The organism is Streptomyces capparidis, assembly GCF_054782095.1.
On the sequence record NZ_BAAGTD010000004.1, the window covers coordinates 171,781 to 270,635 of the forward strand.

The 98,855-nt window shown below is 71.7% G+C and carries 82 protein-coding genes and 11 pseudogenes (1 of these 93 running past the window's edge); 46 read left to right on the forward strand and 47 right to left on the reverse strand.

Annotated features, from left to right (window positions below):
- On the forward strand, positions 1–378 hold the 3' portion of the coding sequence (locus tag ACYVO2_RS05510) for a sensor histidine kinase (protein ID WP_461006444.1). 894 nt of this gene lie to the left of the window's left edge; 378 of the gene's 1,272 nt are visible here — the last part of the coding sequence; its start codon lies beyond the left edge, outside the window; its stop codon occupies positions 376–378.
- A gap of 188 nt (positions 379–566) precedes the next feature.
- Here the strand turns inward: ACYVO2_RS05510 and ACYVO2_RS05515 are convergent, their stop codons facing one another.
- The 5 genes from ACYVO2_RS05515 to ACYVO2_RS05535 all read right to left on the reverse strand — a co-directional run bounded on the left by ACYVO2_RS05515 (position 567) and on the right by ACYVO2_RS05535 (position 6,285).
- Entirely contained in the window at positions 567–1,214 is a 648-nt protein-coding gene (locus ACYVO2_RS05515) for a TetR/AcrR family transcriptional regulator (protein WP_461006445.1), read from the reverse strand.
- A gap of 28 nt (positions 1,215–1,242) precedes the next feature.
- Positions 1,243–1,647: a PaaI family thioesterase gene (locus ACYVO2_RS05520; RefSeq protein ID WP_461006446.1), complete on the reverse strand. Its 405-nt coding sequence runs from the start codon at positions 1,645–1,647 to the stop codon at positions 1,243–1,245.
- A gap of 150 nt (positions 1,648–1,797) precedes the next feature.
- Positions 1,798–3,213: a sensor histidine kinase gene (locus ACYVO2_RS05525; RefSeq protein ID WP_461006447.1), complete on the reverse strand. Its 1,416-nt coding sequence runs from the start codon at positions 3,211–3,213 to the stop codon at positions 1,798–1,800.
- Positions 3,210–3,929, reverse strand: coding sequence for a response regulator transcription factor (locus ACYVO2_RS05530; RefSeq protein WP_461006448.1), 720 nt, complete (start codon positions 3,927–3,929; stop codon positions 3,210–3,212). The genes ACYVO2_RS05525 and ACYVO2_RS05530 overlap by 4 nt, the downstream gene beginning before the upstream one ends.
- Positions 3,930–4,032: 103 nt before the next feature.
- Complete coding sequence (locus ACYVO2_RS05535) at positions 4,033–6,285, reverse strand: MMPL family transporter (protein ID WP_461006449.1); 2,253 nt, start codon at positions 6,283–6,285, stop codon at positions 4,033–4,035.
- A 524-nt stretch (positions 6,286–6,809) separates the two neighbouring features.
- Between ACYVO2_RS05535 and ACYVO2_RS05540 the strand changes: the two genes are divergently transcribed.
- Positions 6,810–7,412 carry a hypothetical protein gene (locus ACYVO2_RS05540; protein WP_461006450.1) on the forward strand — a complete coding sequence of 201 codons (603 nt, stop codon included), beginning with the start codon at positions 6,810–6,812 and terminating at the stop codon, positions 7,410–7,412.
- 346 nt (positions 7,413–7,758) lie between these two features.
- Here ACYVO2_RS05540 and ACYVO2_RS05545 read toward each other — a convergent pair whose 3' ends face one another.
- The 4 genes from ACYVO2_RS05545 to ACYVO2_RS05560 form a co-directional block, all read right to left on the reverse strand.
- Positions 7,759–9,414 carry an alkaline phosphatase D family protein gene (locus ACYVO2_RS05545; protein ID WP_461006451.1) on the reverse strand — a complete coding sequence of 552 codons (1,656 nt, stop codon included), beginning with the start codon at positions 9,412–9,414 and terminating at the stop codon, positions 7,759–7,761.
- 336 nt (positions 9,415–9,750) lie between these two features.
- The gene (locus tag ACYVO2_RS05550) at positions 9,751–10,413 is read right to left on the reverse strand and encodes a nucleoside/nucleotide kinase family protein (protein ID WP_461006452.1); all 663 of its coding nucleotides are present in this window, start codon (positions 10,411–10,413) and stop codon (positions 9,751–9,753) included.
- Positions 10,410–11,165 (reverse strand): hypothetical protein, encoded by a 756-nt coding sequence (locus ACYVO2_RS05555; RefSeq protein WP_461006453.1) that lies wholly within the window; start codon positions 11,163–11,165, stop codon positions 10,410–10,412. Before ACYVO2_RS05555 ends, ACYVO2_RS05550 begins: the two co-directional genes overlap by 4 nt.
- Positions 11,162–11,815: a nucleotidyltransferase domain-containing protein gene (locus ACYVO2_RS05560; RefSeq protein ID WP_461006454.1), complete on the reverse strand. Its 654-nt coding sequence runs from the start codon at positions 11,813–11,815 to the stop codon at positions 11,162–11,164. Before ACYVO2_RS05560 ends, ACYVO2_RS05555 begins: the two co-directional genes overlap by 4 nt.
- Positions 11,816–11,989: 174 nt before the next feature.
- Here ACYVO2_RS05560 and aroB point away from each other — a divergent pair, with 174 nt between their 5' ends.
- Positions 11,990–13,138: a 3-dehydroquinate synthase gene (gene aroB, locus ACYVO2_RS05565; protein WP_461006455.1), complete on the forward strand. Its 1,149-nt coding sequence runs from the start codon at positions 11,990–11,992 to the stop codon at positions 13,136–13,138.
- A complete protein-coding gene (locus ACYVO2_RS05570) occupies positions 13,131–14,027 on the forward strand; it encodes a carbohydrate kinase family protein (protein ID WP_461006456.1) in 897 nt (298 codons plus the stop codon). The genes aroB and ACYVO2_RS05570 overlap by 8 nt, the downstream gene beginning before the upstream one ends.
- A 31-nt stretch (positions 14,028–14,058) precedes the next feature.
- Here ACYVO2_RS05570 and ACYVO2_RS05575 read toward each other — a convergent pair whose 3' ends face one another.
- Positions 14,059–15,156, reverse strand: coding sequence for a sugar phosphate nucleotidyltransferase (locus tag ACYVO2_RS05575; RefSeq protein WP_461006457.1), 1,098 nt, complete (start codon positions 15,154–15,156; stop codon positions 14,059–14,061).
- Positions 15,153–16,115: a sugar phosphate isomerase/epimerase family protein gene (locus ACYVO2_RS05580; protein ID WP_461006458.1), complete on the reverse strand. Its 963-nt coding sequence runs from the start codon at positions 16,113–16,115 to the stop codon at positions 15,153–15,155. The genes ACYVO2_RS05575 and ACYVO2_RS05580 overlap by 4 nt, the downstream gene beginning before the upstream one ends.
- Positions 16,116–16,456: 341 nt before the next feature.
- Between ACYVO2_RS05580 and ACYVO2_RS05585 the strand changes: the two genes are divergently transcribed.
- The 4 genes from ACYVO2_RS05585 to ACYVO2_RS05600 are packed head-to-tail and all read left to right on the forward strand — an operon-like array spanning position 16,457 to position 21,094.
- On the forward strand, positions 16,457–17,359 hold the full coding sequence (locus ACYVO2_RS05585) for an SDR family oxidoreductase (RefSeq protein ID WP_461006459.1): 903 nt from the start codon (positions 16,457–16,459) through the stop codon (positions 17,357–17,359).
- Positions 17,356–18,831, forward strand: a complete 1,476-nt coding sequence (locus ACYVO2_RS05590) for a trehalose-6-phosphate synthase (protein ID WP_461006460.1) — start codon at positions 17,356–17,358, stop codon at positions 18,829–18,831. The genes ACYVO2_RS05585 and ACYVO2_RS05590 overlap by 4 nt, the downstream gene beginning before the upstream one ends.
- The gene (locus tag ACYVO2_RS05595; RefSeq protein ID WP_461006461.1) at positions 18,828–20,096 is read left to right on the forward strand and encodes an aspartate aminotransferase family protein; all 1,269 of its coding nucleotides are present in this window, start codon (positions 18,828–18,830) and stop codon (positions 20,094–20,096) included. Before ACYVO2_RS05590 ends, ACYVO2_RS05595 begins: the two co-directional genes overlap by 4 nt.
- The gene (locus ACYVO2_RS05600; protein ID WP_461006462.1) at positions 20,093–21,094 is read left to right on the forward strand and encodes an alcohol dehydrogenase catalytic domain-containing protein; all 1,002 of its coding nucleotides are present in this window, start codon (positions 20,093–20,095) and stop codon (positions 21,092–21,094) included. The genes ACYVO2_RS05595 and ACYVO2_RS05600 overlap by 4 nt, the downstream gene beginning before the upstream one ends.
- Positions 21,095–21,166: 72 nt before the next feature.
- On the opposite strand, the gene ACYVO2_RS05605 is transcribed toward ACYVO2_RS05600, so the two are convergent.
- Positions 21,167–22,231: an ROK family protein gene (locus tag ACYVO2_RS05605; RefSeq protein ID WP_461006463.1), complete on the reverse strand. Its 1,065-nt coding sequence runs from the start codon at positions 22,229–22,231 to the stop codon at positions 21,167–21,169.
- Positions 22,231–22,584: a cupin domain-containing protein gene (locus ACYVO2_RS05610; RefSeq protein ID WP_461006464.1), complete on the reverse strand. Its 354-nt coding sequence runs from the start codon at positions 22,582–22,584 to the stop codon at positions 22,231–22,233. Before ACYVO2_RS05610 ends, ACYVO2_RS05605 begins: the two co-directional genes overlap by 1 nt.
- A gap of 486 nt (positions 22,585–23,070) precedes the next feature.
- Between ACYVO2_RS05610 and ACYVO2_RS05615 the strand changes: the two genes are divergently transcribed.
- From ACYVO2_RS05615 to gap, 3 genes are all read left to right on the forward strand, one after another.
- Entirely contained in the window at positions 23,071–23,322 is a 252-nt protein-coding gene (locus tag ACYVO2_RS05615) for a hypothetical protein (RefSeq protein ID WP_461006465.1), read from the forward strand.
- Positions 23,323–23,681: 359 nt separating this feature from the next.
- The gene (locus ACYVO2_RS05620; protein ID WP_461006466.1) at positions 23,682–24,638 is read left to right on the forward strand and encodes a GlxA family transcriptional regulator; all 957 of its coding nucleotides are present in this window, start codon (positions 23,682–23,684) and stop codon (positions 24,636–24,638) included.
- A 96-nt stretch (positions 24,639–24,734) separates the two neighbouring features.
- Positions 24,735–25,733, forward strand: a complete 999-nt coding sequence (gene gap / locus ACYVO2_RS05625) for a type I glyceraldehyde-3-phosphate dehydrogenase (protein ID WP_461006467.1) — start codon at positions 24,735–24,737, stop codon at positions 25,731–25,733.
- 125 nt (positions 25,734–25,858) lie between these two features.
- On the opposite strand, the gene ACYVO2_RS05630 is transcribed toward gap, so the two are convergent.
- From ACYVO2_RS05630 to ACYVO2_RS05640, 3 genes are all read right to left on the reverse strand, one after another.
- The gene (locus tag ACYVO2_RS05630) at positions 25,859–26,125 is read right to left on the reverse strand and encodes a hypothetical protein (protein ID WP_461006468.1); all 267 of its coding nucleotides are present in this window, start codon (positions 26,123–26,125) and stop codon (positions 25,859–25,861) included.
- 33 nt (positions 26,126–26,158) lie between these two features.
- Entirely contained in the window at positions 26,159–26,287 is a 129-nt protein-coding gene (locus ACYVO2_RS05635) for a helix-turn-helix domain-containing protein (RefSeq protein ID WP_461006469.1), read from the reverse strand.
- Between the two features lie 153 nt (positions 26,288–26,440).
- Positions 26,441–26,818, reverse strand: a complete 378-nt coding sequence (locus ACYVO2_RS05640) for a MerR family transcriptional regulator (RefSeq protein ID WP_461006470.1) — start codon at positions 26,816–26,818, stop codon at positions 26,441–26,443.
- 75 nt (positions 26,819–26,893) lie between these two features.
- On the opposite strand from ACYVO2_RS05640, the gene ACYVO2_RS05645 reads away from it, so the two are divergent.
- Entirely contained in the window at positions 26,894–27,622 is a 729-nt protein-coding gene (locus ACYVO2_RS05645; protein ID WP_461006471.1) for an SDR family oxidoreductase, read from the forward strand.
- Between the two features lie 80 nt (positions 27,623–27,702).
- On the opposite strand, the pseudogene ACYVO2_RS05650 reads toward ACYVO2_RS05645, so the two are convergent.
- Both ACYVO2_RS05650 and ACYVO2_RS05655 read right to left on the reverse strand, forming a co-directional pair.
- Positions 27,703–28,146, reverse strand: a pseudogene (locus ACYVO2_RS05650) (IS701 family transposase); the annotation flags it as partial.
- Between the two features lie 2,079 nt (positions 28,147–30,225).
- Positions 30,226–31,377, reverse strand: a complete 1,152-nt coding sequence (locus ACYVO2_RS05655) for a serine hydrolase domain-containing protein (RefSeq protein WP_461006472.1) — start codon at positions 31,375–31,377, stop codon at positions 30,226–30,228.
- Between the two features lie 95 nt (positions 31,378–31,472).
- On the opposite strand from ACYVO2_RS05655, the pseudogene ACYVO2_RS05660 reads away from it, so the two are divergent.
- From ACYVO2_RS05660 to ACYVO2_RS05670, 3 genes and pseudogenes are all read left to right on the forward strand, one after another.
- Positions 31,473–31,862, forward strand: a pseudogene (locus tag ACYVO2_RS05660) (alpha/beta fold hydrolase); the annotation flags it as partial.
- A 1,269-nt stretch (positions 31,863–33,131) separates the two neighbouring features.
- Positions 33,132–34,424, forward strand: a complete 1,293-nt coding sequence (locus ACYVO2_RS05665; protein WP_461006528.1) for a PP2C family protein-serine/threonine phosphatase — start codon at positions 33,132–33,134, stop codon at positions 34,422–34,424.
- Positions 34,370–34,716, forward strand: a pseudogene (locus tag ACYVO2_RS05670) (IS5/IS1182 family transposase); the annotation flags it as partial. The gene ACYVO2_RS05665 and the pseudogene ACYVO2_RS05670, both read left to right, overlap by 55 nt.
- Before the next feature lie 304 nt (positions 34,717–35,020).
- On the opposite strand, the gene ACYVO2_RS05675 reads toward ACYVO2_RS05670, so the two are convergent.
- Together ACYVO2_RS05675 and ACYVO2_RS05680 are read right to left on the reverse strand one after the other, a co-directional pair.
- Positions 35,021–39,691, reverse strand: coding sequence for a glycosyl hydrolase family 18 protein (locus ACYVO2_RS05675; RefSeq protein WP_461006473.1), 4,671 nt, complete (start codon positions 39,689–39,691; stop codon positions 35,021–35,023).
- The gene (locus tag ACYVO2_RS05680; RefSeq protein ID WP_461006474.1) at positions 39,667–40,716 is read right to left on the reverse strand and encodes a serine/threonine-protein kinase; all 1,050 of its coding nucleotides are present in this window, start codon (positions 40,714–40,716) and stop codon (positions 39,667–39,669) included. Before ACYVO2_RS05680 ends, ACYVO2_RS05675 begins: the two co-directional genes overlap by 25 nt.
- 494 nt (positions 40,717–41,210) lie before the next feature.
- Between ACYVO2_RS05680 and ACYVO2_RS05685 the strand changes: the two are divergent.
- The 3 genes and pseudogenes from ACYVO2_RS05685 to ACYVO2_RS05695 form a co-directional block, all read left to right on the forward strand.
- Positions 41,211–41,255 (forward strand): annotated as a pseudogene (locus ACYVO2_RS05685) (hypothetical protein); the annotation flags it as partial.
- 22 nt (positions 41,256–41,277) lie between these two features.
- Positions 41,278–41,589 carry a hypothetical protein gene (locus tag ACYVO2_RS05690; protein ID WP_461006529.1) on the forward strand — a complete coding sequence of 104 codons (312 nt, stop codon included), beginning with the start codon at positions 41,278–41,280 and terminating at the stop codon, positions 41,587–41,589.
- Positions 41,590–42,060: 471 nt separating this feature from the next.
- A complete protein-coding gene (locus ACYVO2_RS05695; protein WP_461006475.1) occupies positions 42,061–43,236 on the forward strand; it encodes a carboxylate-amine ligase in 1,176 nt (391 codons plus the stop codon).
- 254 nt (positions 43,237–43,490) lie between these two features.
- Here ACYVO2_RS05695 and ACYVO2_RS05700 read toward each other — a convergent pair whose 3' ends face one another.
- The 4 genes from ACYVO2_RS05700 to ACYVO2_RS05715 all read right to left on the reverse strand — a co-directional run bounded on the left by ACYVO2_RS05700 (position 43,491) and on the right by ACYVO2_RS05715 (position 48,717).
- Complete coding sequence (locus ACYVO2_RS05700) at positions 43,491–44,591, reverse strand: hypothetical protein (protein WP_461006476.1); 1,101 nt, start codon at positions 44,589–44,591, stop codon at positions 43,491–43,493.
- Positions 44,592–45,447: 856 nt separating this feature from the next.
- A complete protein-coding gene (locus tag ACYVO2_RS05705) occupies positions 45,448–46,806 on the reverse strand; it encodes an FAD-dependent oxidoreductase (protein WP_461006477.1) in 1,359 nt (452 codons plus the stop codon).
- Positions 46,803–47,753, reverse strand: coding sequence for a spirocyclase AveC family protein (locus tag ACYVO2_RS05710; protein WP_461006478.1), 951 nt, complete (start codon positions 47,751–47,753; stop codon positions 46,803–46,805). The genes ACYVO2_RS05705 and ACYVO2_RS05710 overlap by 4 nt, the downstream gene beginning before the upstream one ends.
- A gap of 58 nt (positions 47,754–47,811) precedes the next feature.
- Positions 47,812–48,717 carry a UbiA family prenyltransferase gene (locus tag ACYVO2_RS05715; RefSeq protein ID WP_461006479.1) on the reverse strand — a complete coding sequence of 302 codons (906 nt, stop codon included), beginning with the start codon at positions 48,715–48,717 and terminating at the stop codon, positions 47,812–47,814.
- A 1,197-nt stretch (positions 48,718–49,914) separates the two neighbouring features.
- Here ACYVO2_RS05715 and ACYVO2_RS05720 point away from each other — a divergent pair.
- A pseudogene (locus ACYVO2_RS05720) lies at positions 49,915–50,487 on the forward strand (hypothetical protein); the annotation flags it as partial.
- A gap of 307 nt (positions 50,488–50,794) precedes the next feature.
- Here ACYVO2_RS05720 and ACYVO2_RS05725 read toward each other — a convergent pair.
- The 3 genes from ACYVO2_RS05725 to ACYVO2_RS05735 form a co-directional block, all read right to left on the reverse strand.
- Positions 50,795–51,178 carry a hypothetical protein gene (locus ACYVO2_RS05725; protein ID WP_461006480.1) on the reverse strand — a complete coding sequence of 128 codons (384 nt, stop codon included), beginning with the start codon at positions 51,176–51,178 and terminating at the stop codon, positions 50,795–50,797.
- A gap of 216 nt (positions 51,179–51,394) precedes the next feature.
- Entirely contained in the window at positions 51,395–52,198 is an 804-nt protein-coding gene (locus tag ACYVO2_RS05730; protein WP_461006481.1) for a DUF6042 family protein, read from the reverse strand.
- Positions 52,199–53,116: 918 nt separating this feature from the next.
- Positions 53,117–53,587: a MarR family winged helix-turn-helix transcriptional regulator gene (locus ACYVO2_RS05735; RefSeq protein ID WP_461006482.1), complete on the reverse strand. Its 471-nt coding sequence runs from the start codon at positions 53,585–53,587 to the stop codon at positions 53,117–53,119.
- Between the two features lie 35 nt (positions 53,588–53,622).
- Here ACYVO2_RS05735 and ACYVO2_RS05740 point away from each other — a divergent pair, with 35 nt between their 5' ends.
- Positions 53,623–54,873, forward strand: coding sequence for a multidrug effflux MFS transporter (locus ACYVO2_RS05740; protein WP_461006483.1), 1,251 nt, complete (start codon positions 53,623–53,625; stop codon positions 54,871–54,873).
- A gap of 930 nt (positions 54,874–55,803) precedes the next feature.
- Positions 55,804–56,274 (forward strand): annotated as a pseudogene (locus tag ACYVO2_RS05745) (hypothetical protein); the annotation flags it as partial.
- Here the strand turns inward: ACYVO2_RS05745 and ACYVO2_RS05750 are convergent.
- Positions 56,168–56,713 carry an EamA family transporter gene (locus ACYVO2_RS05750; protein ID WP_461006484.1) on the reverse strand — a complete coding sequence of 182 codons (546 nt, stop codon included), beginning with the start codon at positions 56,711–56,713 and terminating at the stop codon, positions 56,168–56,170. The pseudogene ACYVO2_RS05745 and the gene ACYVO2_RS05750 sit on opposite strands and share 107 nt — an antisense overlap.
- 855 nt (positions 56,714–57,568) lie before the next feature.
- On the opposite strand from ACYVO2_RS05750, the gene ACYVO2_RS05755 reads away from it, so the two are divergent.
- Positions 57,569–58,180, forward strand: coding sequence for a hypothetical protein (locus ACYVO2_RS05755; protein ID WP_461006485.1), 612 nt, complete (start codon positions 57,569–57,571; stop codon positions 58,178–58,180).
- Between the two features lie 60 nt (positions 58,181–58,240).
- Here the strand turns inward: ACYVO2_RS05755 and ACYVO2_RS05760 are convergent, their stop codons facing one another.
- On the reverse strand, positions 58,241–59,548 hold the full coding sequence (locus ACYVO2_RS05760) for a helix-turn-helix domain-containing protein (RefSeq protein ID WP_461006486.1): 1,308 nt from the start codon (positions 59,546–59,548) through the stop codon (positions 58,241–58,243).
- A 171-nt stretch (positions 59,549–59,719) separates the two neighbouring features.
- Between ACYVO2_RS05760 and ACYVO2_RS05765 the strand changes: the two genes are divergently transcribed.
- The 3 genes and pseudogenes from ACYVO2_RS05765 to ACYVO2_RS05775 all read left to right on the forward strand — a co-directional run bounded on the left by ACYVO2_RS05765 (position 59,720) and on the right by ACYVO2_RS05775 (position 62,399).
- Positions 59,720–60,190 carry a glycine-rich domain-containing protein gene (locus ACYVO2_RS05765; RefSeq protein WP_461006487.1) on the forward strand — a complete coding sequence of 157 codons (471 nt, stop codon included), beginning with the start codon at positions 59,720–59,722 and terminating at the stop codon, positions 60,188–60,190.
- 119 nt (positions 60,191–60,309) lie between these two features.
- Positions 60,310–60,998: pseudogene (locus ACYVO2_RS05770) on the forward strand (class I SAM-dependent methyltransferase).
- Between the two features lie 1,236 nt (positions 60,999–62,234).
- Positions 62,235–62,399, forward strand: coding sequence for a hypothetical protein (locus tag ACYVO2_RS05775; RefSeq protein WP_461006488.1), 165 nt, complete (start codon positions 62,235–62,237; stop codon positions 62,397–62,399).
- 260 nt (positions 62,400–62,659) lie between these two features.
- Here ACYVO2_RS05775 and ACYVO2_RS05780 read toward each other — a convergent pair whose 3' ends face one another.
- Complete coding sequence (locus ACYVO2_RS05780) at positions 62,660–63,547, reverse strand: hypothetical protein (RefSeq protein WP_461006489.1); 888 nt, start codon at positions 63,545–63,547, stop codon at positions 62,660–62,662.
- Between the two features lie 178 nt (positions 63,548–63,725).
- On the opposite strand from ACYVO2_RS05780, the pseudogene ACYVO2_RS05785 reads away from it, so the two are divergent.
- Positions 63,726–64,049, forward strand: a pseudogene (locus ACYVO2_RS05785) (transposase); the annotation flags it as partial.
- A gap of 91 nt (positions 64,050–64,140) precedes the next feature.
- Here ACYVO2_RS05785 and ACYVO2_RS05790 read toward each other — a convergent pair.
- Both ACYVO2_RS05790 and ACYVO2_RS05795 read right to left on the reverse strand, forming a co-directional pair.
- Positions 64,141–64,842 carry a TetR/AcrR family transcriptional regulator gene (locus tag ACYVO2_RS05790; RefSeq protein ID WP_461006490.1) on the reverse strand — a complete coding sequence of 234 codons (702 nt, stop codon included), beginning with the start codon at positions 64,840–64,842 and terminating at the stop codon, positions 64,141–64,143.
- A 113-nt stretch (positions 64,843–64,955) separates the two neighbouring features.
- Positions 64,956–66,104: a substrate-binding domain-containing protein gene (locus ACYVO2_RS05795; RefSeq protein ID WP_461006491.1), complete on the reverse strand. Its 1,149-nt coding sequence runs from the start codon at positions 66,102–66,104 to the stop codon at positions 64,956–64,958.
- 400 nt (positions 66,105–66,504) lie between these two features.
- On the opposite strand from ACYVO2_RS05795, the gene ACYVO2_RS05800 reads away from it, so the two are divergent.
- Genes ACYVO2_RS05800 through ACYVO2_RS05815 form a run of 4 tightly spaced genes read left to right on the forward strand, consistent with a single transcriptional unit; the run spans position 66,505 to position 70,490 of the window.
- Positions 66,505–68,967 (forward strand): sensor histidine kinase, encoded by a 2,463-nt coding sequence (locus ACYVO2_RS05800; protein ID WP_461006492.1) that lies wholly within the window; start codon positions 66,505–66,507, stop codon positions 68,965–68,967.
- Entirely contained in the window at positions 68,948–69,427 is a 480-nt protein-coding gene (locus ACYVO2_RS05805; RefSeq protein WP_461006493.1) for a roadblock/LC7 domain-containing protein, read from the forward strand. Before ACYVO2_RS05800 ends, ACYVO2_RS05805 begins: the two co-directional genes overlap by 20 nt.
- A gap of 48 nt (positions 69,428–69,475) precedes the next feature.
- Positions 69,476–69,928 carry a DUF742 domain-containing protein gene (locus tag ACYVO2_RS05810; RefSeq protein WP_461006494.1) on the forward strand — a complete coding sequence of 151 codons (453 nt, stop codon included), beginning with the start codon at positions 69,476–69,478 and terminating at the stop codon, positions 69,926–69,928.
- Positions 69,876–70,490: a GTP-binding protein gene (locus tag ACYVO2_RS05815; protein ID WP_461006495.1), complete on the forward strand. Its 615-nt coding sequence runs from the start codon at positions 69,876–69,878 to the stop codon at positions 70,488–70,490. Before ACYVO2_RS05810 ends, ACYVO2_RS05815 begins: the two co-directional genes overlap by 53 nt.
- Before the next feature lie 219 nt (positions 70,491–70,709).
- On the opposite strand, the gene ACYVO2_RS05820 is transcribed toward ACYVO2_RS05815, so the two are convergent.
- On the reverse strand, positions 70,710–71,486 hold the full coding sequence (locus ACYVO2_RS05820; RefSeq protein ID WP_461006496.1) for a methyltransferase: 777 nt from the start codon (positions 71,484–71,486) through the stop codon (positions 70,710–70,712).
- 182 nt (positions 71,487–71,668) lie between these two features.
- On the opposite strand from ACYVO2_RS05820, the gene ACYVO2_RS05825 reads away from it, so the two are divergent.
- From ACYVO2_RS05825 to ACYVO2_RS05840, 4 genes and pseudogenes are all read left to right on the forward strand, one after another.
- A complete protein-coding gene (locus ACYVO2_RS05825) occupies positions 71,669–72,214 on the forward strand; it encodes a hypothetical protein (RefSeq protein ID WP_461006497.1) in 546 nt (181 codons plus the stop codon).
- Positions 72,215–72,236: 22 nt separating this feature from the next.
- Entirely contained in the window at positions 72,237–72,407 is a 171-nt protein-coding gene (locus ACYVO2_RS05830; RefSeq protein WP_461006498.1) for a hypothetical protein, read from the forward strand.
- A gap of 308 nt (positions 72,408–72,715) precedes the next feature.
- Positions 72,716–73,120 (forward strand): hypothetical protein, encoded by a 405-nt coding sequence (locus ACYVO2_RS05835; protein WP_461006499.1) that lies wholly within the window; start codon positions 72,716–72,718, stop codon positions 73,118–73,120.
- An 8-nt stretch (positions 73,121–73,128) separates the two neighbouring features.
- Positions 73,129–73,671 (forward strand): annotated as a pseudogene (locus ACYVO2_RS05840) (transposase); the annotation flags it as partial.
- 92 nt (positions 73,672–73,763) lie between these two features.
- Here the strand turns inward: ACYVO2_RS05840 and ACYVO2_RS05845 are convergent.
- Positions 73,764–74,387 (reverse strand): hypothetical protein, encoded by a 624-nt coding sequence (locus ACYVO2_RS05845; RefSeq protein ID WP_461006530.1) that lies wholly within the window; start codon positions 74,385–74,387, stop codon positions 73,764–73,766.
- Positions 74,388–75,082: 695 nt separating this feature from the next.
- Here ACYVO2_RS05845 and ACYVO2_RS05850 point away from each other — a divergent pair.
- From ACYVO2_RS05850 to ACYVO2_RS05860, 3 genes are all read left to right on the forward strand, one after another.
- Positions 75,083–75,289, forward strand: a complete 207-nt coding sequence (locus ACYVO2_RS05850) for a hypothetical protein (protein ID WP_461006500.1) — start codon at positions 75,083–75,085, stop codon at positions 75,287–75,289.
- A 9-nt stretch (positions 75,290–75,298) separates the two neighbouring features.
- Positions 75,299–75,559, forward strand: coding sequence for a hypothetical protein (locus ACYVO2_RS05855; protein ID WP_461006501.1), 261 nt, complete (start codon positions 75,299–75,301; stop codon positions 75,557–75,559).
- Between the two features lie 805 nt (positions 75,560–76,364).
- Positions 76,365–76,691: a hypothetical protein gene (locus ACYVO2_RS05860; protein ID WP_461006502.1), complete on the forward strand. Its 327-nt coding sequence runs from the start codon at positions 76,365–76,367 to the stop codon at positions 76,689–76,691.
- Positions 76,692–76,963: 272 nt separating this feature from the next.
- On the opposite strand, the gene ACYVO2_RS05865 is transcribed toward ACYVO2_RS05860, so the two are convergent.
- Positions 76,964–77,221: a hypothetical protein gene (locus ACYVO2_RS05865; RefSeq protein ID WP_461006503.1), complete on the reverse strand. Its 258-nt coding sequence runs from the start codon at positions 77,219–77,221 to the stop codon at positions 76,964–76,966.
- A 1,207-nt stretch (positions 77,222–78,428) separates the two neighbouring features.
- Complete coding sequence (locus ACYVO2_RS05870; RefSeq protein ID WP_461006504.1) at positions 78,429–79,163, reverse strand: hypothetical protein; 735 nt, start codon at positions 79,161–79,163, stop codon at positions 78,429–78,431.
- A 1,265-nt stretch (positions 79,164–80,428) separates the two neighbouring features.
- On the opposite strand from ACYVO2_RS05870, the gene ACYVO2_RS05875 reads away from it, so the two are divergent.
- Genes ACYVO2_RS05875 through ACYVO2_RS05885 form a run of 3 tightly spaced genes read left to right on the forward strand, consistent with a single transcriptional unit; the run spans position 80,429 to position 82,956 of the window.
- Positions 80,429–80,914: a hypothetical protein gene (locus ACYVO2_RS05875; RefSeq protein ID WP_461006505.1), complete on the forward strand. Its 486-nt coding sequence runs from the start codon at positions 80,429–80,431 to the stop codon at positions 80,912–80,914.
- Positions 80,908–81,615, forward strand: a complete 708-nt coding sequence (locus ACYVO2_RS05880) for a 2OG-Fe(II) oxygenase (protein ID WP_461006506.1) — start codon at positions 80,908–80,910, stop codon at positions 81,613–81,615. Before ACYVO2_RS05875 ends, ACYVO2_RS05880 begins: the two co-directional genes overlap by 7 nt.
- Before the next feature lie 27 nt (positions 81,616–81,642).
- On the forward strand, positions 81,643–82,956 hold the full coding sequence (locus tag ACYVO2_RS05885) for a preATP grasp domain-containing protein (protein WP_461006507.1): 1,314 nt from the start codon (positions 81,643–81,645) through the stop codon (positions 82,954–82,956).
- A 41-nt stretch (positions 82,957–82,997) separates the two neighbouring features.
- On the opposite strand, the gene ACYVO2_RS05890 is transcribed toward ACYVO2_RS05885, so the two are convergent.
- A complete protein-coding gene (locus tag ACYVO2_RS05890; protein WP_461006508.1) occupies positions 82,998–83,987 on the reverse strand; it encodes a 2OG-Fe dioxygenase family protein in 990 nt (329 codons plus the stop codon).
- Between the two features lie 79 nt (positions 83,988–84,066).
- On the opposite strand from ACYVO2_RS05890, the gene ACYVO2_RS05895 reads away from it, so the two are divergent.
- Both ACYVO2_RS05895 and ACYVO2_RS05900 read left to right on the forward strand, forming a co-directional pair.
- Positions 84,067–84,489: a GFA family protein gene (locus ACYVO2_RS05895; protein WP_461006509.1), complete on the forward strand. Its 423-nt coding sequence runs from the start codon at positions 84,067–84,069 to the stop codon at positions 84,487–84,489.
- A 14-nt stretch (positions 84,490–84,503) separates the two neighbouring features.
- Positions 84,504–85,577, forward strand: a complete 1,074-nt coding sequence (locus ACYVO2_RS05900; protein WP_461006510.1) for a hypothetical protein — start codon at positions 84,504–84,506, stop codon at positions 85,575–85,577.
- 1,110 nt (positions 85,578–86,687) lie between these two features.
- On the opposite strand, the gene ACYVO2_RS05905 is transcribed toward ACYVO2_RS05900, so the two are convergent.
- Positions 86,688–87,014: a chaplin family protein gene (locus ACYVO2_RS05905; RefSeq protein ID WP_461006511.1), complete on the reverse strand. Its 327-nt coding sequence runs from the start codon at positions 87,012–87,014 to the stop codon at positions 86,688–86,690.
- A 1,308-nt stretch (positions 87,015–88,322) separates the two neighbouring features.
- Positions 88,323–88,445, reverse strand: a complete 123-nt coding sequence (locus ACYVO2_RS05910; protein ID WP_461006531.1) for a hypothetical protein — start codon at positions 88,443–88,445, stop codon at positions 88,323–88,325.
- Between the two features lie 247 nt (positions 88,446–88,692).
- Here ACYVO2_RS05910 and ACYVO2_RS05915 point away from each other — a divergent pair.
- A pseudogene (locus ACYVO2_RS05915) lies at positions 88,693–89,267 on the forward strand (IS5 family transposase); the annotation flags it as partial.
- Here ACYVO2_RS05915 and ACYVO2_RS05920 read toward each other — a convergent pair.
- A complete protein-coding gene (locus tag ACYVO2_RS05920; RefSeq protein ID WP_437033605.1) occupies positions 89,251–89,730 on the reverse strand; it encodes a GNAT family N-acetyltransferase in 480 nt (159 codons plus the stop codon). The pseudogene ACYVO2_RS05915 and the gene ACYVO2_RS05920 overlap by 17 nt on opposite strands.
- A gap of 75 nt (positions 89,731–89,805) precedes the next feature.
- On the reverse strand, positions 89,806–90,105 hold the full coding sequence (locus tag ACYVO2_RS05925; RefSeq protein WP_461006512.1) for a hypothetical protein: 300 nt from the start codon (positions 90,103–90,105) through the stop codon (positions 89,806–89,808).
- 188 nt (positions 90,106–90,293) lie between these two features.
- Here ACYVO2_RS05925 and ACYVO2_RS05930 point away from each other — a divergent pair, with 188 nt between their 5' ends.
- Positions 90,294–90,452, forward strand: coding sequence for a hypothetical protein (locus ACYVO2_RS05930; RefSeq protein ID WP_461006513.1), 159 nt, complete (start codon positions 90,294–90,296; stop codon positions 90,450–90,452).
- A 220-nt stretch (positions 90,453–90,672) separates the two neighbouring features.
- Here ACYVO2_RS05930 and ACYVO2_RS05935 read toward each other — a convergent pair whose 3' ends face one another.
- From ACYVO2_RS05935 to ACYVO2_RS05955, 5 genes are read right to left on the reverse strand one after another with little or no spacing between them, the layout of a single operon-like run.
- Entirely contained in the window at positions 90,673–91,026 is a 354-nt protein-coding gene (locus ACYVO2_RS05935; RefSeq protein ID WP_461006514.1) for a DoxX family protein, read from the reverse strand.
- A complete protein-coding gene (locus ACYVO2_RS05940) occupies positions 91,023–92,996 on the reverse strand; it encodes an acetoacetate--CoA ligase (RefSeq protein ID WP_461006515.1) in 1,974 nt (657 codons plus the stop codon). The genes ACYVO2_RS05935 and ACYVO2_RS05940 overlap by 4 nt, the downstream gene beginning before the upstream one ends.
- Positions 92,993–94,609, reverse strand: a complete 1,617-nt coding sequence (mhpA, locus tag ACYVO2_RS05945) for a bifunctional 3-(3-hydroxy-phenyl)propionate/3-hydroxycinnamic acid hydroxylase MhpA (RefSeq protein WP_461006516.1) — start codon at positions 94,607–94,609, stop codon at positions 92,993–92,995. The genes ACYVO2_RS05940 and mhpA overlap by 4 nt, the downstream gene beginning before the upstream one ends.
- Positions 94,610–94,628: 19 nt before the next feature.
- Positions 94,629–95,567: a fumarylacetoacetate hydrolase family protein gene (locus tag ACYVO2_RS05950; RefSeq protein ID WP_461006517.1), complete on the reverse strand. Its 939-nt coding sequence runs from the start codon at positions 95,565–95,567 to the stop codon at positions 94,629–94,631.
- A 29-nt stretch (positions 95,568–95,596) separates the two neighbouring features.
- Positions 95,597–96,751 (reverse strand): VOC family protein, encoded by a 1,155-nt coding sequence (locus ACYVO2_RS05955; protein WP_461006518.1) that lies wholly within the window; start codon positions 96,749–96,751, stop codon positions 95,597–95,599.
- 135 nt (positions 96,752–96,886) lie between these two features.
- On the opposite strand from ACYVO2_RS05955, the gene ACYVO2_RS05960 reads away from it, so the two are divergent.
- Positions 96,887–97,522: a TetR/AcrR family transcriptional regulator gene (locus tag ACYVO2_RS05960; protein WP_461006519.1), complete on the forward strand. Its 636-nt coding sequence runs from the start codon at positions 96,887–96,889 to the stop codon at positions 97,520–97,522.
- Positions 97,523–97,544: 22 nt separating this feature from the next.
- Here the strand turns inward: ACYVO2_RS05960 and ACYVO2_RS05965 are convergent, their stop codons facing one another.
- The gene (locus ACYVO2_RS05965) at positions 97,545–98,324 is read right to left on the reverse strand and encodes an LmeA family phospholipid-binding protein (protein ID WP_461006520.1); all 780 of its coding nucleotides are present in this window, start codon (positions 98,322–98,324) and stop codon (positions 97,545–97,547) included.
- Positions 98,325–98,401: 77 nt separating this feature from the next.
- Here ACYVO2_RS05965 and ACYVO2_RS05970 point away from each other — a divergent pair.
- Positions 98,402–98,855 (forward strand): annotated as a pseudogene (locus tag ACYVO2_RS05970) (IS5 family transposase); the annotation flags it as partial.

Here is a 98,855-nt window from a genome sequence, read left to right on the forward strand (position 1 = left end):
GAGGATTCGGTACGGCGCACCGGGCTGGCGGTGCGCGTCTCGGCTGCGGCCGCCGGGACGGTACGCACCGATCCGCGGCGGCTGGACCGGATCCTCGCGAACCTGGTCGGCAACGCCCACCGTCACGGGCGGGCACCGGTCACGGTGACGGTGGACGGCGCCACCGTCGTGGTACGCGACCAGGGCCCGGGCTTCCCGGCAGAGCTGCTCACCCACGGGCCGCAACGCTTCCGGACCGGAACGGTCGAGCGCGGCCAGGGCCACGGCCTCGGGCTGACGATCGCGCTGGGCCAGGCACAAATCATCCGGGCGGGGTTGGAGTTCACCAACGCGCCCGACGGAGGCGCGACGGCCACACTGCGCCTCCCACCCGGCTGACCGACGCCCGTCAACGTGGCGACGCGCCTCCACGATCCACCAGCCGATCGTGGAGAAGGGCCGGCAGCCGCCTTGCGCGTGGCGCGCGACCGTGAGACGTGCTGCCGACCCTCGGCAAACGGTCACCTACCAGGAAGCCGTGACCCCGCCGCGGGCCGTCGAGCACCAGACTCCGAATCGAACCTGGTTCAGCCCGACCGCATCACGGCGTCCATGGACGGTGGGGGCGCCGCGTGAGACGCGGTGAGAAGGGCGCCGTGGACAGTGGAGGCCGCCGCCCGGGTGACATAGCGAGCGGTGTCCCGAGGCCATGCGTCACGTTCCTGGTGGATCAGGAGACAGACCGCGCCGTGCACGCCGGCACACAGCAGCCTGGCGGTTTCGGTGGTGCTGTCCACCGGTACCCCGGAATGGAGACAGGCCGCGACCTTGTCCCGGAAGTAGCGGAAACACGCGTCCTCGTTCCGGCGACTGGCCTCGGTGGCCTCGCCATCCATCACCAGCCGGTACTGGGAGGGATGGCGAAGCCCGAACGCGATGTAGGCGACGCAGGTTTCGTAGAGCGCCGTCACCGGATCCGGGACCCCCCGGGAGACTTCCTCCAACTCGATGAACAGTGAACTCCACACACGCAGGCACGTGGCGTGGACGAGTTCCCTCTTCGAGGCGAAGTGGAGGTAGACGGCCGGCGGGGTGACCCCCGCTCTTGTCGCCACCGCGCGGATCGTGAGAGCGTCGGCACCGCCCTCTTCGAGCAGTTGATCGGCGATGTTGAGAAGCTGCTCGCGGAGCAGCCCGCCCTGGCCCTTGGCGGCGCGAACGCGGGAGCCGGTCACAGGCGGGGACCTTCGGGCGAGAGCGACATCAGGACGTCTTCGGTTTGACGGCGGTGACCACCTGGGTCACCCGGGCGCACAGTTCACCTTCGGCGTCGTGCACGTCGACCTCGATGACGGTGTTGCGACCGACCCGCAGGGGGCGAGCTGTCGCGACGACGTCTGTGCGGGCCGGCCGAAGGAAGTGCGTGGTCGACTCCACGGTGGCCGGTGCGGCGCCGGCCGGACCGTTGAGCGCGGCGCACACGGCGCCGCTCACATCGGCGAGGCCCATCAGCGCTCCGCCATGGAGGCCACCGCCCACCGTGGAGAGCGAGAGATCGTGAGCCAGGGTGGCTCGAACGCCGGCTGCCGTCATCTCGTCGAAGACGACTCCGAGGGTCTTGGCGTACGGCGCGAGCGCGTAGACGTCTTCGGGTGCGAGTGAGGGCACGGGCTGCTCCCATCTGAGTTAAGAACGATAAGTTATCCGCGTTAACTCATGCCGTCAACCCTGGACTTCCGACCGGACGGCCGCCTGGCAATGAACGTGCGCAGCAGTCCCGCGGACGAGCCCGATGGTTGCGGTGCGGTGCGTGGGGCATCACGGGAGGTGGCCGCGCGGGAGCCGGACGGTGACGGTGGTTCCGACTCCCAGGTCCGAGCGCACGTCCACCTGTCCGCGGTGGGCGTGGACGATGGCCTCCACGATGGCCAGGCCGAGACCGGAACCGCCGTAGGCGCGGCTGCGACTGGCCTCGGCGCGCCAGAAACGCTCGAAGACGCGGGGCAGGTCTTCAGGGGAGATGCCAGGGCCGTTGTCGAGGACACTCAGCAGTACGGTCTCGCTGCTGAGGGCGACCTCGACGCGCACGGAGGTCTGAGCCGGAGTGTGCTGGACGGCGTTGCCGACGAGATTGCGCAGGACCTGTTGCAGGCGGGGGGCATCGCCGATGACGGGTGCAGGCGGTGCGGGAGCCATGGCGATGTCGCGTTGAGGGTAGATGATCTGGGCGTCCTCGACGACGCCGGCGGCCAGGATGGTGAGGTCCACATCGTCCTGCTCGACGGGTCGCCCGGCGTCCAGGCGGGCGAGCAGCGCGAGATCCTCCACGAGCAGACGCATCCGCCCCACTTCGTTCTCGATGTGGTCGAGTGCGGTTTCCAGGCCGGGGCCGGAAAGGCCGCCTTGGCGGTGCAGGTCGAGCCAGCCGGAGATGGTGGACAGGGGCGTGCGCAGTTCGTGGGAGGTGTCGGCGGCCAGCGAGCGAACGGTCGCCTCCGCGCGGGCCTGGGCGTCGAACGCCCGGTTGACCGCCTTGGCCAGCAGGTCGGCTTCGCTGCCGTTGCGGTGCGTGGGCAGCCGTTCGGTCAGGGAGCCCGCGGCGATGGCGTCGGCGCTGCGGGCCATGTGGGCGAGCGGGCGCATGCCGAGACGCAGAACGATGACGGACAGCGCCAACAGCGCCAGCAACGCGCCGCCGATCAGCACCAGTTGCCGTCTGATGAGTGCGTCGGTGGTGGCGTCGTCGACGGAGGTGTCGATGGTGAGGATGACCGTCGCCGGTGCCACGGTGCCTTCGGCGGGCCCGCGGTCGATGATCAGGCCGGGGCTGGGGATGCGTACGGCGCCGAGGTCGCCACCCTCCAGGGTGACCACCTTTCCTGTAGGTGCCGTCGCGCTGAGCGCGGCCACCTCGTGGGCGGCCCGGGACGCCGAGCCGGTGCTCAGCAGGACGTTGTTGTCCTCGTCGACGGCCACCGTGCCCAGGGGCGAACCGAGAAGGGCACCGAGTTGGTCGGCATTGGCGGTCTGCGGTCCCTGGCCGATGACCCGGGTCAGACGCTCGGCGTTCGCTTCGAGGGTGTCCTGGTTGCGCTTGTCCAGGAAGTCTTCCAGGAGGAAGGCGCTGATGACGGCGCTGGCGGCCAGTCCGACGACCAGGAGAACGGCCAGCCCGGCGAGCAGGCGCAGGCGGACGCTGGAGGAAGCCCAGGGAAGACGGCCGCGGATTCTCACGTGTCGTCCTGCTCTCGGAGTGAGTAGCCGACGCCGCGGACGGTGTGCAGCAGCGGCGTACGGCCATGGTCGATCTTGCGTCGGAGGTTGGAGATGAAACGCTCGACGACGACGGAGTCCCCGCCGAAGTCGTACTGCCACACGGCCTCGAGGATCTGGGCGCGCGAGAGGACCTGCCCCTGGTGACTCAGCAGGTAGTGCAGCAGCCGGTACTCGGTGGGGGAGAGTTCGACGATCCGGCCGTCTCGGCGGACTTCGTGACGGAGGTCGTCGAGCGTGAGGTCGCCACAGCGCAGGCGCGTTTCGTCGATGGCGGGGGTTCCGCCGTGGGCGCGGCGCAGCAGGGCCTGGAGGCGGGCGCCGACTTCGACGACGCTGAAGGGTTTGGTGACGTAGTCGTCGCCGCCCAGGCGCAGTCCGCGTACCCGGTCTTCGACGGCGTCGCGCGCGGTGAGGAAGAGGACGGGGACGTCGATGGCGCGGGCGCGCAGGAGTTGGAGGATCTCGAAGCCGTCGGCGCCGGGGAGCATCACGTCGAGGACGATGACGTCCGGGGGGCGGCGGGCGACCTGGTCGAGGGCTTCGCTCAGGTCGCCCGCCGTTTCGACGTCGAATCCGGCGAATTGCAGTGCCGAGATCAGCAGGCGCCTGATACCGGGATCATCGTCGATGACGAGGACGCGGTCGGTGTGGCCCGGCGTGTTGACGGCGTTCATGTGTGCTCCTGGTGGCGGCAGCGGCGGCCCGGCGTCTGCCGTTTCCGCCGCTTGCAGCGGACTCGGGGCGGATCCCGGTGGCGGCTGTGCTGCTCATGGTTCGTCACAGGTTTGCTGGAGTGGATTCCTTGACGGGGGCGTGCGGGGCCGCCGGTTCGGGGGCGTGGAAGTTCTCGCCCTCGACGTCGAGCTGGGGCAGCACGCGGTCAAGGCGTCGCGGCAGCCACCAGGCCCGGTCCCCGAGGAGTGCCAGGGTCGCCGGCACGAGGGTCATTCGCACCAGGAAGGCGTCGACCATGACGCCGAAAGCCAGGGCGAAGGCGATCGGCATGATGTCGGCGTCGTGGGAGAACAGGAAACTGACGAACACCGAGATCATGATGAGCGCCGCAGAAGTTACCACACGGGCGGCGTTGCGGGCTCCGTTGAGGATGGCCGTGCGGGCGTCGCGGTGGCGGTTGTAGTCCTCCCGCATGGCGGAGACGAGGAACACCTCGTAGTCCATGGCCAGCCCGAAGAGCACGGACATCACGATGATGGGCACGAAGCTGGCCACCGGACCCTCGCTGGGCACGCCCAGCAGGCCGGCCAGCCAACCCCACTGGAAGACTGCGACGGTGGCTCCGAAGGCGGCGCCCACGGACAGCAGGAACCCGATGGTCGCCTTGACCGGGATGGCGATCGACCGGAACGCGATCATCAGCAGGAGCAGGGAGAGGCCGACGACGACGATCACGAAGGGCACGAGTGCGCCTCTGAGCTTGTCGGAGACGTCGATGCTGACCGCGGTCATACCGGTGACGGCGACCTGGCTGCCGCTGGACTGCGCCAACGGCTGCATCTGGGTGCGCAGCCGGGAGACGAGGTTGCCGGTCTCCTCGGACCGCGGTCCGGAGTCGGGGATGATCTGGATGCGTGCCGCCGTCTCGTCCTCGGCCATGTCGACATCGCTGACGTCCGCGATGCCCCGGACCCCTCGCAGTACGTCCTCCACGGTGGTGGCCGTAGAGGTGACGGCGGCCGGGTCGTCGTTCTCGACGAGTACGACGAGGGGGCCGTTGGCGCCGGGACCGAAGGCGTCACTGATCACGTCGTAGGCCTGGCGGCTGGAGTTGCTCGTGGCGCTGGAACCCTCATCGGTGAGGGCCAGCTTCAGCTCCATGCCGGGAACGGCCAGGGCGATCAGCGCGGCGGTGCCCAGGATCAGGTTGCGTACGGGGTGGCGCAGGACGCCCTGGGTCCAGCGCACGCCCATCGTGGCCGTCCGGCCGTTGTGCGACGCCGACCGTATGGAGCGCTTACGGCCCAGGGGCAGGAACCTGCTGCGCCGGGCCGCGGACCGGGGTTCCTTGGGCGTGAGCCGGCGGCCGGCCATCCCCATCAGCGCGGGCAGCAGGGTCAGTGCGGTGATGACCGCGACCGCGACCGCTCCGGCCGAGGCCAGCCCCATGGAGGTGAGCATCGGCACACCGGCCACCGACAGACCGGCGAGCGCGATGAGGACGGTGGCGCCGGCGAATACAACGGCACTGCCCGCGGTGGCGGTGGCCCTGGCGATGGACTCCCGGACCGGCATACCGGCACCCAACTGGGCGCGATGACGGGAGAGGATGAACAAGGCGTAGTCGATGCCGACGGCGAGTCCGAGCATGATCGCCAGGGTGGGTGCGTTGTCGGAGACGTCGAACACCGTCGCCAACGCCATCATCGCGGCCACCGTACCGATGATGCCGAGCACCGCGGTGATCAGCGGCAGACCGGCGGCGCGCAGCGACCCGAACGTGATCACGAGGATGACCAGGGCCACGCCCAGTCCGATCAGCTCGCTGGGCCCCACGGGCGGATGCGAGGTTTCGTAAGGCTCACCGCCGTGGATGGTCCGCAGGCCCGCCTGCTCGGCCGCGCTCCCGGCGGCCTTCACCGCGTCCAGCGTGCCCGTCGGCACGTCGTCGGCCTCCTTCGTGGTGAAGGTGACCTCCGCCACCGCGGTGCGCCCGTCCTCGGAGACGGCGTCACGCTCGGACGGGTCACTGACCTCGCCGACCCCGGAGACCCGGGCCGTGGCCTCCAGCGTGGCCTCCAGGGACTTGCGCAGATCCGGCTCGGTCACCTTGCGGCCGGGCGGAGCCTGGAACACGATCTGCGCCGACTGGACGTCCGGCTCGGGGAAGTGCCTTTTCATCTTCGTCAGGGCCGTCTGGGCCGGCGACCCAGGGATGGAGCTGCTGTCGGCGAAGGAGCCGGCGAAGGAAACCCCCAGACCGACCACCGCAACGAGGGCCAGCAGCCATCCGATCAACATCGTTCGCCACCGACGAGCACCCAACGCGCCCAGCCGGTACAAGAGCGTAGCCATCAAGAATTCCCTCACTGCTCGGAAGACGACCCGCCACATCCTTCTCAAGGGACTTGACGACCTCCGCACAGAGAAACTGAGGGTTTCTTGACGGTTCGACCCCAGCACCGTCAGGCACGCCGATCACCAGGCACGGGCTGGGGTCTCTGACGTCCGCATCCCGGGGCGCTGGGCGCTCCGGGTTCGCACCACCCTGTCCGAGCGGCGTTACCGCAGGCAGGTGCGGCCCTGCCCGCCGTGGCAAGCGCCAACGCGGGCGCCCCGCCCCCCGCCTGGGACCGGTGGCGGCACCCCGGCGGCCGGCCCGTGGGCGGAGGCCGGCGCCCCGCGGATTCCGGCTGATGACATGTGTCACAGAGATTCAGGGCGAGGGATGGACAACTATTCGCATTGGCCATGGAATGCGGCGTCATGGAGGTGTACGTTCCGCTTCTCGGCCCGCCTGCCGCCATTTCGCCGCGGGCCCGCGGCTGCCTACGATCCGGGCGAAGGCAACCGCCATTCGACCCGTTCGGGAGAACCCCATGAAGTTAACGCTTCGCCGTGCCCTGCTGCCCGCGGCCGGGACCGCCGCGCTTCTGCTCACCCCGTTCCTCGGCGCACCGGCCACCGCCCAGCCCCGCGCCGCCGCGCCCGCGGCCCAGCCTGCCGAGCGCAGCGCCTCCCAGGCCGCCCCCGAGATGCGCCTGTCCGGGCTGCCCGAGTGCGTCAGGCCGGGCGGCAGGTGGTCCGAGTTCACCCTGACGGTGACGAACCCTGGCGAACCGACGTACCCGCAGGCCGTCTCCGAGGTGTCGTTCGACCCGTACAACGGCGACCACTTCACCGACACGCTCAGCCTGGAGTACCTGGAGCCGGCCACGGGCGCCTGGACGCCGCTGCGGCTGTACAACGGCGACCTGACGGTGTGGAGCCAGGTGACGCACACCGATCTCGAGCCGGGCGAGCGGATCGACGTCAAGCTGCGGTTCCGGCTGGCCGACACCTCCCGCAAGGGCGAGGCGTACACCGCGGGCTCGACGACGTTCCGGGCGGAGGACGGGACGGAGACCAGGGTGTTCACCCCCGGCACCAAGTGGCGCATCTCCCGGCTCTGCGCCGCCCCGCTCCCCGCGGCCACTCCCTGACGCCCCTCTCCGCGGGCGGGGCTCCGCGGCTGGATGGCGGGGGAACCGCGCCCAGGTCCACACGCACCGTGTCACGGTCCACAGGCTCCGGCCCGAGACCGGCCGCGCCGTGGACCCGGCGGGCAGGGGTTCATCCGCGCCGACCGGCGGCCGCGGTGCGGGCGGCGAACGATTCGCACGTTCCGGTCAGCTCCGGCAGGCGCGCAGGCTGGGACCGAAGTGCGGTGCGGCGAGGAGGCCCCCTTCGGCGTGCCGGCGCCGGCCCAGCGGAACGAGCAGGTTCAGCCGGCGGGCCCCGCGCACCGGCGGCGTGGTGGTGGTGGTGCGGCTCGCGTCCGCCGCCCGGTCACTGGCCGACCCGTCCGGGTTGCAGCACCTGGGTGAACAGCACCGTGCCGTCCTGCTCCCGCAGCCGCACGGTCAGTTCGCCGGAGCCGCCGTCGATGTCGACCTGGCCGAAGAACTGGTGGCCCTCGGCCGGTGAGACGTTCAGGGCGGTCGGGGATTTGACGAAGACCCGTTCCGGGCCGAACGTGGCGTCCAGGCGGCCCGCGGGGAACGAGCCGGCGTTGAGCGGCCCGGACACGAACTCCCAGAACGGCTCGAAGTCGCTGAAGGCCGCTTTGGCGGGCTGGTAGTGGTGCGCCGCGGTGTGGTGGACGTCGCAGGTCAGCCACACGGTGCCGGTGATCCGCCGGTGTTTGACGAACCGGAGCAGTTCGGCGATCTGCAACTCCCGGCCGAGTGGTCTGCCCGGATCGCCCTGCGCCACCGCCTCGAAGTTCGGCCTGCCCTCCGTGGTGTCCCTGACGATCAGGGCGAGCGGCAGGTCGGCGGCGATGACCTTCCAGGTCGCGCGGGAGGCGGCCAGTCCGGCCTTGAGCCATTCCAGTTGTCCGCGGCCCAGGACGCCCTGCGGGTCGCTGGTCTGCGTGTTCGGCGAGTTGGCGTTGCGGTGGGTGCGCATGTCGAGCACGAAGACGTCCAGCAGGGGGCCGTGGTGGACCACCCGGTAGATGCGGCCGTCCGGTCGGCGCAGGGTGGTGATGGGGAAGTACTCGCCGAACGCCCGCAGGGCGCGGGCGGCGAGGACGTCCACGCTGGTCACGGTGTAGCGGCGGTCGCCGGAGATCACCTGCCCCGGGTACCAGTTGTCGCGCACGTCGTGATCGTCCCACTGCACGATGGCGGGCACCCGGGCGTTGAAGCGGCGCATGGCGCCGTCGAGCAGGTTGTACCGGAAGTTGCCGCGGAAGTCGGCGAGGGTCTGCGCGACGTGGGACTTCTCCTCGGTGGTGAGGTTGCGGTAGGTCCGGCCGTCGGGCAGGGCGGCGGTGGCGGGGATCGGGTTGTCGGCGTAGATGGCGTCGCCGCTGTGCAGGAAGAAGTCCGGGTCCAGGGCGCCCATCGCGTTGAAGATCCGGTAACCGCCGATGTCGGGGTTGATGCCCCAGCCCTGTCCGGCCAGGTCGCCGGACCACACGAAGCGCACCCCGTCCCGGCGCCGGTCGGGTGCGGTGCGGAAGGTGCCGGTCACCGGCTGCCCGGCGCGCCGCGGATCGTCCGGATCGGCCAGGATCACCCGGTAGTGCACCTGGGTGCCGGGGGGCAGGCCCGGCAGCCGGACCGTGCCGGTGAAGTCGGTGCCGGCGCCCAGCAGCGGGCCGGGCCAGCGCCGGGCGTTGCGGAACGACTCGGTCGCCGCGGTCTCCACCACCATCCGCGCCGGCCGGTCCGACCGCACCCACACCAGGCCGGAGGTGGCCCCGACATCGCCGGCGCGCACTCCCCACAGGGCCGCCGGGCGGCCGGATCGGATCAGCGCCGGCGGCGCGCCCGTGGCCGCGGCGCCGCCGGGCGCCGCCACCGCGCCCGCGACGGCGGCGGCCGTGCCGTACAGCAGCGTCCTGCGGCGGACGCCCGCCGCGGGCTGCCCGCACTCCGGCGGACTCCCGGCGGGGGTGCGGGCCGGCCCGGAGGCCCGTCCGGTTCCATGCGTCATCGCGGTACCTCCGTGGTCGTCGGGCTCCGAGCGGGTTCGGCCCCACCGCGCCGACGGCCCGGGGGCGGGAACGGCCGGCGGACGGCTCCGGCCCACTGCCTGCGGCGGTTTCCGCCGCGGCGGCCGGGAGTCGCCGGTCGGCGCCGGCGGACGGGCGCGGGCCCGGCACCTGAGGCATCCGGCCGGGGCGCCGCGGCCGGCAGCCGTCCGGCCTGTCCTACTGGTGTAATACGGATGGGCAGTCGACGCCACCTCAGGCGTGCGCCGGCGTCGCCCGTTCGGCGGTGCCCCGGGTGTTGGCTGCCCGGGTCGCGGTGCCGCGGGCTCCGGTTCGGCTCAGCCGCGGGGCACGGCGGGGAGCAGGCCGCGTTCGGTCAGGGCGTCCCAGACGGCGAGCAGCAGCTCCGCGCACCCTGCCCCGGCGTCGAGCCGGATGACCTCACCGAGCAGCGGGAAGGCGCCGGGCCGGGCGGACACCGACGCGTAGACCTCGTGCACCCGCGCCTGGACCTCGTGGGTGTCCCAGTCCGGCCGGGTGGGGTCGCCCGGCCGGCCGCGGGCCCTGCGCACGGACTCGGCCACGGCCAGGTCCAGCACGACGGTCACGTCCGGGCCGTCGTCGATGCCCGCCGTCACGGCCCGATAGGTGTCCGTGGGCGCCATGCCGTGCTTCACCGCGAAGAACGCCATCTCGCTGAGCAGCCAGCGGTCCGCGAGCACGGGCCGGACGGGACGGTGCGGCCGGACCAGGAGCTCCAGGGAGGCGCGTTTGTCGTCGGCGACCGCCGAGAGGTAGGCGTCCCTGTTGCGGGGAGTCGGCCGGAACTTGCCCTCGATGAGGGCCGGCACCTGCCCGGCCGTCAGGTGGTTGGTGGTGAGCAGGCACAGCGGCGTCACCCGGTACAGGTCCCGCCAGAGCCGGAAGAGTGCTTTGCACAACGTGGTCTTCCCGGTGCCGTCGAGTCCTTCCACGGCCACGAAGGGGTACGGCCGGCTCATTCGACCCGTCCCGTTCCCGAACCGCTCGCGTACGGTGCGAACTGCCCGCGCCACGGGACCGCGGTGCTCACCAGGTCGGCCAGGCGGGTCTCGCCCAGCTCCTCGATCAGCAGCGGCAGCTCCCGCTCGGCCGCGAGTCCCGCGGTGACGGCCCGGCAGTAGGCCGCGCGCGCCGTCGGCTCGTCGCTCGCGCTCATCTGCGCCCGCAGGACGCGGGTCGACACCCCGTGCGCGACGGTCCGCACCGCGTGCAGCAGCGCCTCCCGGTGGACCGGCGCCAGGTGCGGCTCCCGCGACCGGTGGTGCACTCCGCGGTGCCGGATCACCGCGAAGAAGCCCACCCACCAGGCGCCCGCCTCGGCCGCCGCGGCCACGGCGTGCTGCCACGGCGCCCCGGGGGCCGCCGCTCCGCCGAACAGTGCGCGGGCCGCCGCCGCCGCGCTGTCCGCCAGGGCGTCGCTGTCCGCCGTCGCCGCCGGCTGTCCGTACTGCCGCGGAAGCTGCCACCAGTGCGACAGGTGCGCGGCGCGGAGCAGGCGCACCGCCTCGGCGGGGACCGGCGCGGTGGGCCGCCTGGTGAGGGAGGCGAGGCCGGTGCCGACGACGCCGGGCGGCGGCGTCCCCGCGGCGACGGTCCGGCGCCACGCGTCCAGGTGGTGGTGGAGCCGCTGCACCAGCAGGCTGTCGGCCTGGAGCTGCCAGGCGTCCCTCAGCGGCGGCCCCGGCGGCCCCGGCGGGAGGCGGGTGGTCACACGTCCTCCCGGTGGTGGTCACGGGGCCGCGCGAGGTGCTCTCGCCAGGGGTGCCGCGGGTCGGTGAGGTCGATGCAGTGCACCAGCCACCGCCTGTCGTCGGCGTCCAGGAACGGCAGCGCCGCCCGGAAGTCGACATGGTCCTTCTCCCGGGTGGCGCGGATCTTGTGGAGCATGAGGACCGCCAGGTTCAGGTGCGGGATGCCGGTCGGGGAGGTGCGGCCGAGCGCCGCGAGCGGCCGGCGGATCCGGGGGTCCCTCCGGGAGACCCACGTCTCGCCCTCGGTCTCGCCCAGTGTCACCTCCACCGACCAGGGGTCGGAGGGCGTGCGACGGCACCACAGGTCGCGCACGGCGGGGGGGATCGGCTCCCCGGACGGCCACGGGCCCAGCGGTCCGGCGCCGCACGGGTCCACCAGGTGCAGGTCCCACCCGGCCAGATGCCGTCGCAGCCGGTGCTGGTCGCGCCGCAGCACCAGCACATCGATGTCGGCATGGCGCCGCACGGTGCGGCCGATCGCCAGTTCGACGGCGTAGCCGCCCGCGATCCACCAGGGGAAGTCGGCGCCGGCCAGCACCGCGGCGATGTCCTCGGGCCGAACGGGGCACCACGGTCCGGGTTCCCCGGTCGGTTCCGCTCCGTGTCGCACGACCACCATCCTGACGATCGACGAGAGTTTTAGTATAGTTTGCCGCAATAGTGCGGTATGTCTAAGAAGCTGAGCGACAAAAACGTCAAGAACGTCAAGAAGCGTCAAGAACGTCAAGTCCTTTTCAGCCGTTGTCGAGCATGGAAGCGCAGGCAGATGACGGAGAGCGCCCGTGTGTCCGAACGGCTCGGGATGCCGCCGGATCTGAACGTCCCGGTCATGGCGACCGCCCTGCGCCGCGACGAGTACCCGGTCCACGTGTGCCGGGACGAGACCGGTGCGGTGGGACGGCTGTGCGCGGAGATCGACGGCAGACGGGTCGCGTTGATCACCGACGACGCGGTGGCCGAGCTGCACGCGCGCCGCCTGGCGCGCCGGCTGACGGAGACCGGGGTGAAGGTGGTGCTGACCTCCTTCCCCGCCGGGGAGGTCAGCAAGAACCTGGACACCGCGGTGCGGCTGCTGGACTGGCTGGCCGGCACCGAGCTGGCCCGCCGTGACGTGGTACTGGCGGTCGGCGGTGGCGTGGTCATCGACACCGTCGGCTGGGTGGCCAGCGCCTTCATGCGCGGCGTGCCCTACATCAACGTACCGACCACGCTGCTGGCCCACGTCGACGCGGCGCTGGGCGGCAAGGTCGCCGTCGACCACAGCACGGCCAAGAACCTGATCGGCGCGTTCTACCAGCCCAAGGCGGTCGTCTCCAACGTCGGCTACCTCGGCACGCTGCGCGCCCGCGAGCTGCGGGCGGGACTGGCGGAGGCCATCAAGAAGGGCATCATCGCCTCGCCGGAGCTGTTCCGGCTCATCGAGTCGGAGTACCCCGGCATCCTGGCCGCCGACCCCGCGGTCACCGCCCGGCTGGTGCACGGGGCCAGTCTCATCAAGTGCCGCCTGATCGAGAAGGACCCCTATGAGCGGGAGCTGAGGCGGCCGCTGAACTTCGGCCACACCGTCGGGCACGCGGTGGAGACGGTCACCGGCTACCGCCCGGTGCACCACGGCGAGGCGGTCGCCTTCGGCATGGCCTGCGACTCCCGGATCGCCGCACGCCGAGGACTGCTCGATCCGGCGCTGCTGCGGCGGATCACCCGGCTGCTGCGCAGCGTCGGGCTGCCCGTCACCCTCGCCGACCTGCCGGTGCGGCTGGACCCGGCCCGGGTGGTGGCCGCGCTGGAGCAGATCCGCAAGATCCGCGACGGCCATCTCCGCTTCGTGCTCCCGGTCGAGCTGGGGGAGACGGTGATCGCCGATGACGTGGCCGAGGAGGAGATCCGCTCCGCGATGGTGTCCACCGCCGGGACGGGGGAGGACGATGGCTGAGTGGGACGTGCTCGTGGTCGGCGGCCTCGGCGTGGACACCATCGTGCGGGTCCCCGCCCTGCCGCTGCCCGTGCAGGACACGATCCATGTCCCGCCGATCCGGCAGTATGTCGCCCACACCGGCAACGGCGTGGCGCTGGGCTGCCACCACCTCGGGCTGCGCACCCGGTTCGCGGCCGTGATCGGGGCGGACCGGGAGGGCGAGCTGATCCTCGACCACTACGCCCGGGTGGGCCTGCCCTTCGACCACTGGATCCATCCCAGCGGCACCAGTCGCAGCGTCAACCTGGTGGACCCGGGCGGCGGACGGCTGTCCCTGTACGACGGCCGCCATCCACCCGACATGGCGGTGCCCCCGGAGCTGTACCGCGCCGCTCTCGGCCGCACCCGCCACGCGCACGTCTCCATCGCGGAGTGGACGCGCAGCGTACTGGCGGAGGCGGTCGCCGCCGGCCTGTCCACCTCCAGCGACCTGCACGGCTGGGACGGCAGGGCCGAGTCCCGCGCGGACTTCGCCTACGGCGCGGACCTGGTGTTCGTGTCCACCAGCCGTCTGGAGGGCCGGGTCGAGGAGACCGCGGACGACATCACCGTCCGGGGCCGCGCCAAGGCCGTGGTGCTGATGGCCGGCGGCGACGGCAGCTACCTGAAGGTGCCGGGGCAGCCGCTGCGCCACGTGCCGGCCGTGCCGCTGCCGCCCGAGCAGGTGGTGGACACCAACGGCGCGGGCGACAGCTATGTGGCCGCCTTCCTCCACGCCTGGCTGTCCGGTCGGGACTGGCACACATGTGCCAGGGCGGGAACGCTGGCGGGCGCGTACGCGGTGCGCACGGCGGGCACGCACACCGCGTTCATCACCGCCGGGGAGCTGGACCGTGCCCTGGGCTGACCCCCGCTCCGGACCGCCGGGCCGCGGCCCCTCACCGCACCGGCAGTCCGGCACGGTCGCGGCCGAGGCGCTCGCCCGCCAGGACGACGCTGTCCCGCACGGTCACCCCGGCCGGCACGGTCGCCCCGGGCAGGACCACCGAGCGCAGCACCCGCGCGCCCGGCTCGATACGGCAGCCGGGGTGCAGCACGCTCTCCTCGACGACCGCCCCGGCCGGCAGGTCCGTGCTCGCCAGACCGCCCCGGCCGGCCAGACAGCGCGGCGCCGCGCCGGGCAGCGTGCGCGGCAGCGACTCCGGCGGGATCGGGTGCGGGTGCCCCACCAGCTTGAGCTGCTCGGAGTGGTACCGGTCGACGGTGCCGATGTCCGCCCAGTACCCCTCCACCGGGAACGCCCGCACCGGCCGCCCCTGCGCGATCATCTCCGGCAGCACGTCACGGCTGATGTCGTGCTGCCAGCCGTGCGGGCCGCGCGCCGCAAGCACGGCCAGCACCTCGCGCAGCGCGTCGACGCGCAGCAGGCAGAACGCGGTGAACACCAGGTCCGACACGGGATCTTCCGGCTTCTCCACCAGGGCCCTGACACGCAGGTCGGCGTCCACCTCGACCATCCCGAACAGCTTCACGTACCGGCGCTCGATGCGCTGGACACCGATGGTGCAGTGCGCGCCCGAGGCGCGGTGGGCGGCCACCATCGGCCCGTAGTCGCACACGTACACGTGATCGGCGTGGAGCACCAGCAGATCGGTGGCGCCGGGCGCGAACAGGTACTCCGCGTTGGCCAGCAGCGCGTCCGCGGTGCCGCGTTCGGCGGGGCGCCGCGGCAACGCCTGCCCGGGACGCAGCCCCCCGGCGCGCAGCAGCGCGTCGTGCGGCCCGAAGTGCAGCCTGGTCCCGGGACGGCCGTCCCAGTGCTCCAGCAGGTGGCGCACCAGGGCGGACTCGCGGTGCAGGGACAGCAGCACCAGCTCCGGCACCCGCGAGCGGACCACGTTCGCCACGCTGAAGTCGACCAGGCGGCACGAGGCCGCGTAGGGGACCAGCGGCTTGCACACCCGCGCGGTCAGCGGTCCCATCCGCTCACCGAGGCCGCCGGCCAGCAGGGCGCCGCGCACCCCGGCCGGGCTCACCAGGTCCTCCCGGCGCCCTCGCCGGCCGGCAGCAGCCGGCGCAGCATCGCCGCCGAGTTCGCCACCCCCTGCTCGGCCGGCAGGAGGGCGTCCTCGTGCTCCACGTAGACCACCCCCCGGTACCCCTCGTCGAGCAGCGCGGCCACGATGGCCGGCCACGGCAGGTCACCGCAGCCCAGCGCGCGGAACCGGATGGCCGGCCCGGGACCGTAGCGCAACCAGCCCGGCCCGTGCGGATCCTGCGCCCCGGGCCAGCGCTGGAGGTCCTTGGCGTGCACGGCCGCGAGCCGGTCGCCCCAGCCCCGCACGGCGCCCACCGGGTCGTGGCCGGTCGCGGCCAGGCTCGCCGGGTCCAGGCAGAGCCGCACCCCGTCGACGGCCGCGAGCAGCGCCCGCGCACTGGCCGGGTCGTAGACCGCCTGCTTGGGGTGCGGCTCGATCAGGGCCTGCACACCCAGCCGGGTGGCCAGCTCCAGGACCGGCCGTGCGGCCCGCGCCCACACACCGATGTTGTCCCGCCAGCTCACGTCGCTGCCCGGCCAGGACAGCCAGCGGCCGAAGTCCGGCATGCCGAGCATCAGCCGGACCTGCGGGGCGCCGATCCCGGCGGCCAGCCGGACGGTGGCCAACGCGGCGCGCAGGCCGTACGCCCACTTCTGCCCGGCCGGTCCGGCCAGGACCGGATCGGTGTGCGGCCCGTGCGGTCCGAGCAGGAGCTGCGTGTCGCGGCTGTTACTCACGCAGCCGGCCACCACCCGGGCGGCGTCCAGGGCCCGGTGCAGTTCCCGGTGGTGCCCGGGGTCCTCCAGCCGCCCGGCGTCGACCAGCTTGAGGGTGCTGTCGGTCGGCAGGTCCACCACGTCCGCTCCCTCTCGGCCGGCGACGCGCAGCGCGCCTTCCAGGCCGGCGGGCGCGAGGGACGCCAGGCACAGGCCCAGCCGGATCGGACCGTACGGCATGAGGTTGCTCCTTCCGTGCCGCCTGCGGCGCCGGACCGCGGGCCCCGCGCGCCCTCCGGCGGCCGGCTCGGGACCTCTCGCCCCGGCACCGCCCGCGGTCGCTCGCCGCGCCACGCCCGCGACGCGGCCGGTACCGCGGCGGGCGGACCACCGGCGCGGCGGGGCCCGGCCTGCTGTCAGCTTCGCAGCACCGCGCGCTGTCCGCACGCCGTCGCGCGCACCGCCGGACGCGGGTGCGCGCACCGTCCCCTGGGCGCCGCGGCGGATCGCCGCGGGTCCGCGCCGCCGCCCGCGGCTCGCACAGGGGCCGGCGCGGACGGCGGACGGACGGCGGGGGAGCGATGAACGCCCGGCCGCGGGTGCTGGTGCTCGGCGCGGGATACCTCGCCGGTCACATCGGCCGCACGCTGGTCGGCAGCGGCCACGCGGTGACGGTGAGCTCACGGCGCAGACCCGCGCTCCCCGAAGGGCTGGCCTGGCTCCCGGTCGACGTGCGCGAGCTGGGTGCGGTCCGCGCCGCGATCGACGCGGTCCGCCCGGAGGCGGTCGTCAGCGTGCACGGGCCCTCGGACATCACCGGCTGCGAGGCCGACCCCGGCCGGGCCGTCGCCGCGCACCGGGAGGGCGCCCGGCACCTGGCCGAAGCCGTGCGGGGCCGCCGGGTGCTGCTGGTCTCCACGGACAACGTGTTCGCCGGGGAGAAGGACAGCCATGCGGAGTCCGATCCCACCGCACCGGCCAACGCCTACGGCCGGGCCAAGCGCACGGCCGAGGAGATCCTGCTCGGAACCGGCAACTGCCTGGTGCTGCGGGTCAGCCTGGTCTACGGCTGGGACCTCGCCGGCCTGCGGCCGAACTTCTTCACCACCTGCGCCCGCACACTGGGCGCCGGCCGGCCGGTGGCGGTGCCCGACGACCTGTGGAACACCCCGGTGCTGGTGGACGACGCCGCCGCGTGGACCGCGGCGCTGCTGGACTCGGCGCACACCGGCGTGGTCCACCTCGGCGGCCCGCGCAGGCTGAGCAGGTTCGCCTGGGCGACGCACATCGCCCTCGGCCACGGCGTCGACCCCGCCCTGGTCACGCCCGTGCCCCGGGAGGGCACCGCCTACGCCTGCCGTCCGCGCAACGCCTGCCTGCACAGCGAACGGGCCGGCCGGCTGCCCGAACTCACCGGCCTGTCGCCGACCGACGTCCTCGACGCCAGCACCCGACTCATCTCCGACGCAAAGGATCGGCCATGACGTTCTCCCAGCTCTTCCTCGCCAGCAAGCGGGCCGCGGTCAGCTACGCGCCCGACCCGGACACCGGCCGCCTGCGGTCCTGGCTCGCGCCCGGCGGCACCGGCAACGTGGTGGCCGAGCAGGCCGGCGTGCTGGACGTGGCGTGGATCGCCAGCGCCGACACCCCCCACGACCACCGGGCCGCCGAGGAGAACCCGGACGGCCTGGTCCTCGGCCTGCCGTCCGGCCGCGACATCCGGGTGCACCTGCTGCGCCACGACCGCGAGACCTTCGACGTGGTGCAGACCCACCTGACCGCGCAGGTGCTGTGGGCGGCCATCAACCACGGCTGGGACACCTGGACCGCCCCCACCTTCGAGGCCGAGACCTACCGCGCCGCGGAGTGCTTCGAGGAGTTCACCAACGACTTCGCCGAGGCGCTGCTGAAGGACTCCGCCGACGCGACCGACCCCGCCTACCTGGTGCACGACTACCAGCTCATCGGCGTCCCCGCGAAACTGCGCGCCCAGCGGCCGACCGCCCCCGTGCTGCTGTTCATCCACGTCCCCTGGCCCGGCCCCGACTACTGGCGGGTGCTGCCCAAGCCGATGCGCACCGGCCTGCTGGCGGGCATGCTGCCCGCCACCACCATCGGCTTCTTCGCCGACCGGTGGGCCCGCAACTTCCTCGACTGCGTGGCCGACCTGTTCCCGGACGCCGAGGTCGACCGCGCCGCGGGCACCGTCAGCCGGGGCGGCCACCGCACCCGGGTGCGCACCATGCCGCTCGGCTACAGCCCGCTGACCATCGGCGGACGCACCCCCCGGCTGCCGCGGGACATCGAGCAGTGGGCGGGCGAAGGTCCCCTGGTCGTCCACAGCGGGCGGACGGACCCGATGAAGAACGCCCACCGCGCGGTGCGGGCGTTCACGCTGGCGGCACGCTCCGACGAGCGTCTGCGCGACGCCAGGATGCTGGTACGGATGAACCCCAACCGGCTGTATGTCCAGGCCAACGCCGACTACGTGCGCGAGGTCCGCCGGGCCGTGACCGAGGCCAACACCGCACTGGACCGGGAGGCGGTGCGCTACCACTGCGACAACGAGGTCGAACACACCCTCGGCTGCTTCCGCCGCGCCGACCTGCTGGTGTTCAACTCCACCGTGGACGGCCAGAACCTCTGCGCCTTCGAGGCGACCCTGGTCAACGCCCGCGACGCCGAGATGGTCCTGTCGGAAGGCTGCGGAGCGGCCGAGCTGCTCGGCCCGGTCTGCCGCACCGTCAACCCATTCGACCTCGTGGAACAGGCCGAGGCCATCACCGCCGGGCTCACCGCACCCGCCGGCCGCCGCGCCGAGGCCGCCGCGCGGCGCCGCGCCGCCGCCGAGCCGTGGACCCTGGAGGCATGGGTGCGCGCCCAGCTCGACGATCTGGAAGCCGATCACCGCGAGTCCACCCGCAGCGGCCCCGCCCGAGGGGGCGGAGCGCGATGAGCGAGGCGGTGACGGACCCGCGGCGGGCCGCCCAGCACAGCCTCGGCGACACCGTGCTGGTCAGGGGCGAGGGCGTGCGCTGCTGGGACAGCACCGGGCGCGAGTACCTGGACTGCATCTCGGGGACGTTCAACCTCCTGCTCGGACACAACCACCCCGAGGTGATGGCGGCGGTACGCGAGCAAACCGAGGAATTGGTGTTCGCCAACTCCTCCTTCCAGACCCTGGCCACCAACCGCGTGATGGAGGAGCTGGTCAAGCTCAGCCCCGCCAACCTCACCCGGGTCAACCTGCGCAGCTCGGGCGGCTCCACCGCCAACGAGGGCGCGATCAAGATCGCCCAGTACCACACCGGGTGCCGCGACGTGATCGTGCCGTTCCGGGGGCACGTGGGACAGACCCTGGCCGCCGCCGGACTCAACGGCAGCAGCAGGATGCGCGCGCCCTTCCCGCACCGCTTCCCCGGCGCGCTGCACGTACCGGGGCCCTACTGCCTGCGCTGCTTCTACCGGCAGACACCGGACACCTGCGGGATGCTGTGCGTGGAGCGGATCGACGACTTCATCACCTACGCCGGCTCCGGCAGCGTCGCCTGCGTGCTGGTGGAGCCCATCAGCGGAGTGGGCGGCAACGTCGTCCCGCCGACCGGTTACCTCAGGCAGTTGAAGGAGTTCTGCGACGCCCGCGGCATCCTGCTGATCTTCGACGAGATCCAGACCGCCTTCGGCCGCACCGGGCAGATGTTCGCGGCCGACCTGTTCGGCGTGCAGCCGCACATGATGACCCTCGCCAAGGGGCTGACCGGCAGCGGGCTGCCCCTGGCGGCCATCCTCACCGAGGAGTGGATGGCCGACTGGGACCGCTCCCTGCACGGCTTCACCTACGGCGGGCACAACCTTGCCGCCGCCGCCGCGGTGAAGACCCTGGAGATCGTCCAGCGCCCCGGGTTCCTGGACAACGTCCGCCGCACCGGCGCCGTCCTGACCGACCGGCTGCGCGCCCTCGGCCAGGACCACCCGGTCATCGGCGACGTCCGAGGCCCCGGCCTGATGCTGGGAGTGGAGCTGGTGCGCCCGGACGGCTCGGCGGCGGTCGAGCAGGCCAACGCCTACCAGCGCGAGCTGCAACGGCACGGCGTCCTCACCCGGGTGTCCGAGCACGGCCTGGGCAACGTCATCGAACTGCGCCCGCCGCTGATCACCACCCCCGAGGACGCACACCTGATCGCCGACCGCTTCGGCGACGCGCTGCACACCCTCGGATGAAGGTGGTACTGGAGCCGGACGGCCCGCGCCTGGACGCGGCGCCGCCGCGGCGACCCGCGGGTGAGCACACCGTGCGCGTCCGGATCGAAGTGGCCGGGCTGTGCCGGTCCGACCTCAAGGAGGTCGCCGGCCGCAGACCGGGCACGAGTCAGTTCGGACACGAACTCGTCGGCGTGGTCGAGGAGTCCACGCTCGACGCGCTGCCGCCCGGGGAGCGCGTCGGCCTGGACCCCAACGTCCCCGTCCGGCGCGGCACGGGCTTCGCCACCGCCATGTGGGCGGCCGGCCCCGCCGACCGGCTCACCGAGGCGCTGCCGGTGCTGCCCCACCGCGCCGACGCCCGCCGGCTGGTGTTCGCCGAGCCGCTGGCCTGTGCCCGGCACTGCCTCGGCGCGATCACCCGCCACCTCGGCCGCGGCCTGGCCGGGCTGCGCCTCGGCGTGCTCGGCGCGGGCAACGCCGGAGTGCTCATCGCCGCCCTCGCCGACGCGCGGGGCGCCGCCGTCGTGCTGGGCAACCGCGGCGAGGACCGCGCGGCGTTCCTGCGCGAGCGCGCCGTGCTGAACGCGCCGATCGGCCCCTTGTCGTCGCTGCCCACCGACGGCCTGGACGTGGCGGTGGTGGCCACCAGCTTCGTCCTGCCCGAACTGCTCGGCCACGCGCTGCGCGCCACCGCCCCGGGAGGGCTGGTCGTCCTCTACGGCGGCACCGCGCCCGGGGACGCCCTGCCCGGACTGGACTGCGACCTCGACGCGACGCGCCGCCGCGAGCGCGTGGTGGCCGCCCGGTGGCGGGGCAAGGACGTCCGGGTCGGCGGCAGCTACGGCACCGCGCCCGGCGACTTCGGCGCGGCGGTGCGGGCGCTGTCGCGGCCCGCCCCCGCCGGGCCGCGGGTGGAGCGCCTGATCACCCGCGAGATCCGGCTCGCCGACCTGCCCGGCGTCCTGCGGGACCCGGCCGCCGCGCGCCTGCTGGGCAAGACCCTGGTCTGGCCGTGAGCCGGCGCCGGACCCGCCCCGGCCCGCCCGCGGCGACGGGCGGGCACGGCGTCCACCACCAGGCGGAGCCGGTCACGGCGCCCACTCGGCCCAGGACGGTACCCCGCGCGGCGCGGCGGCCGGCGGGTGCCGGTCCAGGTGGCGGACGCAACCGATCAGCCCATGGTCGTCGTCGGGCTCGGCCGCGCACAGCATGCCGGCCACGTCCTCGGGCCGGACGCCGAAGCAGCCCACCTCACGCAGCGCCTCGCCCAGCCGGGCCAGGTACACCGGGCCCGCGGCACGGGCGAACCCCCCCATGACGATGAACCGGCGCACCCCCAGCGCCGCGTGCACACCGGACAGGGCCCACGCCAGGTGGCCCAGCCCCGGCCCCACGGCCCGCAGGGCGAAGGGGTCCCCCCGGCGAACGGCGTCGGCCACGTCGGGAGCGCCCAGCGCCGCCGGATCGCCCCCGCCGGCCCGGCACAGCGCCGAACGGGCGAAGGCGACCGGATGCCGTACCGCCAGGGCGCGGGCGCAGGCCAGCGCGCCCCGGCCGGACGCCACCGCGCCCAGATGCCCGCGCCCCCCGCAGTCGCAGCGCGGCGCGGACGGCGACCGGTCCACCCGCAGGTGCCCGATCTCCCCTCCCTGCCCGTCCTCGGGCACCAGCACCTCCCCCCGCCGGAAGACCTTGTTGCCGACCCCCGAGCTGACCGTGACCATGCAGAAGAAGTCCTCGCCCCCGTCGGCGCCGTCCACATACCGCCAGCCCGCCGCGGTGACGTCGTTGAGCACCCGCACCGGCACACCCAGCTCGCCGGCGACCACGTCCCCCAGGGCCACCACCGCTCCGTGCGGCCCCCACACGGTGGGCGCGCCCGTCACCCTCCCGCGCCCGTCGACCGGCCCCGCGAAGGCCACGCACACCGCGGTCACCGGGCGCGGGGCGCGGCGGGCCTGCTCCCTCAGGGCCCGCACCAGTTGCGCGACCACCCGTTCCTGGAGCGCCGCCACCGGAGTCCCCGGGCAGCGCTCGGCCCCCTGCACGGCCTCGCGCCGCACCCCCCGCACCACCGCCGCGCCGGGCTCGGCCCAGCCGGTGCGCAGGCTCGTCCCGCCGACGTCGGCCACCAGGTACAGCCCGGCCGCCATCAGCGGCTGGCCTGGAAGACGAACAGGTGCACGTCCTCGGACGAGTCGTTGCGCAGCCCGTGCTCGCCGAAGGGCCGGTTCACCACGATGTCACCGGCCGAGACGGTGAAGGCGTCCCCGTCGAGGAACATCGTGGCCGTTCCGCGCAGCAGCACGTACCACTCCTCGTCGTCACCGTGCCGGTGACGGCCGATCTCCGAGCCCGGCGGTACGACCGCCAGGTCGATGAAGTCCACCTGAGCCCCGCCCGGCCGCCGCTGGAACGGCCGGAAGACCCGCACGCTCCCCGCCCCGCCGTGGCACCCGTGCAGCAGCCGCAGCCCATCGTCCACCGTCCCGCGAACACGCCGCATGCACCCACCGCCGATCCCTCCGGAAGCCTCCACCGCACGCTGATGACCCACCAGCCGCCGTGAACAGTACTTCCATGATTGACAGCAAATATGCGGCGAAAAGTCCGAAAGAGGACGAGCGGTCGGCCCGGAGTCGAACGCGAACCCACCCGCAGAAGTACGGCGATCCCACCAGCACACGACCGGAAGAACTCACACACCAAGGCCTACTCGGGCCCGCCGGGCAGGCGGTGGCACGACGGCTCGCCGGCCTCTCATACGGACCGGTGCGGGGTCCGGCGCCCAGTGCTGGGCGACCGCCACCGCCGTCCTCGAGATGCCCGGGACCTCGAACACGAGGAGCCGCCCCCGGGCACCAGGAGACACAGGCGCCGGCGCCGCTCGGCCTGCCGGTGGGCACGCCGACCGAAGGAGGCGACCGCGTGATCATCACCATCCTGATGGCTATGGCTGCTCCTCGCCGCGATGTGCGTCATGGTCGCCGTCATGGGAGTGTCCCTGCCCCGCCGCAACAGCCTGATCGTCACCGCCACCCTGGTGGTGCTCACCTCCCTGTTCACCACGATCCTGCTGATCATCCGGGATGTGAAACGCCCGTTCGGCGGCCTGGTCAAGGTGAACCACACGGCCATGACCCAGGTTGAGGACAGCCTGACGCGCTCCTTCACCGCCGGCCACGGCAATCGCCGGCTGTCCTGCGAGGAGGACGGCGACCGGCGCAGCTCAGCGGCCGGGTAGGGCGGCCCCGGCCGCTGAGGCCGCGGTCCGCGACAGCCGCGAGGCGACGGCAGGACACGGTGGCGCCACGTCCGGCCGACCCGCCCAGGCGGACGGCTCCTGCGCCGCGCCGCGGTTCCCGCCCGGTGGAGCCGCGCCCGCCGCCGCGGGCGGCCAACCGCTCCCCGCCCCCTTCGCTCCGCGCATGCCGCGCCGCTCACCGAACCGGCTCGCCAGGCCGCCCGGCCGCGTCCGAGCCACGCGACGCCGACGCCCGCACCACCCCGGCCGCCCGCCACCACGGTCGAAAGCCTGGCGGCGGGTCCGGGCACCGGCCTTCCCACCCGCAGGCGGCGGCTGCCCCGCGTAGCCTCTTCCCCGTGTCAGCCTCCCGCCTGCACCGCGTCGCCGTCCTGGTGCTCGAAGGTGCGAAGCCCCTCGACGTCGGAATCCCCGCGCAGGTCTTCACGACCCGCGCGAGCATGCCCTACGAGGTGCGGGTGTGCGGGGCGGCGCCCGGTCTGGTGACCGGCGGCGACGGCCTGTCGTACTCCGTCGCCCACGGCCTCGACGCGCTGGAGTGGGCCGACGTCGTCTTCGTGCCCGGCTACCGGTTCCCGGACCGGGACGACCCGCCGCGGGCCGTCGTCGAAGCGCTGATCGCCGCTCACGCCCGCGGCGCGCGGCTCGCCGCCATCTCGACGGGTGCCTTCGCCCTCGCCGCCACGGGCCTGCTCGACGGCAGGCGCGCCACGACGCACTGGCACTACACACGGGCGCTCGCGGCGAGGCATCCGCTCGTCCGGGTCGACGAGAACGTGCTGTTCGTCGACGAGGGCAGCGTGCTCACCTCGGCCGGCGCCGCCTCCGGCATCGACCTGTGCCTGCACATCCTGCGCGGCGACCACGGGGTGGCCGTGTCCAACCACGCGGCCCGCCGCCTGGTCGCCGCCCCCTACCGCAGCGGCGGCCAGGCCCAGTACGTGCCGCGCAGCGTCCCCGAACCGCTCGGCGAGCGCTTCGCCGCCACCCGGGAGTGGGCGCTGCACCGGCTCGGCGAGCCCCTCACCCTCGACACGCTGGCGCGGCAGGCCGGGGTCTCGCCGCGCACGTTCTCCCGGCGCTTCGTCGAGGAGACCGGCTACACGCCGATGCAGTGGGTGATGCGCGCCCGCATCGACCTGGCCCGCGAACTGCTCGAACGGTCGGAGCGCAGTGTCGAGCAGATCGCCGCCGAGGTCGGCCTCGGCACCGGCGCGAACCTGCGCCTGCACTTCCGGCGCATCCTCGGCACCACCCCGAACGAGTACCGGCGGACCTTCACCAAGGGCGAGTAACACCGTGGCGGGATGCTTTCGAACCATGGCGATCACGCCACTGTCAGCGGCGCGAGCAGCAGGCCAGCCTGGTGGTGAAGGGAAGGGACATCACTCATGACTCGCATCGCCGTCAACGGATTCGGCCGCATCGGACGCAATGTGCTGCGCGCACTGCTGGAACGCGACAGCACCCTGGAGATCGTCGCCGTCAACGACCTCACGGAGCCCGTCGCCCTCGCCCGGCTGCTCGCCTACGACAGCACCGCCGGGCGGCTCGGGCGTCCGGTGACCGTCGACGGGGACACCCTCGTCGTCGACGGCCGCCGGATCACGGTGCTGGCCGAGCGGGACCCCGCGAGGCTCCCGTGGGCCGAACTCGGCGTCGACATCGTCCTGGAGGCCACGGGCCGTTTCACCTCGGCGAAGGCCGCCCGCGCCCACCTCGACGCGGGGGCGAGGAAGGTGCTCGTCAGCGCGCCGTCGGAGGGTGCCGACGTCACCCTTGCCTTCGGGGTCAACACCGACGCCTACGACCCGGACCTGCACACGATCGTCTCCAACGCCTCCTGCACGACCAACGCGCTCGCCCCGCTGGCCGCGGTGCTGGACGACCTGGCCGGCATCGAGCACGGCTTCATGACGACGGTGCACGCCTACACCCAGGAGCAGAACCTCCAGGACGGTCCGCACCGCGACCCCCGGCGCGCCCGTGCCGCCGGCGTCAACATCGTGCCGACCACGACCGGCGCCGCCAAGGCGATCGGCCTGGTGCTGCCGAGCCTCGACGGCAAGCTGTCGGGCGACTCGATCCGCGTACCGGTCCCGGTGGGCTCCATCGTCGAACTCAACACGGCCGTCGCCCGCGACGTCACGCGCGACGACGTGCTCGCGGCGTACCGCGCCGCGGCGCAGGGGCCGCTCGCCGGCATCCTGGAGTACTCCGACGACCCGCTCGTCTCCTCCGACATCACCGGCAACCCGGCGTCGTCGATCTTCGACTCCGCCCTCACCCGCGTGGACGGCCGCCATGTGAAGGTCGTCGCCTGGTACGACAACGAGTGGGGCTTCTCGAACCGCGTGATCGACACACTCGAACTCCTCGCCACCCGCTGACCGCCCGCGCGCTCCACCGCCCGCGCGGCTCGCCCTCGCCGCGCGGGCCGGACGGCAGCACCCCGAACCGGTCTACGGGGAGACGTCGCGCCCCACGCGGGCCTGCGGCGGCTGAGCCGAGAAGGTCAGGCACGGCTCAGACTGCTGATCGCGGCGCGGCAGCCCACGATGAGCGACTCGCCGTACTCGCTCGGCTCGGTCTCCGTCGGCAGGTGGCACAGGGCGGCGTCCGCGTCGTTGATGAAGGCAGGACGCTGGCCGCGGCCAACGACCTCGTCGACCAGTGGGTCGCGTTCCTCGGCGTCTCCTCCCTCCAGCGTCTTGACGATGACACGCTCGACATCGGCATCGGTGATCTTCCGTGGGACGCCGGGCCGCGGGTCGCCGCACAAGCCGTCCAGTCCTCGCTCCGTGAAGCGACGCCGTCAGGTCCGGACGGTGTCCGGAGCGATCCGCAGCCGACGGGACACCTCCATGATCGAGTGGCCTTCGGCGCACTCCAGCACGATCCGCGACCGCTGAGCCAACGCCTGAGCCGTCGTACGGCGACGCAACCAGCCCTCCATCACCACCCGCTGGGCATCAGTGACCGACAGCGGCGGAATCCTCGGACCCGGACGACTCATGCCCGACCGACGACGAATCTCTGACTCAGGTCACCAGTACTCCAGCCGTAGATCGCTGGTGCGACGTCCGACCGACCGCGCCTACGGGTGCGTGTCCGTGATCGCGATGACCTCGTCGAGGCGGTCCAGGGCAGCCTGCAAGTCGTCGACCTTGGCCTGGATGCGGTCCCGCTCGGCGCGCAGCATGGCTCGTTGCTCGGCGTCGGTGTGCCCGGAGTCCCAGCACGGAAGGAGTTCCGTGATCCTCCGGCTGGTCAGGCCAGCGGCGAACATCTGCTGGAAGAAACGGATCAGGGGGACGGCATCCTGCCGGTAGAGGCGCTGGCCGGATGGGCTGCGCTCCGCGATGAGCAGCCCCTGCTGCTCGTAGTAGCGCACGGCGCGCACCGAGACGCCGGCACCCCGCGCCACCTCGCCGATGCGGATCAGCCGCTCGGTCGCGGCCTCTGTGACGGTCATGGTGATTCCTCTCACCCCGGCCTTGGTGACCAGCGCTTGCCTCTGACGTTGGCGTCAGGTTTTAGCGTACCGGGCATGGACATCACCAACTCAGTCGCCCTTGTCACCGGAGCCAACCGCGGCCTGGGCCGCGCTTTCGCCCAGCGCCTGCTCGAGCGGGGCGCCCGCAAGGTCTACGCGACGGCTCGCCGGCCCGAGACCGTGGACCTGCCCGGGGTCGACGTGCTGCCCCTCGACATCGCCGATCCCGCATCCGTGAGGGCCGCAGCCGAGGCCGCCCCGGACGTCTCGCTGCTCATCAACAACGCGGGGATCCAGACGGGGACCGACCTGGTGACCGGTTCGCTGGACGCGGTGCGGCACGAGCTGGAGACCAACATGTTCGGCCACTTGGGAATGATCCGGGAGTTCGCGCCGGCGCTCGCCAGGAACGACGGGGGCGCGATCGTCAACGTTCTGTCCGCCATGTCATGGTTCGGGGGCAAGGGCGCCAATGCCTACCACCTGACCAAGGCCGCCGCCTGGGCCATGACCAACGGCGTCCGCCTGGAACTCGCCGAGCAGGGCACACTCGTGACAGCGGTGCACCTCGGCCTGGCCGACACCGACATGGCCGCGGGCTGGCCCGTGGCCAAGATCGCGCCGTCGGACCTGGCCGACGCGGCGCTCGACGGTGTCGAGGCGAACTCCGCCGAGGTCCTCGCCGACCAGTGGAGTCGGGACGTCAAGTCCCGGCTGCCACTGACGCCGGAAGAATTCAACGCCGCGATGGACCGCGCCCTGGCGGCGCTCACGGCGGCATGAGGGGCCCCTCGGGGCGCACTGACTGCGGTCGGTTGCCCCTGAGCTCAGTCAATTAATACTCCATCCGCGGTTGTGGACCTTCATGCTGTGGCCTCGCGTCGGCGGTAGTGGCAGTCGCGGGCGCGGGCCTGGTGTCGACGACGCCATAGGGACCAGCGCAGGCGATGGTCGCGTTGGTCGTTCGGGGATGCGGCGGGCAGAGCGAATAGTCGATGTGTCTCGTTGCAGGTGAGGGCGATGAGTCCGGTGGGGGTGGGGTGTTCCTGGTGCTCGCCGGCGCGGATGACGGCCAGGAAGGCATGGGCGAGCATCGCGAGGGTCGCCCAGCGCAGCCAGGGGGTTCCGGCGACGCGGACCAGGGCGGGCAGCGCTACTGGCCGTGGGCGGAAACAGCGATAGTGGACCACCTGGCCGGTGGTGCGGTCGCGGCGGATCAGTAGCTGGCAGGTGCCCGCCGAGTGGGTGGGGATCAGGTCGACGGCGGCCCAGTCGTATCGGCGCGGGCCTTTCGCGCCGGCGCCCGCGCCGTTGTACTGCGTGGAGAACAGGTACTGCTGCGCGGCCTCGGCGAACTGCCGCTGCGTCCGGCGGCCGTCCTTGTCCTGGTCGAGCTTGTCGAAGGCGGCCCCCACCTCCAAGCCGCGGACGTACCAGACCCTGTCGATGAACCGCACGAACGCGTCCTTGATGACCTCGTTGCCGCCGTCGTGGGCGGCCATGCACCGGTAGATCGAGTCGGCGCCACCCCTCCTTGTTCATGTGCTCCCACTCAGTTCCGCGAGCCGCACCAGTTCCTGCCAGCACAGCTCGTGGGAAGGACCGGGCGCCGCGAACCCGCGCGTCATCCTCGGCGAGCCCGAAACGGTCGACGATGCCCGGGAAGTCCGACTGGACGAGCATGCCGTCGCGCAGGTGAACTGGTTACGACGCCCGCGGACCGGTACTGATCGACGGGCGTGCTGTCGGCGGGACTCTCGTTCCGGACACTCGAGCACGTATCCGCGAACGTCACGCCCCGGTGTGTGCAGCGGTGCGGGGCGACGGCGCGTAGTCCCTCGGCGTACCGGCGGATGTTCTTGCGGCCCGCCGGGGTGTCCGGATGGCGGCAGGCGAGGTGCAGACCGTCCGGGGAACGCGTCACCACACGCCGACCTGGTCTTCCCGGGCCGGACGCACCAGGGTGAGGGCGTGCCACCGTTGCCACGACCGGCGCCCGGAGCAGCCCCGGTGTCGACGTAGGACAGCACGGAGAACAGGTCAGGAGAGGGCGGACGGAACCTGTCCTCCAACAGTCCCAGGACCCGGACGAACGGAGTACGGGCCAAGTCCCGCCGACTGCGCAGTGCCGCTCGCGCCATGATGGGCGCGTGGCGGTGCGGGAGGCGGTGGCGGCGCGTTCCCGGTCGCGGTCGCGGCCGCGGTGACGGCGGCCGGTGATGGTGGCGCGGGTCGGGCATTGTTCCCGGCCGTGGGTCGGGGGGCCTTGGACGCGCATGGGCAGGTCGATCGCGAGGCGGTACCACCAGGTGCCGTCGTGCTGGAGGATCCGGGCGAGGACGGCGGCGTCGACAAGCTGCCCCGTCGTGCAGCCGCACCAATGCCACCGGCGCGGCACCGACCTGCCGCTCCTGGACGTCCTCCAGTCGTTCCTCTTCTCCCGCGATCCCGATCTTGTGTTCCACTCCGGTCCGATGACCTCCCCCGGCGCGGTGACAGCCGCTGACCCGCGGTGGTGACGCCCGCCGCAGACGACCCGCCTTTCCCTCCGGCGGGAAGTCACCGTTCTGCGAGTCCCGGCAAACCCGGCCGGGCGGCGCACCTGGCGCGGACGGCGAGTCGGTGCCCGGGACACGCGTGCGGGCTGCGCACTGGCGAGTGGTGTTCCGTTTCGGTCGTCTGGGCGGCCCGATCCCAGCGCGTCAGCAGCCCTGGCTATCGTCGACGTCATGGCGGCTTGACTACGTGGTGGCCGCCGACGATGGGGACGTCTTCGACCCGCCGTTCGGCGAGTACTCGGAACCGCGGCACGGTGGCTGGCGCTGAGTCGGACGGATCTCCCATCATTCGACGTGCCGATCCTGACGGCTCCCTTGCCGTCTGGGACAGGTCTCGGCAGACCTCCGTGACGGGCCCTGCATCACCCCCGACCGGCCCGGCGACTCCACCCTCGGTGTGCCTGGTCGACCGCTGGACAACCGGGCGGTTCGCGGCTGCGAATCCCTTCGTCCGGCCCTCATGCGGCTGCGGAGGAACGGTCCCGGCGCCGGCGCTGCTTCGAGCCCGGCCTCTCCCGCGCCGGGACTTGCCTGGCGCCCGCGCTGCGGCCCGGGGAACGCCGGGCCGGCTCCTGCCTCGCTGCTGCCCCACTCTGCCCTCGGCCGGCTCCTACGGTTGACCATGCGACGGGCGAACGCGCCGCAGGCCGCGTCTGGTTCTGGGTCGGCTCGGCCGCACTCGACCAGTGCGACGTCCATGACGCCGAGCCGGGGGCCCACGTCTTCGGCCCTCGGCTGGTTCCCCACACCTTCAGCCGCTCACCCTGGACGACCCGCCGCACGCCTGGGGGCCGTCCGGGCGACCTCGGCGGAACCCGCGATCACCGGCTACAGCTCCTCGGTGCGGCACAGCTCCCGGTCCACGAGTGTGCGCATCGCCTGCTGGGTGTCCTGGCCGCCGTCACTGGTCACGTACACCGCGGCGGTCCGGCTCCCGTCCCGGGTGACGCCGACCCAGGTGCGATAGCCGAGCAGCTCCCCGAAATGCCCGAAGTAACTGCCGCCGCAGGACAACGGGATCTCACCCAGACCGAGTCCGTACCGCACGCCCAGCTTGGGCGCGGGCGTGGTGGTCGTCATGTCGTCGAGCTGCGCCGGATCCAGCAGGCGGCCGTCCAGCAGTGCGGCGTAGAACCGGTTCAGGTCGCGCGTGGTGCTGATGATCGAGCCGGAGCCCACGGCCATGCTCGGGTTGAGCACGGTGACGTCGGTGCCGGTGCCGGTGTCGAACGCGGTGTAGCCCCGGGCGTGCGGGCCCGTGATGAACGGGAAGGTGTCGGGCGCGCTGGTGTCCCTCAGGTCCAGCGGGCGGATGATCCGGTCCTTCACCTCCCGGTCCCAACTCCGGCCGGTGACCTCGTGGATGATCATCGCGGCGAGAACGTAGTTGGTGTTGGAGTACGACCAGTCCTCGCCCGGGGAGAAGGGGAGGGGAGGGCGCCGCATCGCCAGCCCCACCAACTCCTCGGGGGTGTAGGTGCGGAACCGCTCGGCCCGATAGCCGTCCGCGCTGTTCAGCGCGGCTATCTCCGGCAGAATGTCACGGACGCCGCTGGTGTGCTGTAGCAGGTGCCGCACGGTGATCCGGCTGCCGTCGTTGCCGTTGCCTCGGACGACTCCCGGCAGCCACTGCTCGACGGTGTCGTCCAGGGACATGCGCCCTTCGCCGACCAGTTGCAGCACGACCGTGGCGGTGAAGGTCTTGGCGGCGCTGCCGATCCGGAACCTGCCGTCCCGTGGCATCGGCTTCCCGGTGCCCTTCTCGGCCGTCCCGGCGCGCGCGCTGTCACGCGTGTCCGGTGACGTCACCTCGGCCTGCACGCCCACGGCCCCGGTGTCGCGGATCGCGTCCACCTGTCGTTGCAGCGGATCGGCCGGCCGCGGCTCCGCCGCCGCCGGCCCGGCCGATGCGGCGAGGAGGACCGTGGCCAGGCCGGTCAGGACGAGTCGGCCCCGCCGACGCCTGCCTGCTCCATGCATGATGATCCCTTTTCTGTTCGGGTTGCCCGCGCCTTCGGGAACCGCTCAGGCCGTGGCCCGCGGCCGTGCCGCCCCGCAGCCGGTGGTCGGCGACCATCCCACCAGCGCAGAGAGGACCGTCCCATCCGGCCTCCCCCCTGACGCGCCGACACGCTGCCCTCAGGGCGGTGCCGGGGGTTACCCCCCCGTGGGGCCGGCGGCATCCCGGTTCGGCTCGTGCAGGGCGGTCTGCGAACGCCGCAGGCTGTGGTCGGCCGACGGGGGTGCACGGCGCGACCCTGCACTACGAAGTGCGCGGTCAGGGCCCGCTCCTGCTGCTGATTTCCGGCGGAGCGGGCGACGCGGCCTCCTTCGACGGCTTCGCCGACGACCTCGCCGCCGAATACACCGTCGCGACCTACGACCCGCGCGGCATGTCCCGCAGCACACTGGACGACCCCGGCGCCGAGCAGACCGTGGCCGAGCACGCCGACGACGCGTTCCGACGGCCGACCTACCGCCGGGGCGCGCCGTCGGCCGGAGTGCGGCCGTGCTCCGAGCGCCCCCTGGAACGCGGCGCTCCCAAAGGTGCGTCAACCCGCGCCGAGCGCCTGCGTGCGTAGCGGCGGGGCCGCAGGGGCTCGCGGACGACACCCGTACTGGTTCGCCGGCCCGGTACGGGAGGAGGTCACCGCCCTGTCGGCGGACCCGGACCCGGACGCCGCCAAGGACCGGCTTCGGGAGCTGTCCCGGCCGGAGGACTGCCCCGCACCGCTGTGGGAAGGCGTCGGACGCGTGGGCGCCGGCGCTGCGCCTGTTCCCGGAGTTCCCCGGCACGGTGCCGGAGCCGCTGGAGACGGTGTCACCGCCGCCCGGCGAGCGGGTGGTCGTCAGCCGGCGGCAGCCTCGAGGAGGGAGAACGGTGCGGCGTCCGCGAGCGAGGTGACCGACGTCAGGACCAGGCCCGCGGGCAGCCGGGGCCGTCTGCTGTGCCTCTGCCGAGCCCTGCCGCTGCCGCCTTCGCCCTGCTCGAAGCGGATGTCTGGATGTTGTCCCGCGTGGTGCACGACACCGGGTGTGCGTACCTGGCCGGCGCCCGGCCGCCTGGCGAGTGGGTGAGGGTGGTCCGCGCGAACCGACGGGATACCCGGTCCGCGCGCCTGATGCCCGCCCCGCCGCTCGCCGCGCTCGCCGCTGTCGGTAGCATCGCCTTGCCATCCGATCCGGGGCAGGCTGCGCTGACGGCGGCCGGCCGCCCTTGCGGGGGCGGACCGGCGCGGAGGGGGCGGTGCCCTGCGGTCGATGCCCAGCCGCGGCCGGCTCGCGGTGCCGCGGGGACCGGGCTCACCTGGCGTTTGGCCCGCAGTTCCTGTTTGATGGGCGCGCCGTTGGAGTCCCACTCGATGACACCCTCCACCCCGCCGTATCTCTGGCGGTCCCGCGTCCCCTCGCCCTCCACGCGGGAAATCGCCCACTCCGGCTCCCACCCGAGGGTGTCCAGGCCGGGCAGGCTCACGCCCCACACGATCCGGCCGTAGGAGTCGCGCTTGCCCTTCATCCGGCAGGTGGCGCGGGGGCGGAAACGGCCTCCACGCAGACCCTGTGGTGGCCGTGATGGAATGGGAATGCCGGCACCCGGTTGGCACCGGCCTCTTCGGCCACCTGGACGGCCTCAGAGCACCATCGAGCAGCAGGGAGTCGGTGTGAGCGGAGCCGGGCCGGGCCGGGACGTCAGGTCGACGAGCTCTTCTGTGGGGGGTGTCCGTGACGGGGCGCTGACCCTGGCAGGGGTGTTGGCCGCAGCGGAGACCGCTGCACCAGTGGAGTCCCTCGACGTGGTCGCGCGCATGCTCAAGGAGCACCTCGGGGCCGTGTCGGTGTCGTTCCTGATCACCGACTTCACCGGTGATTCGGTCGTACGGCTGGGGGCCGCGGGAAGCGTCGAGACCGATGAGCCCGCCCGGCGTATCACGCTGCGGGGCACCCTGTACGACGACGTCATCCGCACCCAGCGGCCGCGTGTGGAGCACACGGGTCAGGAGACGCAGGTGCGGGTCGTCGCACCGGTGACCAACCGTGGGGACGCCATCGGGCTTTTGGAACTTTTCCTGCCCGCAGCGCCGGACGCGGTGGTGATGGGGGAAATCGGTGAGGCCGCGCACGCCCTGGCGTACATCGTCATCGCGAACCGGCCCTTCACCGACGTCTACCAATGGGGCCGCCGCACCAAGCCGCTGAGCCTGGCGGCGGAGATCCAGCACCGGCTGCTGCCGGCGTCGCTGGCATGCGAGGCGGCGCAGTTCGCCGTCGCCGGGGCACTGGAGCCCGCCGACCACGTCGGGGGCGACACCTTCGACTACACGATCGACCGGGACGCGGTGCAGCTCTCCGTCACCGACGCCATGGGCCATGACGTCGACGCCGCGCTCCTGGCCACCCTCGCCGTGGGCGCCCTGCGCCGGGCACGGCGGGCGGGCGCCGACCTCGCCGAGCAGGCCCGCCAGGCCGACCAGGCCATGCGTGAACACAGCCAGAGCTACGTCACCGGGCAATTGCTGCGCATCAGCCTGGTCGACGGCGGGACGCAGTTCATCAACGCCGGACACCCCTGGCCGTTGGTGATGCGCGACGGTCAGGTGCGGCAGATCACTCCGCACATCGATCTGCCGTTCGGCTTCCAGGCCCCCCACACCTACCGAACGCAGCCGCTGGACCTGCGGCCGGGTGACCGGCTGCTGATGCTGACAGACGGCATGCTGGAACGCAACGCCGGCAGCGTCGACCTGCAACAGCTGATCGTCCGTACCCGCGCGCTGCATCCCCGCGAAGCCGCCCGCGTCCTCATCACGGCGGTCGTCGACGCCAATCAGGGACACCTGGAGGACGACGCGACCATCATGTGCCTGGACTGGCACGGCCTCGACAGGGTCGGGCGGGACGCCGACACCGGCGCCGATCTCGCCGACGCCTCTGCCCCGTCATGCTCACCCGACGCCGCTCCGGCGACCCCGGCACCACGATCTGCCGGGCGCACCGGCACGCGACCGGGGCGGGGAAAAGAGGGCTGACGGTCCGGGCGGGCAGGCCGCGGGCGGCCTGGCGGCCGAGGCGGCCGACCACGCGCTCGGCCGCTCGCGCGACGGGCTGACCACCAAGCTCCACCTGGCCGCGGACGCCTTCGGGCACGTCCTGGCCGTGGTGGTCACCGGCGGGCAGCGCGGGGACGCGCCCTGCTTCACCGAGGTGATGGAGCGCATCCCCCATATGATCCCGGAGAAGCGTGACCAGGCCGGGCACCGGATCCGCCGCGGGTCGGCCGGTGGACGACCGCCCGGGTCCGATCCCGCAGGGTACAAGCGGCCCAAGGCGCCGGTGAAGACCCGGCAGGCGGTATCGCCCGGCTACCGTGTCCCCGCCGTCCGCCTCGTCCTCGATCACCAGCACCGACGGCCCGGGAAACACTGTCGGAAGAAGAGGGTTGACGCCATCGCAAGATCATTATGAAGGATGGCTACTGGTGGTCACCACCGACTACGGGCCGGACCCAGTCTTCAGGGGCCTCCCCGGGACGGTCCCCGGCAGAGGCCCCGAGCGAGCGAACAGCCCCTGCCTGCGGCAGGGGCTGTTGCTTTGCGGGTGACCCGGACGGGTCCTCTTCAGGACCTCAGGCCGCGTCTCCGATCAGTTTCCACGGCTCGCGGTCCGCGTCCGCGCCTGTGCCGGGCGCATTGCCCTGGGTCCACCACTTGGCTTTCCAGATTTTGCCGTTGTACTTGACCGTCGTTTCCTCGATCGGTTGGCTCGCCGGGTTGTAGATCTTCGTTGCGTCCCAGTTCGACGCACTGCAACCGCCTGCCGGCGGCGTCGCCGGAGCTGGTGCCTTGAGGTTGTCCGTCACCGGGGAGTAGGGCCTGCCTGCCAGGGACAGGGTTGTGTTTACCGGTCCCGTTATCGGGAGGAAGTAGATGATCGGGAGGTCGAGGGATTTGCCTGCTGGGATGATCTGGCAGTAGTCCAGTGTTGTGGTGATTCTGTGGAATGTCGTGCCGGGGGTAAGCTGCCACTGGCCGCCCTGGTCGCCCGTCTGCCAGTTCGCGTCCTTCACCAGCGGGGATGTCGAGGCCGGGATGTCGAACGAGAGCTTTGTGTCCTTTCCGCCGCCCAGCGTGCGGCCCGTGTTGTTCGTGATCCGGAGTGTGGGCTGCAACGGCCACAGGTCAGCCGTCGCCGTCGGGTAGTTGACCAGTTCGACGCTTACGTTCGCCGACACCGTCGGGGCCGCCGCACTGCTGCCGGTGCGCAGACTGTTGTCGTATGCGCCGGTGTTGCCCAGCTTTTCGTTCAGACGCGTCGTCAGCGTGTAGCCCATCCCGCACGGGGTGTCCGGCTGGACGTCCGCCGGACACGCGTAGTCGCCGCCGAGTTCCCACATCATCACACCGCCCGCGCCCGTCGACTTGACCAGGTCCGTGACCGAGTCGATGGCCTGTTCGTCCTCCGTCGACAGGAACACCCTCTTCTCCGCGTTCCACAGCCATGACGTCTTCGTCACGTCGTCCCAGTGCCGGGTGTAATGGCCCGTGCGCCGGTCGGTGGCGTCGGTGTCCGGGGTCAGGCCGACGCTCGGGGCGTAGATCGGGGTGATGTTCTTCTCCAGGTTCTTCGTGTGCCACAGCGGGTTCGTCCCGGAGCCGAGTTCGCTGCCGTTGTTCGTCTCGTCGTGCCAGATGTTGTCGATGCCGATCGCGCCGTCGCCGCACGGGCGCTTGATGCCCGTGCCGGGTTCGCAGCCGTCCGGCTTCGGGGCCGAGCCCCACAGGCCGTTCGTGCCGCCGGTGACATTCTTCCATCCGCGCGTGTAGTAGGGGACGCCGATGTTGACACGTCCGGCCTGTAGTGCGCCGCGCATGTATGTGAGCGCCCAACTGGTGTTGAAGTACCCGATTTTCCCGTATTCCGGCGTGGCGTACTGGTCCGCCAGTTCCGGGTCCTTTCCGTCGTCGTACAGCGCCGCGTTCGGGCCCACGACGTCGTTCCAGGTGCCGTGGAAGTCGTACGACATCAGGTTCGTGAAGTCCTGGTAATCCAGTGCCGTCTGGTTCGCCATTCCGCGGACCAGGTAGCCGGAGGCCGAGGACGCCGACGTGAGCAGGTAGTACGTGTTGTCCGCGACCGATGCCCGGTTCAGCGTGTCCCGCAGCGTTTTCATCAGCGCCGTGTACGCCGTGGGCAGGCCCTTGCGGCGCGGGTTCGCCAGCGACCAGTCGTTCGGGTTGCCGGTGTCCTCGAGGACCGTGGGGTACTCGAAGTCGATGTCCACGCCGTTGAATCCGTAGGTCCGCAGGAAGCCCACCACCGAATTCGCGAACGTGTTGATCCCCGCCTGGTTGACCGTGCCGTCGGCGTTCGTGGTCATCGAGTAGAAGCCGCCGGAGCCGGCCCAGCCGCCGACCGAGATCAGCGTTTTCACCCGGGGGTGGAGGCGTTTGTATTTCGTCAGCAGGTTGAAGTGTCCCTTGTACGGCAGTGAGGGGTCCATCTCCGCGCCCGCCTCGCCGGGCCACTCCCTTTGCGTGGCGTTCGAGTCGACCACGATCTGGTTGTTCTCCACCGTCGCGAAGGCGTAGTTGAGGTGGGTCACCTTCGACCAGGGGATGTTCTTCACGAGGTAGTGCGGTGTGCCGTCGGCGCCCGTGCGGCCGCCGTTGAAGTAGCCCACGACCCGGCGGCTGCGGTTCTGGCCGAGCCATTCGCGGCCGTCGCTCTGGTAGATCTTGCAGTACGGCGTCGCCACGCCCGGTGTGGGCGCCAGGCCGTCCGGGCGGCAGTCGCCGGACGCGTCCGGGCGGGGGCCGCCGTCGTCGCCGCCGGGGTGGGATTCCATCGGGTCGCCGACGCCGCCGTTGATGCCGAGGTCGCCGGCGCCGCCGGGGGTGCGGCTGCCGTCGCCGTAGGACGGGACCAGCCAGCCTTCGATGTCGCCGGCCTCGGTCGCCGCCCCCGTTCTGGCGGCGGTCTTCGCCGTTGCAGCGGTCTTCGCCGTTGTACTGGAGCGGGTCACGGCGAAGTCCTCGATCCCGTCGCCGTCCAGGTCGGCGAAGGTCCCTGATGAGCCCTGGAACGGACCGTCGGCACGGACCACGCCCAGCGATTTCCAGCCTTCGGTGAGGCTCCACGGAGCGCCGGTGTTCTCCCAGGCCCGGACATCACCGGTCATGTACTCGACCCGGACCGTGTCGGCTCTGCCGTCGCCGGTGATGTCGGCGAAGGCGACCTCCGCGCCGGGGGACTCGCCCGGAGTACCGAAACCCTCGACATCGTCCCAGCCGCCCGGAGTCGGCATGCCCGTGCCCTCGTTCAGCCAGGCGGACGGGAAGTTCATCCGGTCCAGCGTGATCAGGTCGTCGCGGCCGTCGCCGTCGAGGTCGGTGAAGAACATGTTCGGGGGGTAACCGAGGTTGTTCGCGACGATCGTCGCGTCGGCCCATCTGACCTGGCCGCCGCTGCTGGTGTTCTGCGACATCCGCATCGCGAGGATGCCCGTCGGCGACTCGGCCGCCGGCAGGATCCGGATGTAGTCGTCCTTGCCGTCACCGTCCAGGTCGGCGAAGTAGACCCGTTCCGGGTTGTTCCCTCGGTCGGCCGGGCTGATGTCACCCAGCGGGACCCCCGGCTCGCGCGGATTGTCGTTGCGCCAGCCGGTGACCGTGCCGTCCGTACCGACCACCACGTAATCGTCCTTGCCGTCGCCGTTCAGGTCGGCGAAATCCACCTTCGAGCCGGCCGGCGCGGCGTCCCGGATCTTGCCGATCGGCTCCCAGACATACGAGCGGCCGCTGATCATCATCTGTAGGACCGCGATCCGGGCGCCCTCGGCGAAGGCGTGCGCGATCTTCTGGTGGCCGGCGTCGTTCGGGTAGATCTCGTGCATGATGTCCTGCGGGGTGACGTCGCCCAGTTCGACCAGCACCAGCCGCGCGCCGGTCTTGATCTTGGCATGGGCGATCGTGCGGAGCGCGCTGTTGTAGGCGTCGATACGGGCCTGGTACGTCGGGTTCGTCGACGGCGGCAGGGTGCCGAGCAGGACCGTGGTCGTCGGCGAGGCCAGGTGAATCGCGTTCAGGAAGCTTTCCATCTTCGTGGCCGTCGCCGCGCCGTCGGCACCGCCGGCCAGGTCGGCCGTACCCGCGACCAGGGGCATCAGGTTGGGCCGATGTGTCCGCAGCGCGGGGATCGTCTCGGCCCGGATGTCGTCGATGCCCTTGCCGACGAAGCCCATGTGATCGGGATCGCCGCTGTCGCCGCTCTCCAGCTCGCCGACGAAATCCGAGCGCTTGAAGAAGGGGCTGAGCAGTATGCCGCCGATCAGCCCAGCGATGGTCATGCCCTTCAGTTGGGTGCCCAGATCGTCCCGGTAGCCGTCGCCGTCGGTGCTGTGCACACCGGCCGTGATCCCGTCGCCGGTCGGCATCACCCGGAGCTCTTCGACCGGCGAGGCGGCGGCCGCCCTCATCTGGCCGAACTGGACCGGCCGGTGGTCGGAGTTGCCCTCGGCCCGGACCGTGACCGCCGGCGGGTCGCTGAAGAAATGGGTGGTGGCGAAGTAGTCCAGCCAGCCACCGCCCTGGTGTGTCGCCTGATTCGCGTGGTGGACCCGCATGGTCGGCGGGAAGTCCGGCCGGCCGCGGAGGGTGTCCGGGTGGACGTTGAAGTCGCCGCCGACCGTCACGTGGTACTGGACGTTGCGCTGGTTCGCGAGGGCCTCGACCCGGTCGTCGATGGCGTCCAGCAGCACTGCGGAGTCGCCGCCACCGCCGGACAGGCCGTGCACGGTGAAGTACCACTCGTCGCCGAACCGCGCGCCGAGCGCGTTCCGCCCGGCGTCGACCGGGTTGCCGACGACGATCAGCTCGTCGGGCGCCTCGGGCAGGACGAGCGCGATGTTGACCCGGCCGCCGATCAGGCGTGGGTTGGTCGCGTCGTCGGTGGTCGGCAGGAAGTACACCTCACGGGTGAAGTTGGGACGGCGGTAAGGGCTGTCGACGTTCCAGGTGTGGTGCAGCACGGTGTGCTGATGTGTGTTCCCCTGGCTGTCGACCGTGGTGAAGGTCTGGTCGGGCTGCCGGACGCTGTTCGCGGGCGGGTGCGGGCCGACCTCCTGAAGCATCAGGATCGGAAACTGCAACGCCAGGCGTTGGACCGTGGTCCACTTGCTGCCGTTGCGGTCCGCGTTGTTGGCCCCCTGCATGTTCCAGGAGATCAAGGGCGTGGTGGCCGCTGGGTAGTCGGCGGCGGAGGCGGACGGGACGGTCAGTACGGTTGCCAGGCCGGCCAAGACCAGGGCTGCGGAGAGTAACCGGCGGAGCAAGGGAGCCCCTCTCTTTTGTCACTTCCTGCGGATCGGGACATCTGCGTCGCTTGCGGGCGACCCCACCCTCCCCTCCCCCATGACACGTCGTGCGGACCTGCGCCGCCTTCACGTCCTGCCTGGTGGCGCAGGCGGGGCAGGTCTTGTGGAAGGTGAGGCGCAGGGGGATGACCGCACCGTCGGTGGCCTCGTGCGGACTGATCCACACCTCGGAGGTGATGTCGCGTCCGCGGCTGGGCGGGGGGTGGCCGAAGTGGCGGTCGGCGATCTCCTGCGAGGAGGCCGTACACCTCTTCGGCGCTGTCCGGCCGCTGGGCCGGGTCGTTGGCCAGGAGCCGGCCGACCAGCCGCTCCGGCTCCATTGGGGGCTCCATCTCGTAGAGCGCGCATCCGAGGGAGTACAGGTCGGTCCGGTGGTCGAAGGTGCCGGACAGCGCCTCGGGCGCCATGTAGGCAGGGGTGCCGATCAGGACGCCGGTGGTGGTGATGTCGTGCCGGGCGTCGCTGCCCTTGGTGATGCCGAAGGCGACGACCATCGCCTCGCCGCTGGAGCTGACGATGATGTTGGACGGCTTGACGTCCCGGTGGGCCAGGCCCGCCTGATGGGCGGCGGCCAGGGCGTCGGCGACGCAGGCCGCCGTGTACAAGGCGTTCGGCAGGGGCAGTCGCCCGGCTTCCAGGACGGCGCTGAGGGACGTGCCGGGGAGCGGCTGCATCACCAGGTAGGCGTACAGCCGCCCGTCGTGTGCCGCGGAGCCGAAGTCGTGCACGGTGACGATGTGGGGATGGGACAGGCCGCCGGCGACCGCCGCCTCGCGGGCGAACCGGGCCACCTGTCGGTCGCTGTCCGCGTTGCCGTCACCGATGAGGACCTTGACCGCCACCAGCCGGTCGACCTTCGGGTCGTGCGCCTTCCAGACCTGCCCGAACCCGCCCGCACCGATCGCCTCGATCAACCGGTGGCGGCCGTCCAGCACGGTCCCTGCCTGCACGACCCCTCCTCCTCGGCACACACCGCGACGCATGGTGCACCAGGCGTGCACGGGTCACGCTACGCCGCGGGAACCTGCTGCGACAGAGGGACGTGCACTGCCAGCAGGCCATGGGCTGCAAGCCGACCGGAAACGGCCCGCCCTCCCCGGACAGCGCGATGTTCCCCACTCTGGCGTAGCGCGACGGCGTGGGAGGCGTCGACCTGACGGCGGCGCTGGACGCGGGCCGCCGCGTCCAGCGCCGCGCACGCCTGCCCCCAGGTGCTGTGTCCGAGGACCAGGTGCCGGGTGTGCGACAGGCGTCGCGCGTGGTCGACCAGCTCATTGCTGAACAGGCGCCTACGCGCGCCTGGCCGCCGACCATGTGGGCACCCGCCACCACGAGGTGGTGCTCGTCGCACGGTCCATGACCGACCCGGAGGCCAGACGCGCCGTGGTGCGCGCCTGCGACCTCCCGGTGGGCTTCGGCGGCGTGGACATCTCCCGGTACCTGCTTGCTGTGCAGGGCGGTCCGCGAGCACGCCACGGTCGCACTGTCCGGCGAATCCGCCGAGGAGGTCTTTGGCGGCCACCGCTGGTTTGCCGCGCACCGCGCCGCGGACCTGCTGCCCCCGCCGGTGCTGTACCGGCCCAAGGGCGGCCTACCCCTCCCCGCAGGGCCACCCGTGCCTCGCCGCGCTCGCCGGGCAGGCCAGGGACCTCGCCGCCGGCAGCGGCCACCGGGTCTTCGACCTGCTGAACCGGCGGTGGCTGCGAGCCGCGGCCGAACCCGGCTCCGGGGAGCTGACGGGTATCGGCCGGTACACCGCCGACCGCGCCCTCACCCTCGCCGCCTGGCTCGACGAGTACCGCCCGGAGATCCGCACGGGATGACGACCGTGCCTCACTCCCGGCGATCGCCCCAAGTGAGGGCGGCCGGCGGACGTGAGCGCGATCGCCGACGCCTGCGGTGACAGCCGATCTCATGTGGTGCACTCGGGGTGACCGCAGGGGGCGGCATGCTCGACTGGCGTGCCCGTTGCCGGGCAACGCACGTTCGTTCACACCACCGGCCCCCCGCCCGCGGAGGCTGGATGCCGGGGGCAACCACTCGTCGCACCGGCACGCATGCAGGTCAGGCGGGTGACGCAACCGGACATGCACCACGCATGCACGCGACGACCGCTCGCGGGCCGCGACCGTGGGATCCCATCTCGTCGGAGTCGCCACCGGGACGGCCGTCCCGTGTTCCCGGAGGTGACGACGCCATCCAGCGCCATGGCGATCGGGTAACCGTCGGCCGTGGGTAGCCGGCAATCACACACGCCAGTTCACTCAGGACGGAAAGAGGTCAGTGTTATCACCATGAGCAGTCAACCTCATGGCGGGCCGCCGCCGTCGGACGCCTCCACGCCGGCCCGCTCACCCCGCACAGGCCAGGCCCCGGCCGCGCTCACCGTCGGGATCGAAGAAGAACTCCTCCTCATCGATCCGACCACCCGCGCCCTGAGCGCCCACGGGCCCTGCCTGGTGGAGCAGGCCGCCGGCGAACTCCGTGACCGGGTGGGCACCGAGCTGACCCGCTATCAGGTGGAACTGCGTACCGACCCGCACACCTGTTTGCGGCAAGCCGGCGACCAGATCCGGTCCACCAGGACCGCGGCCGCCCGTGCCGCGGCCCGCCTCGGCCTGCGCGTCGCCTCCACCGGCACCCCGGTACTCGGCCAGGCCGCTCCTGTTCCCATGTCACCGGGCGCCCGCTACGCACGAAGCGCCGCCCACTTCCGCGCCCTGGACGACGAGCAGACCGCGTGCGCCTGCCACGTCCACGTCGGACTGCCCGACCCCCGCGACGCCGTCCACGTCAGCAACCATCTGCGCCCCTGGCTGCCGACCCTGTCCGCACTGGCGGCGAACTCCCCGTTCCTGGACGGCCAGGACACCGGATACGCCAGTTGGCGCACCACCACCTGGGGACGCTGGCCCGTGGCCGGCCCACCCCCCTACTTCGCGTCCCCCGCCCACTTCGATGACCTCGTCCACACCCTCATCGAGGCTGAGGCACTCATCGACCGCGGCGGCCTGTACTGGGACATCCGCCCCTCGCACCACCTGCCCACCATCGAGATCCGCGTCGCCGACGCGGCCCTGACCCCCGATGACAGCGTCCTGCTCGCCGCCGTCGTCCGCGCCCTGACCGCCACCGCCCTCACCGCCATCCACGTCGGTGACCGAGCCCCCCGCCCGGCACCGGAAGTACTGCGCGCCGCCTGCTGGCGCGCGGCGCGCGACGGACTGGCCGGCAGCGGCATCGACCCGCTCACCGGCCGCCTGGTGAGCCAGACCGCACTGGTCGAACGGATGCTGGACACCATCGCCCCGGCGCTCCGCCGGCACGACGACCTCGATCTGGTGCGCGACCAGTGGCGGCGCCTGCGTGCGCAGGGAAACGGCGCCGACCGCCAACGCGCCGCCTACCGGCACCGCTCCAGCGCCCACGATGTCGTCGACTACGTCGTCTCCGCCACCTGCCCGCAATAGGCCGGCGCACAGCCGCCCACCACACGCCCGAGCCACCGCCCCGCGGCGCTCCGTGCGGCGGGGTCGGGTCGTGCCCGCGGCCCAACCCGGTGCCGCCCCCGGCACGCGGGCCGGTGATGAAGGAACTGGCAGCGCCCCTCCTTCTGCCCTCACCCGTCGGTCAGGCCGTCACCTGACGCGCGTTCCGGCTGCGCGCCGGGCTGCGCCGACAGCCCGCGGCGCGCGGGTCCCTCGTCCCGAGCCAGGGGGCGGCGTCAGTCGGACTGCTTGTAGGCGACGATCATCGGGGTCTTGTGGGGTGCGTCGGTGGTGGCGCCGAGCTTGTTCTTGGCCGTGTCGAAAGCGACGAACTTGGTCGTGTCGGTGGATGCCAGGTAGAGCTTGTTGGCTCCTGGCGGGGCAAAAGTGAGGTGATCGCCGACGACGTCCGGGGAGTAAGTGGCGGACAGCTTCTCCGTCTGGGTGTCGTACACCCAGAAGTAGACGTCCCACCAGGGGGAGACATTCTTCTTCCGGATTCCCGAGACATAGACGGCGTCCCCCTCGGGGGAGGCCGCGATCCCGAAGGTGTCGTAAGTCGTGGGATCGCCGATCTGCTTCGGGGGTTGCATGCCGACCCTCTTGTGGATCTTCAGTAGGCTGTTGTCGACGACGATGATCTCATCGTTGCCGGGGGCGATGCCGCCGGGTTCGGTGGCCATGAACGCGAAGATCTGCACGCCCGCCGAGGTCTTGGTGGAGCTGAGGCGCATCCTGCGGTCGGCGAGCTTCGTGTCTTGGACCACGTAGGTTCCCTTGCCCTGGCCGTCCAGGAGGTAGGTGGCCACTTCCGCGTGGTAGTTCTCGTCGAACTTCCCCGCGATGTAGATGCGCTTCCGGTCGGGCGTTGTCTCCAGGTCCCAGGAGACGTTCGCGGTGTTCTCTTTCGTGTGCGGGATGCTCTTCCCGGTCGTGAGATCGACCTCGAAGATCCTGTTCCCGTCCCAGGTCGCATACAAGGTGCCCGGGCCGCCGAGGCACATGGCGCCGTACCGGGTGTCGACGTCCGTTTCGACGATGATGGGCTTCTCGAACTTTCCGGTGGCGGTGTTCAGCGTGAAGATGTAGCCCTTTCCGGCGGCCCTGGAGTGGGCGTAGATGTACTTGCCGTCGGGGGAGGCGATGGGCGTCCTGACGGCGGCGCTGAGGGGCAGCGGAATGTCGATCGCGTGCTCGGTGTTGAAGGTGTCGAACTGGTGGTTGAACGGCATGGCGACCGACTTGTTCTCATCCCCCTTCTTCTCGACGAAGAACGCGTGGGCCCGGCCATGAGCACCCGAGTGGCGGCGGAGCTGCGGGCGGCCTCTGCGGCCCACTGGCGCAGCGCGGTCTCGTGTGCGTCGACGGCTGGCCCGGGCGCGCTGGCCGCGCCCGGGCGCTTCTGGTCTTCGGGACGGCGAAGGCCGTCGCCGTCGCCGCTCTGCTGCCGCTGGCCGCGGGCGGCGGTCACGATCTGCTGGTCGCCGTCTCCGCCGTCGCGCAACGGTGCGGTCAGCGTCACCGCCGGACTCGAAGCAGCGTGCACCGGTGCCGCGCTCGCCCGGGCGAACCGGGCCTGAGCACCCCGCAGTGCACGCCACCCGGGACGCCGTTCGCCAAGCGCACTCCAGCGCGTGAAAGCCGTTCCGGTGGCACGGGGGAGGACCACCGGGACGGCTTCGTTCAGCGTAGAGGCCTCAAGAGTCGCGACGAGCGGGATTGAGGCAATCGGGCACGTGTGGGCTACGCACCCGTCTCGACGTTGTGCGCCCTGCTCGCTGGGGCAGGCATCATGGGCGTGCTCCGTTGGCTGGTGGGCTACGGTAAGTCGTCTCCCTCATCGAGGAGGTCGCCACCACCACCGACACCGTGGCGCTGCTCCGTCTGAGCCGGGCGGGCGTCGAAGTGGGCGGAACCGTCCTCATCCGACAGTCCCGCGGCGCGAACCGCGCCCTCGCCGACATCTCCTGCCCGAGAGCACCGTCGTGGCCACCGTCATCCGCTCAGGCCGGCCTCACCCAGCGCGTCCCTGCTCCTGCTCCCCGGTGATGAGCTCCTGATCGCCTCCCATGCCGCGACCGAACGCGACATCAACGCCGCGTTGCAGTGGGTGCTTCGCCCTGCCGCCCACCGCGGGGGCCGCGCAGGGCCGAGCCGTCGCACCGCCAAGGCGTACTCGGCCTCGGGCACCGGTCACCGCGGCCGGTGGGTGTCGGGGGCGGGGCTTCGGCGTGGCCGGGCCGCGGCGGCCAGTGCGCGCGGGTGGGCCAGAGTGCGTGGGCCGGTGAGCATGTGCTGGACGAGGACGAAACGGCGGTACAGGTCCGGGTCGTGCGGGACCGCGCCGAGCAGCCGGTCCAGGTACCAGCGCGCCGCGCGGGCCACCGCGGGAGGCGGCGTGTCCTGCCAGCCCAGGTCGCCGCTGGTGGCGATGAGCCAGGGCAGCCGCACCGAGCGCGCGGCGCGGCGTTGGAAGACGCGGGCGGCGCCGTCGAGGCCGGCGCGGTCCCTCAGAACGTCGCGCAGCAGCAGCGCCTGGACCGCGGCGACCGTCATGCCCTGCCCGTAGACGGGGTTGAACGCACACAGCGCGTCCCCGAGGACGACGAGCCGGTCCGGCATGCCGGACCCCAGCCGGTCGTAGCGGTGGAAGCGGTTGGGCATGCGGGTGTACCGGCGCACGGGGGTCAGCGGTGTGCCCTCCCGCACGGCCGAAGCGATGCGGGGATTGTCCAGGCTCTCGGCGAACGCGGTGAACCCGGCGTCGTCCGTGGGCGGCAGGTCCCCGGCCGCGCCCATCAGGGACACCACCTGGCGGCCGCCGTCCACCGCGGCGACGCCGCCGCCCCGGCGGCGGACAGGCGCGTAGGTCATCTGGAGGGTGCACACCCAGTCCCGGGACACCGCGGGAGGGACGGCGTAGGTGCGGGAGGCGTAGGCGTACCGGGCGTCCACCACTTGGGCCCGCGGCGGCTGCCGACCCGCGGAGGCCAGCCACCGCGGGGTGCGCGAGCCGCGGCCGGTGGCGTCGACCACCAGGTCGGCGAGCAGGGCGTGCTCGGCATCGGCGTCCTTCGGGCGCACGCGCACACCCGTCACGCGGCCGTCTGCGGGGCCGAGGACCAGCCCCGTGACGGCCCGCTCGTGCAGGAACCGGACACCGGGGAGGGCCGCGACGTGCTCGCGCATGCGCTCCTCCAGCGCGGTGCGGGTGAACGACTGCGCGGGGACGCCGACCGGGCGGCGCGGCGTCCAGCCGGTGGGGAGGAGGACGGGGAAGTCCGCGCCGAAGTCGAACACGGGTGCCCCGGCCCGGTGAAGCCCGGCCCGCAGACCAGGGAAGAGCTGCTCCAGGATCTCGGCGCCGCGTGCCATCATGCCGTGCACGTGGTGGGCCTGAGGCGTGCCGGCGCGGGCCTGCCCCGCGGGCGCGGGCTCGTCGCGTTCCACCACGGCGACCCGCTCGAAGCAGTCCGCGAGCACGCGCGCCGCCAGCAGCCCGGCGAACCCGCCGCCGCACACCACCGCCTCCGCCGGGCGCCGCCGCGTCACGACGGCGCTCCGGCGCTGCGCAGGTGGCTGGGCCGGTCGTCGCCGACGGGATCGCCGTGGGCGGATACGGCGTTGAAGGCCAGGGCGTAGCCGAGGAAGAGCACGTTGAGCAGTCCGGCCACCGCCAGCAGGCGCACCGCGGACCGGCCGCGGCGCGGGGAGCCGCGCTCCACCGCGCTCAGCCCCTGCCCGTCGAGCCGGTACCGCACGGCACCGGCGATGCCCCACACGGTTCCCAGCAGCACGGCCTCGTACAGCGGGAACTGGTGCGCCGTGCCCGGCCACAGGGTCAGCCACCCGACGGTTCCCGGGTAGGCGATCAGCCCGGTCAGCAGCAGGACGGACTCGCAGACCAGGTCCAGCGCCGCCCCTGTGGCCACGGCCACCGCGACGAGCGCCCCGCCCGGCGCCCCCGGCCGCCATCGGGCGACGCGTCCCATGACCGCGCAGATCACCACGGCCGTCAGCAGGCCGAGTACCGGGAAGAGGGTGGAGGTCAGCAGCAGCGGCGCCGGAGTGCGGTCGTCGCCGCGGCCGACCCAGCCCGGGACGTGCGGGGCCCAGGAACTGACGTTGACCAGGTAGGAGCTGTAGAAGAAGCAACCGCGCAGCAGCACCGGCATGTGGTCCTGCCAGTAGACGAGCAGCCACCCGGCGAGCAGCAGGGCGTCGAACGCCGGCCGTCCCCGGCGGCGCGAGGCGCGCACCGCGTGCACGACGCATCCCGCGAACACCGCGGGCACCAGGAGCTGCAACGCCCACGCCCAGACCTTGGTGTCCGCGGGCACCGGGTCGGGCCCGGTGCCCACCGGCGCCGGGTCCCCGGTGAGCAGCCAGCGGGTGTACACGTACCCCTGGAGGACGACGAAGGCCGCACCGGCGGACGCCCACACGAGCGCCGGGCGGGACGGGTGGCGGACACGCAGCCGGGCGGCGACGGCCGTCATGGGCGGCCCCCTTCCCGTGACGGGAACGGCCGGGTCCCGGCCCCCGGCGGAGCCGGGGTCAGCCGGTCAGCGCCGGCCCGCACAGCAGCCAGCACCACAGGAAGCAGTACAACTGGTAGGTGACGGCGTCCTGCCGGGGCGTGCGCAGCAGCCACAACCGCCCCGTCACCAGCGCGCAGCCCGCGCCCGACGCGGCGAGCCACAGCAGGTCCACGGGCTCGGTGCCGACCCCGGGCAGCAACGCGGCGCCGGCCGGCACCAGCACGATCCCGCCGCCGGCCACCGCCCGTACCCGCTCCGGGCCCAGGAGCATGGGCAGGGTGCGCCTGCCCACCGCCGCGTCGCCGGGCAGGTCCCGCAGGTCCTCCACGAAGCCCACCATCCAGTAGGCGGTGCCCGCCAGCACCCACCACCCCCCGGCCGACGTCAACGGTCCCGCGATCTGCCAGGCGGCGGCCAGCAGAGCCAGCGCCCCGCCGACGATGGCGGGGTTCTTCACGAACCACCAGCGCATCAGGTTCTCGTAGGTGCGCACGCCCACGAGCACCACCCACAGCACCGTCCACGCGAGCACCCCCAGCAACTGGCCGGCGAGGAGGAACAGCAGCACCGACACCACCAGCCGGTGCGCGGTCCCGCGTACGGACACCAGCCCACTGGGCAGGGGACGGCCGGGCTTGTTGACCCGGTCCTCCGCGACGCCCGCGAGCTGGTTGGACAAGGTGTGCACCGACAGGAACAGCCAGAAGTACGCCAGACTCTCCAGCAGCACCACGGGCAGCTCGGCCGCGGGCAGCCGCAGGCCACGCCAGGCGGAGAACGCGAAGACCACGCCCGGCACAACCGCCGCCGGAAGGTCGACGACGTTGAAGCGCCAGCTCAGCACGGCCTCGTACCGGACACGCGCCGCGGCGGCCCGCAGCGCCCCGGCACACGGCCCACCGGCCCGCTCCTGTGCGTCCATCGGCCCCCCGAGGAGCTGCCGTCGGCCTCCGGAGAGCATCCCCGTCCAGACGCACGCTTATTCGGACAGCGGGCAGGTGAACGGCCTCCGGTCCGGGGAGGAGGCGGTCACGCAAGCCGTCCCGCAACCCAGGGACGCCGAACACGCAGCGGCTCGTCGGTGAGGGTACGGCAGGGCGTCGCGAGAGCCCACCGGACGGGACGCGGCTCCGGCCGACCGGTGTCAACGCTGTCCGGCCCATCAGCCGGTCTTGGCCTTGTGCCCCGAGCGGCCACGGTCGGGCGGGCGCAGACGGCGCCAGCCGCGCAGGCCGAAAATCGGAGCGTTCAGGTGCTTCACGTAGGGAGGCCGGTTCGCGGAGCGCGGCTCGTGGCGTGCACGCGCGGGAAGTCGACCAACCGGGAGGTGCGGGACATGAGGATGGCCGGAGAGACGGACAACGGCCGGTGGGGCAATCCGTACGCGGTGCAGTTCTCGTTCGCGATCGACAATCTTCGACTCTTCTACGGCCAGAACCTGAAAAGCAACTACTGGTTCATCCGGAACCTCTTCCCCGCGAGAGATGGGGGCGGAGACCGACAACGGACACTGGAACAACCCCTACGTCGTACGGGACGCGTAGGAAGAAACGCCACCGGCCGGCGGGGCGCCGACTACTCGATGCTCCCTCAGGGCGGTGTCCGAGCGCGTGCAAGTCCCGGTTCGCTACAAGGGGTGCATGACGGAACCCGGGGACCCTTTGCTAATCCACGCGATGTGGCGGGCGGTTGATCTCACCCGGGCCTACCTGTCCCAAGACCGTGATCAAATGACGCACTCTTCGATGAGCTGGGGGAGCCGTCCATGTCAGTGCGGCAGCTTGACGGGATGGGAGCACTTGCACCGCTGGGGACTGAGCTGGCGATGATGACGGCCGTACGCCGGGACGCCATGGGAGAGACGGGGCTCACCAAGGCGGTGGAGGGCCTGGTGCCGCTGGATCGCGTTCATGCCATCGCGATCTGCACTGCGGTCATGCTGCTGAGGTACGAGGAGATGGGATACCCCAGGCCCTCTCCGGCCCCTTGACCCGCACCGCAGGCTCCCATGTGACTGAGCGCTTCAGTTGGCCGGTCGAGTGCGAGGCTCGTGCGAACCCGGCACGATCCACGTCATCGCCTTGGGGCGGTCGACGTTCAGCCGAGGCGAGAAGGAACTTTGATCTCTGACTACCAGCGGCATCTGCGAGAGCAGTTTCTGTCCGTCCCTGTCGTCGCGCCGCCCGTCCCGTGGCACCCGGTCCCGAACGGGCTCATCCCTATCGGTGGCCTGCTCGGCATCGGCTTCGCTCTCGCTCCCGAAGATGGCCGCGACCTGGTCATGGTTGTCTCCGTCGACGGCCACGGGCTCTTCGACACCGTCATCGGCGAGAAGATCGCCAGGGACCGTGACCCTGACCCCGACGGCAGCACCCCGGATGCAGTGCCAGATCTCTCCTGCCCAGGGCTCGGCCCCATCGCCTCGACCCGAGTACGCATCGCGGGACTCCTCGGAGGCGGCCTGCACACCACCACCGAGGACGGCTGGACTGTGGAGGTGGTCAGCCCCGAGTGGCCGCACGACCGCGTCCTGCTGTCCGCAGACGGAGGCATGCCCCACAACGGACCGCATGGCGAGAGCTGGTGGCACATCTTCGACTCCAACTACTCCGAACTGCGAGCTGCCGGTTTCTCGCCGTCCGGACGCACCCTCGCCGTCGCCACCAGCAGCGATCTAACCGTCTGGCCCCGGGCGCGAGGAGCGATCGGTTCTCCTTTAGGTCGAGTGAAGGCTGGCCGAGAATACAAGGTCTACGGGCTCGGCAGCGGGGCCGGCTGTCGCGGGCGCCTGGTGCGTGGCCTGCCGGCGATGCGGTGTTGCGGTCGGGCCGGTGCTGCCGGGAAGGCGGCCCGCGCCCGGCCGGCTCGCCCGAGTATCGGGCGAGCCGGCCGGGCCCTTGGTGTGTCGTGGCGCCGGTCGGCGGGCCTGCGGGTCGGCATCCCGGTCGGAGTCGTCACGCAAGCCGGGGAGAAGACAGGCCTGGTCGGTTCCTTGCCGGTCAGTGGGCGACGAGCCCCTGGCTCTGGGCGTTGAACTTGAGGTAGTACTGGGTGTTGTCCCTCACGTTGGAAGCGGCCACCGTCCAGACCCAGGAGTGGGCCGTCCGCCAGCCGTTGCATACCCCGGTGGTCCTGAAGCAGACCTGGACGTCGACCGCCCTGGTCGGCTTGATGTTGATGTCGGAGCAGGACGACGTGGTCACAGCCCACCCGGAAGACGGCCACTCGTTGAGGCTGTCCGAAGCGTAGGCGACGGTGTTGTCGTAGCAGGCCTGGATGGCGGCGGGCGCCGCGGCGGCCGGCGGCGCGGCCACGGCGGTCAGTCCTCCGGCTGCCAGAGCGGCGGCCATCAGCAACCGGGTGGTGCGTAAGTGTGTACGCATGCTGCTTCCTCCTCTGGTTCGCGGAACCACGGCAGGGTCCGCGGCCTTGAAGGTAAGCTGCGGCCGCCAGGACCGGTCCCGTTGCCGCAGCGGGACCGTGGGCAAACGAGGTGTGTGGCGTCAGCGGCGGGTCCCGGCGGTCTTCCAGGTCGCGCGGACCCGGTCGCAGGCCTCCCCCCGGTGGCCCGGTCGGTGCTCCTGGACCTGAGTCGGCGGTCAGCTTCGTTCGGCGGGCAGTGTCACCGAGAGCCTGCCGTCCTCGGTCATGCCGTGGATACCGATGCGTTCCTGGTCGAAACGGTCCCAGTCGCAGCGGATCCGGATGACCTTGTGCGGCGGGAGGTCGGCGATGTCAAGGCTGGTGGTGAAGTCGCCCGCGTCAGTCAGGAGCCGGAGCGCTTCGCGGGCGTCGTGGGGATCGCCCTGGATGAGCCGGGCGAGCCGGTCCAGGCTGGTCACCAATTCCTGGCGGCGCTGCCCGTCCGGCTCGAACAGTGCGATGATCCGGCTGGAGTCGCGTTCGTATGCGCTGTCGATCCGCAGCTGCCTTTGGATGGCGGCCTCTTCCGCGTCGAGAGGGAACACCTCTGCGGGCACAGGCGGGGGAAGCTTGGGGTACAGGCGCGGCACACCGGCTTCGTCGGTCACCTCGAAGAGGACACCCGCCGCCACGAGCAGCTCCAGCACGTCGGTGTGGGTGCGAAGCGGCGGCCGCCCGTAGTGTGCTGCGTAGCGCTCAGCGGCCTCACGGTGCGCCAGTCGCTGGGCGCGCTCGTCTTCGTCGAGTGAGGCGGCATCCTCCCAGCATGAGGATTGCAGGTCGCCTTCCGGGTTGTCGGCGTCGCGGACCACGCGCTTCAGTTCCTCCCGCGTGGCTCCGTTCTCCTCAAGTCCCACGCCCAGGGGCAGGAACGCGAGCGAGTACGGCCGCATCCGCGCCCATCCGCCCCGCATGACCTGGCGGAGGTAGTGCTCGCGATCCTGCTCTGTCCAGCTCTTCGGCAGCTCCAAGGCGGCCATGGCTTCCTCCCTCGTGCAGGGGTTGTGGTGCTGCGCGCGTCCCGTTCAACGACCGGTCTCGCACATGGGTGCGGTGCCTGGCCGCGCGCCACCTCAGCACGCCTCCGCTTCGGCCGCGAGCTGCTGGATGCGGTGGCGGGCGCCCACGGTCCGGGTGGGCAGCGCGGGCCGGTCGCACGACTTGCCGGCCCAGCCCACGCACCGCCGCGGTTCGGGCTGCGGCGTCCCAGGCGGGGCGGGGCGGTCTGCATCCAGGTTCGGGGCCGGGACCGCCACCGCGGCCGGGGCGGGGCCGGAACGGTGGTCCAGGGGTGTGCGGTGCGGCGGCTGCGCAGTTGCTCCAGGCGCTCCTCGAGGAGGTTCTGCGCGGCGCGAGTCCGGGCGTCGGCGGCGACCTGGTGGGCGGCGGCACGGGCGGTCTCCCCCTCGGGGTGCCAGCGGTGGCGGCGCTCGCGGAGTTCCGCCGCGCGCGCCATGTGCGCTTCGGTGTTTGCCTGGGGTGTGCGGGCCAGCGCCGCGAGGGCGGAGCGCCGATAGTCCTGGGCGGCTTCGTGCACGGCCTGGTAAGCGGCGGATTCCAGCACGACGTGGAGCTGTGGGTCGGCGGCGTCAGGGCTCGCCGCGTCCAGCAGTCGGCGGCGGGCGGCGTCGGAGGCGCGATCCAGGTCGGCCCAGGCCTTCGCGGGCACCTTGTGCTTGCGCAAGATAGAGACGGCTTCCTCATGGAGGACGACGTGCTCGTCCATAGCCCACTCGGTCTCGCGCCGCAGGCTGCTCCGTTGCGGTACGCGCGGCCGGGTCGGTGCCGGGCAGGGCCGCGTCGATCTCTGCTAACTGATGGTTTCAGAGTGAGCCACGGTCGTCTGAACTGGTGGAGCCAGGCCAGGCCCGCTCGACGACCCAGTGGGTCTCGTGTGGTCATGGACCGCCTTGGTCGTCGGCGGTGAGCCGCTGTTCCAGGTGGCTGAGCAGGTGGGTGCATTTCCGGACCGTGTCGAGGTCGTCGCCCAGGATATCGGCGAGCTGCTGTGCCCAGGCGGCGCGCAGCACCCGGAGGTTGGCCGCCGCTCGCTCGGTCGGGTACACGGCGATGCCGCGGCCGTTGGTGGCGGCGCGGGAAACCATCCCCTTGCCCTCGAGGCTGCGCAGCGCCGTGCTGACGTTGGTGCGCTGTAGCCGGGCGCGGCGGGCGATCTCGCTCGGCGCGGCCCCGGGGTACAGGTCGACGACCCGCATCACCTGCCGCTCGGTTTCGGTCAGCGTCACCACCTGCGGGCCTTCCGGAGTCCGGGCACGCACCAGCCGGCCGACGTTGAGGATCAGGTCGGCGAGGTCGGCGAGCGGGCCACCGGCGTCCGCGCCGACGGCGTCTTTTGTGTCGCGGGGCATGGCACCACTCTACTGAGTTATGCCACCATAATTATATGTCCATAACTCATGGTGATGCTCAAGATCGACAGACGGTCGCCACGGCGGAGAGCACCGACGTCCCGAAGCCGGTGAAACTGGGGCGCCGGGCGCGGCTTGCCCTGCTGCTCGGCTCGCTGAGCGCCTTCGGCGCGCTCACGATCGACATGTACCTACCCGCCATGCCGAGCATGGCCCACCATCTGCACACCAGCGCGCCGATGGTTCAGATGACCCTCACGGCATTCGTCGTCGGCCTGGCCCTCTTCCAAGTGATCTTCGGTCCACTGTCGGACGCATGGGGCCGGCGCCGCCCGCTGCTTGCCGGTATGGCGCTGTACCTGGCGGGGTCGCTGTGGTGCGCGCTGGCGCCCACCGTCGGCCACCTGATCGCCGGCCGGATACTGCAGTCGCTGGGTGCGGCCGCGGGCACGGTCCTGGCGCGGGCCATCGTGCGGGACCTGTTCTCCGGCACCGCCATGACCCGGTTCTTCTCCACCCTCATGGTCGTCAACGGCGTCGCCCCGGTCGTGGCGCCCGTCATCGGCGGCCAACTGCTGACGCTCACCACTTGGCGCGCGGTGTTCCTGGTGCTCGCCGCCGTCGGCGCCGTCCTGCTGCTCGCGGTCGTCTTCGCGCTGCCCGAGTCGCTGCCGGACGCCAAGCGGGCGCCGGCCCACCTGCGCGCGACGCTGCGGACCTTCCGGACACTGGTCACCGACCTCCACTACCTGCGGTACGTACTCGCCGCGGCACTGATGTTCGCCGCCGTGTTCGCTTACATCTCCGGATCGTCGTTCGTCCTGCAAGACGCCTATGGGCTCACGGCCCAGCAGTTCAGCCTCGTCTTCGGCCTCAACGGGCTGGGCATCGTGCTGCTCGGGCAGGTCAGCGGCTGGCTCGTCGGCCGCGCCGCCGACGAGCACACCCTGCTGCGCGTCAGTCTGACCGTGGCAACCCTCGGCTCCGCCGGCGTCCTGACCTGCGCCGTGCTAGGCCTCCCGCTACCGCTGCTGCTGACCTGCCTTTTCCTGGTGGTGTCCATGCTCGGCATCGTGCTGGCCAACGCCACATCCCTGGCACTGAGCGGCCACGGCTCCGCCGCCGGAGCCGCTTCCTCCCTGCAAGGACTACTCCAATTCCTCGTCGGCGGCCTCGCCGCCTCCGCCATGAGCCTGCCCGGCCAGGTCACCGCAGTCACCATGGGCACCACCATGGCCATCTGCGCCGCAGCCGCGCTGACCGTTCTCAATACCCGCCGTACATGAAAATACATGCTCATTTCCGGAGTTCCGGGCCGGATGTCGGCGCGTTCGGGACCAACGAGCGCGTGCTGATCTCGACATTCGTGAGTTCCGGTGCCGCCGGGATCAGCACGGACAGCCAACTGATCATTTCAGGATGAGGCACGTAGGCGGCGGAGTCGAGGCCGGGCGAGGGAGCCGTAGACGGCGCCTGGTCGCGCGGCCACGATCACCCCCTGCTCACGTCCCACTCTCCGACCCGGGCGCTCACGCCACATGTCCGCGTAGGCCAAACGGGTGAACCGAACGAGCGGCAGACATTCGGGTCCCGGGTGGTGGGGCCGGGGTGGTGCTCCCCGAGTCCTGTCGTCCATGAGAGAGATGGACGTTGCTCACCTGAGGTCCGGGACCACCGCGCGGTACGGCCCCGCCGTGCGTGCGTCATGCCGCAGTCGGCTCTGCCTCCGCCCGTGACGCTCCCGCGTGGATGCGACCTCGGTGGACGAGCCGTCCGGTCCTCATCCAGGACCCGGCCCCCGCGCCCCTCTCCTTCCGGCCCCGGTCGCCGCGTGGTGCTTACCATACGCGCCCCCGTTCACCGCGCCTGCGAGAAGCACCCATGACCGACACCATCGCGCCGCGCCCAAAGTTTCATTGACCCGCTCGAACCTGTCATTCCAGTGGCCGGACGGCACCACCGTCCTCGACGGGCACTCCCTCACCGCCAGGCCGGGGCCGCACCGGCCTGGTCGCGCCACCGGCACCGGCAAGTCCACCCTGCTGTGCCTGTTCGCCGGCCGACTGCGGACCACCCGGGGAGTCTGTGGGCGTCGGCGGCAGCCGTTGGACATCGCTCCGCACCCCGGAAATTGCATCAGCCATACGATCGAAGCCGACGCGGGGTGCGGCGTCGGTTTGAGTTGTCTTTCCGACGGATGAGAGCTTGCATCTTGCGACCTGAAGCACACTTTCCGGCTGTTCAAGCAGACCCTGGGCTGGGACGAAGCCCTGGCTGCGGGAGCCGGAAGCGGCAGACCGCTGGACGTGGCTGATCGTCGCTGCCTGCGCCCAGTCGGCTCAGGCTCGCCCGCCCGCTGGCGAGGACTTGCGGCACCCATGGGAGAAGCCAGCCCCACCAATCCGGCTTACCCCCGCCCGGATCCGCCGGACGTTTCATGACCTCCCCCACACATGCCCTGTCCCGCCGGAGCACCGAAACCCCACCGGCCCGCCCCGCCCGAACGGCCACCCGGCACAAGGAACAGAAGCCGAGCACCCCGCTACGGCGTGGGCGAAACCGTCCGACGCGAGACGACACTCATCGCCCCGCAACGGTCGAAGGGTTCAACAACGCGCCAGGGGGAGTGCGCCGCAGGCGGCGGCCTCGACCAGGCCGGCCGAGCCCGGAGGCGGTGGCGTAGGTGAGGGTGGATCGGTGGGGGCTGGGGGTGCCCGTGGTGCCGCCCGTTCGTGAGATCAGGGCGATGGCGAGGAGGGCCAGCGGCGCGCCCAGCCAGGCGGTCGGGTCCAGGTGTTCGCCCGTGGCCAGGCCGTGGGCCAGGGGGAGGGCGGCGACGAGGACGGCCGTCAGGGGGGCCGCGGTGGTCATGGGCCCCCGGGCCAGGGCCGCGTAGAGGCACAGGTTGCCCGCGGCCGTGCACAGTCCGGCCGCCGCCCCTGTGACGAGGTGTGACGTGCGAGGCTGGCCGGCGGCCGCGGGCAGGCAGGCCGCCAGGAGGAGCGCGGCGACGCCCTGTGCGGCGAGCAGGACGGGCGCGGGGCGGTTCCGGCGGGCGGCGAGTCCGCCGGCGAAGTCGGAGGTGCCGTAGCACAGGGCGGCCCCGAGGGCGCAGAGCACCGCCATCTCGGGTGTCCTTTCCGTATCGGGTGGGGCTGTGTCGCGTGAGCCCCGCGCGGACCGGCCGGTCGAGCGACGGCCTCCTGACCGTGATCACCGCCCGCGACGTCCGGAGGTCCGCGCCGGCGCGAAACCGTCAACCACTGCCTCCCGGCACGGGCGCCGGGGTCGGCCCGCAGCCGCTGGAGATCCACCGCCAGCACGCTCCACGGATCGAGGCCCGCCCCGGGCGGCCAGCCCGCCGACGCGCTCACTGACGGCGAACGCCTCGACGCGGCGGCCCGTCCGCAGCAGCTCCTCGGTGAGCGGGAAGCCGGCGATGCACGCCGGTGAGAGCGCGCCCTGGGCCTGGGACTCCGCCATGGCGCGGCGCAGCGGCTCAAGCCCGCCCGCGGGGACCGGTCCCCGCGCAGACGTCGGGATCTCCTTGTCGTCGGCACGTCCCATGCCACGTCAACGCGCCGCCGCCGCACGGGCGTTCCCCGTCGTACTGCCGCGCGCAGGAGCCGCCGGTGTCGGTGAACCAGTACAGCGAGACATGGGTCAGGAACCGCTCGAGGGGCGCGCTGCTGTCCGCCACGGCCCTGCCCATCAGCTCGTTCAGGCCAGACCGACCGACGAGGGAGTCCGCGAGCGCGTACGACGGGGTCTGCGGTGCGGACTCCCTCCGACCAGCCGGACCAGTGGGGCGCCCGCTCCCGGCCCTCCAGAAGGGCCCGGAGCGCTACGAGTCGATCACCGTCAGCGCCAACCGTGCCCACGCGGGGCCACGGCGGACCAGAACCCACCGGGCGTTTCCGCGTCATGGCGGCACGAGGGACTCCCCCCGCCGGGGGAGGACGAAGATGGGCCGCACCGGCGATGTCCGGTGCGGTCGCCGTGCTGATCACCGAGGGCATGCGTTCATCCATCGCGTTCTTCGCCGCTCCACTCCTGATAGTGACCTACGGGGGCATCCGTGCCCTCGACAACGTGGACGGGCAGCGCGGACCGGGTCCCGCGTGGACGACCGGCCACCTGGCCTTCCTCATCGCCCTGCTGCTGTTCGTCCCGGTGCTGTGGGAGATACGACGGCTGGCGGGGCCGGGCGCCTTTGCCGCGAGCACCGTCACCGTCGCGTACGCCGGCGTCGTCTGCTCCCTGATTCAGGTCTCCGTCGACCTCTTCATCGGTATGTCGGCGGCCGACCACGACGACATGCGGCGCAAATTCACCGACATCCACGACCTGCCCGGAATGGACATCGCCGTCTACGAGGTGGGACCCGCGCTGTTCTTCCTCGGGCTGCTGGTCCTGGTCTGTCGTCTCGCGGTGGCTCGTGCGGTCCCGGCCTGGCGGGCAGGGGCCGTGGTCCTCGCGGTGCTGATCGCCCCGCTGAGCCTTGACCTGCTGCCCGCTGTCGGCGCACTGCTGCTCGTCGGCCTCGCCCCGTTCCCTCGCCGGTCCGGCCCTGCCGTCGACGTGCGCTCCTGAGGCGCCGCCGGAGTGGAACAATCCCCGCGCCCGCTGCTGGTTCCTGCTTTCGCCCGGGCGTCAGCCGACCCGTGTCACGGCGGCGTGCAGTTCGCGGACGCCGGGGGTGCGCGGGTGCCGCTGGGCCAGTTCCCGGACGATGCCGCGGATGGCGGGCCGGTCCCGGACTTCCGCGGAGCTGACGCGGTGGGCGGACAGCAGGGCGCGGGCGGTCCGCTCGGGACGCTGCCAGGCCCACCAAACGCGTGCCATGTCCGTGTGCATGCGCGCGCGCCGTTCGGGTGTGGGGAACTGGCCGGCGCGCAGGTCCTTCCCGACTTCCAGCGCCGCCCCCGCGTCACCCAGCGCCCAGTGCACGCCGACGGCGTACAGGTCGACGGCGGCGGGGGAAACGGGGAACAGGCGGCCTGCCGGGACGGTGGGCGGCAGACGGCGGGCGGCGCGGCGGGCTTCTTCGGCCATGGCCAGGGCGTCGGTGCGCCGTCCGTTGCGGGCGGCGGTGTAGGCAAGGGTGCACAGCATCTGCGCGTACGCGGCGGCCGCGGCGTCGGTGCGCAGCCCAGTGGCCTCCACGTCGGCGGCGGCCGCGGTCATCAGGCGCTGCGCGGCGGCGCCCTGGTCTTGGTGGCGCAGCACAATCGCCGGCTCCCGCGCGGCGGCGGCCGCGGCGAGCGGGGAGCTGGAGATCTCGGCCCAGGTGCGGGCGCGGTCCGCGGTGAGCCGGGCACGGTCGTAACTGCCCGTCTTGCTCAGCAGAGCGGAGGCAAGGCTGTAGATGGTGGAGAGCTGGGCCTGGTCCAGGCTGCGGCGGGAGGCGGCGGCGTGGTGCGCGTCCGCGATCAGGCCGGGCAGCACGGCGAGCAACCGCTGGTGCGCGCCCTCGTCGTACAACGCGCGGGCCGCGGCCAGGCGGACGTCCAGCGGCCCGGTGCCGCGTGTCGGCGCGGGGGTGGCGGCCAGGGCCTCGTCCAGGCTCGTCAGCGCGGCGGCCGGTGCGGCCGCCGTGGCGGTGAGCAGCGTACGGCGGCGCATGGAGTCCTCCTCGACGTCACGCGGACTGCCCGCCACTGTAGTGGCGGCCGAGCCGGAGGAGGGCGGTGGCGCCATGGATGTCACCAGCACGTGCCGCGGCACACCCACCTCCAGCGCGGCGCGGTGCACCAGCGCCAGGTCGACGATGCGCGTGCGCCGCTCCAGCCGGGAGACCGTGGCCGGTGAACAGCCCAGCCGTTCCCCCAGCGCGGCCAGCGTCCACGCCCGGTGCTCACGGCCGAGCCGGATCAACGCGCCGGGCCGCCGCTGGGCGGCTAACTCACGCGCCTTGGGAGTGTTCCATAGCGAGTCAACGGGCACAGGCCCCTTCCCCATGCCGCGCAATCAGACATTCCACCGTACGAGGGGCCGCACGGTGCGTCGAGACGGCTTGCACGACCTGCAAACGCCTTGCGCACAAGGACAGCCGATCACCACCGGCCCGGGCGGCGCGCTGTGCTGGACCCACCGCCCCGATCCGCGGGGCACGGGCCCTTGGGAGGCACCATGGCAACCGCAACCGCACCCATCACGCCACAGGTCCCCGACCTGGCGGCGGGCCCGCTCCGGTCCGTGCGCGAGGTCGTGCCGGCCGAGCTGTGGGACAAGCAGGTGGCGCTGCTGAAGCGCGACTACCCCTACGACTCGGTGATGGCCGCCCGCGTCCTGGGCCAGGGCTACGCCTACCTGCTGACCGCCATGGCCCATCGCGGCGAGAAGCTCGGGCTGGCGCCCAGCACCCTCGTCGACATCGGCGTCCACACGATCATCCTCGACACCGTGGCGTACGCGCAGCTGTGCGACCGCTTCAACGCCGGGCACTTCCTGCACCACGTGCCCGAGGTCGCGTTCAAGCACGACGGCTCCGTGATGGCCACCGCCCACCGGATCGCCGCCGACGGCTGGGAGGTCGACCTGCCGCTGTGGACCGACGCCGCCGACTGCGGCCCCTGCCACCCCGGCAACGACTCCCACTGACCACCCCCGAACACCGCGCTGCGGGTGTCCCAGCCCACCGGCCGGGACACCCGCAGCGCCCGGGTGAGATTCTGCGGAACCCGCCCACCGCCCCCTGACGCCTCGCCAGGATGGGGCGGGTGACCATCACCCCAGACCTCTGGCACCACTACGGCCGCGCCCGCGCCAAGACCGACCGGGCCGCCCCCGCAGCCTTCCACTGGATCTGGAGCCAGGACGGCGGACCGGGCCCGCGGGCACTGGGCGACCTCACCGGCAGGAACGTCGCCGACCTCGGCGCCGGCGCCGCCCGCCACGCCGCCCATCTGGCAACCCACCACCACCCCGCCCGTATCGACGCCGTCGACGCCTCACCCGCCCAGCACGCCATGGCCACCGACCTGTACGCCCACCTCACCCCCGCCTGCGCCTGATCCACGCCGACGCGACCACCCACCTGCGCACAACCCCCCACACCTACGACGTCCTCTACAGCGTCTTCGGCGCCATCGACTTCACCGACCCCCGCGAACTGCTCCCCGCCGCGGCCACCGCGCTGCGCCCCGGCGGACGCCTGGTCTTCTCCACCCTCGCCCGCCACCTCAGCGGTGCCCCCGCCCACACCGACATCGTCCACACCGATATCCCGGCGAAGTCTCCGGACGGGGAGCCGGCCACCATGCGCCGCTGGGTCCTCGCCGAGCACGTGTGGACCAAGCTGCTCGACGAGGCCGGGCTGACCCGCATCACCACCGAGGTGCTGCCCGCCCGCGGCGACGGACCACACGCCGCCGACACGCTGCTGGTGACCGGCTTCCGCCAGACCTGAGCCGCCAGCCCGGCTCGCGCGTGCGGTCGCTGCCCGATGCCGGGCCGCCGGGCCGGGTATGTCCCCAGCCCGCTCCGCCCGTGCACCCTGCCGGCTGCGCCCTTCGCCTTGCGCCTGGCCGCTCGTCCCCAGCGCCCGCACTGCCGCCCCCCGCCGTGCCCTCGGTGCCTGGGCCGCCCCCCGCCGAGCCGACCGGACAGTCCGCTCCCACACCCGTGCGGGCCCCCGCCGTCGCTGTGCCCGGCTGCGCTCCACCCCCACCCGGGGCCCGGAGCCGCGTGGGGCCGCACAGGCTTGCGCCCTGTCCGTCGGAGTGCCGCTCACCTTGCCTGCGCGGTCGGCTGGGAGGGCGGACTGGCGGCCGCACGGCCCTGCGCGGACGCGCGGCCTCGGCATGCGGCCCGGCCTGGCGCCTGCGCTGCACCCGTCCCTGCTCCGCCTAGTTTCGATCCTGCCCGCTTGCACCACCGCCTCGTGCTGCCCGCCGCCGACGCGGTTCCGGCGGGTGGTGCGCAACCTGCCGGGGTGGCCGGACGAGGCGTGCGGATGGCGCCGGACCGGGTACCGCTGCACGGTGCGCTGGAAGACGCCCAGACGGGCCGCCAGACCCCGGGCCCGGTGGCCGGTGCCCTGACGGATGCCATGCTGAAGGTGCTGTGGCCGGACCAGTCCGAGAAGGGCTGGGAGGACATGAAGGACAAGGTCGCCGAACTGGTCGGCCAAGTCCTTCCTCCACCCGCTCCTCTCCACTCATCACGAATCGATCGGGGCGCGGTGTCGCCGCCCGGCGAGGGCTGCCTGATCTGTGTCCACAGGTCGCCGGTGCAGCCTGCCGGGCATGAGCGAACGCAACGAGCAGCACATAGCCCCGCCCCGGCGGCGCGGCCCGGTCCAGGAGGGCCTGGAGCAGGCGGAGCGGGGGGCCTTCACCCGGTCGTGCCGAAGACCGCCCGGGCCCAGGTGCGGTTCCTGCTGGGCCGCGCGCGGGCCTCCACGAAGGCGCTGGCGGCCCGTCTGGGCGTCTCGCAGCGCACCGTGCAGCGCTACCCGCTCCGGGACCATCCGCACGCCCCGCCCGGCCGTGCGCCAGGCCCTCGAGGAGGAGGCCGCCTCGCAGTGGCAGCCGCGGGTGCGCGCCCAAGCGCTGAGCGAGCGGGCTGCGACCGGGCTGGTGATCTCCACCCGGGCCCGGTTCGGCTTCACCTCCTCCCGCGGCTCCACCGACGATCCCGAGGCATGGGCGAGCACGACGAGGACCGCGGCGATGTCGCCGCTCCGGCGCGGCCGCCGCTGGATGCCGCCCGGGCCCGTGCGATGACGGCCGGGTTGCGCGAGGCGATGGACGACGTCCGGCGCTCCGTGGCGGTGCTCGCCTGCGATGTGCCGGTTTCGTGTCAGTGAATGGGTGGCAGTGACGGCAAGTCAGGCCGGGGTGTTTTCGCTGATCAGGTACTGAGGAAAAGCGAGGTCACTGACGTGTGGTGGTGTATGTCGGAGATGGCGCTGTCACGGGGTGGCACACCCTGCCCTGTTCCGCTGTCGGGGGATCGGCACTTCTCACCATGGAAGGCGGGAAAGATTGCAAAACGGTGGGACCCCGCAGGGGCATCAGCGATTGCCCAGGCTCGGGTCTCCGCCGGCCCTGGGCACACAGGCCAGGACTAGAGCGTAGGCAATACCGCCTTTGCCACCGGCCAGCTGGTGTTCGCCGCTGCCGCGGCCTTCAGCGCGTCAACGTTGATGGCCGGTTCCGGGTTCGGCGAGGTACGCCTGGAATCGAAGGCGGAAGCGCCGTTGTAGGCGGCGCAGGTGATTTGTTCCTCGACGATGGGCCGGACCGGGCCAGGCTCACTGACGACTACCCGCGTACACACCGGTTCCAGCTTGGTCAGCACCGAGTTGTTGGCGCTGCGCAAAGTGGTCTTCAGCCCGGCGGTGTCGAAGCCGGCACGCGCCCGGGCAAGCAGCGCGATCGGCCCCACCGCATTGACGGCGAAGCCGAGCTGATCCACCGCTCCCTTGTCGGAGACGGCGCCGAGAAGACTGTCGGCCAGGGTCACACAGCCGGTGGTGTCGCGGGCGAACGCCTGGAGCGTATCCGGCGTGAAGAGCCTGATGTCGGCGACGTCGATGACCGCCTGGCGGGCGCAGGAGCGTACCTCCGCCGTGGCGACCCGGTCGATGTGGGCGAGGATCTCCGTCTTCGCCGAGTCGATCGCAGTCAGAATCCGCTGCGTTGCCTCCTCCAACGTCAGACCGCCCCCGGCCAACTGCTGGTAGGCGGCGTACGCCGCCTGTGCGATTGCGGCGTAGTCGATGGCTTGTACCGATGGTGCCGCTCCCGGCGCCGTCACGGACTGCGTCGATCGCTCCGCTGCCGATGCGGCTTGTGCTGTCTGTGCGCCTAAGGAAACCGTTACGGCAGTGGCCAGCACCGCCCCCGTGACTCTGCGTGCCCATCGCGAACTCATCGCGCTCCCCTCACGAAAGTCCAATGATGAATTCGTTTGGTGCTGATCCGTATCACGGGCCCATGTCTCGAAGGTCATGTCCTGAGATGAACATTTCAGACCAGAACCGCGGCAGTCAACGTGATTCCGCGCCAAAAAGACCCGGGCGCGGCCCGTCGACTTGTCACTTCTCACATGGCCAGGTTGTCGTGCTGCACGGCCGTTTCCCGCCGGGCACCCGCAGTCTGCGCGGGGGGCGTTGCGCATCCGGCGCCGAGGTACGGGCCGCCCGCGCAGCCGGCCGGACCGGGTGCGCGGCGACAAGGCGTACTCCAGCCGGGACAACCGCGCCTACCTGCGGCGACGCGGGATCAAGGCCACTATTGCGCAGCCCGGAGATCAGCGGGCCCACCGCGAACGCCGGGGACGAGCCGGTGGCCGGCCCCCGGCCTTCGACAAGGCACAGTACCGCCGCCGCAACGCGGTCGAGCGGTGCGTGAACAAGTGGAAGCAGTTCCGCGCGGTGGCCACCCGCTACGACAAGCGCGACTACATCTTCAACGGCACCTTGACCGTCACTGCGGTCGTCATCTGGCTTCGCGCCACTGTCCAAGAGCCATCAGAAACGGCCCAGCTCCACGGTGGTGCCGGTGGCCGCGGACAGGTACCGGGCCAACAACGCGGCCTGACGGCTACGGCTCATGCGCGTCCTCCCCTTCTCCCCGTGCCGTGGTTGAGCGACTCCAGACGAAGGCTGACCAGCCGCAGGGAGGGAACCCACCGCGGACCTCCGGAGCGTCGGCCCGATCTCCCTGGACCGTGCGGTAGGCGTCGACTGCCGCGTCCACGGCCGTCCGCCGCTCGCGCGGCCAACCCACGAGTGGCCCGTCCCCGGTGTTGACCGACTCCAGCAGGGCGACCGTCATCGCCTCCAGCGCGGCGGGCGGCAGATGCGTGTGGAAGACGCCGTCCCGCTGCCCCCGCTCCAGGATGGCCGCGGCCTCGGCGCGGGCCGGCGAGAGGATCTCGGCCACCCGCTCCGCGCCGAGGTCGCGCCGGGCCAGCGCCAGCAGCATCCGGTAGCGGTCCCCCACGGGCCACATCGCCAGCGTGAAGTGCGCGAGCGCCCGCTCGGGCGGCTCGCTGCGCCCCGCCTCGACCTCGAGCGTGCCGCGGAGGACCTCGGAGGCCTCCTCGGCGAGCGCCTCCAGCAGCGCGGCCCGCCCGGGGAAGTGGCCGAAGAGGGTGCGCCGCACGACGCCGACGGCCCGCGCCAGCTCCTCCAGGGTGATGTCCGGGTTGCGCCCGAGCTCCCGGCGGGCCGTGGCCAGGATGCGCGCCCGGTTGGACCGGGCGTTGCGCCGCAACGGCTCGCGGGCGACGGGCTTGGCCACGGGGAACCTCGGCGGATCGGTACGCAGGGCGGCGACGGCGACCATTCTGGCACGGACGCCCGAAGCGGTGCGGTGCGCACGCGCACCGCACCGCCCCGCCCGCGGCCGGGCTCCTACTCGCCCCAGATCTTGCGGTAGGCCTGGCGGTAGCCCTCGGAGTCCCAGGACAACGCGCCCCCGCTGTTGGCGGCGGTCGCGATGTGCACGGGGGCGACGTATCCGCTGGCCGGCTCGCCGGAGAAGGCGCGGTTGAACTCGTCGACGATCTGCCAGCCCTGCTCCGACAGGGGCTCGGGCACGGTCGCGGCCTGGAACTCCCTGCCGTTGATGCGCTCGAACGCCGACGGGTCGCCGTCGCCCGCGCCGATGTTGAACGGGGCGTCGGCGCCCTTCCTGCCCGCGGCACGCAGCGCGCTCGCGGCATGGTCGAAGTACAGGTCGTTGATGGCCGCGGAGTGGGTCCACTCGCTGCCGAACCGCTTCAGCAGGGAGGTGACCTCCTTGAGGGTGCGGCTGTTGGCCTCGGGGATGGGGATGTCCTCGTAGCTCAGCAGCCTGACGTCGGAGCAGGTGTCGAGCCGCTGCTTGATCAGGTCCGACTTGCGCTTCGCGAAGGGGATCGAGGCGTCGGTGAACAGCACGACGCCCGCGCGGCCGTCCGACCGGGCGATGATCCAGTCGGCGCTGATCCTGGCGACGTCCTCGACCCGGGTGGTGATGTTGGTGAAGAGCCGCGGGTCCTGGCTGGGGCCGGGTGCGGCGACGGCGTGCCAGCCGATCAGCGGGATGCCGGCGGCCTCCGCCCGCCGGACCTGCTCGGCGGCGGACCCGGGGTCGAAGCCGGCGATGACGATGCCGGCGGGCTCGAGGGCGAGGGCCTTGTCGAAGGCGGTCCTGATGCCGTCGGGCGTGCCTTGGCCGTTGACGACCTCGACCTGCCAGCCGACGATCCCGGCGGCCTCCTGCACGCCCTTGGCGACGCCCGAGACACCGGGGTTGGTCATGGTCTGCGCGACGTAGGCGATGGTCCTGCCGGGGACGGCCTTCGGTCCCGTGGTGGGGCCGGTCCAGGGGGCGGCGGCGGCCTCGGCCTTCCTGACGGCCCGTTCGGCTTTCGCGAGGGCGGTGGGGCAGCCGGGTTCGCCGGCGTCGGGGGTGGTCTTGGTGGTGGACGCATCGCTCTCGCAGCCGGCGACGGCGGTGGCGGCCACGGCCACCAGGAGCGCGGCGGCCGACACGGCCGCCCTGCGGGTCGGGTGCACGGGGTCTCCTCACGGGGCGGGATGAGGATGCGGGGGGCGGAGAGGGATGCGGGCTGGACGGGGGAGAGGGGGCGGGGCCGGCGGTTTTGGGGCGCGCGCCTGCGGCGCGGCGGTGTCCCGAGTGGTGGCCGGAGCCTGCCGCGGAGGGAATGTAGCAGGGAGCGGGCGGAGGCGGCGCCGGGCGCGGGCCCGCGCGAAAAGGTCGTGAACTGTTGTCGGCCGGTGTCTTGTAACCGGTCGTGTACACGGTAGTCTCCGCAGGCACGACCGATCCGGTCACGTGGCGCGATTCATTCGCTCGCCGCGGGACGAGGTGGGAGGGTGTCCTCTGCCCGGTCGTCGGCGGTGTGCGAGAACGGCATCTCGGTCACCGCTCGCCAGCACGTCGAAGGAGGCCGGGGTGCCCGCGAACACGAAGGGCCCGTCGCTCAGCCACGACCAGCCCGAGGGCACCCGCCGGAAGCCGTGGTTCCACCACCGGGCGGGAGCCGCGCTCGGCCGGTGGCCGTTCCGGCGGAAGCTGAACATCCTGGTGGTCGCGCCGGTCGTGGTCGTCGGCGCGCTGCTGGGCATCGGCGTCAGCGGCCAGGTGGAGCGGGCCCGCGACGCCGACCGGCTCGCCGAACTGGCCCGCGACAGCCGGCAGGTGGCGCAGCTCATCAACGACGTGCAGGCCGAGCACTGGCAGGCGCTGCTGCTGTCCGTCCAGTACGAGTCGGCCCGCCCCGGGGCCGCCCTGCCGCCGGCCACCGCCTACCGCGAGGCGCAGCGGGGGACCGACGCGCGGATCGCCGCGGTGCGCTCAGCGTTCGGGTCGAGCCTGCCGGAGGAGGAGGCGCAGGCCCTGGAGTACATCGGCGGCCTGTCCGTCCTGCGGGAGAAGCTGGAACGGGGCTACGTCCCCGCCGCCAACATCGACCCCGCGTACGCCGCGGCGGTCGACTACCTGATCGACGGCCTCGGGCTGGACCGGCCCTCCGGCGGGGCGGACTCCTCGGTCACCGCCGCGATCGACACGGTGCTGCGCGCCGACGCCGCGCACGCGGCCTTCGAGAGCGCCGTGTTCTCCGCGCAGACCCGCGACGCCAACGCCCTGACCGAGTACACCCGCGCGGTCGGCGCCCGCGAGCGGTACGACCACCAGGCGGACCGGTTCCAGCGGATCGCCGAGCCGGAGCAGGTCCTGGCCCTGGAGCGCATGGAGCGGAGCGCCGAGGATAGCGGCATCGAGGCCCAGTTCGTGGAGCTCCAGGTCGATCCGACCTCCCTCCAGGCCCAGACGCCGGCGCAGTTGCGCGAGAGGATCGCCACCGGGGCGGAGCACGCCGAGACCCGCCTCGGCATCACCCGTTCGCTGATCGGGCAGTCCGCCGCCCGGGCCGACGCCGTCTCCGCGGACGCCCTGCGCAGGGCGCTGCTCCTGCTCGGTCTGGCCCTGCTGGGCCTGGCCGCCTGGGTGGCTTTCTGCGTGCTGGTCCGGCGCTCGGCGCTGCGCCCGCTGGCCGCCCTGACCGGCGCCGCGCAGCAGGTGGTGGACGCGGCGGGCGAGGAGCTCGCCCGGGTCACGGACGACGACGCCGACGGCACCCCGTTCCGCCCGCGGCCGATCGCGGTCCCGGTGCGCGACGAGATCGGCACGCTGGCCGAGGCGTTCAACCAGGTGCAGGCGACCGCCGCCGAGCTGCTCCAGCGGCAGGTGGTCAGCCGCCGCAACGTCGCCGAGATGTTCGGCAACGTCGGGCGCCGGGTCAGCAACCTCACCACCCGTCAGCTCCTGCTGATCGACGCCGTGGAACGCGAGGAGACCGACGCGGAGCTGCTGGAGCGGCTGTACCACATCGACCACATCGCGGTGCGCCTCCAGCGCAACGCGGACAGCCTGATGCTGCTCGCCGGCATCCGGGAGACCGCCCTCGACGCGGCGCCGACCACCCTCGCCAACGTCATCCGGGCCGGGCTCGGCAACATCGAGGGGTACCAGCGCGTGTCCCTGCGGGCCGAGGCGGACGTCACCGTCGCGCCCGACATCGTCGGCGACCTGACGCTGATGCTGGCCGAGCTGCTGGAGAACGCGGTCGCGTTCTCCCCGTCCGACTCGCCCGTCGAGGTGTTCGTCCGGCCCGGCACCGACGTCAACCCGGACGGCGGCGCGCTGATCGAGATCATCGACCACGGCCTCGGCATGAGCGCGGAGCGCCTCGCCGAGGAGAACGCCCGGCTGGTCCGCCGGGAGCGGCTCGACCTGGTGCCGACGAAGGTCCTCGGCCTGTTCGTGGTCGGCACCATCGCCCGGCGCTGGGGCGTGACGGTGACCCTGAGCCGCACGCCGGGCGGCGGTGTCACCGGCACGGTCTGGCTCCCCTCCGCGCTGCTGCTGACCATGAGCCCCGTGCCGCCGGCACCGTCCCCGGCGGCGCGTCCGGCCGGGACCGTCGCGGCGCTCCCGGCGCGGTCCGGGCCGGAGGCGGCCGCACCCGGGCCGCTGCCCGGTCCTGTGCCCGCCACCGCCACCCTGGAGCGGCGGCCCACGGCCCCGCCCACGCCGGGCGGCCTCCCGCGGCGCGTCCCGGCGCGGCCCCGCGCGGACGCGGACACCCCGGCGGAGGCGGCCCGCGAGGACTCCCCCCGCCCCCTGCGGCGGCGGGTACGGGGCGCGACCCTCCGCGCCACCACCGCCCCGGCCCCTCGGGCGGCTCCGGACGCGCGGCAGCCCCTCGACGCGGAGGCCGTGCGGGCGGAGCTGGACGAGTTGGAGGCCGCCGTGCGCCGGGCGGAGCAGGACAGCACCCTCACCCGGACGGAACCAGTACCGTCGCCGCATCAGGAACGGAAGGAGTCGGGCAGTGACCACGCCGACAGGTGAAAGCAGCTCCGAGCGGGCGGAAGCCACCGACCTGCGAGCCGCCGCGGCCGATTTCACCTGGCTGCTCGACCGGTTTGCCTCGGAGACCGCCGGGGTCGTCGACGCCATCGCGGTGTCGTCCGACGGTCTGCTGATCGCCGCCTCCCGGCTGCGCGAGAAGGCCGAGTCCGAGCGGCTGGCCGCGATCGTGTCCGGCATGACGAGCCTCGCCGCGGGCGTCTCCGGCAGCTACGACCTGGGCGGCCTCAACAAGGTGATCATCGACCTGGAGGGGGGCCACGTGCTGGTGTCGGCCATCGGCTGCGGCGCCGTGCTCGGCGTGGTGGCCTCGAAGGAGGCGAAGCTGGGCAACATCGCGTACGAGATGACCCTCTTCGCCAACCGGGCCGGGGCCGCGCTCACCCCGCAACTGGTGCTGGAGCTGAAGAACACCGTCGGCGGCGCCGCGCCGGCCGGCTGATCCCCGCGGCACGGGCGCGGGTACGGCAGCGGAGGAAAGGGATCGTGGATGGCCGTCGGTGAACCGGCACCGCACGAGGCGGGGGGCGACGCGGGCGACGCGCAGGGCGCGCCGGAGCGGATCGACCGCGCCCCCGCGATCCGCCCGTTCCTGCTGACCGCCGGCCGGGTGTCGGGGGGCGGCACCGCTCCGCCGCTCCCGGTCGAGACCCAGGTCGTGACGACGACACAGGGCCTGTCCGCGCTCCGCTCGCTCACCTTCGAGCACCACGACATCGTCGCCGCCTGCCGGCGGCCGCAGTCGCTCGCGGAACTGGCCGCCCGGCTGCGACTCCACCTCAACGTGGTCCGGGTGCTGGCCGAGGACCTGTGCGCCGCAGGGCACCTGGCGGTCTACCGGCCCAACGCCAGGTCCGCCCAGGACCTGTCCGTACTGCGAAGGGTTATCGATGGTCTCCGTGCCGTCCCCGACTCACGGGGAACACTCCGCGACACCAGTTGAGCAGCCGCCCCTGCCGGTCAAGATGGTCGTCGCCGGCGGTTTCGGGGTCGGCAAGACCACGGCCGTGGGCGCGATCTCCGAGATCCGGCCGCTGACCACGGAGGCGGCGATCACGGAGGTCGCGGCGGGCGTGGACGACCTGACGCACACCCCCGCCAAGACCACGACCACGGTCGCCATGGACTTCGGCGTCGTCACCATCGACCCGACGCTGAAGCTGTACCTGTTCGGCACGCCGGGCCAGGACCGGTTCGGCTTCATGTGGGACGACCTGGTCGAGGGCGCCCTCGGCGGCCTGGTGATCGTGGACACCCGCCGCCTGGACGACTGCTATGCGGCGGTGGACTACTTCGAGCACAAGGACATCCCGTTCGCGGTCGCCGTCAACGCCTTCGACGGGAAGGTGGAGCACGACCTGGACGAGGTCCGGTGGGCGCTGGACGTCGCCGAGCACGTCCCGCTGATCGTCTTCGACGCACGGCGGACGGACTCGGTCAGGGACGCGCTCCTCGTGGTCCTGGAACTGGCCCTGTCCCGCGCCACGCCGGCCCCCGCGCCCTGACCCCGCGCCCCCGGCCCGCCGGCTGCCGCGACCGGCCCGGAAACACGAAAACAGGGCCTCCCGGCACTCGGCCGCCATCACGACCCGTAGTGCCGGGAGGCCCTGCTTGCCCGAGCCGACGGGTCATCACCCGAAGGCCGTCCGCGGAGTCCGGTGCGCGTGGCGGACTCCGCGATCAGTACGGCGACCGCATCCCGGAGGCTTCCGGAACCCGGTCGATCACGCGGTCTTCGTCGCGCTCAGGATGGCCGGCACGGGGATGACGTCCTGCGGGATGTCGGTGGGGTCCTTGGCGATCGCCTTGGTCACCGTGAACCCGCACTCCTCCATCCAGCGCCGGTAGGTGGACAGCTTCTGCGGCCCGCCCTGGCCCATGGTGCAGCCGATGAAGAAGGCCGGGAAGAAGTCCACGTTGTAGTTGTCGGCGTCCTTGATGTCCTCGGGGTACACCGGCACCATCACGTGCACCTGCCCGCCGACCTCCAGCGACTTGCTGACGCCCTGGAGGATCCGGAACACGTCGTCCTTGTCGAACATGTCCAGGAAGTGCTTGATCAGCACCACGTCGAAACCGGTGGGGATGTCCTCGAACACGTCACCGCCGATGAACGAGCAGTGCTCGTCCACGCCGTTGGCCTTGAAGTTCTCCAGGCACTCCCGCTCCCTCTCGGGCAGGTCGAAGGTGGTCACTCGCAGCCCGGGCGACGTCTTCAGCTTGTAGGTGTGGATCGCCCCGAGATCGGTGTTGCCCGCCACGTCGAGCACCTTCGCGCCGGAGGGGATGTCGTCGTTGTCGAAGAACCAGGGATCGATACGGGCGGTGACGGCGTTCATCAGCGTGGCCCACGACTCGCGCAGGTCCTGGTGCTTGGCCACGGCGCCGTACAGGGTCCCCTCCGCCCCGTAGAGCTCCTTCAGGCCGACCAGGGTGCCGGTCCGCGCGCTGTCGGTGAGGTAGAAGAGCTGCCTGAGCGCGACCACCTTGATCATGTTCATGTAGGTGAGGGCCCGCTTCGGGTCGCCCTCGGGGACGGACGCGAGCGCGTCGAGGGTGTAGGCGCCCGACTCCTCGGCTCGGCCGTGGACGCGACACGCCCCCGTCTCCCGGATGAACCCCAGGTCACCGGCCCCTTGAGTAAAAGGACGGCATGGCGGACTCTTGGAGACAGGAGGCTGTCATGCCGAACAAGCGCCCCCGCGGGCCGCAGCTGCACTGGCGGCCCAAGCGGGAGACCATCCGGGTGCTGATCGCGGTCGACGCCGTGCTCGACCGCTACCGCGACCACTTGCCCGTCTCGCTTCGCCAGCTGTTCTACGTGCTCCTGAGCGACGGCGTGCTGGAGAAGACAGAGCGTGACTACAAGCGGATGTGTGAGTACGTCGGCATGGCCCGCCGCTCCGCCCGGATCCCCTGGGACGTGATCCGCGACGACACCCAGATCGCCGTCGACGCCCCGCCCTCCTTCACCGGTCCCGAAGACTTCTGGGCGGCCGTGAACGCGGCGGTCGACGACTACCGCGTCGACCGCCAGGCGGGCCAGCCCATTCGGCTGGAGCTGTGGTGCGAAACAGCCGGCATGGTCCCCCAACTGGTAAGGATCGGTGAGGAGTTCGGCATCGCCTGCTTCTCCGGCGGTGGCTTCGACGGCTTGGCCGGCAAGCACGACGCAGGCTGTCCGGGCCATGGAAGGCGGGACGAGAACCCGCATTTTGCACCTTGGTGACTACGACCAGAGCGGCGTCCATATGTTCAGCTCGCTTGCGGAGGACGTGATCGCGTTTGCCGGGGCCGCAGGCGCCGAGGTGGAGTTCCAGCGCGTCGCGGTCACCCCCGAGCAGATCGCCACCTACAACCTGCCGACCGCCCCACCGAAGACGACCGACCGGCGCTCGTTCTCCGGCACCACAACCACCTAAGCCGAGGCCCTGCCGCCCGACATCCTGGCCTCCATCGTGCGCGAAGCCATCGAGGCCCACCGCGACCCGCACTCCACCGGCAGGCACTCGCCCGCGAGGAGGCCGAACGTCGCGCGATCCGCGAGCGGCTGAACGGGCGGGCCGGACCCGGGCGACCTCCCACCGAGTGAATCTTGCGCCGGGCTCCGTGCACCACACCTGTTGCACACGCTATGGTCGTCTTGACCGCTTCTGAGCTGCGAGAACTTGAACCGCACGCTCGCGGCGCCCCGGAGAAACCTGGGGGACTGGACCCTACCGGCAGATGCGTGCCCCGGTCGGTGGTCGAGCGCATGCACCGCTACGGCAACGGCGAGCTCGACGTGGAGTTCCAGCAGATCGCCGTCACCGCCGACGACGTCCGCTCGGGCCAGTTCACCACCCACGACGTCAACACCCGCGACGTCAACTACAAGCGCTACCACGAGGAGTGCCTGAGCGAGGGAATCGATCCCCACATCGCGATCGAGGTCGAGGCCCTCACCCCTGGTCTGCTGCGAAGTCGGCTGAATGACGCGATCGAGGCCCTGGTCGACGACGTCCGGCAGTGGACCATCGAGGCCCGCATGGAAGAAGCCGAGCGGGAGCTCCTGCGTTCCCTGCAAGGAACGGTGAAGAAGATCGTTCGCCGCACCGCAGGCGAGTCGGCTGCCGAAGGCGACGAGGACGAGTAGGCCCCGTGCACGGTGCGCTCTACGCGGGGCTTAACCACGGCCGGGTGGACGTGGACAGACTGCGGTGGGCGTTGGCGTCCGTGCCGTTGCCGAAGGCGGCCGACGGCCGTCTGGTCCTGGCGGTCGACGTCTCGCCGTGGCCGCGGCCGGACGCGGCCACCGCCCCGGACCGGTGCTTCTGTCACACCTACGGCTACGGCGAGAGCAAGCACCTGATGATCCCCGGCTGGCCCTACTCGGTCGTCGCCGCGCTGGAGACCGGCCGGACCTCGTGGACCGCGATCGTGGACGCCGTCCGCCCGGCCCCCGGCGCCGACGTCGCCGCGGTGACCACCGCCCAGATCCGCGAGGTCGCAGAGCGCCTGGCCGCCGCAGGCCAGTGGCGATCAGGGGACCCGGACGTCCTGGTCGTGGTCGACGCTGGCTACGACGCCCCCCGCTTGGGCCACCTGCTGGCCGACCTGCCCGTGGAGATCCTGGGCCGGACCCGGTCGGACCGCGTGATGCGCCGCCCGACCCCGCCCAGGGCGGCGTCCGCCGGGGTCCTCCCCAGCGAGCTGCCGCGCGGCCTCCATCCGTGCCGGGCGGCCCACTGCTCCGGCGAGCACGGCCCGCGCTCAAGGGCGGTGTTCAAGGGCGGTGCTCACCGGCTGTCCTGTGGGGTGCGGACGACGGTGAGCCGGGGCGGCTGGTTCACCGCGGGGGTGTGTTCGGCGGTGAGGGCGGCGAGGAGCGCCTGGGCCATGTCGTGCTGGTTGAGGGTCGTCCTGCCGGTGTCCGGATGTCGCTGGGTGCCGGCTGCGAGCACCTGCTGGATATGCGTTTCGTCCTCGGGCATGCTTGCCCGCTGCGGGTACGCGGTCGTCGCGCAGAGCTCCCCGATGTGGCGCCACAGGGCGTAGTGCTCGTGGGTCCGGTACGGGTCGGCAACCCTTGCGCGCGGCACTTGCACGCTCAGGGCGCGTTGGTGGGCGGCGTGGGTGGTGACGGCCGCGGCGAGAGTGCCCTCTCGGAGGGAGGCGACGGCCCGCGCGGCCCAGGCCCGCGGCGAGATCGCGCGCAGGAACTCGACCTCGCGGTCGCGCATCTCGGCGTAGCGGTCGTCGGCGAGGGCGGCCTTCAGGTGCCGGCGCATTTCCTTGTCGGTGGGCCCGTCGGTCCAACGCAGGGTCCACCAGGTGCCCGTGTCGTGGGCCAGGTCCACGGTGGTGCCGGTGACCGTGGACAGGTGCCGGGCCAACGAAGCGGCCTGACGGCTACGGCTCATGCGCGTCCTCCCGTTTCTCCGGCGCCCGGGTGACCGGCCGTCACCCCCATCGCGGCGTCGGACAAGGAGGTTTTATCCGATATGAAACAGCGGCATGGGCCGAACGCGCGACAAGGGGCCACACCTGCGACGCCCGCAAGAGACGGCCGACCCGCAACCGGAGGCCGGAAGCCGCAGAGGAGGGCATCGGAGCCAGTCGCCGTCCGGGGCGCCTCCTGGTGCTGCGCCCGCAGCGCCTTGACCACCACAACGCGCCCGGCACCACGAACGCGACTCGGGCGCCGGACGACACGGAGGAAGCCAAGGCCCCCGAGCCCACGCAGGGGCCCCGGACCGCCGTCGTGGTGTCCGGTGCGGCCCGGCTCGCTGCCGGCGGTCGCAGGCCCCAAGGCCCTGGACGCCGGCCGGTGTCCAGGCGCTGCGGGCCTACGTCGCCGGGCCGCAGCCGCCCGCGTGCACCAGGCCCGTGCGCCAGTTGGGAAGCGCCTGCGCGTCCTTCCGCCAGATGGCCGCCAACGCCCACGCCGCGGACGTCGCGCGGTGAGCAGCACCGCGGCCGCCCCGCGCTGCCCACCCGGACCGTAGGCGTCCGCCACCGCCTTCGGCAGCCGGAGGCCGAACGGCAAGACGACCGCGTACTGCCGACCGCTGTGCGGCGTGAGCCTGCGGACATTGCGCCACCCGACCTGTGGGCCATGAACGCCGCCGCCCGGATGCTGCTGATCGACCCCAGCGACGCCGACGCCTCCGCGGTGCTGAAGCGGACGTCGCGCACCCTGCACGAACTGGCGCTGGCCTCCGCACCGAACAGGGAACCAGTGCTGCCGCTGCCCCATAGCAGCCACAGCCCCGCAGTGGCCCTGAAGCCGGTGCCCGCCGCCCCAACGTTGTCCCAGCCGTAGCAGCGGGGGGTGGACAAGCCGACGAGTATCAAGACCAGCGAGGCGGTGCGGGACCGGCTGCGGATTCTGGCCGAGGAGCGGGGCACAACGATCTCGCACCTGCTGGAGGAACTCGCCGCGCGGGAGCTGACCGAGGCCGAGCGGCAGCACCGCGCGATCGAGGCGGCCCGGGAGCTGGGAGTGGAGTACACCGAGGAGATGCAGCAGGTCGGCCAGGCGGCGTGGGAGAAGATCCGCGCCCACCAGGGCGGCGGCGCCGCGCGAGGCTGACCGCCGTCCTCGGCCACATCGGCGCTGGCCCCGCCGCAGCCGCATGCCGCGGCCGCGGCCCCGCTCCGCCTCCGGGGCTGGCCCGCTCCCGGGCCCTCCACCTGGTCAATGCGCACGAACCCCACACCGCGCGGCCTCCGCACGGAGCCCGCGGTGTGACCGCTGCTGCGCCTGGCCCGGGTGTCCTCCGCGCGTGCCGTCCTGCGGGTCCGCTGTGGTTGTGCTGCGGACGCGGGGCCCCGCGTCGGGTACGTCCCGGCTGCCTTGCCCGCGTGGTCGTCGACCTGGTGTCCCGCGGCGGCCGCCGTCCGCCGACCCGAATACACCCCGGCCGATCGCCCCGGGCCCGCTGCGCCGTGCGTCCACGGCCTGTCCTGCGCCGGCCCGACCTACGCTGCCCGAGCGAGGCCGGGCGTCCCCCGGTCCGCGACCGACCGCGGACGGGCGCGCGATCGGCGGCGCTTGGGCGTCGACGCAGCAGCCACTGCGCTGCCCGCGCCGGTGTTCGTCCGGATGTGCGGCTGACGCCGCCCGGAACGATATATGCCTTCCTGGAATCCGCGCAGTGACAGTGCTCTGTTTCTGTAATCTGTTCACGAGGGCGCGATTCTCGTATGAGGCGTCGGCTGTTGTCGTTGCACCGACCCTCAGGATCGCGCGCACGCGATTCAGGATTCCGCTGGTATCTGCAATTTCTTCGCGATAGTCACCGTTGCGGGTTGTGCGTGGTGGGTAATACGTGAAACAATCGGGTGCGCAACGCCGAGCGGCTGGGTGTTCAGGAGCCGCAGAGGGAGTGAAAGCAATGGGCACGTACGACCATTCCCCCTTTCAGGTCGACAAAGAGACCTATCTGGTCCGCGAACTCTCCGAGGGCACGGATTCCATCCGCGTCACCTACAACCTCGTCCGTGCCCGCGACGGGATGGTGCTCAACGAACAGCCCTACAAGGCCTATCCCACCGACGAGGAGGTCGCCGAAGCCCTCCAGTCCCACGACGACGTCTACCTCGACTGGACAACGTGCAAGTTCTGCGGCGGCGACATCTTGCAAACCCGGGCGCATCTCCACCAAGGTGAATGGGTCGGCGATGCAGGCTGCTGGGACGACCGCCTCAGTAGCACCGCCTAGACGCCGACCGCGATCGCGAAAAAGGACAACGCTCATCGGCGCCCCTCGACGCAGAAGTCGCGGATCAATGATGAATTACCGCAGCGTTGCGGTATAGTGGATTTTCATCAACCAGTGCATGTTGACGACGGCAGCGGCGCAGCGCCCGGCGGGCTGCGCATCGCGAACCGCTGCCGGAGGTTGACCGCGACCGCCGTGCACGGCAACATCGCCGACCTGCGAGCCGCACTCCAACGCGTCATCCGGGACGGCGGGCCCTTGTCGCCCAGCGGTCACGCGCTGCCGGGCGCGCGGGCCCCGGCCCGGACGGCGGGGCCATCGCCCGCCCCTCGGGGGCCGGGGCCGGGAGGGCTCAGGCCCGCGGGCGGCGCCGCGGTGCCCAGGGCGGCAAGCGGGGAGCGCTGTCCCTTGCGCAGGGCGCGCAGCCGCGTCCAGGCGATCTCGGGGTGCTGTTCGGGGAGGGCGTCGACGTCGGCGGTGCGGAACAGGGGCACCTGGACCGCTCCGCGTCGGCTGGTGCCGAACCGCACCTGGCGATGCTCGGCGGCTGTTCCAGCCGAGCCTGACCATGTGATCCCATGCCACGCGCCTGAGACCGAGCCGGGCGGCGGCCTGGTTGGGCCCGAGCGGTGTCTCTGCGGCCACGATCGCCGTCAGGTCCTCGCGGGCGCACACGACGTCGACCTGGTCGGGGTTGAGCAGCACCGCGTCCGGCACGGCGGACAGGTCCGTCAGCAGCCCGTGGCCGATCAGGCGGCGCACGGTGAACACGGTGACGGCCGCGGCCCGGCCGGGCTGATTCGGAGTGCCGAGCGCGGCTGCGATTCGATCCGCGGCCACCGTCCCGGGGGTCGGCGCGTGGGGCATCGCGGCGCGGATCGCGGCCGGCTCCATCGCCTCCACCGCGGACCTGGACCACCGCAACGCCGAAGCGTCCGGGGCCGGGACCACGCCGGCGTGCCGGGCCCAGCGGAGCACCGCCACCGGCCGTGTGTCCCGGCCGCCTTTCCCCGTTCGGGCTGCGGGCAAGGTGCTCCGCGCGGGACGTCGTTCGCCGGCCCGGGCGCGCCCCGGCCGACCACTCCGGTGCCGGCCGACCGTACCGGCAGGGATGGCATCCTGACGGCAGGTGCTGCGGGCTGTGATGGTCTGTGGCTGCGGGATGCGTCGGGTGGGGCCGCAGAGGGCTGATGCCCGGGCACAGGAGACGGCCCTCACGCGGGTGGTAACGCAGCGGTGGACGGTGGAGGCCGGGGCGCAGGGGAGTGTGGCTGCCGGTCGAGGGGCCGTTGGACGACCGCGACGCCGCGTTGCGGGCCCCTTGCCTGGCGCCGAGAGCTGGCCCCGCCATCGGTGGCCCACCGCCTGCAATGCGAACGGACCGCGGTCGAGACGATGGTCGAGGACGCCTGACCCCTACGCCTGCCTCGAGCCCACCGGCCCGCCAGCTCGCCCTCGTCTCCGCACACGCCCTCAGCCCCTTCCCCGCCTGGGCCCAGGCCTTGGCCACCCCGCCCTTCGATCCCGGGCCCACGCGGGGAGATGCTGTCGGGTGGAGTCTGTCGGGCCCGAGGGCGCCGCGGGCCCGGTGCCCCGGGGCGTGCGCGCCCGGTCGCACCGCTTCGTGCCTGAACGTTCAGCGCGCGCCGACCATGGTGGCGGTGGAGCGAGTGATGCCGATGACGTTGGGGGCGGCAGGCCGAACCCGCAGGAGGGTCACGGGCGTGGAGTCCGGCGTCAGTTCCGTGAGGGGATGAGCGCGTTGTATTGGACGCTGCTGAAGCCGCATAGCCCTGGCCGGTTCCGGCGCAGTGCAGACTTGCGGTGCTTCCAGACCAGCCTCTCCAACGAGTCTCGTCGGCCGAACCAGGACACCAGCAGCAGAAGGAGATGGAGCCCCGCGGTGACGCCGAAGATGACCACATCGAATGTGAACAGCTGGTCATCGGAAGACGCGTCGAGCACGGAATGCTGACCCGGTTCGTCTAAGTCGTCGACGATGATCCCCACCGTGAACGGGCCCCCAACGTGGGTGGTTACCAGAATCACCCAGGCGATCAGCGACCAGACTATCTCCAAGGCCCCTCGCCAGCCGACGCCGACCAGCTTGAGCGCCCTCCGCGTCGCCCCGCCCGCGAACCAGACGAGTCCCACTAGGGCCAAGAAGAGAACCGGTAGCATGGGCTGCGGCACTCGAACGCTGTGAAACGGCAGCCCCGCGAACAGCACGGCCTCGATGACCAGGCATGCCAGCAAAGGCAGGGGGCCCCGGATGAGGACATGGCGCCGGGCGCACCGGTCGCATAGGAATCCGGACTCTGTGCCGAGGATCTTGTACGTCGTGATGGTGTCCTTGTAGGGGTCGTTCCCCATGTTCGTCATCGACCTCGGCACACCGACCTGAAACTCGTAATGGCGACCGCACCGGCGTTCGCCGCACTGCACGCATACGGGATCGGGCACGTTGGTCACGGAAGGGCTCCTTCGGTCTGCGCCGACTTCGCTGTGGGATTGGCCAAGCGGTGGCCTGCTCCGGCGTGGTGGTGCTGATCGGATCCGACTGCCACATGACGATCTGAGATTGCCGTAAGGCCCCGCGGGGCTAGTTTGGTTTCACCGATCCTCCAAGGTTCGGCGGGGTGTGGGGATGCCGAGGTCGACGGCCAGGCGCCGCGGCCCCGGGGCAGGCACGGCGCGGCGCCTGCCCCGTGCCGGGAGGGCGGCGTCTACCCTGGTGGCCTCCGGGCGGCCGGGTCACGGACGGTGACGGCAGCGCCCGGTCCGGCCGCGGCTCCGTGGCACCATCGCTTTCACCATTACTTGCACCATTGCTTGCGGCACTCAGCGTGACGACAGCCGTTTCGGCTGGTCAGACCCTGTGGTGAGTGGCCCCGGGGTGCTGTCATCCCCCTGTACGCCTCTCGCTGCCCCTGGAAGTGGTGGAGGGAAGGGCGGGCGACGGTACGGCGGGCGGCGTGGCGGGGGATCCCGGCGGCGCTGCGCTGGGCCGTCTGGGTGGCCCCGTGCGGGGCCTGGGGCGCCCGGCCGGGGAAGAGGCCGGGCGGGGGCGCGAAGAAGCGTGGCGGGTGGTGGTGTCCTCGCCGGGCTGGCCGGTCGCACCGGGGGGCCGGCCGCCGGAAACTCCCCCGCGCCCGCCCCGGCCACCGACTACGCCCCGGTCGGGCCCGGGTTCGGCGATCTGCCTGAGCCGGTGGCCACCCTCGTGCGGCCGGTCCCGGCGCGGCGGGGGAGCCGCCTGGTGCAGTTCGGGCGGCCCTCCGGGCCGGATGGGCTGTGGGCCAGGCGGGGGTGGTGATGGTGACGGGGGTGTTCGGGCAGTCGGCGGCGAGCTGGGTGAGGGTGTGCTCGGCGGCTCGACGGTGAGGTTCCAGCTCGTCTGTGTGGCCTGGACGGTTGGGGTAGGCCAGGACACCGTCGACCCATTGGATGAACTTCAGGGGGTACCGACCGAATACGCCAGAAAGGGGCCGCTGCTGGCGTAGTCTCCGATCACTGGCCCGCTAATGCTCGAACGCTGACTCCCACGCCCGGTTGGTTCAATCTGTCGGGTGGTAGCCAAACCGTGATCAGAACATGGCGGATGGGTCACTGACCCAGCAGAAATGGGCCTGTCCGGATCTTCCCCTGCCCCGGTTCGCCGACTGGCCGTTGGCGCCGGAGCACGGTATGCATGGAATACGCGCGCGGCGCAAAGCGCTTGATCGAAGGGACGACCGATGTCGAAGGAATCCAACAACAAGGCTGTAGTCCACTTGTCGGGCAGCCTGCTCCGGGCGACGTGGCACGGGCAGGAGCCGATGCCTTGCATCGTTGTCCGACCTGGTGGAGACGCGAGGGACACCACGGGCTACGTCGTCAACCAGGTCCGGTTCACCGGTCCTTCACAGATGCGGTTCGAAACTGCGCCGCGCACGTCACCTCGCGCCGAACACGACGGATGCGTCCCGTCGCAACCGCTCATGGCGACGGACCACGATCGATTCAGGAGCTGGCAACCCGCCCGGGGCGAGGCCGGGATCGTCGGATCACTCCCCGGGTTCGATTCGGCCATCCTTGTCTACACCGAGGCCGACGAGGCGGACATCGAGGTCCAGGTGCTCCCGGACACTCCGTATATTCCGCTCCGCGACATCCCTCGGCTCAGGGACGCTGGAGAGATCGACCTTCCGATGATCGACCCGCAGATCGAAGTGAATTGCTGACCGGCATGGGAGCATGCGACATCGCCCCGGTCCTGCAGGCAGGGGACCGACTTGCGGCCGAAGGCACCGTCGTGGTCACGTGGGATTCGGTGTTCGGTGCGCTCGAACTCAGTCATCTGCGCGGCCTCCTCTCGAAGCTCCCCGAAGAAGTGGTGAGCGCTGGCGACGCTGGGGACCAGCACAGCCTGTACGTCAGTCGACTGGCAACGGACGGACCCGCCAGCATCCCGGAGAGAGTGAACCGGCCGACGTCGGATGCGGTGTTCGAGCTTCTTGAGGCCCCGCGACCCAAGAGCAGTCTGTCGGCGATCCTGTCCCACGTGCGCAACGTCAGCGGGACCCGTTGGACGATCCGTCGCTGTCAGGCTCACCGTCTCGTGGTGGGCTCCTACGTCGGTGTGCATCGAGACATCGACAGCAATCCCGACAACCACTTCGCCGTCACGGTCATGCTGAGCTCTGACTACGACGGCGGACAGTTCATCGTCACTGGTGCAGATGGGTCGGAGCGGCACTACCGCCCCGCTGTGGGCGAAGTCCTCATCACGGATTGCCGGCTCTCCCACCGCGTCGCACCTGTGACCCGCGGCGAGCGACGAGTACTCGTCTACTTCTACTCATCGTACAACGGTCCCAATCGTCGTGAAGAGGCTGACCCTTGTCCACGGCCCGACTGCGCTTGGTGCCAACGTCAGGACTGAGATCTCCACTGACGCCGGAGGGGATCGGTGCCGCAGCTCATCATCATGAACGCCGGCGTGGACCACACCTCGGGTGTGCCCCTGACGACGGCCGGGTTGGTGCGTTCGACGCTGCGACAGTCGTGGTTCCTCCACGACGGCGACATCTACGTCACCCCGGTACCCGTCGGCGCCGGGCACGTCTCGTACCTCGCACGCACGATCTCCCTCGACCCCGCTTCGGTGCAGATCCTGCCCTACGGCTCAGTGGTCGAGGATCGGAACCTCGTGTCCGACGGGGCCGTCGCCGACCTCATCGCTCGCATGGCTGGCACGGGCGCGGAGGGCTGGACGATCTTCCCCTGCTTTGCGACGGTGGGCGTTGCCGTCTTGGCTGAAAAGCTGGGGGTCCCGCTCGCTGGCGGCGACTTCGCACGTCAGGACGGCGTGCGCATCCTCAACAGGAAGTCGAACTTCAGGGCGCTCATGGCGGGGGCGGGGTTGCCGATCGCCGTCGGGCACGTCGTTCGCTCGAGGAAGGATCTGGCGGACGCAGTCAACGAGTCCATGCGGGCGACCGGCATCGCCATCGTGAAGCGGGACGATGGGGCTGGGTCAGCTGGCAACATCGCCGTGACACGATGTCCGCTGCGCCATCCACCGGTCGGCGCCAGGGATCTGTGGCGGCTGCCCGACTCCAGTCTTGCGTCGCTGGCGTCCGAGCTGGAAGAGGCCGACAGCTTCCCGGTCGTGGTCGAGGTGTACCACACTGCTCGAGATCGCTTCTATGCCGAGCTCTGCATCGACGAGGGCGGAACGGCATCGCTCCAACATGTCGGATCCATCAGGGGTGAAGACGCTCGGCTGAAGGAGCTGGGCGAGCGAGAGAGCCTCGGCCTGGACATGCCCGTCGACCTGAAACCGGGTCCTCGGGGCACCGTCGGGTCGGTGCTCCTTGCTGCGGCCCAGGTGGCGGCCGACATCGGGTACCGGGGCGTGCTCAACGTCGACGGAATCACGACCACGAACGGCGAGTTCGTGCTCAACGAGATGAACGCGCGGTGGGGCGGCGGGACGATGTTGCACGCTCTTGCTCGGCGCCTGCGCGGGCCCGACTGGTCCGACCAGTGCCGCGTGCGGTCGCTTCGCGGACTGCCGGCCCGCGCCCATCGGACCTTCGTGGCTGCGATGGAGGCGCGAGGCGTCGCCTTCGACCCTCGTCGCGGCGCAGGCGCAATCCTCGTCGCCTGTGACCCGTCGCGATCGGATCTCATGGAGTGCGTGTTGTTCGGTGACGACTGGGACGAGATCACCGCGATCGAATCGGCCATCTTCGACCTTCTCGACGACGACGTTGCGTGACCCAGTCCATCGTCGCTCCAGCTAGGCCGATCCGGTGTGGGTCACGGGGAAGGCTCGAACACATACTCGACCGGCGCATCGACGTGGTCAGTCGTGGACTCGAATCTCGACGATGGGTGGCGCGTGCGGGTCAGGCGCCTTGTGAACAGCACCAGCATGTCGCGGGTGGCACGGGTTCCGGCCTTCCCAGCCGTTAACGGCGAGACGCTGTGCTTGAGCTCGTTGTCCGCGAGGATGAGGGTGTCCAGGAGGGTCGCGTGACGCAGGGCGACCAGCGGAGACGTTGCGTCGTTCCAGGCCCGGCCCGTCTCCTCGTCCCACGAGTGGAGCTGGGTGGTCGCGCAGTCGTTCGCCGGGTTCCACATGTCGAGAAGGGTGGTCATGGTGTGGTCGACGCCGTCACTGTGCACACCCTCCAACGCCGGTTCCCCCGTGAGCTCTGCGCTCGTGATCGTCCTCAGATGGAACACGGTGCACACCGATGTCGGTGACGAATAGTCGAGACCCTTCCTCGGTCGAGTGGCGACTCCCGTCGTGACCGCGGCCTTGATGGCCATGAGGGCGGCGAAGGCGTGGTTGTGCAGCAGCAGGTGTGACAGAGGCGGGAACGAGCGTGGGGATCCCGAGTCGAAGCGCCTGAAGTCGTCGTCCGCGGTCAGGAGAAATGGTCGGTCTTCGAGGCGACGAATGCGACTGCCGACCGGATCGATCATGAAGCATCCGCTGGCTGAGCGCCGGAACGGGAGGGTCGGATCGCTTTGGAGTGATCTGCTGACGTCCACCAGCTCAGCGAGGTCTTCGCTCGTGACACCCATGCGGCGGACCAGGTGTTGCATATCGCGACCGTTCATGAACACGTAGCGCGATGATGTGTACTCAGCCCGAGCGTCGTGCAGGTGGCGCGCCACATCTCCGTCGATGAAGAGGTCTGCCGAGCCGGAGATCGCGGTGCCAGGGGATGCAAAGCGGTGGTGGGCTGCGCCCGTCGTCATCCCCCCGCTCGTGGCGTCCACACCGACATCAGAGCTCATCACGTGCCTCCTCGCGAAGGGCAAACCCACCCGGTGCGTGAGGAGTGATTCTACCGTTGGATCTCGCTAGAATCTGGACATGCCGCCGGGCGAGATGAAGGACTTCGGGTTGAGCCGTTGGTACAGCGGCCACTGTCATTGTGAAGTTGTCACATTCCGCGTGTTGTTGACCCTCGATCTGACGATTACGGAGTGCAACTGCTCGATCTGTTCGATGTCGGGTCATCGCGAGCTGATGGTGCCGGAATCACGACTCGAGATCCTGTCCGGAGCCGACGTCCTGACGACGTATCAGTACGGAACGAGGATTTCGCGTCACACGTTCTGCTCGTTGTGTGGCATCAAGCCGTTCTACCGACCGCGATCGCACCCGGAGGGCTACTACAGCGTCAATGCTCGCTGCGTCGATCTCAGCCCTGCGGAGTCGATCGAGGTGGTCCAGTTCGATGGGCGGAACTGGGAGGAGAGCATGGCGAAGGGGCTTCATCGCGTGACCGACTAGGAGATCATCGCGGGATGCACGACGACCTCGGATCTTCATCTTGGCTGGGGAGCGCCTGGTCGATCGTGGCAAGGCTGCCGTTCGACGTCGATGGAGTCCGCTATCGATCCCTTCACCGCAAGGAGCCTGTTGGGTCGCCCAGGGTGACCTCGGTCGCGGTGCTCTCCGGTCGTGGTGCCTCCGGAGCCGGTGAGGATGTCTCTCCGATCGCCAGCGACACGAACACCTGGTTGCACCTCGCGCCCCCGGACGTGGAGCTGCGAGGATCGTGGACCATCGAGAGCTTCGGCCTTCATCTCGATGAGCAGGACCTCTGGCCCCATCGACATCCTTGGCCGACGGCGGTCAAGTGGCGTCGATGGGCGTTCGAGGCCGCGGCGTTCGACCTGGCGCTTCGCCAGAACGACGTCGATGTCGGTGAGCTGCTCGGGCGGAGGCCGAGACCGGTCAGGTTCGTGAACTCCGTTCGACTCGACCGGGATCGACCCTTTGATCTGCTGAGGCAACGCCGCACCAGCGATCCGGATCTGCTGTTCAAGATCGACGTCGAGTCATGGTGGACGCCGGAGCTCATCCGAGAGCTGAGGACGGTGGGTGGCGTGAGCATCCTCGACTTCAAGGGCCGCAGCGGTGCGGCGGAGCCCGTCGGTCCGAGGCTGATGGCGATCTACGAGGAGTGCCTCGGGTGCTTCCCGGAGGCGATCCTCGAGGATCCCCACGATGCATCCGGCATCTCCAGGCTGGTCGACGCGTCCAGGACGGCGGTGTCGTTCGATGCGCCAGTCGGCAGGGCGTGGGCGCCTGACCGAGAGGCCATCGTCCCGTCGCACATCAACGTCAAGCCATGCAGGTTCGGCAGCCTTGCTGGTCTGTTCTCGTTCTACGGGCGAGCGGCGGGTTGGGGGACCATCCTCTACGGCGGCGGGATGGACGAGCTCGGTGTGGGTCGGGGGCAGATCCAGCAGCTCGCCGCGCTGCTGCACCCCGACTCTCCGAACGACGTCGCTCCATCGGAGTACAACCAGCACCTCGTCAGCGGGTTGCCACCGAGTCCACTCGGAGTCCGTCGCGGCAAGGGGTTCGGCTGACCCTGGCCGGGCGCTGCTGTCCAGCCCGCTGTGCGGTAGTTGGCCCGCCGACCGAATCGCGGTCGTCGACCAGCAGTCGACCGCCGCGGACCGCGTCCGGGACCTGGCTGAGCACGGCGCGGAAGTGCGCCCCGTCCCAGGGAAGGCGGGCCAGACCCTCGGCGAAGTCCCGCTCCGCCTCGCTGGGCACCCACCTACCCGCCTCGAGATCCCCCAGCAGCGCGGCGGCGTCACGGCGAATGGCTCGGGCCTAGACGGAGCAGCGGGTCACGCCCTGCCCAACGACCCACCCCCGCCGGGGGCACGCCCGGCGCGGCGCGTGCCGGTGGCCTCCGACCCGCCTGGTCACGGACGGTGACGGTAGCGCCTGGCGTGGCCGCAGCTCCGTGGCAGCATCACTTGCACCATTCCTTGCACCATCGCTTTCACCATCACCTGCGGCACTCAGCGTGACGACAGCCGTTTCGGCTGGTCAGCACCCTGCGGTGAGTGACCCCAGGGTGCTGACATCTCCTGTACGCCTCTCGCTGCCCCTGGAAGGTGATGGGAAAGGGGTGGGTGACGGTACGGCGAGCGGCGTGGCGGGGGATCCGGGGCGGCGCTGCGCTGGCCGGTTGATGGCCCCGTGCGGGGCCGGGGCGCCCGGCGGGGAAGGGGGCGGACGAAGCAAGGCGGGGGTCGGGAGTCGGGCTCCTGCCGCGGCTGCTGGGTACCGCCTTGCGCCTGCATCCGGGCAGGGGCGGCGCGAAGAAGCGCGGCACGGCGGTGTTCGTCGTTTCGGTGGTGCGGGTGCGACCGGAGCGGGAGGCTGGTGGTCATGTCGAAGACCGGCCCGGCCCGGCCCTGTGTGTTCCCCGGAGATCCGGCGTGGGAAGGACGCGGACTACCTCGCGGATCGGGTGCTGTCCATCCTGGGCTGGTGAGGCAGGGGCCGACCGCCTCGGTGCCTGGCGCGCCGAGCCTGGGCCGGGGCGGCACGGATCGGTCGGCTGGTGTCAGTGCCCTCGCGGCGCAACGGCCGCCGCGTCCCCGGGCCCGGACGGAGCGAGGGCAGCGCGACTGCTCACGAGCTGCCGCCCCACTGGGGCAGATAGTCCGAAGGCCGGTATGTCAGGTGGCCTCATCCTGCTCGTCGGGCGCCGGCGAAGGGCCGCCGCCGCCGAGGAGCGATCCGACCACAGGCACGCTGGAAAGGTCGATCTCGGCGCCTCCGCAGTGGTTGCTGGGCCCGGTGAGGGGCACGGCTGCCTGATTCCCTCCTACGGTCCCGGGGCTGGCGGTGGTGCTCGCCCGGGCCGTAGCGCCGGAGGAGTGGTTCCCGCAGCCGTTGCCGAACGCCGGGTTGAGGATCTGCACGATCCCTCCCGCCCGGGCCGTGCCGGCGAGCAGCACGATGCCCGCCGGCACGACGAGGCACACCACAAGGGCACGCAGCACGGCACCAGGTCTCATGCCTCGTGCAACGACCCTGCCCGGCCACGGTGACGGCAACCTGAGCGTTCGGGCGAACGACCCGAAGACCGCACCGACCCGGTGTCAGCCACGGCATCCGCGGTGTGTCGGCTGGTGTCAGTGCCCTTGCGGCGGCAACGGCAGCCCCGCACCGCCACACCCCGTGGGCCCGGCGGTGCGAGGCACGGCCTGACGGCCGCTCCTCGCACCGCACCGGCGACCGCTGCCCGCAAGCCCCGTCTCGCGACCGGACCGGGCGGCGGCTTGGGCCACCCCTTCCCCCGCGGTGCAGGCGCCAGGGTCTGGGTCACCGACCACCTGCTGCGCGGCGTCCCGCTCGTGGTCATCACCGGCATCCACCGCCTGGGCGCCGCCTGCACTCCGCGCACCTCCCCCGTGGCCGCGTTGTACGACATCACCCGCCACGCCCGCGCCACCCTGCTCGAGGGGATCACGGCGGCGCTGCACCTCGGCGGCCGACGCACTGCCCACTCCCGCCAACGCGCCGATACCGCTGACGGGGCAACCGGCGCAGCGCTGGCCGACGACCCAGTGGTGCTGCCTGCGGTCATCCTCGACCAGGGCGACCGCGTCCCTGCCTCGAACACCGCCCCGCTGTCCGGGCCGCTGGGGCCGTCAAGGGCAGCCGCCCGAACCCAGGGCCGCGGCGGCGACCCGCCCGCTTCGTGCCGCTACCAACCTTTCCCGGCTCATCCGTCGGCGGGCGCGGGGAGGTCTTTTGCGGGGATGCCTGCGGGCCGTAGCGCCCGTGTGTGGTCTGCCGGACCAGGCCCGCCTTCTCCCGGGCGCCCAGCCACTTCCTCATCTGGCGTCCGGAGACGGCCCGCCCGTCCTGCGCCGGCCGCCGGGCATGTTCCTCGTAGGTGACAGCGGGTGGCGATGCCGACCTCCCGCACGACCTCCAGCGCGTAGTCCTCCACGCTTCCGCTGTCCGGCTCGTCCCCGGCTTGTCCAGCCTGCCCGGCCGATGACGGCCGGGGCTGGCCGTCCCCGGCCGCCCCGTCGCTGCGCTGGCGCCCATTGCGGCCGAATGCGGATCGGTGACCGCCGACGCGGACGGCTCGTGCTGCCCGCGGCCTCACCCGTGTCAGCGCCCTTCACCCGGCCGGCGCGCTTCGCCGTGCGCCTGCCCCGCGGCCCGCCCCGACGGGATGTCGCGGGGGCGGGCCCGCCGCACTCACCCCCGCGCCGTTCCCGGGCGCGAGTACACGAGTGCGGACTTCAAACGTCCGCTTCCCTCTGCCAGGGCGCGGCGAACTAGTCCACGTCGAACTAGTTGGTGGTACTGGAGATCCCGGCGGCCTCGAAGCCGACGACGACGTCGGCGGACGCGGTGCCGGCAAGTCCGAGGACGCCGAGCATCGCTGCGGCGACGCTCACCACCACACGGGACATACGTAGACGAGAAGCCATTGAGCACTCCTGTTCCCACCGACCGAGTGAGCTGACCACCTGGCAACGGACGCGGCCCCGGCCGTGTCACGGTCCTTCACCCGGCTGGCGCGCACCTCCTCGGCCAGGAGCTGAAGGCGGCCGGGAACACGAGCACCCGGCATCGACCGCGCCCACGGCCCCGCTTCCGCCTTGTACCCCAACTCGCCAAGGCCCTCAACGTGCCGACCCCCGCCGTGCGCAAGCCGGGCTTTGCCGAGCGCACCAGCATGCCGCCGGGGCACGAAAAAAAAAGGGGGAGCTGCAGAAGGAGCCGCCCGGCGGTGCCGCCGTCGAGCCGGACGACCATGGCCTCGGGCGCTCGCGTGGCGGCCTGACCTCCAAGCTGCACTTGGCCGTCGAACAGGGGCAGGCGCCCATGTCCATCGTGATAACGGCCGGAGAGCAGGGGACTCGCCGCAGTTCGAGCCCGTCCTGAAGAAGGTCTGTGTGCCCCGTCTCGGGCCGGGCAGGCCCCGCGCCTGGCCCGATCGGGCCCGCGCGGACAAGGCGTACGCCTCCCGGAAAAACCATGCCTACCTGAGACGGCGCGGCATCCGCTGCACCATCCCGGACAAGGCCGGCCAGGCCCGCAACCGTAAGAAGCGCGGCTCCCACGGAGGTCGACCGCCGAAATTCGATGCGATCGACTACCGCGAGCGCCACGCAGTCGAGTGCGGCATCAACCGCCTCAAAAGGCACCGGGCTGTGGCCACGAGACACGACAAGCTCGCGGTCCGCTACGAGGCAGCCGTCCTCGTTGCAGCCATCAACGAGTGGCTGTGACTGCCCGCTTTGCCATCGGGATGGTGAACTGCAAGTCCGGCCGTTCCCAGGCGACCTTCGGTGGAGATGGGGCGACCGTCCCCACACGCTTCGCGCCCATGCGCAGGTAGAACTTCTCCGCCGGCGGATGGGCCACCACGCGCACGCTGGCCACACCGGCTTCCCTGGCCTGAACGGCCATGTGCCCGATCAGGCGCCGCCCGATACCCAGTCCCTGCGCCTCATCCGCGACGAATGCCAAGTCCAACTCCGGCGGCTCCAGCACGAGGGCGTAGAAGCCGAGTATCTGACCGGATGCATCGACGGCCACGAAGACTCGATGCTGGGCGACGTACTCCGCCGTGACCCGGTATCCGGAGATGATCGAGGCGTACTGCCCCTGATAGGCACTGGACTGCTGAATCAGCGAGGTGAGGCGCTGCGCATCATGTGCAACGGCACGCCTGATCGTCGTGGACTGCATCCGCCTGAGTATTAGGAGCGCGGGACGTAAGTGCCCATTACTTCTTCCAGCCAAGATCTACTTTCGATACAGGCCCTAACAGGCGCCGGTGATGTCGTGGGTATGGAGGCGGGCTCGGGTGAGTTTGGTGGCGAAGAGCATGCGATCGCGCGGATAGGCGTCGCTGGCGACGGCGAGGCGGGGTAGGCGGTGAGTGTCGCCGCGTTCTCCGGCCAGGGCGGGGGTGCCATCGTTGGTGCCGGAGGCCTCCTCGGCCCCGGCGCCACCGTCGGTGCCCACACCATGGTCGCGCTCGGTGCCGTCGTCACCAAGGACGTGCCCGCGCACGCTCTGGTCGCCGGGAATATGGCCCGCCAGTGCGGCTGGGTCTGCCACTGCGGCCGCACGCTCGACCCGGCCCTGCGCTGTCCCGCCTGTCCCCGCGCCCACACCCGAGACGGCGACGGGCTGGTTTCGCTCGACCGTCCGAGGCAGGAGTGACGCCAGTGCCGGTTTGTCGCACTGCTGCTGCAAGCGCCCGCGCCGCCGCGCGCACCCGGGGATCGCCTCTTAGCTCGCTGTCCATGAGCCATGCACCGCTGCCCCCAGCCGAGTACTACGCCACCCTGCCCAGGCACATCGCCGGAGCAGGAGCGATCTTCCACGACGAGCAGAGCAGGTTCCTGCTGGTCAAGCCTGCCTACCGCAACGACGGCACCTGGGAGGTGCCCGGTGTTCGTTAGGCAAGTTGGTTGTCGGAATCAAGGTTGTCGGGTTCTGTTGGGCTCGAGACGAGTTCAGCTGAAGGCGAGTCGGCGGAAGGTGCTGCGGACGTCGGTCAGCGGCTGGCGGTGGCGGGTGCCGTTGAGCTTTCTACCGCGGCATTTCCGCGAGCGGTCGGCGGGAGACCCGTGGGTCCTCGGGCATCGACGGGCCCCGCGAAACGGCGCACGCTGCAGACCGTCAGCCGGTACCGATCGCCACCCCGGCGTACGCCACCGCCGTCAGGGCCATGACGGCGGCGGGCATGGCCCGCACGGGCGGGTCGCCGTGGCGCAGGTGGACCACTGCGGCCGCGGTCATCAGCAGTGCCAGCCCGATCGCGGCGGCCACCCCGAGTGGGGCGGAAGCCAGTCCGAGTACCAGCCCGATGGTTCCGGCCACTTCCAGGCCGCCGACGACGCGGTAGAGGCCCGGCGACATGCCGAGATGTGCTGCCGCCTGGCGCATGAACGGCACCGCGGCGATCTTCGCCGCTCCCAGTGACAGGAAGACCAGGGTCAGGACGACGGCGAGGGTGATCTGCGCGGTTGTCACGACGACCGGCCCCGGCGTTCGGCGCCCAAGTGGGCGAAGTAATGGATGAGGTCAGGGGCGTCCACGGCCGCAAGGTTGACGACCTGCTCGACCGGGGCGCCCTGAAGGAGGCGCTTGACGGGGACTTCGAGTTTCTTGCCGGTGCGGGTGTGCGGGATGCCGGGGACTTCGAGGATCTCGTCGGGGACGTGGCGGGGTGAGGCACCCGTCCGGATCGCCTCCTTGATCTTCTCGCGGAGCGGGTTGTCCAGGGTCACCCCGGCGGCGAGGACCACGAACAGCGGCATCCAGTAGCCGCCGTCGGGTTCTTCCGCGCCGATGACGAGGGCCTCGGTGATCTCGGGGAGGCGTTCGACGACGTCATGGATGTCGGCGCTTCCCAGGCGTACGCCGTTGCGGTTCAAGGTGCTGTCGGAGCGACCGTGGACAATCACGGAACCGTGGCCCGTGACCGTGATCCAGTCGCCGTGCCGCCATACGCCGGGGTGGGAGGAGAAGTAGGCGTCGCGGTAGCGGGTGCCGTCGGGGTCGTTCCAGAAGTACAGCGGCATGGACGGCATCGGGCGGGTGACAACCAGTTCCCCGACCTGGTCCACGATCGGGACGCCCTCGGCGTCGTACGCGGCCAGGGCCACGCCCAGGTGGGGTGCTGACAGCTCTCCTGCCCAAACCGGTGTATTAGGGGCGCTGCCGGCGAATCCGGAGACGATGTCCGTGCCGCCGCTGATGGAGGCGAGCAGGACGTGGTCGCCGACGTGGTGGCGGACCCAGGGGTAGGCGGAGGCCGGCAGGGCGGAGCCGGTGCAGCCGACCACGCGGATCGAGGACAGGTCGTGCGCCGAGGGGTCGATGCCGTACTTGGCCATGCCCAGCAGGTACTGGGGGCTGGTGCCGAAGACGGTCACCCGGTGACGAGCGGCCAGCTCCCACAGGACGCCGAGCTTGGCGAAGGGCGCCGGGCTGCCGTCGTAGGTGCAGGTCGTGGCGCCGGTGAGCAGCGTGGAGGCGACCAGGTTCCACATCATCCAGTGGGTGGTGGTGTACCACAGCAGGCGGTCGCCGGGGCCGAGGTCGGAGTGCAGGCCGAGGGTCTTGAGATGTTCGAGCAGGACGCCGCCGTGGCCGTGGACGATGCCCTTGGGCAGGCCGGTGGTGCCCGAGGAGAACACGACCCACAGCGGGTGGTCGAAGGGCACCGGTGTGCAGGTGAGTTCCTCGGTGCGGGTGGCGGCGTCCTCCCACGGCACCACCAGCGACGGGTACGCCTGTGGCGGCCACGGCAGGCCCACGTGGTCCACGAGCACGGTTGCCTTCAATGTCGGCAGCGCGCCTGCGAGTTCGAGGGTGGCGTCGCGGCGGTCGTGGGTGGTGCCGTTGAAGAGGTAGCCGTCGGCGGAGATCAGGACGGTGGGTTCGAGCTGGGCGAAGCGGTCGGCGGCGGCCTTGGGGGCGTAGTCCTGTCCGCAGACCGACCACACGGCGCCCAGGCTCGCGGCGGCGAGGAAAGCGACGATCGCGTGCGGGGTGTTGGGCAGGTAGCCGACGACCCGGTCCCCCTGGCCGACGCCAAGGTCGCGCAGGGTGGCGGCGACGGAGGCGACCTGGGCGCGCAGCCGGTCGCCGGTCACCTCGTGGCTGGAACCGGTCTCGTCGAGGGCGATGATCGCCGCGGTGTCGTCGGTGAGGTTGCGCAGGGCGTGGTGGGTGTAGTTGAGGGTGGCGCCGGGGAACCAGCGGGCACCGGGCATCCGCTCCTCCGCGAGCACCTGCTCGTACGGCGTGTCCGCGTCGATGTCGAAGTACTCCCACACCGCGCCCCAGAAGCCCTCCAGGTCGGTGACCGACCAGCGGTGCAGGGCGGCGTAGTCGGTGCCGTCGAGCCCGGCGTGGCGGGCGAAGTCCATGATGCGGCTGTCGGCGACGGCCTGTGGATCGGGCGTCGTGAAGGGTTCCGGGTACGGCCTGGTCATCGTGTGGCGCTCCTCAGCAGGCTTTTCTCGACGGTCCGTGGGGAAGGGTGGGGGCTGCGCGTGGTGTGCAGGAGAGACGCCCAGGCGGCGGTGTCCGTGAAGTCGTGCCCCCCGGCTGGGACGACGTCCATGACGACGCGGTCGGGGCGCAGCAGGACGGCGTCGGCCCGGCCGGCGCGCAGCCAGGCGGCGAGAGTGCCGTCGTCATGGAGGTCGGTCACGGGGATCGCCGGGATGCCGAGCCCGTGGGCGAGGGCGCGCAGCGAGGGCCAGGAATCGGCGGCGGTCAGGACGGTGAAGGTCGTGCCGAGCACCTCGTCGAGACGGATGCGCCGGCCGTCGAGTCCCGCCCACGGTTGCGGGCAGTGGGTGCCCACAAGACCCTTGCGGGTGCGGCGCCGCACGAGGGGCCCGGCGGTCAGGGGTGGGCTGAGGTCGCGGCCAGCTGCCGCGGTGAGGCCGGGTATGCGGCAGGCCGCGGCCAGGATCCTGCGGCGCAGGGCGGCGGCGCCGTCCTGGCCGCCGGTCATGGCCCAGCCCATCGCGACGGCGAGCCGGATCACATGCCGGGCGTGCGGCTTTCGTTCGCTCTCGTAGGTGTCCAGCAGCCGCTCGTCGCCACCCTGCTGGAGGACTCGGGCGAGCTTCCAGGTGAGGTTGTAGGCATCACGCAGGCCCGAGCACAGCCCCTGCCCGATGAACGGCGGGGTGAGGTGGGCGGCGTCGCCGAGGAGGAAGACCCGTCCGCTGCGCCACCGGTCGGCCACCCGGGCCCGGAAGGTGTACTGCGTCTCCCGTACGACTTCGAAGTCCCCGTCGTACGAGGGCGGGAGCCACGGAGCGATCAGCTCGCGGACCGGCTGCTGCCGGTCTCGCAGCCGGAACTCCCAGCGGTAGCGGTCCTCACCGACGCGCATGAACGTTGCCGGCCGGTGCGGGTCGCAGACCTGGTCGACGCCTTCCCAGCAGCGGACGTCGGCCTTCGTACGGACGTCGATGACGGTCCAGCGTTCCTCGAACCGCAGGTCCTCCCATGCGGCGCCGATCGCGTCGCGGGTGAGGCTGCCCGCGCCGTCGCAGCCGAGGACCGCCTCGGCCCACAGATGATGCTCACCGTCGTCGTCGCGGTAGGTCACGCGCACGGGGCCAGCCGGGTCCGGGCCGACGCCGGTGACCTCGACACCGCCCCGCAGTTCGCACTCCGGGCGCCGGGCGAGGGCGTCGCGCAGCAGTCGCTCCAGCTCGGGCTGGTCGAACATGCTGGTCTGCGGGTAGCCGTGGTGGCCGTGCTCGGAGCGCCGGAACTCGGCCATGACCCGGTGCCGGGCGTCCAGGAGCCGAAGTCCTTTCGCTGGGCGGGCGATCGCGGCGAAATCCTCGCCTACGCCCGCGGCCTGGAGGATGCGGCGCACCTCGTCGTCGGTGGCGACGGCGCGCGGGAGTGGGTAGATGTCCTGGTGGCGTTCGAGGACGACGGTGCGGACACCGCGCCGGGCGAGGAGGAGGGCGGCGGTCACGCCCACCGGCCCGGCGCCGATGATCACGACGGGTGCGGGGTCTGTCTGTGCCGGCCCGGGCGTGGCGTCCCGGGGCCCGGCCTGGTCGGCGGTCATGTGCGGCTCACCTCGGGGCCTACTTCGCGTCCGTGACGGGCGTGCACTGCTCGCCGAGGTCGATCCGCCCGTCCGCGGTCGAGATCGTCGCCGTGATCACGTCACCCGCGTGCAGGTAGCGCGGGTTGCGGGCCTGGCTCTTGAAAAACGCCTTCCACTTCACGGCGGGCGGCAGCAGCGCGCCGATCTTCTCCACCGCCTTGGGCGGGGCCTTGAGGGCCGTGCCGCCGGGGGTCCCGGTGAGCAGCAGATCGCCGGGGTCGAGGGTCTGGAAACGGGCCAGCAAGGTCAGCGCCTGTGCCGGACGGACGATCATGTCAGCGAGGGTGCGGTCCTGACGCAGCTCGCCGTTGACCGACAGCTTCAGCCGCAGATCAAGGAGATGGGCGAAGTCCTCGGGCTCCAGCAACGCCAGGTAGGGGCCGGTCGGTGTGAACGTCGGGTACGACTTGCTCTCGTAGAACTGCGTCTTGGTCAGCTGCACCTCACGCGCGCTGACGTCGTTCGTGATCACCAGCCCGGCGACATACGAGGGCAGGTCACGCTCCTGAACGACAGTGCCGATGGGCAGGGGTGCGCTCATGACGAGCCCGAGCTCGATCTCGTAGTCGAGGAACTTCACGTGCGACGGCCGGACGATCGCCTCGCCCGGGCCGCTCACCGACCCGGACGCCTTGCGGAAGAAGGCGGGCGGGATGTCGCCGGTGAAGCCCGAGTCGCGCGCGTGACTGCGGTAGTTGACCATCTGGGCGACCACCCGGCAGGGGGTGGTGACCGGCGAGAGGGTCACTAGATCGGCGACGGGCGTGCCTGTGTCGGCCGAGAGCGCCGCCTCCCGTACGGCGTCACGGTCGGCGATCAGTTCGGCGGTGGTGGCGGCCTTGGTGTCAACGGGGACGGCCCGGTCGCTGCGGAGGACCCACCAGCCGTCGGCGGTGCGCAGGACGTTGGTGCTCATGTCAGTACCTTCGTGAGGGAGTTGGGGGTTCAGGACTTGGCGGCTTTGAGCAGGCCCAGCAGGCGTGCCGGGTCCATTTCGTTGTCGCCTCGCAGGGCTTCGATGACGTCACGGACCCGCTGCGGGGAGGGGCTCGCGCCGAGGAAGTCACGGGTGGCAGGTGGCCCCCACTGGGCGAGGCCGGTGGTCGACATGGGTGCCCAGCCGGGCTCCAGGTCGCAGGAGAACAGGTCGCCGTCGGCGAAGTGCTCCAGCATGAAGTGGTCGGGGTCGCGCCAGTAGTCGAAGAGCTGGCTGCCCTGGATGTGCCGGCCGATGCCCCAGCTGCGCTTGTAGCCACGCTCGGCCAGGTACTCTCCGCCGGCGGCGATCGAGTCGAGGTCGGTCACCTGGTAAGCGGAGTGGACGTAGCCGTTGCCCGGGCCCAGATGCATGGCCAGCGTGTGGTGGTCAACGGCCCGGCTGCCCTGGTCACAGCGGATGAACGCCATCGTCGGCCCACGGCCGCGCTGGCCGTCGAGGAACAGGAAGTCGGACACGATCATCCCGAGGGTGTCCAGGTACCAGTCCAAGGCGCGCCCGAACACCCTTGTCTCCAGGACCACATGGCCCAGACGCTGGATGCGGGAGGGTTCACGCGGCGGGCGCTGGGTGACGTTCGTGCGACGGTGATCGGTGCCGAAGTTGAGCAGCAGCGGCTGCTGCTCGGGCAGCGCCGGCAGTTCCTCCCCGCAATGCACGACCCGGACCGGGAAGCCGGAGGGGTCGAGCAGGTCGACCACCTTGCCACCGCCGGGCACGTCCGCGTCCCGCACGGACGTGCCAGTCGCGCGGGCCAGCCGGTCCAGGTCGGCCCGCTCGGCGGCACGGAACGCAGGGCCGATGAAACGGGAGGCCCGGCCGCGCCGGATCACCATGCACGGCGAGCCGGCGAAGGTGCCCCGCAGCCACAGCTCGCTCTCGCTCCGAGCGGCGATACCGAAGCCGAAGTCCCGGGCGAAGACCTCGGCCCGGCCCAGATCGGGCTTCTCGAACTCCAGCCAGGCCAGGTCGGCCACCTTGATCACGGGATTCCGGGACCGCCCGGGATGCTCGCCGCGCAGGGCGCCCTGCGCGCTGTGGAGGTCCTGATGGGCCGTCCTGACGTCCGGGACGCCGACTGCGTTGACGCGGGTTTCGGACATGGTGCCCTCCAAGCAACATTGCCGTAATGAGGAAATCATCAACTCTGACAGTTCTGTCGTCAAGTTGTTCACGGCAGGAAATGATGGTTTCATCAGGACTGCGATGCTCATCGTCTCCGCGGTTAGACTCTGGGCATGCCTACGTCAGCACCGCCCAGTAACCGATTCGAGCGGCGTCGCGCCGAGACCCGCGCGGCTCTCGTCCGCGCGGCCCGCCAGATACTCGCCGAGAACGGGGACACCAGCGCCAGCATCCAGGCGATCGCCGAGCGCGCCGACGTCGGCTTCGGCTCCTTCTACAACCACTTCGAGTCCAAGACGGAGCTGTTCGAGGCCGCGGTGCAGGACGCGCTGGAGGAGTTCGGCCAGACCTTCGACGAGCGCCTGGCCGGGATCGACGACCCGGCGGAGCTCGTCGCGACGGGCTTCCGGCTCAGCGCCCGCATGGCCGAGTCGCACCCGGAGCTGATGCAGGTACTGCGCGGCCGGGGCCTGGGCCACATCCACTCGGACAACGGACTGGCCCGGCGGGCCCGCCGGGACGTCGAGGTCGGCATGGCCTCCGGCCGCTTCACCGCCGTCGACCCGACGGTGGCCCTGTCCGCACTGGGTGGAACGCTGCTGTCCCTGGTGGAGCTGAGATTCGCCCGCCCCGATGTGGACGGCGACGACGCCGCGGTGAACCTCGCCGAGATGGTCCTGCGCATGCTGGGCGTCCCGCCGGACGACGCCCACGAGGTCGCCCGGCGCCCCCTCCCCGACCTTGCCTGACCGACCACCGACGCCCCACTCCTCACGCGGTGGACGACGAGCTCGGGCGGAAGGTGACCGAGCGGCCGGTGAAGTGGGCATCGATCCCGTTCTCCGTGGTGGTGACCGAGCGCAGGTGCAGCCCTTCGGGGACGTTCTCCAGCGGGACGGGCTCTTCCAGTGCTTTGTCGAGCAGCAAGGGCGGGATCAGCTCGCCTTGGACCGTGCGGACGTCCGTGAAGGCGATGCGGTTGCCCTTCGCCGCGGAGACGGCCGCACTCACGGTCACGTCGCCGGCGAGCGGCAGACTGGCCGTCGCGTGGATCCGGCCCGGCTCGTCACCTCTCGACACGCCCACGCCGAGCGCGGCCGACACGTCCTCGTACGACAGGAACGCGGTCGCGTCGACGCTGCGGGCATGAGCCTCGTCGGCCCTGCCCGAGGTCTTCAGACCGTCGAGGCCGACGGTCAGCTTCGTCACCGGCAGGGGCCGTGTCGAGCCGTCGGCAGGTATGTCGTGGGCGGTGAGGTCGACGTGGCTCAGGCTGCCCTCGGCCAGCTGTGTCAGCACGGGGAAGCCGCTGACGTGCACCGAAGGCCGATCAGCGGTTCCCATGCCGTCTTGGAACGCCTTCGCCGTACGGCTCTCCACACGGGCCGCGGCGACCCGGTCGACCACGACGGCACCGATCAGCAACGGCACGAGGGACACCGCAGCAATGATCCGGCGCCGCCTCCTGGAGGCCGGTGGGCTCGCGTACACGGCGGCGCCGCTGCAGTAGGGATCGCCGACGAGCTGGTCATCGGGCTGGGACTGGTACATGAGTGTCCTCTCCGGGAAGTGCTCGGAATGTGCGTCTGAGGGCTAGGCAGTTTCGTTCGGATCAGTCGGTCGTTGGTCTGGGTGTGCCGTTGACAGATGCGCAGTGGGCGCGGATCGAGCCGTTGCTGCCGGACCGGACACCGAGGCGGGGTGGCCGCTGGCGGGACCATCGTGAGGTGATCGATGCGATCGCCCACAAGTTCCGGACCGGGACGCAGTGGGTGCACCTGCCGGAGCAGTACGGCAACTGGCGGGGGGTGTACAACCGGCTGCGGATGTGGGCGGTGGACGGCACCTGGGAGCGGGTCTTCACCGCCCTGGTGGCCCAAGCCGACGCGGACGAGGACCTGAGGTGGGCTGTCTCGGTGGACTCCACCATCGTGCGGGCTCACCAGCACGCGGCCGGGGCCCGCAAAAAGGGGCCCCGGCCGGTGAGCCCGCCGGCCACGCCCTGGGCCGGTCCCGCGGCGGGGTGACCACGAAGATCCACCTCGCGGCCGACGGCCGGTGCCGGCCCCTGGCGTTCCACCT

Excerpts from the sequence above, each read along its gene's own strand:
- ACYVO2_RS05530 (WP_461006448.1), bottom strand. The coding sequence starts at position 3,929 with ATGAACGCCGTCAACACGCCGGGCCACACCGACCGCGTCCTCGTCATC.
- ACYVO2_RS05535 (WP_461006449.1), bottom strand. The coding sequence starts at position 6,285 with ATGGCTACGCTCTTGTACCGGCTGGGCGCGTTGGGTGCTCGTCGGTGG.
- ACYVO2_RS05540 (WP_461006450.1), top strand. The coding sequence starts at position 6,810 with ATGAAGTTAACGCTTCGCCGTGCCCTGCTGCCCGCGGCCGGGACCGCC.
- ACYVO2_RS05545 (WP_461006451.1), bottom strand. The coding sequence starts at position 9,414 with ATGACGCATGGAACCGGACGGGCCTCCGGGCCGGCCCGCACCCCCGCC.
- ACYVO2_RS05550 (WP_461006452.1), bottom strand. The coding sequence starts at position 10,413 with ATGAGCCGGCCGTACCCCTTCGTGGCCGTGGAAGGACTCGACGGCACC.
- ACYVO2_RS05570 (WP_461006456.1), top strand. The coding sequence starts at position 13,131 with ATGGCTGAGTGGGACGTGCTCGTGGTCGGCGGCCTCGGCGTGGACACC.
- ACYVO2_RS05580 (WP_461006458.1), bottom strand. The coding sequence starts at position 16,115 with ATGCCGTACGGTCCGATCCGGCTGGGCCTGTGCCTGGCGTCCCTCGCG.
- ACYVO2_RS05585 (WP_461006459.1), top strand. The coding sequence starts at position 16,457 with ATGAACGCCCGGCCGCGGGTGCTGGTGCTCGGCGCGGGATACCTCGCC.
- ACYVO2_RS05590 (WP_461006460.1), top strand. The coding sequence starts at position 17,356 with ATGACGTTCTCCCAGCTCTTCCTCGCCAGCAAGCGGGCCGCGGTCAGC.
- ACYVO2_RS05595 (WP_461006461.1), top strand. The coding sequence starts at position 18,828 with ATGAGCGAGGCGGTGACGGACCCGCGGCGGGCCGCCCAGCACAGCCTC.
- ACYVO2_RS05600 (WP_461006462.1), top strand. The coding sequence starts at position 20,093 with ATGAAGGTGGTACTGGAGCCGGACGGCCCGCGCCTGGACGCGGCGCCG.
- ACYVO2_RS05605 (WP_461006463.1), bottom strand. The coding sequence starts at position 22,231 with ATGGCGGCCGGGCTGTACCTGGTGGCCGACGTCGGCGGGACGAGCCTG.
- ACYVO2_RS05610 (WP_461006464.1), bottom strand. The coding sequence starts at position 22,584 with ATGCGGCGTGTTCGCGGGACGGTGGACGATGGGCTGCGGCTGCTGCAC.
- ACYVO2_RS05615 (WP_461006465.1), top strand. The coding sequence starts at position 23,071 with ATGGGAGTGTCCCTGCCCCGCCGCAACAGCCTGATCGTCACCGCCACC.
- gap (WP_461006467.1), top strand. The coding sequence starts at position 24,735 with ATGACTCGCATCGCCGTCAACGGATTCGGCCGCATCGGACGCAATGTG.
- ACYVO2_RS05640 (WP_461006470.1), bottom strand. The coding sequence starts at position 26,818 with ATGACCGTCACAGAGGCCGCGACCGAGCGGCTGATCCGCATCGGCGAG.
- ACYVO2_RS05645 (WP_461006471.1), top strand. The coding sequence starts at position 26,894 with ATGGACATCACCAACTCAGTCGCCCTTGTCACCGGAGCCAACCGCGGC.
- ACYVO2_RS05655 (WP_461006472.1), bottom strand. The coding sequence starts at position 31,377 with ATGCATGGAGCAGGCAGGCGTCGGCGGGGCCGACTCGTCCTGACCGGC.
- ACYVO2_RS05695 (WP_461006475.1), top strand. The coding sequence starts at position 42,061 with ATGAGCAGTCAACCTCATGGCGGGCCGCCGCCGTCGGACGCCTCCACG.
- ACYVO2_RS05710 (WP_461006478.1), bottom strand. The coding sequence starts at position 47,753 with ATGACGGCCGTCGCCGCCCGGCTGCGTGTCCGCCACCCGTCCCGCCCG.
- ACYVO2_RS05715 (WP_461006479.1), bottom strand. The coding sequence starts at position 48,717 with ATGGACGCACAGGAGCGGGCCGGTGGGCCGTGTGCCGGGGCGCTGCGG.
- ACYVO2_RS05725 (WP_461006480.1), bottom strand. The coding sequence starts at position 51,178 with ATGCGTACACACTTACGCACCACCCGGTTGCTGATGGCCGCCGCTCTG.
- ACYVO2_RS05730 (WP_461006481.1), bottom strand. The coding sequence starts at position 52,198 with ATGGCCGCCTTGGAGCTGCCGAAGAGCTGGACAGAGCAGGATCGCGAG.
- ACYVO2_RS05735 (WP_461006482.1), bottom strand. The coding sequence starts at position 53,587 with ATGCCCCGCGACACAAAAGACGCCGTCGGCGCGGACGCCGGTGGCCCG.
- ACYVO2_RS05740 (WP_461006483.1), top strand. The coding sequence starts at position 53,623 with ATGTCCATAACTCATGGTGATGCTCAAGATCGACAGACGGTCGCCACG.
- ACYVO2_RS05750 (WP_461006484.1), bottom strand. The coding sequence starts at position 56,713 with ATGGCGGTGCTCTGCGCCCTCGGGGCCGCCCTGTGCTACGGCACCTCC.
- ACYVO2_RS05755 (WP_461006485.1), top strand. The coding sequence starts at position 57,569 with ATGTCCGGTGCGGTCGCCGTGCTGATCACCGAGGGCATGCGTTCATCC.
- ACYVO2_RS05760 (WP_461006486.1), bottom strand. The coding sequence starts at position 59,548 with ATGGGGAAGGGGCCTGTGCCCGTTGACTCGCTATGGAACACTCCCAAG.
- ACYVO2_RS05765 (WP_461006487.1), top strand. The coding sequence starts at position 59,720 with ATGGCAACCGCAACCGCACCCATCACGCCACAGGTCCCCGACCTGGCG.
- ACYVO2_RS05775 (WP_461006488.1), top strand. The coding sequence starts at position 62,235 with ATGGGCGAGCACGACGAGGACCGCGGCGATGTCGCCGCTCCGGCGCGG.
- ACYVO2_RS05780 (WP_461006489.1), bottom strand. The coding sequence starts at position 63,547 with ATGACCTTCGAGACATGGGCCCGTGATACGGATCAGCACCAAACGAAT.
- ACYVO2_RS05810 (WP_461006494.1), top strand. The coding sequence starts at position 69,476 with ATGGCCGTCGGTGAACCGGCACCGCACGAGGCGGGGGGCGACGCGGGC.
- ACYVO2_RS05815 (WP_461006495.1), top strand. The coding sequence starts at position 69,876 with ATGGTCTCCGTGCCGTCCCCGACTCACGGGGAACACTCCGCGACACCA.
- ACYVO2_RS05820 (WP_461006496.1), bottom strand. The coding sequence starts at position 71,486 with ATGAACATGATCAAGGTGGTCGCGCTCAGGCAGCTCTTCTACCTCACC.
- ACYVO2_RS05825 (WP_461006497.1), top strand. The coding sequence starts at position 71,669 with ATGCCGAACAAGCGCCCCCGCGGGCCGCAGCTGCACTGGCGGCCCAAG.
- ACYVO2_RS05830 (WP_461006498.1), top strand. The coding sequence starts at position 72,237 with ATGTTCAGCTCGCTTGCGGAGGACGTGATCGCGTTTGCCGGGGCCGCA.
- ACYVO2_RS05845 (WP_461006530.1), bottom strand. The coding sequence starts at position 74,387 with ATGAGCCGTAGCCGTCAGGCCGCTTCGTTGGCCCGGCACCTGTCCACG.
- ACYVO2_RS05850 (WP_461006500.1), top strand. The coding sequence starts at position 75,083 with ATGAACGCCGCCGCCCGGATGCTGCTGATCGACCCCAGCGACGCCGAC.
- ACYVO2_RS05860 (WP_461006502.1), top strand. The coding sequence starts at position 76,365 with ATGGGCACGTACGACCATTCCCCCTTTCAGGTCGACAAAGAGACCTAT.
- ACYVO2_RS05875 (WP_461006505.1), top strand. The coding sequence starts at position 80,429 with ATGTCGAAGGAATCCAACAACAAGGCTGTAGTCCACTTGTCGGGCAGC.
- ACYVO2_RS05890 (WP_461006508.1), bottom strand. The coding sequence starts at position 83,987 with ATGAGCTCTGATGTCGGTGTGGACGCCACGAGCGGGGGGATGACGACG.
- ACYVO2_RS05895 (WP_461006509.1), top strand. The coding sequence starts at position 84,067 with ATGCCGCCGGGCGAGATGAAGGACTTCGGGTTGAGCCGTTGGTACAGC.
- ACYVO2_RS05900 (WP_461006510.1), top strand. The coding sequence starts at position 84,504 with ATGCACGACGACCTCGGATCTTCATCTTGGCTGGGGAGCGCCTGGTCG.
- ACYVO2_RS05910 (WP_461006531.1), bottom strand. The coding sequence starts at position 88,445 with ATGTCCCGTGTGGTGGTGAGCGTCGCCGCAGCGATGCTCGGCGTCCTC.
- ACYVO2_RS05920 (WP_437033605.1), bottom strand. The coding sequence starts at position 89,730 with ATGCAGTCCACGACGATCAGGCGTGCCGTTGCACATGATGCGCAGCGC.
- ACYVO2_RS05930 (WP_461006513.1), top strand. The coding sequence starts at position 90,294 with ATGAGCCATGCACCGCTGCCCCCAGCCGAGTACTACGCCACCCTGCCC.
- ACYVO2_RS05940 (WP_461006515.1), bottom strand. The coding sequence starts at position 92,996 with ATGACCAGGCCGTACCCGGAACCCTTCACGACGCCCGATCCACAGGCC.
- mhpA (WP_461006516.1), bottom strand. The coding sequence starts at position 94,609 with ATGACCGCCGACCAGGCCGGGCCCCGGGACGCCACGCCCGGGCCGGCA.
- ACYVO2_RS05950 (WP_461006517.1), bottom strand. The coding sequence starts at position 95,567 with ATGAGCACCAACGTCCTGCGCACCGCCGACGGCTGGTGGGTCCTCCGC.
- ACYVO2_RS05955 (WP_461006518.1), bottom strand. The coding sequence starts at position 96,751 with ATGTCCGAAACCCGCGTCAACGCAGTCGGCGTCCCGGACGTCAGGACG.
- ACYVO2_RS05960 (WP_461006519.1), top strand. The coding sequence starts at position 96,887 with ATGCCTACGTCAGCACCGCCCAGTAACCGATTCGAGCGGCGTCGCGCC.
- ACYVO2_RS05965 (WP_461006520.1), bottom strand. The coding sequence starts at position 98,324 with ATGTACCAGTCCCAGCCCGATGACCAGCTCGTCGGCGATCCCTACTGC.